Genomic DNA, 115343 nt, shown 5'->3' with positions numbered 1-115343 from the left:
TACCGACGCTTCGCGGATATTTTCGGTTTCCGCTGCGCCACGATTAAACAGCCTCAGGGTTTCCAGACCGCGTAAGCGGTCAAGGAAGTTGCCGCTCAGACGTGCCAGCGCGGCGAAGTTACGGCGGTTCGCATCGGCAGCACCCATACCCACCATCGCCATAAACATCGGAATTAACGGCGCGGCGCATAACAAAATCAGCGCGGCGGCCCAGTTTACCGGGAAAATCACCAGCACGATTAACAGCGGAACCGCCCCTGCCAGCGCCATTTGCGGCAGATAGCGGGCATAGTAATCATGCATGTCATCAATTTGTTCAAGGATTAATGTGGCCCAACTGCCAGCGGGCTTACCGCTGATCCAGGCCGGGCCTGCTTCCTGGAGACGGTCCAGCACCAGGCGGCGCACTTCACGGCGAATATGCACCCCGGCGCGAAAGCCCACCTTTTCCCGTACCCACACCAGCCAGGCGCGCAGAATAAAAATCAGCACCAGCAGGACGAAGGGCAGCAGCAGTGCTTCCCTGGGGATGTTTTCCATGATCATGTGGTTAAGGATGCGGGCCAGAATCCAGGCCTGGGCAATGATTAACAGCCCGGTCACCACGCCCAGCAGACGCGAGAGATTCAGCCAGCGACGGGAAATTACACTTTGCTGTTTTAACCAGCGGGTCAATTCTTGTTGGCGGGATTTATTCATCGGGTTGTAAGCAGGCGAAAGTCCAGTGAACTAAGGATGTGAAAGAGCGCAGCCATGTTACAACGACAAAAAAAGAAAGGCGACTTATTCAGTCGCCTTATTTAACATACAGAATTATTTATTGTTTTCCGCCAGCCCGTCCAGGTAGCGTTCGGCATCCAGCGCCGCCATACAGCCGGTTCCGGCGGAGGTGATCGCCTGGCGATAGATGTGGTCCATCACATCGCCTGCGGCGAATACACCCGGTACGCTGGTCTGCGTGGCGTTGCCATGAATACCAGACTGAACTTTGATATAGCCGTTTTCCAGTTCCAGTTGGCCTTCGAAAATCCCGGTGTTTGGGCTGTGGCCGATGGCGACAAACAACCCGGCGACATCGATAGATTCCACGTTATCGGTGTTCAGGGTGTCGCGCAGGCGCACGCCGCTCACGCCCATCTGATCGCCCGTCACTTCTTCCAACGTGCGGTTGGTGTGCAGCACGATATTGCCGCTGGCGACTTTATCCATCAGGCGCTTGATCAGGATTTTCTCCGCGCGGAAGCTATCGCGGCGGTGAATCAAATGGACTTCAGAGGCGATGTTCGCCAGGTACAGTGCTTCTTCCACTGCGGTGTTGCCGCCGCCGATGACCGCGACTTTTTGGTTACGGTAGAAAAACCCGTCGCAGGTGGCGCAGGCGGAAACGCCGCGGCCTTTATATGCTTCTTCAGACGGCAGGCCTAAATAGCGCGCCGATGCGCCGGTGGCGATGATCAGCGCATCGCAGGTGTACTCGCCGTTATCACCGAACAGACGGAACGGTTTGTTCTGCACATCAACTTTATTAATGTGATCGAACAGAATTTCGGTTTCGAATTTGGCGGCATGCTCGTGCATGCGTTCCATGAGTGCAGGACCGGTCAGGTCGTGCGGGTCGCCAGGCCAGTTTTCCACTTCGGTAGTGGTGGTAAGCTGACCGCCTTTTTCCATACCGGTGATCAGTACCGGGTTCAGATTCGCGCGCGCTGCGTAGACCGCAGCGGTATACCCCGCAGGGCCGGAGCCTAAAATTAGCAGCTTACTGTGTTTAGCTGTGCCCATGAGGTCCTCATTGTAGTTGGCAAACAATGGGCAGGATTGTAGGGAATTTGCCGGGCTAATAAAAGAGTGCAGCGATTTTGTTAACGATATGTGTAATAGCCTAAAGCAATCTGGCGAAGGGCATTTACGCGGCCAAGTATTAGGGATTCGAATGAAATCCTGCCCGATATAAGGTGATAAAATGAGGAATAATCCCCACCCGTAATCAATATCTGGCACGTTCTACTAAAAATCGATGTTTTGCTTTGACAATCCCCTGCGCATTTGCGAAAACATTCGAGGAAGAAAAAAGCATTTGCGCGGGTAGACCCTTTTTACCTTTTTCAGCTTATGTATTTTACCGGGCAATTGAAATCTACGCATGGCGTGGACAGACGCCATGCGTGATGTCGATAGCTGCCTGACGGCAACGGGCTTCTCAATATATATACCCTAAATAATTCGCGTTGCAGGAAGGCGGCAAGTAAGAGAACGCCAGGAGCTTACATCAGTAAGTGACTGGGATGAACGAGCGCAGCCAACGCATCTGCAACGTGAAGTATGACGGGTAAAAGACCCTGGACAATGACGTTGAACGGGTAGTGGCAGGTGTAGGGAAGGAACAGAGAGAGACAATAATAATGGTAGATAGCAAGAAGCGCCCAGGCAAAGATCTCGACCGCATCGATCGTAACATTCTTAATGAGCTGCAAAAGGATGGGCGTATTTCCAACGTCGAGCTTTCTAAAAGAGTGGGACTTTCACCGACGCCTTGCCTCGAGCGTGTGCGCCGGCTTGAACGTCAGGGTTTTATTCAGGGCTATACCGCTCTGCTGAACCCACACTATTTAGACGCATCACTGCTGGTTTTCGTTGAGATTACTCTGAATCGTGGCGCGCCGGATGTGTTTGAACAATTTAACGCCGCTGTGCAAAAACTTGAAGAAATTCAAGAGTGTCATCTGGTTTCAGGCGATTTCGACTACCTGTTGAAAACGCGTGTGCCGGATATGTCTGCGTACCGTAAATTGCTTGGTGAAACCTTGCTGCGTCTGCCGGGTGTGAACGATACCCGTACCTACGTGGTAATGGAAGAAGTGAAACAGAGCAATCGTCTGGTAATTAAGACTCGCTAATGCGGAACAGGTGCAAAGTCGCTGTAGTTTGATTACACTCCTGTTAATCCATACAGCAGCAGTGCCGGGGCGACCCGGCACTGCTGTCCGTTTTAGCTCTAAGAACCTGGAGAGCCTTTCTTGAGCCAGGAATACACTGAAGACAAAGATGTTACCCTGACAAAGCTGGATAGCGGTCGTCGACTCCTGGAAGCTTTGCTCATTCTTGTTGCCCTTTTTGCCGTCTGGTTGATGGCGGCGTTACTCAGTTTTAATCCTTCCGATCCCAGTTGGTCGCAAACGGCCTGGCATGAGCCTATCCATAATTTAGGCGGCGCGCCCGGCGCCTGGCTGGCTGATACCCTGTTCTTTATTTTCGGCATTATGGCCTATACGCTGCCCGTCATTATGATCGGCGGATGCTGGTTCGCCTGGCGACATCGCGCTAATGAAGATTACATCGACTATTTCGCTGTCGCGCTGCGCCTGATCGGCGTAATGGCGCTGATCCTCACTTCCTGCGGGCTGGCGGCAATTAACGCCGACGATATCTGGTATTTCGCTTCCGGCGGGGTGCTGGGTAGCCTGTTAAGTACTGCCATGATGCCGTTGCTGAACAGCAGCGGCGGAACCATCGCGCTGCTGTGTGTCTGGGCCGCAGGGCTGACACTGTTTACCGGCTGGTCCTGGGTCGGCATCGCTGAAAAAATCGGCAGCGTGGTGTTAAGCGTATTAACCTTCGCCACCAACCGTACCCGCCGTGATAACACCTGGCAGGATGACGACGAATACGAAGACGACGAATATGAAGACGACAGTGAAGAAATCGTCGCTAAAGACTCGCGTCGTGCGCGCATTCTGCGTGGGGCACTGGCGCGCCGTAAACATTTGGCCGAGAAATTCGCAAACCCGGTAGGCCGTAAAACCGACGAAGCGTTGTTCTCCGGCAAGCGTATGGATGAACCCGACGACGTTCACTATCGCGCTGGCGGCGTTGAGCTTGACCCTGATGATGTGCTGTTCTCCGGGCAAACTGCGTTAGCCCCGGAAGAGGAAAACGATCCGCTATTAAGCGGTTATTCGGTTGTGCCGACGGCGGTACCGGCTGCTGTCCAACCTGTTGCGCCAGCTGCGGCAACCACGCCGCAGCCGGTTCAATACACCGCTGCGCCGCAACCGCAGGACCCTGTCGTTGAATGGCAGCCTGCGCCGACCACGTTAACCCCGGAAGCGACCATTGCGCCTGCGCCGGAGCACTACGATCGTGCGCCGGTAACGCCGCCGGTGGATATGCACGCCCAGCCGGCTTATCAGCCTTATCCGCAGGAGCAAAACGCGCCTTATCAACCTGCCCAGGCATGGCCTGCTGAAGACGCGCCTTATATCGCGCCAGCAGTTGAAGCCGCGCCCGCCGTTGCGCCAGAAGAACCTGCCGAGCCGGAAGTGAAGCAAACCCGCCCGCCGCTTTATTACTTTGAAGAGGTGGAAGAAAAACGCGCCCGCGAGCGTGAGCAACTGGCGGCATGGTATCAACCGATCCCGGAACCGGCCCAGCCCGTCAATGAACCGAAACCGACTGTGGCCCCGGCCATGCCAGGGGATATAGCCACGCCGCCGGATATCAAGCCGGTTGCGTCACAGGTTCAGGCGGCCACGCAGGCGGCTACCGCTGCGGCGGCATTTACCCCGGTATTCAGCATTGCCAGCGACGCGCCGCGCGCTCAGGTGAAAGAGGGCATTGGCCCGCAATTGCCACGCCCGAATCGCGTTCGCGTGCCGACGCGCCGCGAGCTGGCCTCATACGGCATCAAACTGCCTTCCCAGCGAATGGCGGAACAGCAGGCGCGTCATGCGCAACAACCGCTTAGTGACGATGAAGCGGATGCGCAGCAGCAGGATGAACTGGCCCGTCAGTTTATGGCGCAGCAACAACAGCGCTATCAGGAAGAAGACGACCTGCCGCAGGAGATGGGTGATACCGACGACGAACAGGCGGAACTGTCGCGTCAATTTGCCGCACAGCAGCAGCAGCGCTATGCGGGTGAACAGCCGTCCGGGGCTATGCCGTTCTCACTGGACGATTTCTCACCGATTAAAGCGCTGGTGGATGATGGCCCAAGCGAGCCGTTGTTTATGCCGAGCCCGGTGGTGGATGAGCCTCAGGTAGCTCAGCCGCAACAGACGTATCAGCAGAACCCGGCGTACGCCGCGCCGCAACAGCCTATGCAGCAACAGCATCCGGCTTACGCCGCGCCAGCGCAGCCGCAGCAGCCCGTGCAGCAACAGCATCCGGCTTACGCCTCGCCAGCACAGCCGCAGCAGCCCATGCAGCAACAGCATCCGGCTTACGCTGCGCCAGTACAGCCGCCGCAGCCCGTTGAGCCGCCGCGTGAGAGCCTGATCCATCCGTTATTAATGCGTAACGGCGACAGCCGTCCGTTGCAGAGACCGTCAACGCCGTTACCGTCGCTTGATCTGTTAACGCCGCCGCCAGCTGAAGTTGAACCGGTCGATACCTTCGCGCTGGAGCAAATGGCGCGCCTGGTTGAAGCGCGCCTGGCGGATTTCCGTATCAAAGCTGACGTCGTGAACTACTCACCCGGCCCGGTGATCACCCGTTTCGAGCTGAACCTTGCGCCGGGCGTCAAGGCGGCGCGGATCTCTAACTTGTCGCGCGACCTGGCGCGTTCGCTCTCTACCGTAGCGGTGCGCGTGGTGGAAGTGATCCCCGGCAAGCCTTACGTGGGTCTGGAGCTGCCGAACAAAAAGCGCCAGACGGTATATCTGCGAGAAGTGCTGGATAACGCTAAATTCCGTGACAACCCGTCACCGCTGAGCGTGGTATTAGGTAAAGATATCGCGGGCGATGCGGTCGTGGCCGATCTGGCGAAAATGCCTCACCTGTTGGTGGCGGGTACTACCGGTTCCGGTAAATCCGTGGGGGTCAACGCCATGATCCTCAGCATGCTGTATAAAGCCACGCCGGAAGAAGTGCGCTTTATCATGATCGACCCAAAAATGCTGGAACTCTCGGTCTATGAAGGTATTCCGCATCTACTGACCGAAGTGGTCACCGATATGAAAGACGCGGCCAACGCTCTGCGCTGGAGCGTCAATGAGATGGAACGCCGCTACAAACTGATGTCGGCACTGGGCGTGCGTAACCTCGCCGGTTATAACGAGAAAATCCTCGAAGCCGAACGCATGGGTCGCCCGATCCCGGATCCCTACTGGAAACCGGGCGACAGCATGGACGCCACCCATCCGGTACTGGAAAAACTGCCGTACATCGTGGTGCTGGTAGACGAATTTGCCGACCTGATGATGACGGTAGGTAAAAAAGTCGAAGAGCTGATTGCCCGTCTGGCGCAAAAAGCCCGTGCAGCAGGTATTCACCTGGTGCTGGCGACTCAGCGTCCTTCGGTGGATGTGATTACCGGTCTGATTAAGGCCAACATCCCGACCCGTATCGCCTTTACCGTGTCGAGCAAAATCGACTCGCGCACCATTCTTGACCAGGGTGGCGCAGAATCGCTGTTGGGCATGGGTGATATGCTGTATTCCGGCCCCAACTCTACCAGCCCGGTGCGTGTTCACGGCGCGTTTGTGCGTGATCAGGAAGTGCATGCGGTGGTACAGGACTGGAAAGCGCGTGGTCGACCACAGTATGTTGACGGCATCACCTCTGACAGCGAAAGCGAAGGCGGCGGCAGTGGACTGGACGCTGGCGAAGAGCTGGATCCGCTGTTCGATCAGGCGGTGTCGTTCGTGGTAGAGAAACGTAAAGCCTCTATCTCCGGCGTACAGCGTCAGTTCCGTATCGGGTACAACCGCGCGGCGCGCATTATTGAGCAGATGGAAATGCAGGGCATCGTCAGCGAGCAGGGCCACAACGGCAACCGCGAAGTGCTGGCTCCGCCGCCGTTCGATTAACACACCGGCACTTTACCGTTCTGCAAAGATCGGTAAAGTGCTGAAAATCAGCTTTTTCTTCTTTCGGGATCGCGGCTGCCAGCGCTACAGTTAACGACACCTGTTGCCCGTGTCGGGCCTGGCGCATGTTGAGGAATCATAAAAAATGAAAAAAATTGCAATGACCTGCGCGCTTGTTGCGGCGTTCGCCACCAGCTCGGTTTGGGCGGATGCAGCGAGCGATTTAAAAAGCCGTCTGGATAAAGTCGGCAGCTTCCACGCCAGCTTTACCCAAAAAGTGACCGACGGCAGCGGCGCTGCGGTTCAGGAAGGCCAGGGCGATCTGTGGGTTAAACGCCCGAACCTGTTTAACTGGCATATGACCCAGCCGGATGAAAGTGTGCTGGTTTCTGATGGTAAAACGCTGTGGTTCTATAATCCTTTTGTTGAGCAGGTGAGCGCGACCTGGCTGAAAGACGCCACCGGTAATACACCATTTATGCTGATCGCCCGTAACCAGGCCAGCGACTGGCAGCAGTACAATATCAAGCAAAGCGGCAATGATTTTATTCTGACGCCAAAAACCAGCGCGGGTAATCTAAAGCAGTTTACGGTTAACGTTAGCCCGGATGGCACCATCCATCAGTTCAGCGCCGTGGAGCAAGACGATCAGCGCAGCAGCTACCAGCTGAAGTCCCAGCAGAACGGCGCGGTTGATATGAGCAAGTTTAGGTTCACACCGCCACAGGGCGTTACCGTGGACGACCAACGTAAATAGAGGTGTGAGTGGGTAACCTGTCGCTCGACTTTTCTGATAACGCTTTTCAACCTCTGGCCGCGCGTATGCGGCCAGAAAATTTAGCGCAGTACATCGGGCAGCAGCATCTGCTGGCTCCCGGCAAACCGCTGCCGCGCGCGATTGAAGCAGGCCACCTGCATTCAATGATCCTCTGGGGGCCGCCAGGCACCGGGAAAACCACCCTTGCCGAAGTGATTGGCCGCTACGCTAATGCGGATATTGAGCGCATATCAGCGGTGACGTCAGGCGTGAAAGAGATCCGCGAAGCGATTGAACGTGCCCGGCAAAATCGCAACGCCGGACGGCGCACCATTCTGTTTGTCGATGAGGTGCACCGCTTCAATAAAAGCCAGCAGGACGCGTTTCTGCCGCATATTGAAGATGGCACCATTACCTTTATCGGCGCTACCACCGAAAACCCCTCGTTTGAACTGAATTCGGCGCTGTTATCACGGGCCCGCGTTTACCTGTTGAAATCCCTGACGACAGAAGATATTGAGCTGGTTTTAGACCAGGCGATGAATGACGCGAAACGCGGTTACGGCGGCCAGGACATCATATTGCCGGACGATACGCGCCGGGCGATTGCCGAACTGGTCAACGGCGACGCCCGCCGTGCGCTTAATACGCTGGAGATGATGGCGGATATGGCGGAGCTGGATGATTCCAGCAAGCGGGTGCTGAAGGCGGAATTGCTCACCGAAATCGCAGGCGAACGCAGCGCGCGGTTTGATAACAAAGGCGACCGGTTTTATGACCTGATTTCCGCCCTGCATAAATCGGTACGCGGCTCGTCGCCGGATGCTGCGCTGTACTGGTATGCACGGATCATTACCGCAGGCGGCGATCCGTTGTACGTGGCGCGCCGCTGTCTGGCGATTGCCTCTGAAGATGTCGGCAATGCCGATCCGCGCGCCATGCAGGTGGCGATTTCCGCCTGGGACTGTTTTACCCGCGTTGGCCCGGCGGAAGGGGAAAGGGCGATTGCCCAGGCGATCGTCTACCTGGCCTGCGCGCCGAAAAGTAACGCCGTCTATACCGCATTCAAAGCCGCGTTATCTGATGCGCGCGACCGCCCTGACTATGATGTTCCGGTTCATTTACGCAACGCCCCGACCAGGCTGATGAAAGACATGGGTTATGGTGAAGAGTACCGTTATGCCCATGATGAGCCCAATGCTTACGCCGCCGGAGAAGTCTATTTTCCGCCTGAAATGGCACAAACACGCTATTACCGGCCGACAAACAGAGGTCTTGAAGGGAAAATTGGCGAAAAGCTCGCCTGGCTTACTGAACAGGATCAGAAAAGCCCCACAAAACGCTACCGCTAATGCAGGCGTTGCGGTAAGGTTATCAGGACTCCAGGTGGCCGCAGGCTGTGGCCACTTTCTCCCTTTCAATTCGATAAGCACAGGATAAGCATGCTCGATCCCAATCTGCTGCGTACCGAGCCAGACGCAGTCGCAGAAAAACTGGCACGCCGGGGCTTTAAGCTGGACGTAGATAAGCTGCGCGCTCTTGAAGAGCGTCGTAAAGTTTTGCAGGTCAACACGGAAAATCTGCAGGCTGAGCGTAACTCGCGATCGAAATCCATCGGCCAGGCCAAAGCGCGTGGGGAAGATATCGAGCCGCTACGCATGGAAGTGAATAAACTGGGTGAAGAGTTAGATGCGGCGAAAGCCGAACTGGAAACGTTGCTGAATGAAATTCGCGATATCGCGCTGGCTATTCCCAACATCCCGGACGACAGCGTACCGGTGGGTAAAGACGAGCATGATAACGTTGAAGTCAGCCGCTGGGGTACGCCTCGCCAGTTCGATTTCGAGATCCGCGATCACGTCACCCTCGGTGAAATGCATGGCGGACTGGATTTTGCGAACGCGGTTAAACTGACCGGCTCACGCTTTGTCGTGATGAAAGGCCAGATTGCGCGTCTGCATCGCGCCCTCGCGCAATTTATGTTAGATCTCCATACCGAAGAGCACGGCTACAGCGAAAACTATGTACCGTATCTGGTTAACCACGCCACTCTGTACGGAACCGGGCAGTTGCCAAAATTTGCCGACGACCTGTTCCACACTCGTCCGCTGGAAGAAGAAGCGGACAGCAGCAACTATGCGCTGATCCCGACGGCGGAAGTGCCGTTGACCAACCTGGTGCGTGACGAGATCCTCGAAGAAGAATCGCTGCCGCTGCGCATGACCGCGCATACGCCGTGTTTCCGTTCAGAAGCGGGTTCTTACGGTCGCGATACCCGTGGTCTGATCCGTATGCACCAGTTCGATAAAGTCGAAATGGTTCAGATCGTGCGTCCGGAAGACTCTATGGATGCGCTGGAAGAGATGACCGGCCACGCCGAGAAAGTTCTCCAGTTGCTGGGTCTGCCGTACCGCAAAGTGCTGCTGTGCACCGGCGATATGGGCTTCGGCGCATGCAAAACCTACGATCTGGAAGTGTGGGTGCCAGCGCAGGATACATACCGCGAAATCTCTTCCTGTTCTAACGTATGGGATTTCCAGGCTCGCCGTATGCAGGCGCGCTGCCGTACCAAAACCGATAAAAAACCGCGTCTGGTTCATACCCTGAACGGTTCTGGTCTGGCGGTTGGCCGTACCCTGGTGGCGGTAATGGAAAACTATCAGCAGGCCGATGGGCGTATCGCCATTCCTGACGTGCTGAAGCCGTACATGAAAGGTCTGGAATTTATCGGTTAATCACCGAGCCAGATAAAAAGCGCCCTCAGGGCGCTTTTTTATGCCGTTTATTTCCCTTTCAGGGAATCGTAACTGGTCATTAAATTGCGATAATCAGGAATATGATTGGAAAACAGCGTCGCCAGACCTTCCACGTCGTTGCGCCAGTCGCGGTGCAATTCACAGGCAACGCCAAACCAGGTCATTAACTGCGCCCCCGCCTGAGACATTCGATCCCAGGCAGAAAGCCGGGTCAGCTCGTTGAATGTTCCCGATGCGTCTGTCACCACAAATACATCAAATCCCTCTTCAATCGCCGATAGCGCCGGAAAGGCCACACACACTTCTGTCACCACGCCAGCAATAATCAGCTGCTTTTTTCCGGTGGCCTTTACGGCGTTAACAAAGTCTTCGTTATCCCAGGCGTTGATATTCCCCGGACGTGCAATATAGGGCGCATCCGGAAACTGCGCTTTCAGTTCCGGCACCAGCGGGCCGTTAGGGCCGGTTTCAAAGCTGGTGGTCAGGATAGTCGGCAAATTAAAGTATTTCGCGAGATCGCCGAGTGCCAGAACGTTGTTTTTGAATTTATCGGGTTCGATATCCCGGACGAGGGAAAGCAATCCGGCCTGATGATCGACAAGCAAAACAGCCGCTTCATTTTTATCGAGACGAACGTAAGCTTTACTCATTTGTGGTTACCTTTGCAGGGTGGGATAAAAGCGCATCGTCACTAAGAATAGATTAAAAATCGCGCAGTCGGAGACGCTGCGGCTTCGATGAAATTTTTCGACTGAATTATCTTGTTATGGCTTTTAAAAAAGCCATGAAAACAAGGTGATAACTCTAAAAGCGTTATAAACATTGATAAGCTAAATGAATAACTTATATCGACATCGTTAAAAGCCCATTTTGCGCTTAACGAGCCGATTGACTTTGTTTTTGGCGGTGGCATGATGCGCGTGAATTTTGAACTTCCTCACGGTTTATTCCATGTCCACGTATACCCGGCCAGTGCTGCTTCTGCTCTGTGGCCTACTTTTGTTGACCCTGGCTATCGCGGTGCTTAACACCCTGGTGCCGCTTTGGCTCGCCCATGAAAACCTGCCTACCTGGCAGGTTGGGGTGGTTAGTTCCGCCTATTTCACCGGTAATCTGCTGGGAACGTTACTGACCGGGAGCTTAATTAAGCGTTGGGGTTTTAACCGCAGCTATTATTTTGCGTCTCTGCTGTTTGCGGCGGGCTGCGTTGGCTTGGGCCTGATGGTGGGCTTCTGGAGCTGGATGACCTGGCGGTTTATTGCTGGCGTCGGTTGCGCAATGATTTGGGTAGTAGTGGAAAGCGCGCTGATGTGCAGCGGCACATCGCGCAACCGCGGTCGTCTGCTGGCGGCCTATATGATGATTTACTATGTCGGTACGGTTCTTGGCCAGATCCTGGTCAGCAAGCTTTCTACCGAGCTGATGGACGTGTTGCCGTGGGTGACTGGCTTAACGCTGGCGGCAATTTTACCGCTGCTGTTTACCCGTATCGTGAACCGGAACAGCGAGCATCAGGAAAATACCCCGGTGTGGTCGATGTTCAAGCTGCGTCAGGCGCGTCTGGGCGTTAACGGCTGTATCATTTCGGGGATCGTGCTCGGTTCGCTGTATGGCCTGATGCCGCTGTATCTCAATCATCAGGGCGTCAGTAACGCGGGGATTGGCTTCTGGATGGCGGTGATGGTTAGCGCCGGGATTGTCGGGCAGTGGCCGATTGGCCGTCTTGCCGACCGCTTTGGCCGGCTGCTGGTGCTGCGGGTGCAGGTATTTGTGGTGATCCTCGGCTGCCTGGCGATGCTGAGCAATGCGGCGATGGCCCCCGCGCTGTTTATCCTCGGTGCGGCGGGTTTTACCGTCTACCCGGTGGCGATGGCCTGGGCCTGTGAAAAAGTCGAGCACCATCAACTGGTATCGATGAACCAGGCGCTGTTATTGAGCTATACCATCGGCAGCCTGCTGGGCCCGACGCTGACCGCGATGCTGATGCAGAAGTATTCTGACAATTTGCTGTTTATCATGATCGCCAGCGTGTCGTTCGTTTATTTGCTGATGCTGTTGCGCAAAGCCGGCCAGCATCCGACTCCGGTGGTGCATGCCTGAAATGAAAAACCCCCGATTTGCGTCGGGGGTTTTTGGTTAACTGCGGCGGATGTTAGTACATCACTTTGTGACCGTACTGCTCCAGAATCCCTTTCACCCGCTCCATGGTCTCTTTTTTCGGTGGTTTCACGCCATCCAGCTTGTACTCTTCGCCCATCGCCACCCATTTGTGCTTGCCCAGCTCGTGGTAGGGCAGTAATTCGATTTTCTCAATATTGCCCATCTCGCGGGTAAACTCGCCGAGGCGATGTGCAGAGTCATCATCGTCTGACCAACCCGGCACCACTACATAGCGAATCCAGGTTTTAATCCCTTTATTGGCGATGTAGCGGGCGAATTCCAGGGTGCGATGGTTGGAAACACCCACCAGGTTCTGATGGATTTCGTCGTTCATTTGCTTCAGGTCCAGCATCACCAGATCGGTGACTTCCAGCAATTCATCCACCACCGGGTCATAACGGCGCACAAAGCCGTTGGTGTCCAGGCAGGTATGGATACCTTCTTTATGACAGGCGCGGAACCAGTCGCGCACGAATTCGGCTTGCAGCATGGCTTCGCCGCCGGATGCTGTCACACCGCCGCCGGACGCGTTCATAAAGTGGCGGTAGGTAACGACCTCTTTCATCAGTTCGTCGACGGTGATTTCTTTACCGCCGTGGGTATCCCAGGTATCGCGGTTATGGCAATACAGGCAGCGCATCAGGCAGCCCTGAAAGAAGGTAATGAAGCGAATGCCCGGGCCGTCAACGGTCCCGCAGGATTCAAAGGAGTGTATGCGACCAATAACTGACATTGCGGTGTTTTCTCCAGATGTGGCCCATCCGGGGCCTGTGTGCGCACAACTCATAAAGGTTGTGTCGAGTCTGTTTTGGCAGTCATCCATCTTAGTATAGATAGCTGGCAAAGCAGGCTGTGGGGCGGGGCAGTAACTGTTAAAAAGGCCCCACGGATGTGGAGCCTTTATTGTACGCTTATTCAGCCAGACAGTGAATTACATGGTCTGAGTGAAGGTACGGGTAATAACGTCCTGCTGCTGTTCTTTAGTCAGGGAGTTAAAACGTACCGCATAACCAGAAACGCGGATGGTCAGCTGCGGATATTTTTCCGGGTTTTCCATCGCATCAAGCAGCATTTCACGGTTCATCACGTTCACGTTCAGGTGCTGACCCCCTTCGATGGACGCTTCATGGTGGAAGTAACCATCCATCAGGCCTGCCAGGTTGGTTTTACGCACTTCGTCGTCTTTACCCAGCGCATTCGGAACGATAGAGAAGGTGTAAGAGATACCATCTTTAGCGTAAGCGAACGGAAGTTTAGCAACGGAAGTCAGAGAGGCAACCGCACCTTTCTGGTCACGACCGTGCATCGGGTTAGCACCCGGTCCGAACGGAGCGCCAGCGCGACGGCCATCCGGGGTGTTACCCGTTTTCTTACCATAAACCACGTTAGAGGTGATGGTCAGAACAGACTGGGTCGGGATAGCGTTGCGGTAAGTAGTCAGTTTCTGGATTTTCTTCATGAAACGTTCTACCAGGTCAACCGCCAGGTCATCCACGCGAGCGTCGTTGTTACCGAACTGCGGGTATTCGCCTTCGATTTCGAAGTCAACAGCCAGGCCGTCTTCGTCACGAATCGGTTTAACTTTCGCGTACTTGATTGCTGACAGGGAGTCAGCGGCGACGGACAGACCGGCGATACCACACGCCATAGTGCGGATAACGTCACGGTCATGCAGCGCCATCAAAGAGGCTTCGTAGCTATACTTGTCGTGCATGTAGTGGATGATGTTCAGCGCGGTCACGTACTGCTTAGCCAGCCAGTCCATGAAGTGATCCATGCGATCCATGACTTCGTCGAATTTCAGCACGTCTGCTTTGATTGGCTCAGATTTCGGGCCAACCTGCATTTTCAGTTTTTCGTCCACGCCGCCGTTGATAGCATACAGCATGGTTTTCGCGAGGTTTGCACGCGCGCCGAAGAACTGCATTTGCTTACCAACAACCATCGGGCTAACGCAGCAAGCGATCGCGTAGTCGTCGTTGTTGAAGTCAGGACGCATCAGATCGTCGTTCTCGTACTGCAGAGAAGAGGTATCAATGGAGACTTTCGCAGCGAATTTTTTGAAGTTCAGCGGCAGTTTTTCAGACCACAGAATCGTGATGTTCGGCTCCGGAGACGGGCCCATAGTGTACAGAGTGTTCAGGAAACGGAAGCTGGTTTTGGAAACCAGAGTACGGCCGTCAACGCCCATACCGCCGATGGATTCGGTTGCCCAGATCGGGTCCCCGGAGAACAGCTCATCGTATTCCGGGGTACGCAGGAAGCGCACCATACGCAGTTTCATCACCAGGTGGTCGATCATTTCCTGCGCTTCGGCTTCAGTGATTTTGCCTGCTTTCAGGTCGCGTTCGATGAACACGTCCAGGAAAGTAGACACACGACCGAAGGACATTGCCGCGCCGTTTTGGGATTTCACTGCAGCCAGGTAGCCGAAGTAAGTCCACTGTACCGCTTCTTGCGCGTTGGTCGCCGGGCCAGAGATATCGCAGCCATATTTCGCCGCCATTTCTTTGATTTGACCCAGTGCGCGGTGCTGTTCAGCGATTTCTTCACGCAGACGGATAGTCGCTTCCAGGTTTACGCCGTTTTCCAGATCGGATTGCAGAGACAGGAACTGCGCATATTTGTCTTTCATCAGGAAGTCGATACCGTACAGCGCAACGCGACGGTAGTCACCGATGATACGGCCACGGCCATAGGCATCCGGCAGACCGGTCAGCACGCCAGATTTACGGCAGTTCAGGATGTCTTTGGTGTAGACATCGAATACGCCCTGGTTGTGGGTTTTACGGTATTCGGTGAAGATTTTTTTCAGCGCCGGGTCCAGCTCGCGGTTGTACGCTTTGCAGGAACCTTCAACCATTTTGATGCCACCGAACGGGATAATCGCACGTTTCAGCGGAGCATCAGTTTGCAGGCCAACGATCTTCTCAAGGCTCTTGTTGATGTAGCCAGCGTCATGAGAAGTGATGGTAGAAGCCAGGTCGGTATCGAAATCAACTGGCGCATGAGTGCGGTTTTCCAGTTTGATGCCTTCCATAACTTTATCCCACAGGGAAGTGGTCGCTTCCGTGGCGTCGGCCAGGAAGGATTCGTCACCTTCATACGGGGTATAGTTTTTCTGGATGAAGTCACGGACGTTAACTTCATTCTGCCAGTCACCTTTGGCAAAACCTTCCCAGGCTGTGGCTAACTTTTCATTAAGTTCAGACATTTAACACCTACCTTCTTAAGTGGATTTTTTCTTACTGCCCGAGTCGACCTTAGTGGTGGTCGTCGCCGCGCAGATAAATGACCCAGTACGTCAACCCAACTAACAAACCACCACCGATGATATTGCCGATCGTAACCGGAATCAGATTATCAATGATGAAGTTCATCACAGTCAGATGAGAAAAATTGTCCGGCGAGGAACCAATAGCGGTCCAGAATTCCGGGCTGGCGAAGTTACGAATCACAATACCAAACGGGATCATGAACATATTTGCGATACTGTGCTCAAACCCACTGGCGACGAACATGCCAACAGGGAGGATCATAATGAACGCTTTGTCGAACAGGCTACGGCCAGAGTAGCTCATCCATACCGCCAGGCACACCATCAGGTTCGCCAGAATACCGAGCGCGACGGCCTCGATAAAAGTATGGTGGAGTTTATGGTCAGCGGTTTGTAAAACATTCAAACCCCAGCCGCCATTTGCGACCATATGCTCGCCCGCCAGCCACATCAGCAGTACAAACAGTAACGCGCCTATCAGGTTGCCGATGTAAACATTCAGCCAGTTACGCGCCAGTTGGCCCCAGGTGATCCTGCCGCTCGCTTTAGCGACCACAATCAGCACTGTCGAGGTGAACAGGTCCGCGCCGCAAATCACGCAAAGAATAAGGCCTAAAGAGAAGCACATCCCGCCGATGAGTTTTGCGATGCCGTAAGGCATGGTCGCCGTACCGGTGGTGGCAGTAATGTAGAAAACAAACGCGATGGAGATAAAGACGCCCGCAGTGATCGCCAGATAAAAGGTTTTCAGCGGTTGTTTCGTTGCTTTATAGACACCCGCTTCTTCGGCAACTTTTGCCATGGCAGCGGGAAGTAATAGATCGAAAGGGTTGTCAGCTTTCACACTAACTCTCTCTATATTTAATCGGCGACGAGATACTAACAAAGCATTATACAGCAAAATTTGATATCGATCATATCTCGCCGGAGTTGTAGACCTGCAAAACGTGGTGTTATTGCAAATTTTTGCATTAACCTTATGAAAATAAAGGTAAAAATAATTTTTAAAGTTTATTATTTAAGTTGAATGATACCGCTCCGCCTCATAGCCAACAGTTAATTAATATGGAGTATTTATTAAAATAAGTAACACTAAAAGCCGGTAATGACTTTTAATGTTCACTCATATTTAACTTTAAAATTACATTTGAAATAATTAACGCCAAAATAAAAAAAGGGGCAATTAAATCGCCCCGTAATATAGCTGAGGTATGCACAATCGCATACGTTTTTTGAGTGACTTCAGGTTAAGACACTTTCCAGAAAGCCGCTTTGGCGCGCTGTAGTTTCTCATATGCGGCCAGCAACGCCTGATGCGCCGGGAAGGCTTTCAGGTCGGCATCCACCGTTTGCAGGCCGTAGAACGGTGCTTCGCCGCTCAATGCCGCGCTGGCGCTTTCTACCGCTTCGGCACCGTACATACGCACAAACGCATTGAGGTACTGCAACGGCTGGCGGTCTTCTTCCTGCGCCAGCAGCAGCAGGGTTTGCAGGCAGCGGTAGTAGTTAGCACGTTCAGCGCTGAATACCGACCCGTTGAACTCCATGGTCCATTCGGTCCAGATGAGCGCCTGTTCCAGATCGCCACCCGCCAGCGCCAGCATCGCTTTCAGCTCGCCGATGCGCAGGGTGTACCAGCCGTTGTCTTTGCCGGTCGCCAGGCCCAGCAGCTCGCGCACGCGGGTGAAGTCGTCATGGCCCTCTTCGTCCAGTTGGGCGATCAGGTTGAGGTAATCTTCTTTTTCCCACGCGCTACCCGGCAGTGCCAGAATGGTTTCGCGCAGATGAGCGCCCATGCTGTTATTGGCGAGCCACAGATCTTCTGCCGGATAGATATCGGACATGCCTGGCACGATAATGCGGCAGGCGTAAACGCTCAGATGTTCGTAGTCAGCGATATACACGTCTTTATCTTCAGATTTGAAGATAGCCATTAAGGTGGCGAACTCTTCTTCGGTGGTGCCGGCAAAGCTCCAGTCGACGAACGGGTAATCGGCATCCTGCTTGAACATATCCCAGGAGATCAGACCGCTGGAATCGATAAAGTGGGTTTCCAGGTTAGCGTGCTCCGCGACTTCTTCATCATCGAAGGTCGGCGGGGTAAACACGTCCAGATCCTTCAGGCCTCGGCCCTGCAACAGCTCGGTCACGGTACGTTCCAGCGCCACGCCGAAATCCGGGTGCGCGCCAAACGAGGCAAAACAGGTGCCGTTTGCCGGGTTAAACAGCACCACGCAGATCACCGGGTATTTGCCGCCCAGCGAGCCGTCGTAGGCAAAGATCGGGAAACCTTCGGCTTCGAGTTTAGCAATGGCTTCCACCACGCCCGGATAGCGCGCCAGAACCTCCTGCGGGATTTCCGGCAGGCTGATGCTTTCGGCGATAATGCGGTTTTTGATATGACGCTCAAACACTTCAGACAAGCCCTGCACGCGCGCTTCGTTGGCGGTGTTGCCTGCGGACATACCGTTGGAGACATACAGGTTGCCGACGATGTTCATCGGGATATACACGGTCTGCTGGTCGGACTGACGGGTGAACGGCAGGGCGCACACGCCGCGCGACGCGTTGCCGGATTGCAGGTCGATCAGCATGCTGGCGGTGAGTTCATTGTCCGGATCGTAAAAGGCGCGCAGGCGATCGTCCAGAATGCCTTCCGGCAATTCGTCGTCTTCCGGGATCGGGAACCACTTCTCGTTGGGATAGTGAACGAACGGACCGTTAGCGATGGTGTCGCCCAGCCAGAAATCGGCGAAGAAATAGTTGGTGGACAGACGTTCAAAATATTCGCCCAGCGCGGAGGCCAGCGCGGCTTTTTTAGTGGCGCCTTTCCCGTTGGTGAAGCACAGCGCGGAGTCTTTATCGCGAATATGCACCGACCAGACGTGCGGGACGGGGTTTAACCAGGAGGCTTCTTCAATATTAAAGCCGAGGTCGGTGAGCTGTTGCTGAAAGCGAGCGATGGAATCTTCCAGCGCAGCATCTTTACCGGGAATGAAGGTTTGAGTCATGAGAGTCACTTTTATCGTACGCAAAGCGCGCAATGATACGGGTTTTGTGTTGCGGGTGCCATCTTCCCGCCGTAGCGGGCAAAAATAATTGTTCGCGCTATGCTTACTTTCAGCAAGGTACTGTAAAGGCGAATAAAAATGAAAGCATTTGATTTGCAACGGATGGCTTTTGACAAGGTCCCCTTTGAATTCCTCGGCGAAGTCGCGCTGCGCAGCTTATACACCTTTGTGTTGGTGTTTATTTTCCTGAAACTCACCGGGCGGCGCGGCGTGCGCCAGATGTCGCTGTTTGAAGTGTTGATTATCCTGACGCTGGGCTCTGCTGCGGGTGACGTGGCGTTTTATGACGACGTGCCGATGATCCCGGTGCTGGTGGTGTTTATTTCGCTCGGCGCGCTTTACCGGCTGGTGATGTGGCTGATGGCGCGCAGCGAGAAACTGGAAGATCTGCTCGAAGGCAAACCGATGATTGTGGTGAAAGAGGGCGAGCTCGCCTGGGACAATCTTCGCAAAGAGAACATGACCGAGTTTGAATACTTTATGGAACTGCGGCTCAGCGGCGTGGAACAGCTCGGCCAGGTGAAATTAGCCATACAGGAAACCAACGGGCAGTTGAGCGTTTATTTTTACGCGGATGAGAATGTCAGGCCCGGATTGCCCATTCTGCCGGACTCCCATAAACCAGCCTTTAAAATCATGCCTGACGCGGGAGATTACGCCTGCACGCGCTGTAGCGAAGTAGTCGCAATGAAAGCCGGAGATAAATTAATGTGTCCGCGCTGCGCGCATAACCAGTGGGTCAAAGCCAGCCGCGCCCGCCGCGTTACCTGAACAGTGTAAATTTCGGCGTTCTGCTTCCCGCCTGGCATAATCTGCCGTGTGATAAAGCGCACATTTTGCCCCCGGCGGGGATTAGCCATTGCAGCCGTACTCGCTGAGTGATAAAACCGATAGCCACAGGAAAAACTTATTGTTATGCGTGGTGAGGGGAAATGACTCAGGTCTACAATTTTAGTTCTGGCCCGGCGATGTTACCGGCAGATGTAATGCTTTTGGCACAGCAGGAATTACGCGACTGGCAGGGATTGGGTACATCGGTAATGGAAGTCAGCCATCGCGGCAAACCGTTTATCGCGGTCGCAGAAGAGGCGGAAAAAGATTTTCGCGATCTGCTGAATATCCCCTCTAATTATAAAGTTTTATTCTGCCACGGCGGCGGACGCGGACAGTTCTCTGCCATCCCGCTTAACCTGCTGGGCAATAAAACCACCGCAGATTACGTGGATGGCGGCTACTGGGCAGCCAGTGCGGTGAAAGAAGCGCATAAATACCTTAAGCCGAACGTCATCGATGCCAAAATTACCGTCGACGGTAAACGCGCCATCAAGCCGATGAGCGAATGGCAGCTTTCTGAAGACGCTGCATACTTGCACTACTGCCCGAATGAAACCATCGACGGTATCGCCATTAACGAAACGCCGGACTTCGGCGACGCCATCGTTACCGCTGATTTCTCCTCCACCATTCTTTCCCATCCGATTGATATTTCCCGTTACGGCGTAATTTATGCCGGTGCGCAGAAAAATATCGGCCCGGCAGGGTTAACAATTGTTATCGTGCGTGAAGATCTGCTGGGTAAAGCGCACTCCGTCTGCCCGTCGATCATCGACTACACCGTGCTGAGCGAAAACGATTCGATGTTCAACACGCCGCCGACATTCGCCTGGTATCTCTCCGGCTTGGTGTTTAAATGGCTGAAGCAGCAGGGCGGTGTGGACGTCATGGACCGCATCAACCAGCAAAAATCGGATCTGCTGTACGGCGTTATCGACAACAGCGATTTCTACCGTAACGACGTGGCCCGTGCTAACCGCTCGCGCATGAACGTGCCGTTCCAGCTGGCTGACAGCAACCTCGATAAACTGTTCCTCGACGAGTCATTTAAAGCCGGTCTGCATGCGCTGAAAGGCCACCGCGTGGTCGGCGGGATGCGCGCCTCTATCTATAACGCGATGCCGCTGGAAGGCGTAAAAGCGCTGACCGATTTTATGATTGATTTTGAGCGTCGCCACGGTTAATCCTCGTTATTGTTTTTCTTCCCCGCAGCCTGTCTGCGGGGCTTTTATTACCTCGATCGAGAATTTTTTGCATGCAGGAATCCCTGACTTTACAGCCCATCGCGCACGTTGAGGGCACCATCAACCTTCCCGGCTCGAAGAGCGTTTCCAACCGCGCATTACTGCTTGCTGCCTTCGCCAAAGGCAAAACGGTGCTGACCAACCTGCTGGACAGCGATGACGTCCGCCATATGCTGAACGCCCTGAAAGCGCTGGGCGTTGAATATGTACTGTCCGATGACCGTCGCCGTTGCGAAGTCATCGGTCTGGGCGGCACGTTCCAGGCAAAAGGCGAGCTGGAGCTGTTTTTAGGGAATGCCGGCACCGCCATGCGCCCGCTGGCGGCGGCGCTGTGCCTGGGGCACAACGACATCGTGCTCACCGGCGAGCCGCGAATGAAAGAGCGTCCTATCGGCCATCTGGTGGATGCACTGCGCCAGGGCGGCGCGCAGATAGATTATCTGGAACAGGAACATTATCCTCCGCTGCGCCTGCGCGGCGGTTTTAGCGGCGGCAACGTCGAGGTTGATGGTAGCGTTTCCAGCCAGTTTTTGACGGCGTTGCTGATGACCGCACCGCTGGCGGAGCAGGACACGGTTATCACCATCAAAGGCGATCTGGTGTCCAAACCCTATATCGACATTACCCTGCATCTGATGAAAACCTTCGGCGTGGACGTTGAAAACGGCGATTACCAGCGCTTTGTTATCCGCGGCGGGCAACGCTATCAGGCGCCGGGTGAGTATCTGGTGGAAGGCGACGCGTCGTCAGCGTCCTATTTCCTGGCGGCGGCGGCGATCAAGGGCGGTACGATTAAAGTGACCGGCATTGGCCGCAACAGCGTCCAGGGCGATATCCGTTTTGCTGACGTGCTGGAGAAAATGGGCGCGCAAATTACCTGGGGTGACGACTTTATCGTCTGCACCCGTGGCGATCTCAACGCTATCGACATGGACATGAACCATATCCCCGATGCCGCCATGACTATCGCCATTACTGCGCTGTTCGCTAAAGGCACTACGACGCTGCGCAATATCTATAACTGGCGAGTCAAAGAAACCGACCGCCTGGCCGCGATGGCGACGGAGTTGCGTAAAGTGGGCGCGACGGTGGAAGAGGGCCATGATTTCATTACGGTCACGCCGCCGGAGCAGTTACGCTTTGCGGATATCGGCACCTATAACGATCACCGTATGGCGATGTGTTTCTCATTAGTGGCGCTATCAGATACGCCGGTGACCATTCTTGATCCGAAATGCACCGCCAAAACCTTCCCGGATTATTTTGAGCAGTTGGCGCGCCTGAGTACCCAGGCGTAAGCTTTCATCCCGCCTCTACGGGCTGGCACTGCGCCAGCCCGCTATACTTGAGCAATTCCTCTACATTCAGATTCATAAACCAAATCATACGTAAGCTTTAGTAACGCTCTGAGTGATTGGCGCGTATAATGCGCGGCGTTTATGACATGTATGCCTGGCTTAAGGAGAATAGGATGACGGCAGCAGCCCCCGTGATTACCGTTGATGGGCCGAGCGGCGCAGGTAAAGGCACGCTATGTAAAGCCCTGGCTGAAGCATTGCAATGGCATTTGCTGGATTCAGGCGCTATCTACCGTGTCCTTGCGCTGGCGGCTCTGCATCACCATGTTGATGTGGCTTCTGAAGAAGCGCTGGTGCCCCTGGCGGCGCATCTCGACGTGCGTTTTGTGGCGACCAATGAAGAGCTGGAAGTGATCCTCGAAGGCGAAGACGTCAGCGGCGAAATCCGTACCCAGGATGTGGCCAACGCCGCCTCGCAGGTCGCGGCTTTCCCTCGCGTTCGTGAAGCGTTGCTGCGTCGTCAACGGGCGTTTCGCGAAGCGCCGGGTCTGATCGCCGACGGGCGTGATATGGGCACCGTGGTATTCCCTGATGCGCCAGTGAAAATTTTCCTTGACGCCTCCTCTGAAGAGCGCGCCCAACGCCGCATGCTACAGTTGCAGGAGAAGGGCTTTAGTGTTAACTTTGAACGCCTTTTGGCCGAGATCAAAGAACGTGACGATCGCGATCGAAATCGTTCCGTAGCGCCGCTTGTCCCCGCTGCCGATGCTTTAGTTCTGGATTCCACGAGTTTAAGTATTGAGCAAGTGATTGAAAAGGCGCTACAATATGCGCGCCAAAAACTGGCTCTCGCTGATTAAGCGACAGAATTTGCAGTACCCCCGTTGCAATGGATTGACAGCGGGTATGTGAAACAACCCCATCCGGCATGAAGCCAGGTGGACGTTAAATTAAAACCTGAAGATTAAACATGACTGAATCTTTTGCTCAACTCTTTGAAGAATCCCTGAAAGAAATCGAAACCCGCCCGGGTTCTATCGTTCGTGGTGTTGTTGTTGCTATCGACAAAGATATCGTACTGGTTGACGCCGGTCTGAAATCTGAGTCTGCCATTCCGGCTGAGCAGTTCAAAAACGCCCAGGGCGAAATTGAAATCCAGGTTGGTGACGAAGTTGACGTTGCTCTGGATGCAGTAGAAGACGGTTTCGGTGAAACCCTGCTGTCTCGTGAGAAAGCGAAGCGTCACGAAGCATGGCTGATGCTGGAAAAAGCTTACGAAGAAGCGGCGACCGTTACTGGTGTTATCAATGGCAAAGTCAAGGGCGGCTTCACTGTTGAGCTGAACGGTATTCGTGCGTTCCTGCCAGGTTCTCTGGTTGACGTGCGTCCGGTTCGCGACACCCTGCACCTCGAAGGCAAAGAGCTTGAATTCAAAGTAATCAAGCTGGACCAGAAGCGTAACAACGTTGTTGTTTCTCGTCGTGCCGTTATCGAGTCTGAAAACAGCGCAGAACGCGATCAGCTGCTGGAAAACCTGCAGGAAGGCATGGAAGTCAAAGGTATCGTTAAGAACCTCACTGACTACGGTGCATTCGTTGATCTGGGCGGCGTAGATGGCCTGCTGCACATCACTGATATGGCGTGGAAACGCGTTAAGCATCCGAGCGAAATCGTGAACGTTGGCGACGAAATCACTGTTAAAGTGCTGAAGTTCGACCGCGAGCGTACTCGTGTTTCCCTGGGCCTGAAACAGCTGGGCGAAGATCCGTGGGTGGCTATCGCTAAACGTTACCCGGAAGGCACTCGTCTGACTGGCCGCGTGACCAACCTGACCGACTACGGCTGCTTCGTTGAAATCGAAGAAGGCGTTGAAGGCCTGGTGCACGTTTCCGAAATGGACTGGACCAACAAAAACATCCACCCGTCCAAAGTTGTTAACGTTGGCGACGTAGTGGAAGTAATGGTTCTGGATATCGACGAAGAACGTCGTCGTATCTCCCTGGGCCTGAAACAGTGCAAATCCAACCCGTGGCAGCTGTTTGCTGAGACCCACAACAAAGGCGACCGCGTTGAAGGTAAAATCAAGTCTATCACTGACTTCGGTATCTTCATCGGCCTGGACGGCGGCATCGACGGCCTGGTTCACCTGTCTGACATCTCCTGGAACGTTGCAGGCGAAGAAGCAGTTCGTGAATACAAGAAAGGCGACGAAATCGCAGCGGTTGTTCTGCAGGTTGACGCAGAGCGTGAGCGTATCTCCCTGGGCGTTAAACAGCTCGCAGAAGATCCGTTCAACAACTACGTTGCTATGAACAAGAAAGGCGCTATCGTTACTGGTAAAGTAACGGCAGTTGACGCGAAAGGTGCTACAGTTGAATTAGCAGACGGCGTTGAAGGCTACCTGCGCGCTTCTGAAGCTTCCCGTGACCGCGTTGAAGATGCCACTCTGGTTCTGAGCGTTGGCGACGATGTTGAAGCTAAATTCACTGGCGTTGATCGTAAAAACCGTGTTGTAAGCCTGTCTGTTCGTGCCAAAGACGAAGCTGACGAGAAAGATGCAATCGCAACTGTTAACAACAAACAGGAAGACGGCAACTTCTCCAGCGCTATGGCTGAAGCATTCAAAGCAGCTAAAGGCGAGTAATCGTCCGAGCGCTAAATCAGGGCGGCTGCGGCCGCCCTTGTTCGATTGATAGCTGTAGGCAAATTTTCCTGAATGGAAACCGGAGGAATGATGACCAAGTCAGAATTAATTGAAAGACTTGCAACCCAGCAATCTCATATTCCCGCGAAAGCGGTGGAAGATGCAGTAAAAGAGATGCTGGAGCATATGGCCACGACTCTCGCCCAGGGCGAGCGTATTGAAATCCGGGGTTTTGGCAGTTTCTCCTTACACTATCGCGCTCCGCGCACTGGCCGTAACCCGAAAACGGGCGATAAAGTGGATCTGGAAGGTAAATACGTTCCGCACTTTAAGCCGGGTAAAGAATTACGCGACCGCGCCAATATCTATGGTTAAGCTAGTTTGAGCTTGCCCTGAAGACGACATCTACGGATGTCGTTTTTTTTTGCCCTTCATAAACGTTACGGTTTAACTCGCAAGATTTCTGCGCGTTGCAGCAACACCACAACATTCTATGAACACAGCGCGTAACGCTGTGATTCCTGACTCGCGCTCCTGTTTATTCCCGGCATACTGCGGCACGACAGGAGGCCTGCATGACACTCATTACCCTTTGCTATTGCCTGATTTTAGGGACAATGCCGCTACTCTGGCTGCCTCAGTTACCGTCACTGGAGCTGTTGGCAGTGATAAATGCGGCTGCGATGCTGCTACTTTTAGCACCGGGAAAAGCCGCGCGCACGCTGGCGCTGATGCTGCTCTTTTTCTGTTGGGCCTCTCTGGCGGCATGGCAAACCCTGACGCCATTGTCGCTCACCACGCGCAATCAGCATGTGACGGCGACGATCCTGCAAACCGATGGTGGCACCCGGCATCTGGCGCGAATCACCCATATTGAGGGTAAATGGCTGCTTCCGGCCATTACGGTAGATTTGCCCGGCGGCTATCTTGCAGAAAAAGTGTGTGCTGGCCAGCGCTGGAACCTTGTGGTGCGCCTGAAGCCCATCCACGGGCAGCTTAATGATGGTGGATTTGACAACCAGCGCTACGCCTTGTCACAGCGGCGTATCGTAACGGGCCGGATAATCTCCTCCCGGCCGCTCGACAGCCAATGCAGTTGGCGCGCAGATTTTATGGCATCGATTAGCCAGTCGCTTTCGCACCGGACCTGGCGCGAGGTCATCATGGCATTGGGCTTCGGCGAACGGCTGGCGGTAAGCGATGAAATAAAAAACCTGATGCGTGAAACCGGAACATCCCATCTAATGGCGATTTCCGGGCTGCATATTGGCCTCGCCGGATTAATGGGGTGGGGGATAGCACGTTTGTTGCAATTTGCCTTCCCGGCCAGATTCATCCACCACGCTTTCCCCTTACTCATCAGTTTAGCAACCAGCGGCGCCTATACAGGGTTGAGCGGAGCTAACCCACCCGCGATCAGAACCTTTGTCGCCATGCTGATTTGGGGCGCGCTCAGACTGAGCGGGCGCAACGGGCAGCCTTTGCACGTATGGCTGTGCTGCGTCGCTGGCATAATGTTTATCGATCCCTTAACCGTGCTGTCAGAAAGCTTCTGGCTTTCGGTTCTGGCAGTAGGCGCGCTGCTGTTCTGGTTTCAATGGATGCCCTTCATTCCGCTGGGATCGCCGCGCATCGTCAAACCTGTGCTGGCGCTAGTGCACCTCCAGACTGGCATGGCATTACTGCTATTGCCGCTACAGGTCATGCTGTTTCATGGCATCAGCCTGACGTCAGTCGTCGCTAATTTATTTGCCGTACCGGTGGTGACCTTTGTGACCGTGCCGCTGATCCTGCTGGCGATGATGACAAATCGTGTGGGGATGGGTGCAGCGGAGCATGTTCTTGAATACCTCGCGGACCGTTCGCTGGCCGGGGTTTTTTATGGATTACAGGCGCTGCCGCACGGCTGGCTGGATGTCGACAGGCGTTTTCTCTGGCTGGCGTTTAGCCCTTGGTTGCTAATTGTTCTCTGGCGGCTACGCTTTCTGTGGTACACGCCATTGTTGCCTGGCATTGTGGTGCTACTGTTGAGCGGGCCGCTGATCCGCCAGCGTCACGATAATGGTTGGGCCGTTCATATGCTGGATATTGGGCATGGCTTAGCGATCGTTATCGAGCGTAATGGTCGCGCCATGCTCTACGATACTGGCAACGCCTGGCCGGGCGGGGACAGCGCGCGACAAACGATTATCCCCTGGTTGCGCTGGCATCGCCTGACACCCGATGGCGTAATCGTAAGCCACGAGCATCTCGATCATCGGGGCGGCCTGAACAGTTTGATTAAGACATGGCCGTCGCTACCCGTGATCAGTTCGTTGGGGTGGGCTGGGCATCAACCCTGCCTGCGTGGCAAGCGCTGGCGCTGGCAGGGGCTGGTGTTCACGGTGCACTGGCCCCAGACGCTCAGCGCGAATACCGGGAACAACGCCTCGTGCGTGGTTAAAGTCAGCGATGGCGAGCAGAGCGTCTTATTGACCGGGGATATTGAAGCTGACGCCGAACGGTTGATGGTAAAGCACCACTGGCGCGAACTACAGGCTTCCGTGCTGCAGGTGCCGCACCACGGCAGTAAAACATCATCCAGCGTTCTCCTGTTGAGGACGGTAGCAGGGCAGGCTGCGCTGGCCTCCGTGGCCCGCTATAACGCGTGGCGGTTGCCGTCTCGCCCGGTAGTGGCGCGTTATAAGCACTATGACTATCAATGGCAGGATACCGCCCATGCGGGACAAATAACGGTGAATTTTTCGCCAAAAGCTATGGTTATCACACGCTTCCGGCAGCAACTTTCGCCTCGCTGGTATCATCAGTGGTTTGGCGTAGATAAGGATAACGGGTAGAATATGCGGCTATTTCAACGAAAGCTGGTTTTTTGAATGCATACCGACAAAGATCTTTCGACGTGGCAAACCTTTCGCCGCCTCTGGCCAATGATTGCCCCTTTCAAACCAGGCCTCATTGTTGCTGCGATAGCGTTAATTCTCAACGCAGCCAGCGATACCTATATGTTATCGCTGCTTAAACCATTACTGGACGATGGTTTTGGTAAGACGGATCGCTCTGTACTGCTCTGGATGCCTTTAGTCGTCATTGGATTAATGGTCCTGCGCGGCATCACCAGTTACATTTCAAGCTATTGTATTTCATGGGTTTCCGGTAAGGTCGTCATGACTATGCGCCGCCGCCTGTTTAACCATATGATGGGGATGCCGGTCGCATTCTTTGATAAACAGTCCACCGGTACACTACTTTCACGTATTACCTATGATTCTGAACAGGTTGCCTCATCCTCTTCTGGCGCGCTGATCACCGTCGTGCGTGAAGGCGCATCGATTATCGGCCTGTTTATCATGATGTTTTATTACAGCTGGCAGCTGTCGATCATTCTGATCGTGCTCGCGCCCATCGTGTCCATTGCCATTCGCGTGGTTTCAAAACGTTTTCGCAATATCAGCAAAAACATGCAGAACACCATGGGGCAGGTGACTACCAGTGCGGAGCAGATGCTCAAAGGGCATAAAGAAGTGCTGATGTTTGGCGGCCAGCAGGTAGAAACCGATCGGTTTGACAAAGTGAGCAATAAAATGCGCCGCCAGGGGATGCGTATGGTTTCCGCCTCCTCCATCTCCGATCCGATTATCCAGCTGATCGCCTCCCTGGCCCTGGCTTTCGTACTGTATGCCGCCAGCTTCCCCAGCGTGATGGAAACCCTCACCGCCGGGACCATTACCGTGGTGTTCTCGGCGATGATCGCCCTGATGCGCCCGCTTAAATCCCTGACCAACGTTAACGCCCAGTTCCAGCGCGGTATGGCGGCCTGCCAGACCCTGTTCAGCATTCTGGACAGCGAGCAGGAAAGAGATGACGGTACGCGGGTTATCGAACGCGCCACGGGTGATATTGAGTTCCGTAATGTCACCTTTACCTATCCTGGCAGAGACACTCCGGCGCTGCGCAACATCAATCTGCGCATTCCGGCGGGGAAGACCGTCGCTCTGGTTGGGCGCTCTGGCTCGGGTAAATCGACCATCGCTGGTTTGATCACCCGCTTTTACGATATTGATGAAGGTGAAATCCTGATGGACGGCCATGACCTGAGGGAATATACCCTGACGTCATTACGTAACCAGGTGGCGCTGGTGTCCCAGAACGTGCATCTGTTTAACGATACCGTCGCCAACAACATTGCTTACGCCCGTACCGAAGAGTACAGCCGCGAAGAAATTGAGAAGGCCGCGAAAATGGCCTATGCCACCGACTTTATCAATAAGATGGATAACGGCTTCGACACCATCATCGGTGAAAACGGGGTGATGCTCTCCGGCGGTCAACGCCAGCGTATCGCCATCGCCCGTGCGTTGCTGCGCGATAGCCCGATCCTCATCCTGGATGAGGCGACATCGGCGCTGGATACCGAATCTGAACGCGCTATCCAGGCGGCGCTGGATGAACTGCAGAAAAACCGCACATCGCTGGTGATTGCCCACCGCCTGTCGACCATTGAGAAAGCCGATGAAATCGTGGTAATTGAAGATGGCCGCATCGTGGAGCGTGGCACCCATGACGAACTGTTAAATGAGCGCGGCGTGTACGCCCAGCTTCATAAAATGCAGTTTGGCGCATGATTGAAAAAATCTGGTCAGGGCAATCCCGCCTGTGGTTTCTGCTGTTGCCGCTCGCCGGGCTTTATGGCCTGGTGAGCACCCTTATCCGGCTAAGTTACCGTGCAGGGTGGCGTAAAGCCTGGCGCGCGCCTGTCCCGGTGGTCGTGGTGGGCAATCTGACCGCGGGCGGCAACGGTAAAACTCCGGTGGTGGTTTGGCTGGTGGAGCAGTTGCAGCAGCGCGGCATCCAGGTTGGCGTGGTTTCACGCGGCTACGGCGGCAAAGCCGAACGCTATCCGCTGGTCCTCGATGCGCAGACTTCCAGCGAACAGGCCGGAGATGAGCCGGTGCTGATTTACCAGCGTACCGGCGCTGCTGTGGCGGTCTCGCCGGTACGCAGCGAGGCGGTGCAGGCCCTGCTTGAACATAATCCGCCGCAAATTATCATCACCGACGACGGGCTTCAGCATTATGCGCTGGCGCGTGACAGGGAAATCGTCGTAGTGGACGGGGTACGGCGTTTCGGCAACGGCTGGTGGTTGCCCGCGGGCCCGATGCGTGAACGTGAAGGCCGGTTGCGTGAAGTAGATGCGGTTATCACCAATGGCGGTACGCCAAAAGCGGGTGAGATCGCGATGCGGCTGGTGCCAACCCAGGCCGTTAATCTGCTAACCGGAGAAAAGCGTGATGCCGCATCGTTCACAGACGTGGTTGCAATGGCGGGAATTGGTCATCCGCCGCGCTTTTTCGCCACGCTGGAAAGCTTAGGCGTAACGCCCGTTAAGACGCTGAGCCTGGCGGATCACCAGGCGCTGACGCAAGCGCAGGTCTCCGCCTTCGCCCGTCCTGACCAGGTATTAATGATGACCGAAAAAGACGCGGTGAAATGCCGGCCCTTCGCGCAACAAAACTGGTGGTATTTGCCGGTAGAGGCGCAGCTTGCATCCCCGGCGGCAGACAAACTTCTTCTGGATATCCTCTCCCTGGTGCGCTAAACAGCCGCTGGGCCGAACAAGGATGCACCATGGCTGAACCTTTACTCACTCTTCAAACCGCACGCAATCTGCATCTTGCCGCCCAGGGCTTACTGCGCAAACCGCGCCGCCGCGCCCGTCCGGCGGATATCCTCGCCGCCATCACCCAAATGTCATTACTGCAAATCGACACCATTAATGTGGTGGCGCGCAGCCCCTATCTGGTGCTGTTCAGCCGCCTTGGGCAATACCCGATGGCCTGGCTTGACGATGCGCTGGCGCGGGGAGAACTCATGGAGTACTGGGCGCATGAGGCCTGTTTTCTTCCGCGTAGTGACTTTGAACTGGTTCGTCACCAAATGCTCCAGCCAGAAAACATGGGCTGGAAATATCGCGTGGAATGGATGGCGGAACATGCCGCTGATATCGCCGAGTTGCTTGACTGGATAGCCCAGAACGGGCCGGTACGCTCGGCGGATTTTGAACATCCGCGTCCCGGGCAGCGCGGCTGGTGGGACTGGAAACCGCATAAGCGCCATCTTGAAGGCCTGTTCAGCGCCGGAAAAGTGATGGTGGTCGAGCGCAGGAATTTTCAGCGCGTTTACGATCTCACTTCCCGCGTCATGCCGCACTGGGACGACGAAAAACACCTTTTACCGCAGGAACTCGCGCAGGCCCGCATGCTGGAAAACAGCGCCCGTAGCCTGGGGATATTTAAAAGCGCCTGGCTTGCTGACTATTACCGCCTGAAAAAGGTGCCGCTGACGGAGCACATAGCGCGCTGGCAGGCGCAAGGCAGTGTGGTTAGCGTTGAGGTGGAGTCCCTGGGGCAGATGTGGCTGCATCAGGATCTCTTGCCGTTACTGGCGAGCGGGAAAAACCTGCGCGCCACGCACAGCGCGGTGCTCTCGCCTTTTGATCCGGTCGTCTGGGACCGCCGCCGCGCCGAACAGCTGTTTAATTTTACTTACCGGCTTGAGTGCTATACCCCGGCGGAAAAACGGCAGTACGGCTATTTTACTTTGCCGTTACTGCACTGCGGCCAGCTTGTTGGGCGGATGGATACCAAAATGCACCGTAAAACGGGCGAGCTGGCGATTATCGCTCTGTATCTGGAACCTGACGTTGTGGTCAATGCGCTACGGGTAAGCGGTTTACAGACTGCCATCACTGAATTTGCCCGCTGGCAGGGCGCAACAAGGGTTACGCTGGCCAGCCAGCCTTCGTCATTACAGGCTATATGGGGCAGCGTCTGGGAAATCCAACAACCCTGAACCAGGGCTGTGGTATTCTCTGGGCATCACATCCATCAGGAGGAAACATGGATCATCGTTTGCTTGAAATCATTGCTTGCCCGGTCTGCAACGGCAAGTTGTATTACAGCCAGGATAAGCAGGAGCTTATCTGCAAAGTGGACAATATGGCCTTCCCGTTTAAAGAGGGTATTCCCGTATTGCTGGAAACCGAAGCCCGCACCCTGGATCCGGAAGAGAGTTATTCATGAGTTTTGTGACTATTATTCCCGCCCGCTTCGCATCAACGCGTCTTCCGGGCAAACCGCTGGTAGACATTAACGGCAAGCCAATGATTGTGCACGTGCTCGAGCGCGCCCGGGAATCCGGCGCTGACCGCGTGATCGTCGCCACTGATGTGGTTGAGGTGGCCGAGGCTGTTCGCGCTGTGGGCGGCGAAGTCTGCATGACGCGCGCCGATCACGAATCAGGCACCGAACGCCTGGCGGAAGTTGTCGAGAAGCTGGGTTTTTCCGATGACACCATCATTGTTAACGTGCAGGGCGATGAGCCGATGATCCCGCCCGCGATTATTCGTCAGGTCGCAGAAAACCTGGCGCAATGCGATGCAGGCATGGCGACCCTGGCAGTGCCGATCCACAGCGCGGAAGAGGCGTTCAACCCAAATGCCGTTAAAGTGGTGATGGATAAAAATGGTTTCGCGCTCTATTTTTCTCGCGCCACCATTCCCTGGGATCGCGACCGCTTCGCTGAATCCCGGGATGCCATTGCCGGGCATTTCCTGCGCCATATCGGCATCTATGGCTATCGCGCCGGATTCATTCGCCGCTACGTGACCTGGGCGCCGAGCGAGCTGGAACACATTGAAAAACTGGAGCAACTGCGCGTGCTCTGGAACGGTGAAAAAATTCACGTTGCGGTGGCGCATGAGGTGCCGGGTACTGGCGTTGACACCCCCGCCGATCTCGAAAGAGTTCGGGCAGAAATGCGCTAAACCGACAATTTTGAAAACCGGCCACTGGCCGGTTTTTTCTTTCTGGCAGCTTATTGATCTCGTCTGATGACATCTGCGTAAAGGACGCCCATTATTAAACCAGTATGGTTATTAAGGGTAAAAGCGAATGGAGCAACTGCGTGCAGAACTCAGTCATCTGTTGGGTGAAAAACTAAGCCGGGTTGAATGCGTCAGCGAGAAGCCCGATACCGCGCTGTGGGCACTTTATGACAGTCAGGGCAACCCGATGCCGCTGCTGGCCCGCAGCTTTACATCCCCTGGGCTGGCCGGGCAACTCGCCTGGAAAATTTCCATGCTGGCCCGTTCGGGAACCGCGCGTATGCCGGTGGTTTATGGGGTGATGACCCATGAAGAGAATCCGGGCCCGGACGTGGTGCTGATGGAGCGGTTGCGCGGCGTATCGGTGGAAGCGCCAGCCCGAACGCCGGAGCGCTGGGAGCAATTAAAAGACCAGATTGTTGAATCCCTGCTGGCCTGGCACCGCGTCGACAGCCGGGGCTGCGTGGGCAATGTCGATAGCACCCAGGAAAATATCTGGCCCTCCTGGTACCGCCAGCGCGTTGAAGTGCTCTGGAACACGCTGAATCAATATCCGCGCTGTGGGTTGACCATGCAGGATAAACGGATTTTGTTTCGTACCCGGGAATGCCTCGGCTCGCTGTTCTACGGGTTCAACGATAACTGTGTGCTGATCCACGGCAATTTCACCCTACGCAGCATGTTGAAAGATTCCCGTAGCGACCAGCTGCTGGCGATGGTTAACCCCGGCTTAACGCTCTGGGCACCGCGCGAGTATGAACTGTTCCGCTTATGCGATACCGGGCAGGCGGAAAGCCTGCTCTGGCATTATCTCCAGCGCGCGCCGGTGTCGGAGGCTTTCCTCTCCCGGCGCTGGCTATATGTGCTGTGGGACGAAGTGGCGCAGCTGCTGCAAACCGGGCGCATGAACCGCAACAATTTCGATCTCGCGTCTAAATCACTGATCCCGTGGATCGCCTGACACGCCTTTCAACCATTGCCACACCCGGCCGAGGGTTTCATAACTTGCCCGATCGCTGTGCATTAGCCAAAGGGGAGAGGGGAAAGCTCTCTCCCAAGGATTGAGCGGAGAAGTAATCGCGATTTGGTTAGCGGGCGCGGGGATCGGCTTAAGCCCCTGTTGCTGGAAAAAGATCATCGCCCTGGGTAGATGCGAGGCGGACGTCACCAGCAAAAACGGCGTGTCGCCAATCTTCTTCGCCACTGCCGCCGCTTCTTCTTCGGTATCTTTCGGTGTATCCAGCGTGATGATAGCGTCGCGCGGCACCCCTAAACTCTCCGCCACCCGAGCGCCTGCCTCAGCGGTGCTCACCGGATTGCCGATAGCGTGGGCCCCGGTAAAAATCAGCTTCGCCCCTGGGTTAGCCAGCCACAGGCGAACGCCTTCCGCCACTCTGGGCAGGCTGTTATTAATCAGGTTTGAACTGGGCGCCCATTGCGGGTTCCAGGTATACCCACCGCCTAATATCACGATATATTGCGCCTTCGGCTCGCCTTGCCAGGTTGGATAGCGCGACTCTATCGGGCTCAGCAGCCCATCGGCAACGGGTTGCAGGCTGAGCAGTAACAGCGTGAGCCAACCTGCGGTCAGCAGCGTTTTTGCCGTTTTCTGCCAGCGGGTAAACCACAGCAGCAAAATCGCACTGCCTGTGACGATCAGCAGGAACGGCAGGGGCATTAACAGCCCGCCGATCAGTTTTTTCAGGAAAAAGAGCATAAAAGCGGGTCCTTTTTAACCATATAACGGGCGCAAAGCGCGGATCTTACACCTGATGGGTTCCTTATCCCTGCGGCTATGCCAAAATAGCGCCTTTGCCCAGATGCTTTCTTTTAAGGTGGAGTTGTACCCATGCGGGATCGCAATTTTGATGATATTGCCGAAAAGTTTGCGCGCAACATTTACGGTACAACGAAAGGCCAATTGCGTCAGGCCATTCTTTGGCAGGATCTCGATCAATTGCTGGATGTTTTACCGCAGCGGCCGTTACGGATTCTGGATGCCGGCGGCGGAGAAGGGCAAACCGCTATTCGCATGGCAGAGCGCGGTCATCAGGTTACGCTATGCGATCTCTCTTCAGAAATGCTGACGCGGGCGCAGCGGGCGAGCCAGGAAAAGGCGGTCAGCGGCAATATGCAGTTTATTCACTGCGCCGCCCAGGAAATAGGGCAACATTTAGAAAGCCCGGTTGATCTGATATTGTTTCACGCGGTGCTGGAGTGGGTCAGCGATCCGCTGGCCGTATTGAACGCATTATGGGAAACGCTTGCTCCCGGTGGCGCGCTTTCCTTGATGTTTTACAATGCAAACGGTTTGCTAATGCATAATATGGTGGCCGGAAATTTCGCTTATGTACAACAAGGCATGCCGAAGCGCAAAAAACGAACCCTGTCACCGGATCATCCGCGCAACCCTGACGATGTCTATCGCTGGCTTGAACAAATCGGTTGGACCATTACCGGCAAAACTGGCGTGCGGGTTTTTCATGATTATCTGCGCGAAAAACACCGCCAGCGCGACGAGTTTGAGGAGTTACTCGAACTGGAAACGCGCTACTGCCGGCAGGAACCTTACATCAGTCTGGGGCGTTATATACATGTCACCGCACGCAAGCCGGAGAACCAAGGATAAACTATGAGTGATTTTTCCCAGACAGTCCCCGAACTGGTTGCCTGGGCCAGGAAAAATGATTTTTCCATCCAGCTTCCGGTAGACAGGCTGGCTTTTTTGCTGGCTATCGCCACGCTAAACGGCGAGCGCATGGACGGCGAAATGAGCGAAGGCGAGCTGGTGGATGCGTTCCGTCACGTCAGCGAGGCGTTTGAGCAGACCCACGAAACGGTAACCCAGCGCGCCAACAACGCCATCAACGATATGGTGCGCCAGCGCCTGCTCAACCGCTTTACCAGCGAGATCACCGAAGGCAATGCTATCTATCGCTTAACTCCGTTGGGCATTGGTATTACCGACTATTACATCCGCCAGCGTGAATTTTCCACGCTGCGCCTTTCGATGCAGCTTTCCATCGTGGCGGGTGAACTGAAACGCGCCGCCGATGCCGCCAGCGAGGGTGGAGACGAATTTCACTGGCATCGCAATGTCTACGCGCCGTTGAAATATTCGGTGGCGGAGATCTTCGACAGCATCGACCTGACCCAGCGCATCATGGATGAACAGCAGCAACTGGTGAAAGACGATATCGCCCAACTGCTGAACAAAGACTGGCGCGCCGCCATCTCAAGCTGTGAATTACTGCTGTCAGAAACCTCGGGTACGCTGCGTGAATTGCAGGATACCCTCGAAGCGGCGGGCGACAAGCTGCAAGCCAATTTGCTGCTGATCCAGGACGCGATCCTCGATAAACACGATCTGCACTTTATTGACCGGCTGGTGGTCGACCTGCAAAGCAAGCTGGACCGCATTATCAGCTGGGGCCAGCAGGCGATTGACCTGTGGATCGGCTATGACCGCCATGTGCATAAATTTATCCGTACCGCCATCGATATGGATAAAAACCGCGTCTTCGCCCAGCGCCTGCGCCAGTCGGTGCAAAGTTATTTCGATGCGCCCTGGGCGTTAACCTACGCCAATGCCGACCGTTTGTTGGATATGCGCGACGAAGAGATGACGCTGCGCGATGAAGAGGTGACCGGCGAACTCCCGGCGGATCTGGAATACGAAGAGTTTAACGAGATCCGCGAACAGCTGGCGGCGCTGATCGAAGGCCAACTGGCAGGCTTTAAAAACAGACAACAACCACTGGATCTTGGTCTGGTGATGCGTGAGTATCTCGCGCAATATCCGCGGGCCCGTCATTTTGACGTCGCACGCATCGTGGTTGACCAGGCCGTGCGCCTCGGTATCGCTGAAGCAGATTTCACTGGGTTGCCAGCAAAATGGCAGCCCATTAATGATTACGGAGCCAAGGTACAGGCACATGTCATTGACAAATATTGAAAAATTCATGCCGGTTAAACTGGCTCAGGCGCTGGCTAATCCGCTATTTCCTGCGCTGGATAGCCAGTTGCGCTCAGGGCGCCACGTCGGGCTTGATGAACTGGATAACCACGCCTTTTTGATGGATTTCCAGCCGGAGCTGGAAGAGTTTTACACCCGCTATAACGTGGAATTAATTCGCGCGCCGGAAGGGTTTTTCTACCTGCGTCCTCGTTCAACCACCCTGATCCCGCGGTCGGTATTGTCCGAGCTGGATATGATGGTGGGCAAAATCCTCTGCTATCTCTATCTCAGCCCGGAACGTCTGGCCAACGAAGGTATTTTTACCCAGCAGGAATTGTATGACGAGCTGATGAGCCTGGCGGACGAAAGCAAACTGCTCAAACTGGTCAACAACCGATCCACCGGTTCGGATCTTGATAAACAAAAGCTACAGGAAAAAGTGCGCTCCTCGTTAAACCGCCTGCGCCGCTTAGGTATGGTGTGGTTTATGGGGCATGACAGCAGTAAATTCCGCATCACTGAGTCGGTGTTCCGCTTTGGTGCTGATGTGCGCGCCGGCGATGATCCACGCGAAGCGCAACTGCGCATGATCCGCGATGGCGAAGCCATGCAGGTGGAAAACCACCTGCAACTCAATGATGAGCCTGAAGACGCGCAACCGGATAATGCGGAGGAAGAGAATGATTGAACGCGGTAAATTTCGCTCGCTAACGCTGGTTAACTGGAACGGTTTTTTTGCCCGGACCTTTGATCTGGATGAGCTGGTCACTACGCTTTCCGGCGGTAACGGGGCAGGGAAATCCACCACCATGGCGGCCTTCGTCACGGCGCTGATCCCGGATTTGACGCTGCTGCACTTCCGTAACACCACCGAAGCAGGGGCCACCAGCGGCTCGCGCGATAAGGGCCTGCACGGCAAACTGAAAGCAGGGGTCTGCTATTCAGTGCTGGATGTGGTGAACTCGCGGCATCAGCGCGTGGTGGTTGGGGTGCGTCTGCAACAGATTGCCGGTCGCGATCGCAAAGTAGATATCAAACCCTTTGCGATCCAGGGCCTGCCGACCTCGATCCTGCCGACCCAACTGCTCACCGAAACGTTGAACGAGCGCCAGGCGCGGGTGTTAACCCTTCAGGAACTCAAAGACAAAATCGAGCAGATCGAAGGGGTGCAGTTTAAGGTCTTTAACTCGATCACCGATTACCACTCGCTGATGTTCGATCTGGGGATTGTGGCACGTCGCCTGCGTTCTGCCTCAGACCGTAGTAAATATTACCGTTTGATTGAGGCCTCGCTGTACGGCGGGATTTCCAGCGCCATCACCCGCTCCCTGCGCGATTACCTGCTGCCGGAAAATAGCGGCGTGCGCAAAGCTTTCCAGGACATGGAAGCGGCGCTGCGCGAAAACCGCATGACGCTTGAAGCGATCCGCGTTACCCAGTCGGACCGCGATCTGTTTAAACACCTGATTTCCGAAGCTACCGACTATGTGGCGGCGGACTATATGCGTCATGCCAATGAGCGCCGTGTTCACCTCGACAAAGCCATTGAATACCGTCGCGATCTGTTCACCAGCCGCCAGCAACTGGCTGCCGAGCAGTACAAGCACGTCGATATGGCGCGTGAACTGGCCGAGCATGCCGGTGCGGAAGGGGATCTGGAGACCGATTATCAGGCCGCCAGCGACCACCTCAACCTGGTACAAACAGCGCTGCGCCAGCAGGAAAAAATCGAGCGCTATGACGCCGATTTAGAAGAGTTGCAGGTACGGCTTGAAGAGCAAAACGAAGTCGTCGCCGAAGCCGCTGAGCAGCAAGAAGAGAACGAAGCCCGCGCCGAAGCCGCAGAGCTGGAAGTGGACGAGCTGAAAAACCAGCTGGCAGACTATCAGCAGGCGCTGGACGTTCAGCAAACCCGAGCCATTCAGTATCAACAGGCGCTGACGGCGCTTGAGCGCGCCCGCGAGCTGTGCCATTTGCCGGATCTCTCCCCACAATCTGCCGAAGAGTGGCTGGAAACCTTCCAGGCAAAAGAGGAAGAAGCCACTGGCCGTTTGCTTAACCTCGAGCAGAAAATGAGCGTCGCCCAGGCGGCCCATAGCCAGTTCGAGCAGGCGTTCCAGCTGGTTTGCGCCATTAACGGCCCGGTAGCGCGTGATGAAGCCTGGGACGTGGCTCGCGATCTGTTGCGCGACGCCTCCACCCAGCGTCACCTTGCCGCCCAGGTGACGCCGCTGCGTTCCCGCTTAAATGAGCTGGAACAGCGCCTGCGCGAACAGCAGGATGCCGAGCGTCTGCTCGCTGATTTCTGCAAACGCCAGGGCAAACGTTACTCCCCGGAACAGCTTGAAGCGCTGCATCAGGAGCTGGAAGAGCGTATTGCCGCGCTGTCTGACAACGTGGCGCAGGCTGGCGAGCAGCGTATGACGCTGCGCCAGGAGCTGGAGCAACTGCAAAGCCGCATTAAAACCCTGACCCAGCGCGCGCCCATCTGGCTGGCGGCGCAAAACAGCCTTAACCAGATTATCGAACAGTGCGGCGAGAACTTTGAATCCAGCCAGCAGGTGACTGAATACCTGCAACAGCTGCTGGAGCGCGAGCGCGAAGCGGTGGTTGAGCGTGATGAAGTCGGCGCGCGTAAGCGTACCGTCGATGAAGAAATTGAGCGCCTCAGTCAGCCTGGCGGCGCGGAAGACGCACGCCTGAACACCCTTGCCGAGCGTTTCGGTGGCGTGCTGCTGTCGGAAATTTATGATGACGTTAGCCTGGAAGACGCGCCGTACTTCTCGGCGCTGTACGGCCCGTCGCGCCACGCTATCGTGGTGCCGGATCTGTCGCTGGTACGCGAGCAGCTTGAAGGGCTGGAAGATACCCCGGAAGATCTGTATCTGATTGAAGGGGACCCGCAATCCTTTGATGACAGCGTATTCAGTACCGAAGAGCTGGAAAAAGCGGTGGTAGTGAAAATCGCCGATCGCCAGTGGCGCTACTCGCGTTTCCCGACGCTGCCGCTGTTTGGCCGCGCGGCGCGTGAAAGCCGTATTGAAAGCCTGCACCAGGAGCGTGAAACGCTGTCTGAGCGCTTCGCTACCCTGTCGTTTGATGTGCAGAAAACCCAGCGTTTGCACCAGGCGTTCAGCCGCTTTATCGGCAGCCACCTGGCCGTAGCGTTTGAATCTGACCCGGAAGCGGAAATCCGCCAGCTTAATACTCGCCGTAACGAACTTGAGCGGGCACTGAGCACGCACGAAAACGACAACCAGCAGCAGCGCGCCCAGTTTGACCAGGCGAAAGAGGGCGTGGCCCTGCTTAACCGCCTGTTGCCGCGTCTGGCGCTGTTGGAAGACGATACGCTGTCCGACCGCGTGGATGAGATCCGCGAGCGCCTGGACGAAGCCCAGGAAGCGGCGCATTTCATCGGCCAGTTTGGCAACCCACTGGCGAAGCTGGAGCCGATGGCTTCGGTGCTGCAAAGCGACCCGGAGCAGTATGACCAGCTAAAAGAAGATTACGCCTACGCGCAGCAGCAGCAGCGTGATGCGCGCCAGCAGGCGTTTGCCCTAACGGAAGTGGTGTCGCGCCGCGCGCATTTCAGCTACTCCGACTCTGCCGATATGCTCAGCGGCAACAGCGATCTCAACGAGAAACTGCGCCAGCGTCTTGAGCAGGCGGAAATCGAACGCACCCGCGCCCGTGAAGCGCTGCGTACCCATGCCGCGCAGGTTAGTCAGTATCATCAGGTGCTGGCATCCCTGAAAAGCTCCTTCGATACCAAGAAAGAACTGCTTAACGATCTCAATAAAGAGCTTAAAGATATCGGCGTACGCGCTGATACGGGTGCGGAAGAACGCGCGCGCCAGCGCCGCGATGAACTCCACACCCAGCTCAGCAATAACCGCTCACGCCGTAGCCAGCTTGAAAAACAGCTGACCTTCTGCGAAGCGGAAATGGACAACCTGACCCGTAAACTACGTCGCCTGGAACGCGACTACCACGAAATGCGCGAGCAGGTGGTCAGCGCCAAAGCGGGCTGGTGCGCGGTAATGCGCATGGTGAAAGACAATGGCGTCGAGCGCCGGCTGCACCGCCGCGAGCTGGCGTATCTCTCCGCCGATGAGCTGCGCTCCATGTCGGATAAAGCGTTGGGCGCATTGCGTCTGGCGGTGGCGGATAACGAACACCTGCGCGATGTGCTGCGCGGGTCGGAAGATCCGAAACGACCGGAGCGTAAAATCCAGTTCTTCGTGGCGGTTTACCAGCATCTGCGCGAGCGTATCCGTCAGGATATTATCCGCACCGATGATCCGGTCGAAGCCATCGAGCAGATGGAAATCGAGCTGGGCCGCCTGACGGAAGAGCTGACCTCCCGCGAGCAGAAACTGGCGATCAGTTCCCGCAGCGTGGCGAACATTATTCGCAAGACCATTCAGCGCGAGCAGAACCGCATCCGTATGCTTAACCAGGGGCTGCAAAGCGTGTCGTTTGGCCAGGTGAACAGTGTGCGGCTCAACGTCAACGTGCGGGAAACCCACGCCACGCTGTTGGATGTGCTGTCGGAGCAGCATGAGCAACATCAGGATCTGTTTAACAGCAACCGCCTGACCTTCTCGGAAGCACTGGCGAAACTGTACCAGCGCCTGAATCCGCAGATCGATATGGGCCAGCGCACCCCGCAAACCATTGGGGAAGAGCTGCTGGATTATCGTAACTATCTGGAAATGGAAGTGGAGGTTAACCGTGGTTCCGACGGCTGGCTGCGTGCGGAAAGCGGCGCGCTGTCGACCGGTGAAGCCATCGGGACCGGGATGTCGATCCTGGTGATGGTGGTGCAAAGCTGGGAAGACGAAGCGCGCCGTTTGCGCGGCAAAGATATTTCGCCGTGCCGTCTGCTGTTCCTTGATGAAGCAGCCCGTCTGGATGCCCGCTCTATCGCCACCCTGTTCGAGCTGTGCGACCGCCTGGAGATGCAGTTAATCATCGCCGCGCCGGAAAACATCAGCCCGGAAAAAGGCACCACTTATAAACTGGTGCGTAAAGTGGTGCAGAACCACGAGCATGTGCACGTCGTGGGGCTGCGCGGGTTTGCCGCTGCGCAAACCGATGCGTTGCCAGGCACTGCCGACGCTTCCTGATAGCGCCATCAATGCGCCCGGACTGCAAATGTCCGGGCGTTCAATTCTGTAAAGCAATGCGAGCGGTTTTTATGGTCGCGCGTTGCGCAATCATTTGCCGACCCGCTTAGCACGTAAAATCGCGGGCTGCCGACTTTTTTTTCAGACTTTCTTTTCTTTAAACTTCTTTACATTTGGCGAGGCAAATGGTTTTTTCTCTTTATATACTGAAGGTAATCCTGAAGCCGAGCTTACGGGAATGATGTAAAAATGATAAGGAGGCAAGGGATGTTGCTTATAAAAGCTCAACGTTATCGGTGGTCCGCGATTCACTTATGCCTGGCGCTCAGTTTAGCGCCGCTGACGAATGCGTTCGCCCAGGAACCCGATCTGGTGCCTTCCGATGGCTCGGCGGTGGTAATCGATCAGCCTGGCTCAATGCTGCAATTACAGGCGCAATCCCCCGCGACGGCGCTGATGGCCGGGATCGGGCCGCAGGTCGATAGTGAACGTATCGCGCAGACCCGAACCACGCTTCAGTCCCAGCTTCCTCAGGGCTACACCCCTGTCTATATAGACGCGCTGGCGGCGCTGTATACCGCGCGTGACGCTAAACCCATGTGGGAAAACCGCGAAGCGGTGCAGGCGTTCCAGCAGCAACTGGCCGAAGTGGCCATTGCCGGTTTCCAGCCGCAGTTCACCACCTGGGTTGAACTGTTGACCAACCCTGACGTTACCGGCATGGCGCGCGATGTGGTGCTGTCTGATGCCATGATGGGCTATCTCTATTACCTCTCCGGTATCCCGTTGAAAGGGAATCGCTGGCTGTACAGTGACAAGCCGTATAAAGCGGAAATCGCGCCGCTGTCGGTGGTGAACCAGTGGCAAGTCGCGCTGGACAATGGCTCGCTTATTGCTTTTGTGCAAAGCCTTGCGCCGCAGCACCCGCAGTATCAGGCGATGCATCAATTTCTGTTGAGTCTGGCGGCCGATTCGCGACCGTGGCCGCAACTGACTTCCACCGCCTCACTGCGCCCTGGGCAGTGGAGTACTGACGTCGGCGCGCTGCGTGAAATTCTCCAGCGCAACGGTATGCTGGATAACGCACCCAATATCGTACTGCCGGGGGATCCGCCGTCTAAAAACGCCGTGGTAAGCCCTTCTGCAGCCGTGACTGAATCCGCGCCGCCGATGCAGAAAAAAAACGCGGCGCGCGGCATTTATGACAAAACACTGGTTGAAGGCGTGAAGCGCTTCCAGGCCTCGCAGGGTCTCGGCACCGATGGCGTGATTGGCCAGTCCACCCGTGACTTACTGAATATGTCACCCGATCAACGCGCCGCCGTGGTGGCATTAAATATTCAACGCCTGCGCCTACTGCCTCAGAAGCTCACGACCGGCATTATGGTGAATATCCCGGCCTATTCGCTGGTCTATTACCAGAACGGCAGCCAAGTGCTGGATTCCCGCGTCATCGTTGGGCGTCCCGATCGCAAGACACCGTTGATGAGCAGCGCGCTGAATAACGTGGTGGTGAACCCACCGTGGAACGTACCGCCGACGCTGGCCCGTAAGGATATCCTACCGAAAGTGTGGAATGACCCGGGCTATCTTGAGCGTCATAACTATACGGTGCTGCGTGGCTGGAGTGGTAAAGCTGAGGTGATCGACCCCTGGAATGTGGACTGGGGAACCATTACCGCATCGAATTTACCGTTCCGCTTCCAGCAGGCGCCTGGTGCGCATAACTCGCTGGGGCGGTATAAATTCAATATGCCGAGTTCGGATGCCATTTACCTGCATGACACGCCGAATCATAACCTGTTCCAGAAGGATGCGCGGGCGCTCAGCTCCGGGTGCGTACGCGTGAATAAAGCCTCGGAACTGGCGAATATGCTGTTGCAGGATGCGGGATGGAACGATACGCGAATTTCTGATGCGCTGAAGCAGGGCGATACCCGTTACGTGAATATTCCCCAGACCATTCCGGTGAATCTTTACTATATGACGGCGTTTGTCGGCGCAGATGGCAAACCACAATTCAGATCGGATATTTACAATTATGATTCCCCTGCGCGATCGGGCGCACAAATCTTGCCGAAAGCTGAACAATTAATCAGGTAACTACAGAATTTCTAACAAATAAGCTGTCGAACTATGGGAGCTAAAAACGGGCCTGCTTCGCTGTAAGGCCCGTTTTTACTGGGTTTGAGAGCCTTGACGTGTCGCGGTTTGGCGGTTAAGGTGCCTTGCGTGCGCCAGAAGTGCATATAATCACAACACTGACTGTAGACCTGAACATCATGGATAAATTTGACGCTAACCGCCGCAAATTGCTGGCGCTTGGTGGCGTGACGCTCGGCGCCGCCATCTTGCCTGTACCGGCATTTGCTACGCTTTCCACGCCCCGTCCTCGTATTCTTACGCTGAATAATCTCAATACCGGAGAGAGCATTAAAGCGGAGTTTTTCGATGGCAAAGGCTATATTCAGGATGAATTAGCAAAACTTAACCATTTCTTCCGGGATTATCGCGCTAATAAAATCAAAAGCATCGATCCGAAACTGTTCGACCAGTTATATCGTCTGCAAGGGTTATTAGGGACCCGTAAGCCGGTTCAGCTCATTTCAGGCTATCGTTCTCTCGATACCAACAATGAATTACGCGCCCGAAGCCGTGGTGTAGCCAAACAAAGCTATCACACCAAAGGCCAGGCCATGGATTTTCATATCGAAGGTATTTCCCTGAGCAATATTCGCAAAGCTGCGTTGTCTCTGCGGGCAGGTGGTGTAGGATACTACCCGCGTAGTAACTTTGTGCATATTGATACCGGTCCACTCAGGCACTGGTAGAACGAATCCGGTCACTACCGGATAAAAGGAGCGGTATGAATTACCACATTATTCCGGTCACGGCGTTCTCACAGAACTGCTCATTAATCTGGTGTGAAGAAACGCGTCTGGCGGCCATTGTTGACCCCGGCGGCGACGCGCCGCGTATTCAACAGGCCGTGACGACGCAGGGCGTGACCATTCAGTCAATCCTGCTGACCCACGGGCATCTCGATCATGTCGGCGCTGCGGCAGAGCTGGCGGCGCATTACGGCGTGCCGATTATCGGGCCTGAAAAAGAAGATGAATTCTGGTTGCAGGGATTACCGGCGCAGAGCCAGATGTTCGGTCTGGAAGAATGCCAGCCGCTGACGCCCGATCGCTGGTTAAACGAAGGCGACAGCGTGACCGTAGGTAACGTGGCGTTACAGGTGCTGCATTGCCCCGGCCATACCCCCGGCCATATCGTTTTCTTTGACGAACGCGCACGGCTGTTAATTTCCGGCGATGTGATTTTTAAAGGCGGGGTGGGGCGCAGCGATTTCCCTCGCGGGAATCACGCCGACCTGATTGAGTCCATCAAAAGCAAACTGTTGCCGCTTGGCGATGATGTGACCTTTATTCCCGGTCATGGCCCGCTATCTACGCTGGGTAACGAACGGCTGCACAACCCTTTCCTGCAGGATGAAATGCCTGTCTGGTAACAACAAGGGCCGCATTAGCGGCCCTTGTTGTTTCTCTGAGTCTTACAGCACAGCCACAATCGCCTCACACAGCGGTGCCATGTTATCCGGCGTCATGCCCGCGACGTTAACGCGGCCAGAAGCGACGGCGTAAACGCCGAACTCTTCACGCAGGCGCAGCACCTGTTCTTTGGTCAGGCCGCTGAACGAGAACATGCCGTTCTGCTGGATAATAAAGCTGAAATCACGGTTCGCGCCTTTTTCCTGCAGCGTGCTCACAAACAGCAGGCGCATGCGCTGAATGCGTTGACGCATATCGGTCAGCTCTTGTTCCCAGATAGTACGCAGCGCGTCATTGCTGAGAATAGTTGCTACCACGGACGCGCCGTGTGCCGGCGGGTTAGAGTAGTTAGCGCGGATGCAGGATTTCATCTGGCTAAAGGCGCGATCGACGGTGTCTGCATCGCTGGCGACCAGCGTACAGGCGCCTACGCGCTCGTTGTACAGGCCGAAGTTTTTAGAGTAAGAACTGGCGACAATCAGCTCTTTATGGAGCGCGGCAAACGCGCGCAGGCCTTCTGCGTCTTCTTCAAGACCGCGGGCGAAGCCCTGGTAGGCGAAGTCGAACAGCGGCAGCCAGCCTTTATCCAGAGAAAGCTGCGCCAGCTGTTGCCACTGTTCCAGCGTCGGATCGATACCGGTCGGGTTGTGGCAGCAGCCGTGGAACAACACCACATCGCCTGCCTGGGCATTCGCCAGGCTGCTCAACAAACCGTCGAAATCAAGAGTATGGTTTTGCGCGTCGTAATAGGCGTATTCACGCACTTCCAGGCCGGCGGAGTTAAATACGCTCTTATGGTTCGGCCAGCTCGGGTTACTCACCCAAACGCGTTTTACGTCAGTGTTTTTAGCGAGGAAATCCGCCGCCACGCGCAGTGCACCGGTGCCGCCAGGGGTCTGGGCGGTGCGGGCGCGCTTATCAGCAATCAGCGCGTTGCCTTTACCAAACAGCAGTTCCTGGGTGCAGCGGCCAAATTCAGGAATACCATCAATGCCCAGATAGTTTTTGGTGGTTTCGTTTTCCAGCAAATATTGTTCGGCTTTTTTCACGCTGGTGAGAACCGGGGTTTTACCGGTTTCATCTTTATAAACACCAATACCCAGGTTGATTTTAGTCGGACGTTCATCGGCGCGAAACAGGTCCGCCAGACCAAGAATCGGGTCGGCAGGGGCGGCAGTAATGTTCTCAAACATGACGAGGTTCCATTGTGATATCAGAAGGGAAATTCGCTATCAGGTTAACGGGTGTTTTACCAAATGCCAACCGTTTGCCAGCAAAAGATTGACCGTTCTATAAATCCGGTGTTTTTCTCTTTTGGGCATAAAAAAACAGGGCCGGAGCCCTGTTTTTGTCTTATCGATAACGAGGTTATATCGATTAGAACTGGTAAGTTACGCCCAGGGTAACCTGGTCGTCAACGCCAACCAGTGCGGTTGAAGCGTCGTCGTTGTCCAGCATGTTGATGCGGTAGTCAGCGTATACGTTGAAGTTCTTGTTGAAGTAGTAGTAAGTACCCACGGTGAAGTATTCAGCCAGGTCACGGTTGTAAGTAGAACCGGTAGCCGGGTCAACCAGGTCTTTACCTTTGGTGTAAACGTAAGATACGGACGGACGCAGACCGAAGTCGAACTGGTACTGAGCTACAACTTCAACGTTCTGAGTTTTGTTAGCGATGTCGTAGGCAGAACGGCCGGTAGCAGTCTGGTTACGGGTTTCAGCATAGATAGCCGCCAGGTAGATGTTGTTGGCGTCGTACTTAGTACCAACAGACCATGCTTCAGCGCGGTCGCCGCGACCGTCAGCTTTCTGACCGCCAGCCGGGTTGGTGGTACGGTTAGAGTTGCTGTATGCACCGATTACGCTGAAGCCTTCAGCGAAGTTGTAACCCAGAGAGTAACCAACGCCGTCGCCGTTAGCCGCTTTCAGGTTGGTACGGTCGTTTTTACCCTGGTACTGGATACCAAAGTTCAGGCCATCAGCCAGACCGAAGAAATCGCTGTTACGGTAGGTCAGCAGGCCAGTAGAACGGTTGTTCATGTAGTTGTCAGTGCTGCCCGCCCAGGTTTCGCCAGAGAAGGACGGGGAAACGTCGGTGTAGGATTCTACGTCGTATACGATACCGTAGTTACGGCCGTAGTCCAGGGAGCCCGCGTCAGCAATTTTGATACCCGCGAATGCCAGACGAGTTACGTTGTCCTGGTTGCCTTCTTCTTTGCTGGCTTTAGCACGGTATTCCCACTGGCCGTAACCGGTCACTTGATCGGTAACCTGAGTTTCGCCTTTGAAGCCGATCTGAGCGTAAGAAGAGTCGCCGTTGGTGGTGTTGTCACCAGAAGTCACGAAACCGTGCTCACCCACTACTTTTCCGTACAGGTCCAGTTTGTTGCCGTTTTTGTTATAGATTTCTGCAGCGTTAGCTGCACCAGCTACCAGCAGAGCAGGGATAACCACTGCCAGAATATTGCGCTTCATCATTATTTATTACCCTCATTGGTTTTTTTTGAACACCTGCCACTGCCGTCAATAATTCTGTACGGAACTATTGATGAGAGTTTGGTGTCTTTCTGTGTCTGGAGGCATCTTTCCATTCATATTAAGGATTAGCTACAGTGAAAGTGCTACAAATATGCAAACACAGTAACCAAAAGCAATAATGTGTAACTAATTGTGTATTTTTGGGAACTTTGTGAACCACATCAAAATAAATCACCTCGCTGAACAATATTAAACCGTTCCTAATCTATATATATGAAAACCTTATGTTTAATTCTGATAAACGGCTTTTTAGCCTCTTAACGACAATTATTCTCACTTCATAAAAAGGGTGATTCAGATGGCTGGATGTCTGTGTAATATTTAGCCAAATGTGCTATGCCTGCGACTGAAAAATGACGCAAGAAAATAGGGGATATTTTTTGATGAAAATTATTTCGAGGTAATACCCGGTTACGTTAGCCGTCGGAGAGAGGGGTTGAAGTGCACAAATGTTGAATTTATGTAGACGAAAATTGACACAGCAGAACGTAAAAAAGCCGGGAAAACCCGGCTTTTTTTGGATCAAAAACTGGCGTTGCGCGGTGTACGTGGGAAAGGTATCACGTCGCGAACGTTTTGAACGCCGGTTACATAAGCAATTAAACGCTCAAAACCGAGCCCAAAGCCCGAGTGCGGTACGGTGCCGTAACGGCGCAGATCGCGGTACCACCAGTAATCTTCTTTATTAAGGCCCATTTCTTCGAGACGCACATCAAGTACATCCAGACGCTCTTCACGCTGGGAGCCACCGATGATTTCGCCGATGCCCGGGGCCAGTACGTCCATTGCCGCCACGGTTTTACCATCTTCGTTCTGTCGCATGTAAAACGCTTTAATATCTTTCGGATAGTTTTTGACAACAACCGGCGCTTTAAAGTGTTTTTCAGCTAAATAACGTTCATGTTCGGAGGCCAGATCGACACCCCAATAAACCGGGTTCTCGAACTTCTCGCCGCAGGTTTCGAGGATTTTCACCGCATCGGTGTAGTCCACCTGAGCGAAGTCAGCGGTAATGAAACGCTCCAGACGGCCAATCGCGTCTTTATCCACACGTTCAGCGAAGAACTTCATGTCGTCCATACGTTCGTCAAGCACCGCTTTGAACACGTATTTCAGCATGCCTTCGGCTAACGCCGCGACATCGTCCAGGGTAGCGAACGCCACTTCCGGTTCCAGCATCCAGAACTCCGCCAGGTGGCGGCTGGTGTTGGAGTTTTCAGCGCGGAAGGTCGGGCCGAAGGTGTAGATTTTGGACAACGCGCAGGCGTAGGTTTCGCCGTTGAGCTGGCCGGAAACGGTCAGGAAGGCTTCTTTACCGAAGAAGTCCTTATCGAAATCGACTTTGCCCTGATCGTTGCGCGGCAGGTTTTCCATGTCCAGCGTGGACACGCGGAACATCTCGCCTGCGCCTTCGGTATCAGAGGCGGTGATCAGCGGGGTAGAAACCCAGAAGAAGCCCTGCTCGTCAAAATAGCGATGCAGCGCCTGCGCCAGAGTGTGGCGAACGCGGGCCACCGCGCCGATCATGTTAGTACGCGGACGCAGGTGCGCCACTTCGCGCAGGTACTCAATACTGTGGCGTTTGGCGGCCATCGGGTAAGTGTCTGGATCTTCAACCCAGCCGGTCACTTCCACATGGGTCGCCTGCAGTTCAAAGCTCTGGCCCTGGCCCGGAGATTCCACCACGGTGCCGGTTACAATTACCGAACAGCCGGTCGTCAGGCGCAGAACGTCATCATTGTAATTGGGTAGAGAATTATTAATGACAGCCTGTATAGGATCAAAGCAGGAACCGTCATAGACGGCGAGGAAGGAGATGCCAGCTTTTGAATCTCGACGGGTACGCACCCATCCGCGCACGGTGACTTCTAGGTCTTCGGCAACGCGGCCCTGGAGTACGTCGGCTACAGGCACAACGCTCATAATTATCTCTCTGGTTAGTAGTCAATAATAAAAATCGCTTATCCACCCAACGGGGGGAGGGTTATCTATGTTACCTGGCGGGCGCTGGCAGACAAGCAGAATTCGTGTCAGGAAATAAAGAAAACACAAAGTGATGGCGTTCAGGGAGGTGAAAAACTCCCTGAACCGGGGATTAACTGGCTTTTTTAACCTGCGGTAAATCGAAGGCTTTACGCAGGGCGCGCACAAAGGCTTTATCGTGGCAGATGGTTTTACCGGGGCTGTCCGAGAGCTTGGCGACCGGTTTGCCGTTACATTCCACCAATTTGATCACAATATTCAGCGGCTGTACGCCAGGAATATCGCAGGTCAGGCGGGTGCCAATGCCGAAACCGAGTTTGACGCGCGATGCGAAATGACGGTAGAGATCAATCGCTTTATTGAGATCGAGATTATCGGAAAACACCAGGGTTTTGCTCAGCGGATCGATCTGCAGTTTTTCATAATGGGCGATGGCTTTTTCGCCCCATTGAACCGGATCCCCGGAGTCGTGGCGCAGGCCCTGGTAGCGGGTAGCGAATTCCGGGCCAAAGTCGCGCAAAAACGCGTCCATGGTAATGCAGTCCGTCAGGGCGATCCCGAGCTGGTGAGGATATTCATCAAGCCAGGCCTGAAGCGCGGCGCGCTGGCTGTTAGCCAGTTCTGGGCTAATTTGCTGATGCGCCTGGAACCATTCATGCGCCTGGGTACCCATCGGCGTCAGGTTCAGGCGGCGGGCTAAATCGTAATTGCTGGTGCCCACAAACCAGGATTCTTGCTGGAGGCGCTCGACAATAGCCTGCTGCACTTCGCGGGAAAAACGGCGGCGGGTGCCGAAATCCATAAGATAAAAACGGTCCAGCGGCAGGCCGGCAGTGACGGTGTTGAAGTCCGCCAGTTTGGTTTCGAGATGATCGAGGGCGTTATGGACGGTGATATCCGGGGTTCGATAACGATGCACCAGCTCGCTGATCACCGCCAGCAGCGGGACTTCCCACATAATCACTTCCAGCCACGGGCCGGAAAGACGGATATCCAGCTTGCCGTTATCGTTGACGATTTCCACCTGCGACGGGTCGTAGCGGAAATTTTTCAGCCAGGCCAGATAATCGCTTTTGAAGAATGGCAGTTTCGCGAGCCACGCATATTCGTCTTCGCTCAGCGCCAGATGCTGCATCGCATCCACTTGTTCGCGAATGGATTGCGCATAAATACCTAACAAATCATCGCCGCGGCAGCGAAATTCTGCGGCGACATGCACGCCCTGATAATGATGGAACACAGCCTGCTGCATATGAAGCTTATAAGCATCGGTGTCCAACAACGAGTGCAACATAGGGGAAGCATATTGTGTCATGGCGCGTTACTGGCATCCTCTAACAGGCGCGTTTCCTGGGATAGCGAAAGCAGATAAAGACGCAGGAGTATACCCTGATTATCCGTTTATTGAAGCAGGATCACAACATAACAAGCAGGGCGGGTCGAGCGCATTTTGTGCCGCATGTTATGCGAATGTAGTAAAAGGCGTTACACCGCCAGAAAAGATAAAGATTCTGCATGGCAACATTTTCGCAACGAGAATAGACTGAAGCACGATACTCTACGGACGATGGATAAGGTTTCTATGACTCAATTGCCACAAGCCAAATACCGCCACGATTATCGTGCGCCGGATTATTTCATCAGCGACATCGATTTAACCTTTGAGCTGGATGCGCAAAAAACGCGTGTTACCGCGATTAGCCAGGTGAATCGCCCGCAGGCGTCGGATGCGCCGCTGCGCCTCGATGGCGAATCCTTAACGCTTGTCTCTCTCGATGTGAATGATGAAGCGTGGCCCCATTATCGCTTAGAAGACAATGCCCTGATTATTGAGCAACTGCCCGCCCGCTTTACGCTGAAAATCGTCAATGAAATCAGCCCAGCGGCGAACACGGCGCTGGAAGGGTTGTATCAGTCTGGCGAAGCGCTGTGTACGCAATGCGAAGCCGAAGGCTTCCGGCATATTACCTGGTATCTGGATCGCCCGGACGTTCTGGCGCGCTTCACCACCAAAATCATTGCTGATAAAACCAAATATCCTTATCTGCTCTCCAACGGCAACCGCGTAAGCCAGGGCGACCTGGAAAATGGTCGTCACTGGGTAGAGTGGCAGGACCCGTTCCCGAAGCCATGCTACCTGTTTGCGCTGGTGGCGGGGGATTTCGACGTACTGCGCGATACCTTCACCACCCGCTCCGGGCGTGAAGTGGCACTGGAATTGTATGTCGATCGCGGCAACCTCGACCGCGCTTCCTGGGCGATGACCTCGCTGAAAAACTCCATGAAGTGGGATGAAACCCGCTTTGGTCTGGAGTATGACTTAGACATTTACATGATTGTCGCCGTTGATTTCTTCAACATGGGCGCGATGGAGAATAAAGGCCTAAACATTTTTAACTCCAAATTCGTGCTGGCGCGTGCGGAAACAGCGACCGATAAAGACTACCTCAACATTGAACGCGTGATTGGCCATGAATATTTCCATAACTGGACCGGCAACCGCGTCACCTGCCGTGACTGGTTCCAGCTCAGCCTGAAAGAAGGGCTGACCGTGTTCCGCGATCAGGAATTCAGCTCCGATTTGGGCTCGCGCGCGGTCAATCGCATCAGTAATGTGCGAACTATGCGTGCTATGCAGTTTGCGGAAGACGCCAGTCCGATGGCGCACCCGATCCGTCCGGATAAAGTTATTGAAATGAATAACTTCTATACCCTGACGGTGTATGAGAAAGGTTCTGAAGTGATCCGCATGTTGCACACTCTGCTGGGTGAAGAGAATTTCCAGAAGGGGATGCAACTCTATTTCGAGCGCCATGACGGCAGCGCCGCCACTTGCGATGACTTTGTGCAGGCAATGGAAGATGCGTCGAACGTTGATTTGTCCCATTTCCGCCGCTGGTACAGCCAGGCCGGTACGCCGGTCGTGAGCGTTCAGGACGACTATAACCCGGAAACCGAACAATATACTCTGACCATCAGTCAGCGAACGCCGGTTACCGCCGAGCAAACGGAGAAACATCCCCTCCACATTCCGTTTGACATTGAGCTGTACGATAACGAAGGCAAGGTGATCCCGCTACAATACAACGGACATCCGGTCCATCACGTGCTTAACCTGACCCAGGCCGAGCAGACCTTTGTGTTTGATAACGTTTATTTCCAGCCTGTGCCGTCGCTGCTGCGCGAATTCTCTGCGCCGGTGAAACTGGAATATAAATGGAGCGATCAGCAACTGACGTTCCTGATGCGTCACGCCCGCAATGATTTCTCCCGCTGGGATGCGGCGCAAAGCTTGCTGGCGACGCATATTAAACTGAACGTGGTGCGCCAACAGCAGGGCCAGCCGCTGTCGCTGCCGCTGCACGTGGCGGATGCGTTCCGCGCGATCCTGCTGGATGAGCATATCGATCCGGCGCTGGCGGCGGAGATCCTCACACTGCCTTCGCAAAATGAAATCGCGGAACTGTTTGAGATCATCGATCCGCTGGCGATTGCCGCTGTGCACGGTGCGCTAACCCGCACCCTGGCGACGGAACTGGCGGATGAGTTTTTAGCGGTTTACAACGCCAACAAACTCGACGGTTATCGTATCGAGCATGCCGACATCGGCAAACGCGCGCTGCGTAATACCTGCCTGCACTATCTGGCGTTTGGCGATGCCGAACTGGCCGATAAGCTGATTACCGCCCAGTATCACCATGCGGACAACATGACCGACGCGATTGCCGCGCTGTCGGCAGCGGTCGCGGCGCAGTTGCCGTGCCGTGCGGCGCTGCTGGCGGAGTATGATGATAAGTGGCATCAGGATGGGCTGGTAATGGATAAGTGGCTGATGCTTCAGGCTATCAGCCCGGCGGAAAATGTCCTCGCCACGGTGCGTTCGCTGCTTACCCACCGCTCATTCAGCATGAGCAACCCGAACCGCACCCGCGCGCTGATTGGGGCGTTTGCGATGAATAACCCGCTGGCGTTCCATGCAGCGGATGGCAGCGGCTATCAGTTTATGGTGGAAATGCTGACCGAACTGAACAGCCGCAACCCTCAGGTGGCGTCACGCCTGATCGAACCGCTGATTCGCCTTAAGCGCTACGATGAAAATCGTCAGCAGCTGATGCGCGCTGCGCTGGAGCAGCTTAAAGCGCTGCCGAATCTCTCCGGGGATTTGTTCGAGAAAATCACCAAGGCGCTTGCCTGATAACCAAACGCCCTTCCCGATGGAAGGGCGTTTTTCATTACGCCGACAGCAAGTTCTCCGGCCATTTTAACGCCAGATGGGACGTATCGTGACGGTGTAACGCCTGCCAGAAGGTATCCAGCGCGTCGTCCAGCCGATGCTGCAAATTAGCGCTAAACACCGGCTTATGCTGATAATCCAGCACCTGACTGTCGTCAGCGTAGACGCCATGCAAAATCTCCTGCGCTTTGAGCGCGTTTAATACCGGCTTCAGGGCATAATCCACTGCCAACAAATGCGCCACACTGCCGCCTGTTGCCAGCGGCAAAACGACTTTTTTCTCCAGCGCGCGTTCGGGTAATAAATCGAGCAGCGTTTTCAGCGCGCCTGCAAAGGAAGCCTTATAAACCGGCGTCGCTACGATCAGCCCGTCAGCTTCTGCCAGCTGCGCGTTAAAGGTTTTCAGTGCCGGGCTGTCGAAGCGCGCATAGATCAGATCTTCCGGCGCGAAGTTTTGCAGATGCCAGTGATAGACCTCCACATCCTGTGCACTAAGCCGATCGCGGGCATATTCTAACAACGCGCTGGAGCGGGAGGGAAAGCGAGGGCTACCGGCCAGGGTGATAATGCGCATGACAGCTCCTTATAACTCATGGTTTTCAAGTTGATAACATTAATAACATTTAGCATCAGTGTCGCAGATCCGCTGGCCTGGGCTAAGTGATTTTTCCGTCGGAGCAATGCCAAATTTCGCATAAATCACCGTAATGGCCGAAAACGATTGCTTTTTTGCCATAAGTCAATTCACTTTGTGAGCGCATTCACGGATAATAGCGCCCCGGTCTGCATACCGGGAATCCAGGAGAGTTCATGTACTACCCCTTCGTTCGTAAAGCCCTTTTTCAGCTCGATCCAGAGCGCGCTCATGAAATGACCTTCCAGCAATTGCGCCGTATTACCGGCACGCCGTTTGAGCGGCTGGTGCGCCAGCGCGTACCGGAAAAACCTGTTTCCTGCATGGGGCTGACATTTAAAAACCCGCTGGGCCTGGCGGCAGGGCTGGATAAAAACGGCGAATGCATTGACGCGCTGGGCGCGATGGGTTTTGGATCGATCGAGATCGGCACCGTGACGCCGCGCCCGCAGCCGGGTAACGATAAGCCGCGGATCTTCCGTTTGGTAGAAGCTGAAGGGTTGATCAACCGCATGGGCTTTAACAACATGGGCGTCGACAACCTGGTTGATAACGTCAAGAAAGCGCATTTCGACGGCGTGCTGGGGATTAATATTGGCAAAAATAAAGACACGCCGGTCGAGCAGGGTAAAGATGACTATCTGATTTGTATGGATAAAGTGTATCCCTATGCCGGATATATCGCGATTAATATCTCCTCTCCAAATACCCCGGGTTTACGTTCGCTGCAATATGGCGAAGCGCTGGACGATCTGTTAAGTGCGATAAAAAATAAGCAACAAGAACTGCAAAAACAGCATCATAAATATGTTCCTGTGGCAGTGAAGATCGCGCCGGATCTTTCCCTGGAGGAATTGATCCAGGTCGCCGACAGTTTAGTTCGCCATAATATTGATGGGGTTATCGCCACCAATACCACCCTCGACCGTTCGCTGGTTGAAGGTATGAAATACTGTAATGAAATGGGGGGCTTAAGCGGCCGTCCATTGCAATTAAAAAGCACCGAAATTATTCGCCTGTTATCTCAGGAATTAAATGGTCGACTGCCGATTATTGGCGTTGGCGGCATTGATTCGCTGATGGCGGCGCGCGAGAAGATGGCGGCAGGCGCAACGCTGATTCAGATTTATTCCGGCTTTATTTTTAAAGGCCCGCCGCTGATTAAAGAAATCGTAACCCATATCTAAGCTTTTTGACTTACAGACAACCAAGGCTTTATTTTGAGCCCTGGTTGTTTTATATTCGGGCGCAGTTGCTAATTTAGACATTTTAGTCTTTTCTTTATTAGGGTTTTAAACGAAGCGGCAAAAAGGATGATATTTCGTCGCTGGCAGATGTGGGGAAAAAATGATGCGCATTAAACCGGACGATAACTGGCATTGGTATTTTGATGACGAGCACGACAGAATGATGCTCGACCTGGCTAATGGCATGCTATTCCGTTCGCGCTTCGCCCGCAAAATGCTCACCCCCGATGCTTTTTCCTCCAGCGGCTTTTGCGTTGATGATGCTGCGCTTTATTTCACCTTCGAAGAAAAATGCCGCGATTTGCAATTATCTAAAGATCAGCGTGCTGAGCTGGTATTGAATGCGCTAGTGGCGATACGCTTCCTGAAACCGCAAATGCCGAAAAGCTGGCATTTCCTTTCCCATGATGATTATTGGCAGCCGGTTTGCGGCGACCCTGCATGTGTGTATTTGAGTGATACCCAGGAGAGCGTCAGCCTGCTGGTAGTGGAGCCGGGTGACAATGCGGCGCTGTGCCTGTTGGCGCAACCCGGTTTAACGCTCGCCGGGCGCACGATGCAGTTGGGTGATGCGATTAAAATCATGAACGACAGGCTAAGACCGCAGCCAGTGGCGCAAAGCCTTAGCCTCGACCAGGCCGTTTAACTTTCCAGGGTAACGGCCCCAACCGGAATACAGCTACAGCACAGTATGGTGCCATCGTCGCCCACTGCACTCTGTTTTAGCGCTTTCACTTCCCCGTCGACTAACCGAATCCGACAGCTTCCGCAGATGCCTGCCCGGCACGAGTAAGGAACGCGGATGCCCTGTTGCTCAAGCTGCTCCAGCAGAATTTGCTGGTTATTGCCTTTGAATGTCGCGCCTTGCCAGGTAATAGCCACCGCGCTTTGCGGTGCGGTTTCTACTTCAATGGACTGAGCAACTTCACCCGGACCGTAGACGCGCGCCGGTTTGGTTTTCAGAATGTCCACTTCATCGCCAACGTGAATAATGCCGCTTTCCCGGGCGATGAGATTCTGGCCGAAATCCACATCGCCGGAATCATCTTGTGCGGTACGGAACGACTGCAACGTCGCCAGTGGTTCGCCGGAAGGGTGCTTCATGCCGCGCTCCGGGCTGACGGTAGTAAAAATACAGCGGCTACAGGGCTTGGCAACATCAAAGGTCACGCCGCCAATGCGAATCACATCCCAGGTGTCTTCTTCCCAGGCCTGCGCGCCGGATACCACGATATTCGGTCTGAACTGGGTCATTTTGACGCTGGCCGGGCAGCGCTGTTGCAGATCGCGCAGCGAGGCTTCATTAGCTAACAGATAGGGATAGCCGTCCGCGAAGGAGAGCGGCACCGCTTCATGGCGCTTGACCCGGCGCGTCAGTTCCGGCCCCACCCAGCGCAGTTGCACCTCGCGGGAAAAGAAACCGCTCAGCCACTGGTTAATTGCCTGCGGGGCGACCAGCGCGGTGAAGTGATTGCCCCAGACTTCCGTCGGCTGCGCAGCGGCGGCAAAGTCGCTGTAACGCACCACGGCGCTGCTGCCATCCGGCGCGCGCAGATGTAAACCATCATGCATAATCGCCGGGGTAAACAGCACCATTTGGGGATACTGGCGCGCGGTAATAAAGGTGCCGTCAGTTTCTGTCACCATGAAAATGCGATCAAACGCCAGCCCGCTTAAACTTACCTGTGCATGAGAGAGTTGAGTACCGCGCATGGATTTGACCGGATGAATTGCAAGACGAGATAAAAAGACCACTGCGCACTCCCAGGAAAGTAAAAGAAGGTGAAGAAATAGAAGGGCAACTTTATGACATGCGGGGCGGATTGGCTATAATGCGCAACAATTTTCTTAAGTGATAAGTGACGATATGAATGCTTTATTTGCCAGTACGGCGCGCGGCCTTGAAGAACTGTTAAAAACCGAACTGGAAAATTTGGGTGCGCAAAACGCTCAGGTGGTCCAGGGCGGCGTACATTTTGAAGGCGACGCGCATCTGCTCTATTCGAGCCTGATGTGGAGCCGCCTGGCATCACGCATTCTGCTGCCGCTTAGCGAATGCAAAGTCTACAGCGATTTGGATCTGTATCTTGGCGTGCAGGCGATCGACTGGACCGCGATGTTTGCGCCAGGGGCGACATTCGCTGTCCATTTCAGTGGCTTAAACGACACTATCCGTAACAGCCAGTACGGCGCGCTGAAGGTAAAAGACGCAATTGTCGACGCCTTTACCCGGAAAAATCTGCCGCGCCCGAATGTCGATAAAGAACAGCCGGACCTGCGCATTAACGTCTGGTTGAATAAAGAGACCGCCAGCATTGCCCTCGATCTCAGCGGCGACGGCCTGCATCAGCGCGGCTACCGTGACGCAACCGGCCAGGCGCCGATCAAAGAGACTCTGGCGGCAGCTATCGTGCAGCGCTCCGGCTGGCAGCCGGGTACCCCGCTTATCGATCCGATGTGCGGCTCCGGCACGCTGTTAATTGAAGCGGCGATGATCGCCACCGATCGCGCGCCGGGCCTGCACCGCACCCGCTGGGGCTTTAGCGGCTGGGCGAAGCATGACGACGAGATCTGGAAAAGCGTGAAAACGGATGCCCAGGTGCGGGCGCGCCGTGGGCTGGGCGAATACGAGTCGCGCTTCTGGGGTTCTGATAACGATCCGCGCGTCATCGAACGCGCGCGCAGCAACGCCCGTCGCGCCGGCCTGGCCGACATTATCTCTTTTAGCGTCAGCGACGTGGCGCAACTGACCAACCCGTTGCCGAAAGGCCCGTTTGGTACCGTCATCAGCAACCCGCCGTACGGCGAGCGTCTGGAAAGTGAACCGGCGTTGATCGCTCTGCACAGCCTGCTGGGCCGCGCTATGAAGCAGCAGTTTGGCGGCTGGAATTTATCGCTGTTCAGCGCCTCGCCGGAATTGCTGAGCTGTCTGCAACTGCGCGCCGATCGCCAGTTCAAAGCCAAAAACGGTCCACTGGACTGCGTTCAGAAAAACTATCATTTAGCTGCGGGCAGTAGTGAAGGCGGACAGGGGCGCATCGCGGAAGACTACGCCAACCGCTTACGCAAGAATCTCAAAAAGCTGGATAAGTGGGCGAAACAGGAAGGGATTGAATGCTACCGCCTCTATGATGCCGACCTGCCGGATTATAACGTGGCGGTGGACCGTTACGCCGACTGGGTGGTGATTCAGGAATACGCGCCGCCGAAAACCGTCGATGCCAATAAGGCACGCCAGCGTCTGTTTGATGTCATCGCCGCGACGATCCAGGTGCTGGAAATCGCCCCGAATAAGCTGGTGCTGAAAACCCGCGAGCGCCAGAAGGGCGCAAGTCAGTATCAGAAAGTCGCGCAGAAAGAAGAATTTATGGAAGTGCGCGAGTACAACGCACGGTTCTGGGTCAACCTGACCGATTACCTTGATACCGGTCTGTTCCTCGATCACCGCATCGCGCGCCGGATGCTGGGCCAGATGAGCAAAGGCAAAGATTTTCTTAACCTGTTTGCCTACACCGGCAGCGCCAGCGTTCACGCCGGGCTGGGCGGCGCGAAAAGCACCACCACGGTAGATATGTCGCGTACCTATCTGGAATGGGCGGAACGTAACCTGCGCCTGAACGGCTTAACGGGGCGCAACCATCGTCTGATCCAGGCCGATTGCCTGGGCTGGCTGGCTGAATCTACCGAGCGTTTTGACCTGATCTTTATCGATCCGCCGACGTTCTCTAACTCAAAACGGATGGAAGCCTCGTTTGATGTTCAGCGCGATCACCTGACGTTAATGAAGGATCTCAAGCGCCTGCTGAACCCTGGCGGCACCATTATGTTCTCCAATAACAAACGTGGCTTCAAAATGGATCTGCCTGGCCTGGCGGAACTGGGCCTGAAGGCGCAGGAAATTACCGAGAAAACGCTGTCGCAAGATTTTGCCCGTAATCGCCAGATCCATAACTGCTGGCTGGTTACTCACGAGACCGGGAAATAATTATTTATGTCATTAATCAGTATGCATGGCGCGTGGCTGTCTTACAGCGACGCACCGCTTCTTGATAACGCCGAACTGCACATCGAAGACAACGAACGGGTTTGTCTGGTGGGGCGTAACGGGGCCGGTAAATCGACCCTGATGAAGATCCTCAACCGCGAAGTGGGCCTGGACGATGGACGGCTGATTTTCGAGCAGGATTTAGTGGTGGCGCGTCTGCAACAGGACCCACCGCGCAACGTCACCGGTAGCGTGTATGATTTCGTTGCCGAGGGTATCGAAGAACAGGCGGAATACCTCAAACGCTACCATGATGTTTCCCATCTGGTGATGCAGGACCCGAGCGATAAAAATCTGGCCGAGCTGGCGCGGGTGCAGGAGCTGCTCGATCATCATGGCCTGTGGCAGCTTGAGAACCGCATTTCTGAAGTGCTGATGCAGCTTGGATTGAACGCCGATATGGAACTGGCGGCGCTGTCTGGCGGCTGGCTGCGTAAAGCCGCGCTGGGCCGGGCGCTGGTCAGTGGGCCGCGCGTACTGCTGCTTGATGAACCGACCAACCACCTGGATATCGAAACCATCGACTGGCTGGAAGGGTTTTTAAAAACCTTCCAGGGCTGCATTATTTTCATCTCCCATGACCGTTCTTTTATCCGCAATATGGCGACGCGCATTGTCGATCTCGATCGCGGCAAGCTGGTCTCTTATCCGGGTGACTACGATCAATATCTGGTGGCGAAAGAAGAAGCGCTGCGCGTAGAAGAACTGCAAAATGCCGAATTCGATAAGAAACTGGCCCAGGAAGAAGTCTGGATCCGCCAGGGCATCAAGGCCCGCCGCACCCGTAATGAAGGCCGCGTCCGGGCGTTGAAAAGCCTGCGCCGTGAACGCAGCGAGCGCCGTGAAGTCATGGGCAGCGCCAAAATGCAGGTAGAAGAAGCGACCCGCTCCGGCAAGATCGTGTTTGAGCTTGAGGATGTGAATTATGGCATCGAGGGCAAAACCCTGGTGCGTGATTTCAGCGCCCAGGTACAACGCGGCGATAAAATTGCGCTGGTGGGCCCGAACGGCTGCGGCAAAACCACGTTACTGAAACTGATGCTCGGTCAACTTAACGCCGACAGCGGGCGCGTTCACGTCGGCACCAAACTGGAAATCGCCTATTTCGATCAGCACCGCGCTGAGCTGGATCCTGAGCGTACCGTGATGGATAACCTCGCGGAAGGGAAACAGGAAGTCATGGTTAACGGCAAGCCGCGCCATGTACTGGGTTACTTACAGGACTTTTTATTCCACCCTAAACGCGCCATGACGCCGGTACGCGCACTCTCCGGCGGAGAACGCAACCGCCTGCTGCTGGCACGTCTTTTTCTGAAACCCAGCAATCTGTTGATTCTCGATGAACCGACTAACGATCTGGATGTAGAAACCCTGGAGCTGCTGGAAGAGTTGATCGACGGCTATCAGGGAACCGTGCTGCTGGTGAGCCACGACCGTGAGTTCGTCGACAATACCGTGACCGAATGCTGGATCTTCGAAGGCGAAGGGCGCATCGGGCAGTATGTTGGCGGCTATCACGATGCGCGTGGACAGCAGGCTTCCTCGGCCATTGCACGTGCGCCGGTAGCGAAAAAAGAGCCCGAAGTGACGGTTGCGAAAGCAGAAACTGTCAAACGAGCCAGCGGCAAACTAAGCTATAACATGCAGCGCGAATTAGAGCAGATGCCGCAGCGCATGGAAGCCCTGGAAGCCGCGCTGGAAGCCCTGCAATCGCAGGTTAGCGATGCATCCTTCTTTAATCAACCTCATGACGTCACGCAAAGCGTGCTGGAAAAACTGGCGAGCGCAGAGCAAGAGCTTGAGGCGGCTTTCGAACGTTGGGAATACCTTGAATCGTTAAAAAACGGTGGATAGCCATAGGGAGGGCGGCATGTGTGAACAGCACCATGCAGCGAAACATATTCTGTGTTCGCAGTGCGACATGCTGGTGTTATTGCCAAAGCTGGAAGAGGGCCACAAAGCCAACTGCCCACGCTGCGGCACGACATTAACAACACAGTGGGCCGCGCCGCGCCAGCGGCCTACCGCCTATGCGCTGGCGGCGCTATTTATGCTGCTGCTGGCCAACCTTTTTCCCTTCGTGAATATGAAGGTGGCGGGCATTACCAGCGAGGTTACGCTGCTGGAAATCCCCGGCGTGATGTTTTCGGAAGATTATGCCAGCCTGGGCTCGCTTTTTATGCTGTTCGTCCAGCTGGTGCCCGCGTTTTGCCTGGTGACTATCCTGCTGTTGGTCAACCGCGTCGCCCTGCCGGGCAGCCTGAAGCGGGCGATGGCCCGCATTCTGTTTAATCTCAAAACCTGGGGAATGGCGGAGATTTTCCTCGCCGGGGTATTAGTGAGTTTTGTAAAACTGATGGCCTATGGCGATATCGGCGTTGGCAGCAGTTTTATTCCCTGGTGTCTGTTTTGCGTGTTGCAACTGCGTGCTTTTCAATGCGTGGATCGCCGCTGGCTATGGGATGATATAGCACCGATGCCGGTACTTGCCACGCCGTTGCGCGTCGGCGTGCCGGGAATACGCCAGGGCCTACGTTCATGCCGCTGTTGTACCGCTATTCTCCCCGCTGATAACACCCGCTGCCCGCGCTGCGAAACGCATGGCCATGTGCGGCGCAAGAACAGCCTGCAATGGACACTGGCGCTGTTATTCACCGCCATCATTCTTTATCTTCCCGCCAATATTTTGCCGATCATGATCACCGACCTGCTTGGCGACAAGATGCCGTCGACCATTCTTGCCGGGGTTATTTTGCTCTGGAGCGAGGGTTCCTATCCGGTGGCGCTGGTCATTTTCATCGCCAGCATTCTGGTCCCGACGTTAAAAATGATCGCCATTGCCTGGTTGTGCTGGGATGCCAAAGGGCACGGGCAGCGCGACAGCGAACGTATGCACCTGATTTATGAAGTGGTGGAGTTTGTTGGGCGCTGGTCAATGATTGATGTGTTTGTTATTGCCGTACTCTCTGCGCTGGTGCGCATGGGCGCCTTAATGAGCATTTATCCCGCTATCGGCGCAGTGATGTTTGCGCTGGTGGTGATTATTACAATGTTCGCTGCGATGACCTTTGACCCGCGTTTGTCCTGGGATCGCGAGCCTGAAATGAGCCATAAGGAGTCATCAGAACATGGAAAAACCTAACGGGGAAGCGCAGGTGCGCAAGGTCAGGAACTGGTCGCCGGTCTGGATATTCCCTATCGTCACGGCGCTGATCGGCGCATGGATACTTTTTTACCATTACAGCCACCAGGGACCGGAAGTCACATTAATCACCACCAACGCTGAAGGTATTGAAGGTGGCAAAACCACCATTAAGAGCCGCAGTGTGGACGTGGGCGTTATTGAAAGCGCGGTACTCTCCGACGATCTTTTGCACGTGGAAATCAAAGCGCGTTTAAATGCCGGCATGGAAAAGTTGTTGCATAAGGATTCCGTGTTCTGGGTCGTCAAACCGCAAATTGGCAGAGAAGGGGTGAGTGGGCTTAACACGCTGTTCTCCGGTGCCTATATTGAACTCAAACCGGGTACCAAAGGCTCGGTGCCAGATCAATACCAGTTGTTGGATGCGCCGCCGCTGGCGCCGCCTGATGCGAAAGGGATCCGTGTGGTGCTCGACAGTAATAAAGCGGGCCAACTGTCGCCGGGCGATCCGGTGTTGTTTCGCGGTTACCGCGTCGGATCGGTGGAAACCAGCACTTTTGACACCCAAAAACGCACCATCAGCTATCAGCTTTTTGTGAATGCGCCCTATGACAGACTGGTAACAAGCAATGTTCGCTTCTGGAAAGACAGCGGGATCGCTGTTGATCTGACCTCGGCGGGTATGCGTGTGGAAATGGGCTCGTTAACCACGCTGTTCAGCGGCGGCGTGAGTTTTGATATTCCCGACGGCTGGGAGCTGGGGCAACCCATCACCGAAAAAACGGCATTTAAGCTGTACGACGATCAAAAAAGTATTCAGGACTCGTTGTACACCAAACATATTGATTACTTAGTCTTCTTTAACGACTCGATACGCGGGCTGCAGCCTGGCGCACCGGTTGAATTTCGGGGGATCCGCCTCGGTACCGTGGCGCAGGCACCGTACTTTGTACCTGGGCTGCGTCAGGCTCTGAGTACCGATTACCGTATTCCGGTACTGATTCGTATTGAACCTGAACGTCTGGAAAACCAGTTAGGCGAAAGCCCGGAGATCGGCGCGCATTTGCAGGATCTGGTGTCGCGCGGTTTACGCGCCTCGCTGAAAACCGGCAACCTGGTAACCGGCGCGCTGTATATGGATCTTGATTTCTATCCGAAAGCGCCGGCGATGTCGGGAATGCGCAGCTTCGGCGGTTACTCGATTATTCCATCCGTCAGCGGCGGCCTGGCGCAAATCCAGCAGCGCCTGCTGGAGACGCTTGATAAGATCAACAACTTGCCGCTTAACCCAATGATTCAGCAGGCCACGAATACATTGAATGAAAGCCAACGCACCATGCAGCGCTTGCAGCAGACGTTGAACAATTTGAACCAACTGACGGCCAGCAAATCAATGCAACAGTTACCTGCGGATATGCAAGGCACACTGCGCGAACTGAACCGCAGTATGCAGGGCTTCCAGCCGGGCTCAGCGGCCTACAACAAGATGGTGGCAGATATGCAGCGCCTCGATCAGGTATTGCGTGAACTCCAGCCGGTGTTGCGCACCCTGAACGATAAGAGCAACGCGCTGGTGTTTGAAGCGAAGGATAAAAAAGATCCACAGCCGAAGAGGGCGAAAGAATGAGAAAGTGGCTTCCGGTACTGATTGCGGCGCTGCTTAGCGCCTGCAGCAGCAGCGACGACGGAAAAACGTACTATCAGCTGCCCGCCGGGCCGCAGGCCCAAAGCCAGACTACCAGCCAGGGCCGGCAGCTTCTGTGGGTGGAGCAGGTCACCATTCCAGATTATCTGGCTGGCAACGGTGTGGTTTATCAAACCACCGATGTGCAGTTCAACATCGCCAACAGCAACCTGTGGGCCAGCCCGTTAGATCAGCAACTGCGCAATACGCTGGTGGCGAATTTAAGCAGCCAGTTGCCGGGGTGGGTGGTTTCCTCGACGCCGCTGGGCAGCGAGCAGCAGGTACTTAATGTTAACGTCACCGGATTTCATGGCCGTTACGATGGACGGGTGATAGTGAGCGGCGAGTGGTTGCTCAATAATCAGGGCGAACTGGTAAAACGGCCATTTAACATTGTGTTGACGCAACAGCAGGACGGCTATGACGCGATGGTGAAAACTCTCGGCCAGGCCTGGCAGCAGGAAGCACAGAGTATAGCGGCAGAAATTAAACGACTTCGTTAAAATTTTTTGTGTAAATTTTAGCCGCTGTAAGTCCGTACAGGCTTGCTGCGGCTTTTCTTTTGATACCAATAAGATAAAAAACCCACGTAAATCAATTTGTAATTTTTTGCCTTCGTATAGGTCACAAATATGACATTGGCGTGAATTTTGCGCGTTGACGTGATGGGAGATTCGCGTTATTGCTTAGTCGTGATTGTGCATTTGCTAATCACTGTTTTCATTTCCAGCAGAAACAAAGATGAGGGAAACGAGGCATGAAGAGACAAAAACGAGATCGCCTGGAACGGGCACATCAACGCGGTTATCAAGCAGGCATGACCGGACGACCAAAAGAAATGTGTCCCTATCAGGCTGTTAATCAGAGATCTTATTGGCTTGGAGGCTGGCGAGAAGCCATGGACGTCAAAGTGTTAATCGCATAACACTGTCTCTTTAGACATAGAAACCTCCGCAGCGCGGAGGTTTCGCCTTACAGGAGCCTGGTTTTTAGAAAGTAGACGTATCCTGGAACAGGCCCACTTTCAGATCGTTGGCGGTATAGATTACCCGACCATCAACCAGTACTTCACCATCGGCCAGACCCATAATCAAACGGCGATTTACCACACGTTTAAAGTGGATGCGGTAGGTCACTTTTTTCGCCGTCGGCAGAACCTGACCGGTAAATTTCACTTCCCCTACGCCCAGGGCGCGGCCTTTGCCTTCGCCGCCCAACCAGCCTAAGTAGAACCCAACCAGCTGCCACATGGCATCAAGGCCCAGACAGCCTGGCATTACCGGGTCGCCAATGAAATGGCAACCAAAGAACCACAGGTCTGGATTGATATCCAGCTCCGCTTCGACATAGCCTTTATCGAAATTGCCGCCGGTCTCGGTCATTTTGACGACGCGGTCCATCATCAACATGTTGGGTGCCGGTAACTGCGGGCCGTTAGCGCCAAACAGTTCACCACGGCTGGAGGCAAGAAGGTCTTCTTTCGTATAGGATTCGCGTTTATCTACCATGTTCTCAGTAAGCCTTATTTTATTGAAGCACGCAGGTTAGCTAACACGTGTACGCTGAACAAGTCCGATCAGTTGTGGTTGAACCAGTTAAGCCAGCCTAATGGCCAGGGATAACGGTTTCTTCCTCCTTGCTGAGTCGCTTGCGCAATGCGTTCCTGGATTGTTTGAATCAGTGTTGTTTGCCCCTCTGCGTCCCACGGCAAGCCGGTGAGCAGCGGTAAGGCATCCATCACATCATCAACGGCCCAGATGAAGAATTGCTCATTTTCTACCGCGTCCAGTAACGGTTGCGACAGCGAAAGATGACGCACGTTAGCTGATGGAATAATGACGCCCTGATTACCGGTTAATTCCCGGCTCTGGCAAATCTCAAAAAATCCTTCGATTTTTTCGTTAAGCCCGCCAACGGGTTGCGCCCGGCCAAACTGGTCGACCGAGCCGGTAATGGCAATATTCTGGTGTACCGGTACATCCGCCAGTGCGCTGATTAACGCGCAAAGCTCGGCCATGGATGCGCTGTCGCCATCGACTTCGCTGTAAGATTGCTCGAAGGTTAATGAGGCTGAGAAGGGGATTTGCTGCTCAAGCTGCAATTCCGACATCAAAAAAGCCTGCATAATCATCATGCCTTTGGCATGGATATTCCCGCCCAGCTCGGCTTTACGCTCGATATCAATGAACTCGCCATCGCCAATATGCACCACGCAGCTAATGCGCGAAGGTTCGCCGAACGCGCGTGGATGACCGGGAAATTCGATCACCGACAGAGCGTTAATCTGGCCGACGCGGTCGCCTTCGGTTTCTACCAGGATTTGGTCGAGCAGGATCTCATCCTGCATCCGTTCCGCGAGGAAGCCTTCACGCCATGCCCGTTGTTCAAGCATAGATGCAAGTTGTTCGGCGTTAAATGTTTCACCCTCGCATAACGATGAAACTTCGCGCAGCTGGCGCAGGATCCAAGAAGGATAAAGCGGCAACGTTTCCTGATCCTGAGTATAACGGGTCGCTTCGCGGATCAGGATCGGCCAGGCGCTGGCGTCAGGCGTGGGCAATTCATGGGTTGCTGCAATATGTAAAACCCATTGCTGCCACAGGCTCATCGCTTCTTCATCTGCGACCTGAAGGTTATCTTCAAACTCGCTATAAATGGCCAGTGAACTCAGCTCCGGCTCCATCTCCTGGAAATCTGCCAGCGATTCGCGATCGCCAACCAGCACGACCTTCAACTGAAGCGGCAAAGACGGCACCGAAACCGGCAACGGACGGGTTTCATCCTGTGAGAACCAGTCGAAGCGGTTACGCTCGACCATATGCTTTAAACGCAGCCACAGTAGCGGCTGGGAAAGCAGCGCACGGAGGGAAAGGATCAGCACACCGCCATTAGCCTGATGAATGAGACCGGGCTGTAAAGTGACCTTCTCGCCAGGCTGGCGCACACAGCCGAAGAGTTGTTCCGTCTCGACCCAGTCGGCAGAGACAATCTCGCCTGCACTGGTAAAGGGATCCTCAGTGCTGATGGCAGGGTGCAGCGTAACCGTATTATTCTCAATGGAATATCGGCCACCAAATAACTGGTCAGTTGCGGGGCTGTTTTCCTGCAGGTAGTCAGCGACGGTATCGAGATAATTTTTTTCTTCCGGCGCTCTGACGAGCATAAACGCGGAAGAAGAATAAGGGTGGATCAACTGTTCAAGGCCAAAGCATAAACGGGGCTGGATGGCTTGAATGTCGAGCGGTGAATCAGAGTCCGTTTTTGGCTGCGTAAACAGTTCAAGGTACCGATCGGTGTCGGTGACCAGAGCACGCCATGAAAGTTTATTAATGGTCAAAGTCGCTTTTTTAAGGTAGAGGTTAAAGGCGCGATTATAGCGTAATGGCAACAAGGACACACCCGTAATCAAGCAATTGCCCGGGAGAATCAGTCAGAGAGTCACAGGCTACGATTTCAATTCAGCGAAATGGAAAAAAACTGTTATTCTGAAGTGAGTTATACGGTCATCCTGAGATCACAATGAAATATCAACAATTGGAAAATCTCGAAAGCGGCTGGAAATGGAAATATCTGGTGAAGAAGCATCGCGAAGGCGAACTGATCACCCGGTACAGAGAAGCCAGCGCGGCCAAAGAGGCAGTGGACCTCTTACTCAACATGGAAAACGAACCCGTCCAGGTTGCCGACTGGATAGACGCGCATATTAATCCCGAGCTGATTAACCGCATGAAGCAGACGATTCGGGCCCGTCGCAAGCGTCATTTTAATGCGGAGCATCAGCATACCCGCAAAAAGTCTATCGACCTGGAGTATATGGTCTGGCAGCGTCTGGCTGGCCTGGCGCAGCGCAGAGGGATAACCCTCTCTGAAACCATCGTACAGCTCATTGAAGATGCTGAGCGTAAAGAGAAGTACGCCAGCCAGATGTCGACGCTGAAGCAGGATATTGAAGCATTGCTGGGTAAAGGGGAGTAAAGCGCTCTTTTTTATCTGAACGCCTTTGTTCATGTTCACTTAAGAACGACAGGCGAAAAAAAACCCCGCATTGCGGGGTTTTTTCATAACGGTAACTTAAGCCTGCGGCTGAGTTACAACGTCTTTGATACCTTTAACTTCGATTTCTACGCGACGATCCGGTGCCAGGCAGTCGATCAGAGCAGCGCGCGGTTTAACGTTATCACAGGTGCTGCCAGTAACCGGGTTAGATTCGCCCATGCCACGTGCAGAGATCTTGTCAGCCGGGATACCTTTAGAGATCAGGTAATCAACAACGGACTGAGCACGTTTCTCAGACAGACCCTGGTTGTAAGCGTCAGAACCGATACGGTCAGTGAAGCCCAGAACAACAACGGAACCGTCTTTCGGATCCAGATTGCTCAGCTGGGTGTACATCTGATCCAGAGCCTGCTGGCCTTCCGGTTTCAGAGTTGCTTTGTTGAAGTTGAACAGAACGTCAGACTTCAGAGTGAAGTGTTTGGTCTGTACTTCTGGAGCCGGAGCCGGAGCCGGAGCTACAACCGGTGCCGGAGCATCGTACTGGCCGAAACGGTAAGAAACACCCAGGCTCAGCATGCCGTTGTCAGGACGAGTACCTACAGTACCTGCGTCACCGATGTTGTTAACCCACTGGTATTCCAGACGGGTAGCGATGTCGCGGGTAACAGCCCATTCAACACCACCAGCGAATACTGGGGAAACGCCAGTGTCGTGGTCTTTCAGACGACCGCCAGCACCGTTGTCGTATGCTGCTTTAGAGTCAGCACGCCATACCATACCACCCAGACGGGTGTAGATATCCAGATCGTCAGTAACCGGGTAACCCAGTTTAGCGGTCAGTTGAACGCCCTGAGCTTTGAAAGCGCCGTTGTTAGTGTCGCCTTTGTACGGCATACGACCTAACCAGTCGTAACCCATTTCAAAACCAACGTACGGGTTAACCTGGTAACCACCGAAAGCACCTGCGCCCAGCTGGCTTTCGTGAGTCGGACCGTTACCGATGCGGCTGTCATAACCATTACCGTAGAAACCGGTATCGTGGTACTGGGACCAGCCCAGTTTACCACCTGCATACCAGGTGTTATCTTTCGGTGCGGCTTGCGCTACGGTAGCGAAGCCAGCCAGTGCCACTGCAATCGCGATAGCTGTCTTTTTCATTTTTTGCGCCTCGTTATCATCCAAAAGGCCATGAACATCTCTTAAAGAGCTCACGGTTAAATCCTTCACCGGGGTTATAGCTCAACTTGTAACTCTACCGTCTGTACGGTTTATTAATGAGCAACCCTGGCGATGTAAAGTCTACAACGTAGTTGAAAACTTACAAGTGTGAAGTCCGTCAGGCATATGAAAAAAAACGACTTGCGTACATATTTGTTAACATCTTTGCTGCAAATGTAGCCAGCGAAGAGAGGCTGGGCGTCGCGGAAGCCGCGTATTCCGCTTAAATTTCACTAATGAACAAAGACCTGTAAATATTAAAAAGTAATACCAGGATTTGTCTTAAATTTACTTAATGATACAAACCAGAATGAATTTTTAGCGCAGAACGCGGTCTCGTACCGTTAACACCCCCCCGTGAAGGGCGCATGATAAAACAGATGGCATTACCCATTTCCGCCGCTTCTGAAAGCGCCAGATGTTCCTCATCACTCATCTCGTAAGACAACCAGCCAATAACCACACTGTAATTTCCGGTGCGCAATGCGCGGAGCATGGCATCGACAGTAGTATAGGAATTTGATGGGCTCGCCTGCATCACTTTAGTCAGCGGTAGACCTGAGGCCTGAAGCCAGGAACGGCTCAGCCGCTGATTGGGCGTGAGCCACAGCAGCCAGCGCGATTGCTGACCAAGCTGTTGTAGTAAAGGGAGTAAAACACACTGGGTCATCCAGGGTTGATCTTCCTGGTAAACAATTTCGCTGACCATTCCTTTCATTTCCGGGGCAGTTGAGAATTCCAGATGCTTTTGTGTTGTGCGCATCGTTGTAACTGAGCGATTTGAATGAGCAGTAATGTTCATAATGTGTTCAACTCCAGCGTGTACTGTATGTTTGTACAGTACATCCAGGCAGCACAAAGATCAACCTTATTTTCTGAAAGCACCTCGCAATTCTTTTATCTAAATCTCCGCCGCAGAAAATTAATATTGCCGAGATTCGCCAAGTTGAATATGTTCGTTTTACAGGAATCAATAACGGATACATTCCTGTTATCTATTGATAATAAAGGAGTTATAATGAAGTCAATTACCACTGAAACGCTCATGCGTTTAGAGGGTTTATTAAAGACCCTGGGCGAAGTGCGTTGTCGTTCCTTGTTTGGCGGATACAGCCTGACGATTGATAAAGCCGCGTTCGGCATGCTGGTTGAAGGTGAGCTTTTTTTGCGGGCTAATGAACAAAGCGCGGGTTACTACACCCAACGTAATTTATCGAAGCTTAAATTTACTCGCCGGGGAAGGGCGGTCTACCTCAATTATTATCAGGTCGACAGTGAGCTGTGGAATAACCCCGATTTATTGGTGCAGTTAGCGGCTGACTCCATCAGTTGCGCCAATGAAGACATTGCTCATCGCCAACAGGAAATGCGCGTTAAGGATTTACCTAATCTCTCTTTGCAGTATGAAATAGGGTTGTGGGAAGTTGGTATCAGTGATGTCGATACCCTTAAAGCGTACGGCGCGAAAGAGTGTTGGTTAAGGTTACGCACCATTAAAAAAAATTGTGGCGTTAAAGCGCTCTATGCGCTGGAAGGGGCTATTGCCGGCCTACATGAAGCGGCGCTCCCGGCGGAAACCCGCCGGGAGCTCTATGAGTGGTTTATGCAGCAGCCTTTATCGGTCAGTGAGGGGTGAGACCTGATGCTGCAACTTACTCATTTCTGGCAATAGTGCTGCAATTAATCCTATCTGCTGCAAGACCAGTGCTTCTTTACTCTCCTGACGAGGCTCGATATCCCGGATTCGCTTCGTCAGCCCGGCTAATGCCCGTTGTACTTTACTTTCATCAGCCGGGAGATGATGCAGCGCATCATCGACATAGCAAACGGCATCGTCCAGGATAGCGAGGATCTCACTATTTACGACTTTTTCGCGATGCGCACCGAGAGCGGAAATATAGCCAGTTAATGAATGGTTCAGGCACAGCAATCGGAAGGCGGTTTCACGAATTGCATCGCTGACGTGAGGTTCCGTCGACATATTTGACACCACTGACGCGAGTTCTGCATCACGGTTATGGGCGTCACGCCGGGCGATACGGTAGGCGAGGCGGTTATCCCGGCCCTGATGATATTGCTCGAGGATCGCATCAAGATAGCGGCAGTTAGCATTGAGCGCCCGCTCAAGTACCTGATCGAGCCGGCGAAAGCGCCAGTCAGGCCAGATAAAGCTCACCGCAGCCCAGGCGATGGCGCAACCGATCAGAGTATCGATAACGCGAGGCAGCGCAACTTCAAAACCTTCGCCGAGTAAATTGAAGCACAGCAGCACCAGCAGCGTAATAAACATCGTTGCGTGAGCGTATTGCACGGTGCGGAACATAAAGAACAGCACGCCGGTGATCACGATTAATATCAGCTGACCTTCCAGAGAAGGCACGAACCACAGCACCGGAATGCCAATCGCCACGCCAATTAATGTACCGACCACCCTTAGCGTCAGGCGATGGCGCGTGGCGTTGTAGTTAGGCTGGCAAACAAACAGACTGGTTAGCAGGATCCAATAGCCGTGCTGCAAGCCGGTAACCTGAATAAACGCATAGCCGATACACAGCACCACCGACATTCTCACCGCATGGCGGAACAACGCCGATTCCGGCGTAAAGTGGCGGCTGAGGCGCAGCCAGATATCGTTGACGCCGTGCAGGCTGTCATCGGCAAGCTGGTTCTCATCGTTGCGCGGTTCAGCGAGAGTCTGCTCGGATTCAATGCTGGCTAACTGGGCGTCGACATCGCGTAAGTTATTGATGAGAAAGCCAATGGCTTTCTTTTCTGAATCCGACATTTCATCCGCACGAATGCGCGAAATGGCGGCATCAAGGTGAATAAAGGCGCGCTCAAAGCGCGGGTCATGCTGGTAGGGGGTACGCAGTAAGATAGAGCGCGCCAGCGCCTGGCACGCCTGCCCTTGCATAGAAAGTAGCCGCTGGAAGCGGAACATCACATCGCTGTATCGCAGCTTTTGGCGCAGTTCGTGATACTGAATGTGGGCGGAACTGGCCCGCTCATGAATATCCTGAGCGACAAAATAGTAGTGCAGGGTCCGGCGCGTGCCGCGCTGACCGCGATCGCCGCGCAGGCGGGTTAATAATAATGTCTTGGTCTGGTTAAGCGTGGCGATCACCTGGCTATTGGCCAGCGCCAGCTCCATCATCGGCGCCTGCCGTTCCTCTTCAATATCGGGATCGAACAGGCGCGATTTCATCTCAAGGTACCAGGCGAGCTGTTCATAGCTGCGGGCCAGACTATCCTGCAATGCCCTGACGGGAAAAATCACATGGCCGATCAGCGTCAGCAGGTTGTACCACACCGCGCCTGCCAGCAGCAGCAGTGGCTGTTGATACCAGTGCTCGTACAGCGAGACACCCAGCATGGTGTACACCGCAATTAATAACGCGCCAAACGCGATGGTGGCATAGCGCTGCCCAAGGCCGCCGAGCAATATAAAGCCGCAGGTGGAAACCGTCAGCCCAACCGCAAACAGCCATGGCCACGGGAATAACAGCTCAACAGAGGCGGACGCGATAAAAAAGCAGACCAGCGTGATGATCAGGTTACGTAGCCGCCCCGCCAGCCGATCGTCGAGATCGGTCAGCGCGGCGGCGACCACCCCCAGGGTCAGCGGAATAGTGAGTTTGACCTCGCCGAGCCACCAGGGAAGCGCCGCGCTGCCACACAGCGCGATAAAGATGCGGAAGTTATACAGCCAGGTGCTGTTCCAGGAATAACGCCTGAGCAGGGGGCTAAACATAACGTTGCCTGTTCCCATTATTGAAAACGGCGTCGGGCATTGGCTTCGCGCGCTGCTTGCGCTATTTCCACCGAAACCACCCTGCGCCCGACCGGCCAAAGCGCAATGGCGGCGATTTTAAAATTCGCGATGCCCACCGGGATCCCGATAATCGACACGCACTGCATAATCCCGGCGGCGATATGCATCAGGCATAGCCACCAGCCAAACAGCACCAGCCACACAATATTTAGCAACGTGCCGCCGGTATTTAAGATCGCGCTCTTGCTTTGCGGCTCCAGTTCGTCGACATGAACAGCTTCGTTGCCGTATGGCACCAGCGATAACTTTGTGATTTCCCAGCAGGAACGCGTTAACGGAAGGGTGATGATAAAAACAATACTCAGTACCGTCGCCAGCAGCCAGGAAAGGGTGGTAGCGAAGCCGCCGAGGACAAAATTGAGAATATTAAGAACCGTGCGCATAGAACATCTTCCTTTGATTGCTGAGCTAAAACATTAACCTCAGCAATTGTAACGCGTTTTTACTCTGGAGCGGCATATACAGGGCGGTTAAACTTAGCCTACGACGACTAACCGTGGTTACGTGATGGAACTGAAAGCAACTTCAATTGGAAAACGGCTCGCGCAGCATCCTTACGATCGCGTGGAGATCCTTACCGCTGGTGTAAAGGTGTCGGGCGATAGTCATGAATATTTAATCCCTTTTAACCAGCTGCTGGCGATGAGCTGTAAACGCGGGATGGTATGGGGTGAGCTTGAATTTGTGGTGCCGAATAACCAGGTGGTGCGTCTTCACGGTACGGAGTGGGCAGAAACCCAGCGTTTTTATCAGCATCTTCTGGGGCTCTGGACGCGCTGGAGCGAGGAGATGAGTGAAATCGCCGCATCGGTGTTGAACGAGCAATGTCAGCGGATCGCAACGCTGGCCCAACGCAATAAATGGCTGAAGCGCCATGAAATCCAGGGTATCCAGCAATCTATCCGTGCGGCCTTTAGCGCCTTGCCGTTGCCGCTTTCCCGTTTGACGGAGTTTGATAACTGCCGTGAGGCTTATCTTGAATGCAATAGCTGGCTGACCCATGTTGAAAAACGCCGTCAGCAGGCTAATCAAAAATTCACTGAACAGATGCTCAGTCAGTACGCTGATTTCTTCGAGCAGATTGAATCGTCCCCACTCAATCCAAGTCAGGCGCGCGCGGTGGTAAACGGCGAGGAGTCGGTGCTAGTGCTTGCCGGAGCCGGTAGCGGCAAAACCTCGGTGCTGGTGGCGCGTGCGGGATGGTTAATGGCGCGCGGCGAAGCGTCTGCCGATCAAATTTTGCTGCTGGCATTTGGACGCAAAGCGGCCCAGGAGATGGAGCAGCGTATTCAGGAACGCCTGCATACCGATCAGATCGCCGCCCGAACTTTCCATGCGCTGGCCCTGCACATTATCCAGCAGGGCAGTAAAAAACCGCCGCAAATCAGTAAACTGGAAAGTGATACCGATGCGCGTCACACATTATTGATTACGGCATGGCGTGAGCAGTGCCAGCAGAAAAAGGCCCAGGCGAAAGGCTGGCGGCAATGGCTGACCGAAGAGCTTGAGTGGGAAATTGACGAAGGCAACTACTGGCAGGATGACAAACTCGCTCGTCGTCTTGCGCCACGCCTGGAAAGGTGGCTCGGGATTATCCGTACCCACGGCGGTTCCCAGGCGGAGATGATTGCCAGCGTGCCGGAGGAGATGCGCGATCTGTTTCAGAAACGCGTCAGGCTGATGGCCCCGCTGGTCAAAGCCTGGAAAAGCGCTCTGAAAGCTGAAGGCGCGGTAGACTTTTCCGGGTTGATCCATCAGGCCGTTAACGTGCTGGATAATGGGCGCTTCGTCAGCCCGTGGAAGCATATTCTGGTGGATGAGTTTCAGGATATTTCCCCACAGCGCGCTGCGCTACTGGCGGCGCTGCGGCGGCAAAACTCCCATACGGCGCTGTATGCCGTGGGTGATGACTGGCAGGCGATTTACCGCTTCAGCGGCGCGGAGTTACTGCTGACAACCTCTTTTACCCATCATTTTGGCGAAGGGGATCAATGCGCGCTGGACACCACCTATCGGTTTAACGGTCGCATAGGCTACATCGCCAACGCTTTTGTGCAGCAAAACCCACATCAACTGGACAAGCCGCTGAACAGTTTGACGGCCGGAGATAAAAAAGCGGTCACGCTGCTGCCTGACGATCAGCTTGAGGCGCTGCTGGATAAACTCAGCGGGTACGCCGGGCACGATGAACGCATTCTGGTGCTGGCCCGATACCATCATTTGCGCCCGGCGACGCTGGAAAAAGCGAATACCCGCTGGCCGAAACTGAATATCGATTTTATGACTATTCACGCCAGCAAGGGCCAGCAGGCTGACTACGTGATTATCGTGGGATTGCAGGATGGCAAAGAGGGTTTTCCGGCACCGGCGCGGGAATCTGTTATCGAGCAGGGGTTGTTGCCGCAGCCTGAAGATTTCCCGGATGCCGAAGAGCGGCGGTTGCTCTATGTGGCGCTAACGCGCGCGCGGCATCGGGTTTGGCTGTTGTACGACAAACCGAACCCTTCCCGTTTTGTGCCGATCCTGGAAGCGCTCGGTGTGCCGTTAGCGAAAAAGCCGTAATTACTTTAGGCGTTCGGCCAGATAACGTGGGTAATCAGGGATAAGAATATCGACGTTATCATTAAAGTGCGGAGACTGGATAATGAAGTCGGCGGTGGAAATATTGGTCGCGACGGGAATATTCCATACCGTGGCAAGGCGCAGCAGCGCTTTTACATCAGGATCGTGCGGAACGGCGTTAAGCGGATCCCACAGAAAAATCAGCACGTCGATTTTGCCTTCCGATATCAGCGCGCCGACCTGCTGGTCGCCGCCCATCGGGCCGCTCAGCATGGCTTTGACGTTCAGGCCACTGGCGCGCTGAATCAGGTTGCCCGTGGTGCCAGTAGCGTAAAGCACATGTTGCGACAGCAGCATTTGATGGCGTTCGGTCCATTTCAATAGCATTTCTTTGCAGTGATCGTGGGCGACCAACGCGATATGTTTTTGTGCGCCCAGGGTACGGGTAGTCAGTTCCATATCAGTATCCATAAAAATAAGATTGGATACAGCTTACCGGAAGTGATTGATGCCGCAAGCGAAGCGATTAAAAAAACCGAAGTTGATGCGGGTCAGGAGGAAGGTTGCTGCTTAACCCATTCCAGAAAGCGGGTGCGGGTATCATTGTCGGCCTGTAAATACCAGTGCTTAAGCCGTTGCTCCGTCAGGGTTTGCGAATGGGCTACCGGCCTGTCCAGTTCCGATGGCCCAGAGAGCAGGGCGCTGTCATCAGCCATCAGGGTAACAAATTCCGGGGCAGAAGCTTTATTGTTGGCCTTGTTATAGCGCTCGGTATCCCATTCGTAATCAATTCCCTTCGGATTATTGGTGACTGCCAGTACATCGAGCCTTGCCGGTATGGGCGTGGCGCTGCCGTCAAGCAACTGTACGCGCGGTGTGGCATCGAACTGTTCGCTCTCTTTTTCGGTTTCAATACGTGGTAGCGAGATATTAACCTGTGTCACGTTGCGGGTATCGAAGGTCATGATAAGCGGAGGAGAAATATACAGCCTTCGGTCCCGGCTGGCGGTGACCAAATTTTTTTCTACCCGAAAAACCAGCTGGTGAGGCCCGTTATCCAGTTCAATGCTATCCGCGCCGCGCAAAAAAGAGCCGGAAACTTTTTTCCCATCAAGAACCAGTAAGTCGATATCCCCGGAAAGATGTAGCGTGGTAGCCGCTGCCGTTACCGGTATTAGGGCCACCAACAAGGCGGCGGCGAATAAGCCTTTCATTAATGTCTCCAGACTCCCGGCATCACAGCCTGAGAATGTATCAAAATTTTGCACGAATAATATTCATTAACATATATCCAGATTTATCTGTTTTGCTCTCATGCATCCGTATGGGAATGATGGTGAGACATTAAGGTTTGGCTTACACTGAGAAACCATTGCTGGAGGGTCGACTATGAATGAATCTGAAATTGCTGGCATTCTGAAGACAACGCGCACCATCGCTCTTGTGGGTGCCAGTGACAAGCCGGAGCGGCCAAGCTATCGCGTCATGGCCTATCTGTTGAACCAGGGGTATCACGTGATTCCCGTCTCGCCGAAGGTCGCCGGTAAATCATTGCTGGGGCAAAAAGGCTACGGCTCGCTGAGTGAAATCCCGGAAAAAGTCGATATGGTAGACGTGTTTCGTAATTCAGAGGCGGCATGGGGCGTCGCGCAGGAGGCCATCGCCATCGGCGCGAAAACGCTGTGGCTGCAACTGGGCGTGATTAATGAACAGGCGGCGGTGCTGGCGCGCGATGCGGGCATGAAAGTGGTGATGGATCGTTGCCCGGCCATTGAAATTCCCCGGCTGGGCCTGGCCAAATAAAACGATAAACCCCGCAGCGCGGGGTTTATTTTTAGTTGTTTAAGCGCGGCGCCTGAAGCTGTTTACGGATGGTCTGCGCCAGTTCGTCCATCGATGGCTGCTCAGGATGTTCATCCTGTAGCTCTCCGCTCAACTGGGCTTCGGCCAAATAGGTGTGTACCGGCTGGCCGTCGTCATCTTCCATAACCACATGATACCAGGGGGCGGCGCGCAATTCTGCGTTTACCGCCAGCTCGTCTGCGTCAGGTTCATCCAGCGCGTACTCAGGATCGATATCGACCACCACGCCCAGATAACCCAGCAATGAGTGGCGGACCTGTTGGCCAATACCGAATTTGCTGGCAATCATCGTCACCTCCCGGGGAAACTTAACTCTGCAGCAGATATGCGGGCAGTTTCCCATTTTTCAAGTTACATGATGCGGCAGGCAAATCCTTTCAAATAAAGCCCTTCCGGGTAGCTCGCTATCACCGGGTGATCGGCTGCCTGACGGAACTGCTCTATAAATTGTACATCACGTCCGGCATCTACAGCGGCATCGGCGATGATTTTCTGAAATAAATCGCTAGCCATCAGACCCGAACAGGAAAATGTCAGCAACACGCCGCCCGGATTGAGCAACTGGATCGCCAGCATATTGATATCTTTATAGCCCCGGCAGGCACCCATCAACTGGTTTTTGTTTTCCACAAACTTTGGCGGATCCATCACGATGACGTCGAATTTTTCGCCCTGGTCGCGATATTTACGCAGCAGCTTGAACACGTCATCACGGACAAAATCAGCCTTGCGGAGATCCAGCCCGTTCAGCTCAACGTTTTGTTTTGCCACGTCCAACGCGTCCTGCGAAGTATCCACGCTGATCACCTGCTGGCATCCGCCAATCAGTGCGGAAACTGCAAACCCGCCGGTGTAGGAGAAGCAGTTAAGCACGCGCTTATCCTTCACATAGCCGCGGGTCGCAAAGCGGCTGTCGCGCTGGTCAAGGTAGTAACCCGTTTTGTGGCCGCCTTTGATATCCACCAGCAGCTTCATACCATGTTCTTCAATCGGCAACAGGTCCGGGGGCAATTCGCCACTTACCGGGCCTTGTGTCAGCTCCATCCCTTCTTTTTTACGCACTGCGACATCGGAACGATCGTAAATCGCGCATTCAGGATAAAGCGTGTGCAGCGCGCTAATCAGGGCAGGACGCTGATATTCCGCGCCTGCCGACAACAGTTGCAGCACCAGGAAGTTACCGAAGCGGTCAATGGTCACGCCCGGCAACCCGTCCGACTCACCGGCGATAATGCGGTAGCTGTCGAGCCCGTCGCGTGCGGCCAGCCAGCTGCGCCACTGCTGCGCCTGTTGTAGACGTTTAGTGAAAAATTCGATATCGATGGATTCATCACGATCGAATGTCCAGACGCGGGCGCGGATCTGCGATGCGGGAGAATACGCGCCGCGCGCCAGCCACTTACCCTGGTGATCGACGATATCAATGGTTTCACCCAGGCTGGCTTTCCCTTCCAGGCGCGCAACGGCACCAGAAAATACCCACGGATGGCGGCGCAATAACGATTTTTCGCGCCCTTTGGCTAACACTAAACGTACACTCATAATTTGCTATGCTGATGTCAGAGAAAATGGGCGCCATTTTCCCGAGTTCAGCGGGGAAATGCAACGCGCCAGGCATAAAGGAGCACAGTAATGTCAAATGTATGCGTTATCGCTTGGGTGCACGGCATGGTTCAGGGCGTGGGGTTTCGTTACAGTACCCAGCATGAAGCCAACCGGCTTGGGCTTACCGGCTATGCCCGTAATTTAAACGACGGCAGCGTGGAAGTGGTGGCCTGCGGCGAGAATGAAAAAGTAGAACAGCTACTGGGCTGGCTGAAAGCGGGCGGGCCGCGCAGCGCCCGGGTGGACAAAGTGCTTCATGAGCCTCATCGCCCCGAGCGCGAATGGACAAACTTCGGCATTCGCCATTAAAGGCATTTTACCGGCTTCGGCAGTCCCGCGATTTTGGTGGCTTGCTTAGCCGGGCCTTTCGGGAACAGGCGGAAAAGATAGCGGCTGTTGCCTTTCTCCTCGCCATAAGCTTTTGCCATCGCCTTTACCAGCATACGGATGGCCGGCGACGTATTAAATTCCAGATAAAACTCGCGTACGAAGCGCACCACTTCCCAGTGTTCAGGCGTGAGCGCAATGCCTTCCTGTTCGGCTATCACTTCCGCCAGGCCTTCGGTCCAGACGCTGGAGTCCTTTAGGTAACCGTCGTTATCGGTTTCAAATTGTTTATCGTTAAAGGTCAACATTATGTTCTTACCACCGTGAAACGGGGTCGCAGTGTAACAAATATCGGGCGCTGAAAAAAACAAAGCCCCGCACAATGGCGGGGCTCGATAGTGCACTGGCTGGTTAATCGCGGCTTGCGAAGCCCAGGATGCTCAGCAGGCTAACAAAAATGTTATACAGCGACACGTAAAGGCTTACGGTAGCGCGGATATAGTTAGTTTCGCCACCGTGAATGATATTGCTGGTCTCATACAGGATTGCGCCAGACGAGATCAGAATAAACACGGCACTGATTGCCAGGTGCAGGGCAGGCAGTTGCAGGAAGATGTTTGCCACCATGCCAACCAACACGATTACGATACCCGCCATCAGCATACCGCCCAGGAAGGACATGTCTTTGCGGGTCGTCAGTACGTAGGCAGAGCAGCAGAAGAACACTAATGCCGTACCGCCCAGGGCCATGCCGATGACATCACCCATACCGGCAGACAGGTAAGCATTCAACATCGGGCCAAGGATGTAACCCAGAAAACCGGTGAATGCGAACGCAGAGAAAATACCTGCCGGAGAGTTCGCGGTTTTATAGGTCAGGAACATCAGTCCGTACATACCTACCAGCGTCAGGATAATTCCCGGTGACGGCAGGCCCAGAACGGTGCTGGCGGTTGCGGTGATAGCCGAAAACGCCAGCGTCAGGCTCAACAGGAAATAGGTATTACGCAGCACTTTATGCGTGCTAAGCAGCGAATTCATATCGCGTGAGGAATAAACTATGCGATCCATGAGTTGTTCTCTCATTACAGGTGATAGCATCAGAGAATAGTGCGTCATAAGGAAGCGGGAAAGCCCTTTTACCCATCTTTACGCTGATTTATCAAGCGAAAACAATCAGTAGCCGTCAATGAGCACCGGGCAAAGTTGATGAGAGGGGTTTGCCTCAGTAAGCATTTTCCTGCTGTCTTTCTGCGCATAATGCCGATATTTCAGGCGATTAATCGCAATTTGCTTGTTTTTGCGGCAAACGAACCGTTTCGGGCTTTACAGGACGAAAGGGGATGTTTATAGTTCGCCTCATTGGAAGTGTGGCCGAGCGGTTGAAGGCACCGGTCTTGAAAACCGGCGACTCGAAAGGGTCCCAGAGTTCGAATCTCTGCGCTTCCGCCATATTAGTGAAGGGGCCGTCGAAAGACGGCCCCTTTTGCTTTTTGGTTCAATCAAACCATGCGGGTTTGTCACAGACGGCAATATCGACGCTCGTCACGATCTCTTCTTCCACGATCCGCGTCAGGGAGAGCGGGGGCAGATGGTTGATGTCAAAGAAGCCAACATCCAGCGATTCATGGCTAATTTTCAGTTCGCCATCCAACTCTTCGCACAAAAAAATCATTTTGTAGACGTGCCAGGGGTAAGGAGGATGGCCGTGCAGATTCCTGTCCCATATCCCGAGTAATTTCGTGACCTTTATATCCAGCCCGGTTTCCTCCAGCACTTCACGACGTATCGCCGTTGAGGGGCTGTCACCCACATCCACCCAGCCTCCCGGTAGACTCCACAAACCGTCATCCGCTTCCTGCACCATCAATAATTTGCCCTGGCGCAGAACAATGGCGCGGACGTCCGATTTTGGCGTGGCATAACCCTCATCGGAGATATGCATTCTGGCAAACGTTTCGGGGCCCAAATCAAAACCTGCCGCTAACATGTCGTAAGCGATTTGCCTGAGGGTTTCATAACGTTCTCTGTCGAACACGCCGGGGGAATAGGTCAGTCCGGATTGAGCAATCGCCTGGATGCGCTGGGCGATAAGGTTAATATCTTCGTTGCTGAGTTTGTTGGGCACTTTCGTCGACCTTTTTGAAAACAGGCCCTTAACTTACTCCGGTTATCCTTTATCAACGATTAAAATAATAAAAAACCCCGGTCATCGCCGGGGTTGGTCAGGGCCGCGCCTACATCGAAAGCTATCGGCTAACTTTGCGGCGCACATCAGGAATAAATAAATCACCCCGCATTAACTGCGTGCCCAACATATCCTGGGTTTTTTCCGTCAGCCAGTTAACAATGCGCACCGCCATAGCTTCAATCGGGTATTCAATAGCAGGAATGACGGGCACGCCGGGTAGCTGCAACGATCCGCCGAGGCTGAACACCATAATGTCTTCCGGCACTGACTTATTAAACGCCTGCAATTGGGGGATAATGTGCTGCGCTTCATGCTCATCCGCGACCATCAGGGCGTTAAAATTGAGCGTGGCGGCGTTGTTCAGCAATTCCTGCAACGCCACGGAAGAAGAGGCTGCTTCCAGAAACACCAGATTACGGTTAAACGGCAGGAAATTTTTCTCCAGCGCGTGCTTATAGCCCAGCAGTACTTGATCGGCAAAGCCGCTGCCTTTCGGCTGGATCATGGCGATTTGCCGCCGCCCCTGGCTTATCAGGTAATTACAGGCGGTTTCTGCTGCGAATGCATGGTCGAACTGGATGCTGTTGACGTTTTCCGCCTCCATGCAGTCCACCAGGACCACATTGTCCTGGTCAATATCCAGCGGGAAACGCGCGCCGATAATCAAAATATCATCACAAAGCCCGCAGTTAAGTTCTTCCAGTGCGTGCAGCACTGCGCTTTTAGAGTTGGCAAACCGCAGCAGCAAATGTTTTTGATGCTGGCTGAGATGTTTTTCCAGCACGTACAGGTAGCTGGTGGTCTGGTTGATATTTTCGTGTGCGCAAATCACGCCAATACAGCCTGTAGACTGGCTTAATAAAGATTGCGCAATGACATTTGGCCGATAATTCAATTCGTCCACGGCTTTTAGCACCGCCAGGCGGCTGGCTTCCTTGACCCCGCGCGAACCGCTCAACACCCGTGACACTGTGGCCTTCGACACCCCAGCTAAACGTGATACATCGTTGATTGTTGACATCTTTTTCCCCTGACAGGCGCAAGTGCAGCCTGGAAATCCTGATAAAACCTGTAGCGCAAATAATCACCATCCGCAGTATAGCCGTTTCCGTTTTTGATGGAAACCGATTTTCCATTTGGACGCCGCGCATCCCTTTTACACACCAAAACTGTGACGCCGGGCTAAAGAAAATGCTTGTTATTGGGTTTATTTTGATAGCAATCACACTTCTGGTTATTTGAAATGGAAACCGGTTTCCGTGTGATGTCCAATCAGTCCTGAAATAACTATTAACATGTTGAGGTGATCGGGATGTTCAGGATTATGTTGTGTTGTTCCGCAGGGATGTCTACCAGTTTGCTGGTGCGGAAAATGGAAGAAGTGGCGCAGGAGAGAGGTCTTGCCGTTGAGATCAACGCCTTTGGCGTTTCCGAATTTGATACACAGTTTCCAAACTATCAGGTCGTGCTGATCGGGCCGCAGGTTAAATATATGTTAGGCACCCTGGCAGCAAAAGCGGCACCTCACAGCATTCCAGTCCAGCCTATTGATATGATGGATTATGGTATGCAGCGCGGTGATAAAGTTCTCGACTACGCACTGTCGCTGATCGAAGCGGCGCACTAATACAGGGGTTCCCATGAGTTCACTCTACCAGTCAATGATTGCGGTCATTGAACAATCCATCACCCCGCTGGCCGGGCGTCTGGGGCAGCAAAAATACGTTATTGCTATCCGTGACGGTTTTACCGCGGCGCTGCCGTTTATGATTATCGGTTCCTTTATGCTGGTGTTTATTTTCCCGCCGTTCTCAGCGGATACCACCAACAGTTTTGCCCGCGGTTGGCTGGATTTCTCCCAGACCTATCGCGAACAGCTGATGCTGCCATTCAACCTCAGCATGGGCGTGATGACGTTTTTTATCTCGGTAGGTATCGGGGCCAGTCTGGGGCGGCAGTTTAACCTCGATCCGGTGATGTCCGGCCTGCTGGCGTTTATGGCGTTCCTGCTGGTGGCGGCACCCTATGCGGAGGGTAAAATCTCCACCCAGTACCTGTCAGGGCAGGGGATTTTCACCGCGCTGATCACCTCTATTTACTCCACCCGCGTGTACGCCTGGCTGAAGCAGAACAACATCACCATTCGCCTGCCGAAAGAAGTGCCGACCGGCGTGGCGCGTTCGTTTGAAATCCTGATCCCGGTGGTGGTAGTGATTGGCACCCTGCATCCGCTGAACCTGTTTGTGGAAGCGCAAACCGGCATGATTATCCCGCAGGCGATTATGCATCTGCTGGAGCCGCTGGTTTCCGCATCGGATTCCCTGCCGGCAATCCTGCTGTCGGTACTGCTTTGCCAAATCTTCTGGTTTGCCGGGATTCACGGCTCGCTGATTGTCACCGGCATCATGAACCCGTTCTGGATGGCCAACCTGTCTGCCAACCAGGCGGCGCTGGCGGCGGGCACTGCGCTGCCGCACGTTTACCTGCAAGGCTTCTGGGATCACTACCTGCTGATCGGCGGCGTGGGCTCGACGTTACCGCTGGCCTTCTTGCTGCTGCGTAGCCGCGTAGCGCATCTGCGCACCATCGGCAAAATGGGCGTGGTGCCGAGCTTCTTTAATATCAACGAACCTATCCTGTTTGGCGCGCCAATCATCATGAACCCGATGCTGTTTATCCCGTTCGTCTGCGTGCCGTTGGTTAACGCCGTGCTGGCCTATACCGCGACCCGTCTGGACTGGCTGCCGCAGGTCGTGTCTCTGACGCCGTGGACCACCCCTGCGCCTATCGGTGCGTCATGGGCGGCGAACTGGGCGTTTAGCCCGGTGGTGATGTGCCTGATCTGTATGGTGATGTCGGCGCTGATTTACCTGCCTTTCCTGCGCGCTTATGAGCGTTCATTGATGAAAACTGAAGAGCAGAAAGCGCAGAGCGCCGCGCCGATGGCTGAACCAGCCAACAGCAACTGATATCTGGAGCGAGTAATGACCATGAAATATACCTTTCCTGAGAATTTTTGGTGGGGCAGCGCGAGTTCCGCGCTGCAAACCGAAGGGGAAAGCCAGGGTAAAGGCAAAGGGCAAACCACCTGGGATTACTGGTTCGCTACCCAGCCGTGGCGCTTCCATAACGGCGTCGGCCCGGATAAGACGTCAACGTTTTACCGCAACTGGCGTGAAGATATCGCTCTGCTGAAAACGTTGAACCACAACAGTTACCGCACCTCGATTAGCTGGTCGCGCCTGATCCCGGACGGAACCGGGGAGGTGAACCCGCAGGCGGTTGAATTCTATAACCAGGTCATCGACGAGTTGATTGAACAAGGCATTACCCCGTTTATCACGCTGTTCCACTTTGATATGCCGATGGCGATGCAGGAAAAGGGCGGCTGGGAAAACCGCGAGGTTATCGACGCTTATACCCGCTATGCGCAAATCTGTTTCGATTTGTTTGGCGACCGTGTGCTGCACTGGTTTACCTTCAACGAGCCGATTGTGCCGGTGGAAGGCGGCTATCTGTATGATTTCCACTATCCCAACGTGGTGGATTTCAAACGTGCGGCAACCGTGGCGCTGCATACCGTGCTGGCCCACGCTTCAGCGGTGAAGGCGTACCGTGCAGGCAGTTATGCCGGGGAAATCGGCATCGTGTTGAATTTAACCCCGTCGTATCCACGCTCGCAAAACCCGGCGGATGTGAAGGCCGCTGACTATGCGGATCTGTTCTTCAACCGCAGTTTTCTCGACCCGGTGCTGCGCGGCGAATATCCCGCCGAACTGGTGGCGGTGCTCAATGAATACGATCAGCTGCCGGTTTGCCAGCCGGGGGATAAAGAACTGATTCGCGAAGGTGTCATTGACTTGCTGGGCGTGAATTATTATCAGCCACGCCGGGTAAAATGCCGCGACAGCGCGATTAATAAAGACGCGACGTTTATGCCGGAGTGGTTATTTGATTATTACGAAATGCCCGGCAGAAAAATGAATCCGTACCGCGGTTGGGAAATCTATGAGCCGGGTATTTACGATATTCTGACGAACCTGCGCGTTAATTACGGTAATCCGCGCTGTTTTATTTCTGAAAACGGCATGGGCGTAGAAAACGAGCAGCGCTTTATTGATGGCGGGAAAATTAACGACCAGTATCGCATTGATTTTGTCGCGGGCCATTTACAGTGGCTGCATAAAGGGATCGCCGAAGGCAGCCGTTGCCAGGGCTATCACATGTGGACGTTTATTGATAACTGGTCCTGGTGCAACGCCTATAAAAACCGTTACGGTTTTATTCAACTCGACCTGGAAACGCAACAGCGCACGATTAAACGCAGCGGAGAGTGGTTCGCCGCCGTTTCCGCCCACAATGGCTTTGATAAGGAGTAATAACGATGGTGGTATTAGAAGAAGCGGTCATGGAAATTATCGTCAATGCCGGCCAGTCCCGCAGTCTGTGCTTTGAGGCGCTGCACGCCGCCCGGCAGGGTAATTTTGACGAAGCGAAAAGCCTGCTGCGCGAAGCGGACGGCTATTCCCGCCAGGCGCACCGTATGCAGACCAAACTGATTGAACAGGACGCGGGTGAAGCTAAACAACCGATGACCTTAATTATGGTCCACGCCCAGGACCATTTAATGAATTCCTTATTAGCTCGTGAACTGTGTGAAGAAATACTGCATCTGTATCAGCGTTGATTTCCGTTTTAAATATTACCCGGAGTGTAAGTGACGAGAATATTTTAACCGTTCTGTACCCTTAAATAATAAATAACTTGTTTTGGTGATAGCGATTAATTATCTCTGCCAGAACAGGGACTGTTATTACTAAAAATTACATAGAGAATATTATGAATAACATTAAAAAACTTCCATTAACGATGGCGGTTCTCGCCGCGCTTTGCCCAATTTCTGCTCTGGCCCAGGAGTTCACGCAGGAGCAAATTGACGCTATCGTGGCTAAAGCGGTGGATAAAGCCCTGGCCGAACGGCAGGCAAAAATTGACGAAGCGGTAAATAAAAAGGCGGATGTGATTACCGAGCCGCAAACTGCAGCGCAGTCTCCGGATATGGCGATCCCGTTTGGCGTTAAATTTAGCGGCTACGCCCGTTACGGTGCCCATTTTCAGACCGGCGACCAGAAATACGTCGCGGTGGATGGCTCTTATAACGGCGCGTCGGCAATTGGTCGTTTAGGTAACGAAGGCAATGGCGGCGAATTCCAGCTCTCTAAAGCATTCAAAAGCGATAACGGCGCTATCTGGGACGTTAACGTGATGATTGACCACTGGGGCGATGAAGTGAACCTGAAAAAGGCCTATGCCGGGGTGACCAATCTGTTTGCCTCGAATCCTGGCGCTTACCTGTGGGCCGGTCGTGACTTCCACCAGCGTCCGCAACAGGGCATCAACGACTACTTCTGGATGAACCACGACGGGCAGGGCGCGGGGATTAAAAACTTTGATATCGGCGGCGTCCAGTTCGATCTCGCTACCGTGGCCGCGGTGGAATCCTGTAGCCCGGAAGTGATGGATGATGAAGCCAACCCGTCGCGCATCACCTGTACCGGCGGCTCCGGCACCGGCGACAAGGGCAACTATGCGGTGACCTCGAAAGTTCACGGCATGAAAATTGGGCCGTTGGATCTCGAACTTTACGGTAACTACGGCTTCGACTCGAAAGCCGTTGACGACGACCAGCGCATGAACGCCTGGCAGGGCGGCGTGGTGTTGAGCCACACCAACGACAGCGGCGTAAACAAAATTATCGCCCGCTACTCTGATAACTCCGACAACAGCGTGTACAACAAAACCGAGGACCTGACCACGGTGTACGCCAGCTTCGAGGGGCTTCATCGATTCACCCAGCAGGCGCAAATCGAATACCTGTTGGCATTCCACGATTACGACAACAGCAAAAACGGCAATGATAACCGCCGCAACTACGGCGCGATTGTCCGTCCGATGTATTTCTGGAACGACGTTCACTCCACCTGGCTGGAAGCAGGCTATCAGCGGGTTGATTACGACAAAGGCGGCGATAACAACGGCTGGAAAGTCACCCTGTCGCAGAACGTGTCTATCGCCATGGGGCCGGAGTTCCGCCCGATGCTGCGCTTCTACGTCACCGGCGGGGAAGTGGACAACGAGCGCACCGCGCGCGTCAACGGGACAGACGATCAGCAGTTAGATTCGTTCAACGTCGGCGCAATGTGGGAAGCGTGGTTCTGATGAGCGATGCCGCCGTGGTCTTCACGGCGGCCCTGGTGCGGTATTAATGCTGTTTGCGGGCGTTCTTATCCAGATACATATTGGCATCGGCTTTACGCATCGCGCTGTCGGGATCTTCCTCTGCCGGTTGCGCCACGTAAATCCCGATGCTGGCGCCCCCATAGTTCAGCTCCACATCCCTCAGGATGTATTTGCCTTCCAGTAGACTATTGAGGCGCGCCTTCAGCGCGGAGGCGATTTTTTCCTGCGCTTCATCTTTCTGGCCGCCAAGTTCGGCCACCAAAAACTCATCGCCGCCGAGCCGCCCGATAATGTCGTCCCGGGTCACGCCTGCCGATAAACGGTCACTCACCTGCAACAGAAACAGATCGCCGGTTTCATGACCGTGCAGATCGTTAATCTCTTTGAAGTCATCCAGATCGATAAACGCCATGATCACCGTACGCTCCATATGGCGGGCGATGGAAAACAGCGCGTCCAGATTCTTAAAAATAGCGCGGCGATTGGGCAGGCCGGTCAGCGCATCGGTATAGGAATGGGCAATCAGTGCGGCGTTGGCTTCGCGCAACTGTTCCAGCAGCGAATCTTTTTGAACGTACTGGGCGATCAGCCCGGCGAACAGACGCAGCACATATTCGGCGCGCACCGAGAGTTCTTTTTTATCGGTGCTGGCGGCGCACAGCGTTCCGTAGAGCGTACCGTCATCCAGTTGGACCGGGGTGCTGACGTAGGTGGTAATGCCCAACCCTTTTGCCGCTTCACTGTCGCCCCACTGCGAGGCGACATCATTTGTGTACATACAGCCTTCATCCATGGCACGTTTGCATAAGGTATCACCCCACGGGACGGAGAGCCCTTCAGGGATATTCATCTCTTTACTGTTGCGCGAAAACAGGATGAGCTGCTTGCCTTGCTCCGCTTCGACTTTGGTGAGGTAAGTCGAATCCATCTCGGTCACGATTTCCAGGGTCTCAAGCAGTTTTCTGACCAGCCCCTCAAGGGAGTTTTCAGAGGCCAGGGTTTCTGAAATCCGTGACAGAATAAAATCAGACATCGCTAACGTACGCTCCAGAATAAAGTGAACCGTGAATTCTAGCCGTACGCACCCGACGGCACGTCACATCATATCAACAAATCATCAGTTTTCAGACTATCCCGGCGAACAACATATATCTTTCGTTGATATTTAATTGAGGGAGAGACGAACGGATGCCGCCTCTCCCGGGGCGGGGTGGCTATTTACGGATTAAATAGCGGATTGTCGGCCCGTCCTGCTGGATTTCCAGCACAGTGTAGCCGTGGTTGCGCGCATCAAGCGGAATATTGTTGATTGACTGCGGGCAGTCGCTGATCACTTCTAAAATCTCGCCTTTTTTAAGCTGCGGCATGGCTTCCAGCGTCGCCACGGCCGGGTAAGGGCAGGGCTCGCCCACCATATCAAGACGGTAATCCGGGACTATTGCGCTCATACGCCCTCCTTCGCGGTTTCAGTGGTAACGGTGCGGCTGCGGCGGAAGAAATGTTTTTCCCAGCCGATAATTAGCATTAATGCGGCAAACAGCATCAGGTAAGTGACCAACAGGCCCCCCAGCGGACCGAAGGTGTTCAACAGGTTGATTTTGTCCCAACTGGTGGCAAGGGCTGGGGAGAGATCGTCCCAGAAGTAAGCCAGAATCGTGGAGCCAATCACATTGCCGAGGCCGACCCACCAGTAGTGCATCTGGCCTTCCACCGCGCGGTACATCCAGCCGGTTTCACAGCCGCCCGCCAGCACAATCCCGAAACCAAACAGCAAGCCGCCCAGCACGGCGTTCGGGCCCGCCCACATGATTTTCGGTTCCGCACCCAGTTGCACATAGCTGAAGATACCGATGGCGCTCACCGCCATGCCGAGGATAATCGCCTTCGCCATGTGTGTGCGCCCGGTGATCCACATATCGCGGAACGCCGAGGTAAAGCAGATTTGCGCGCGTTCAATCAGCAGGCCAAAACCCACGCCGAACAGCATCGCCAGGCCGAGTTTCGGCTGATTCATGGCGGTGAGAAGCGCCCAACCCACCATGCCGACGAAAATCAGCATCCCGATGCGGAAGCGACGGCGCGCCTGATCGTGATTTTGCGTCAACTGTGAGGCGCTGGAGACTTTTTGCAGCTTCACCGGGATGCGGAAAATCGGCATCAGGGTAAAGCGCGCGCCGAACCAGGAGCCGATAGCGGTGGCGATGGCAAAGAACCAGGCGTGCAGCGAAAACTGCGGAATGCCGGTAAAGAACGCGGCCAGGTTGCAACCCATCGCCAGACGCGCGCCAAAGCCAGCGATGATGCCGCCCGCCACCGCCTGGAGAATACGAATGCGGTGCTGGGGTTTGCGCAGCTTGACGTTATTGGCCCACAGCGCCGCAGCGAAGCAGCCGCCGAACATGCCGATAATCATCATGCCGTCGATGCGGGTAAGGGGCGAACCCTCGAGGTGGATAATCTTAAAGTAGCCCCACTCTTCAGCATGCACGCCCATGAGTTGCAGCAGCTGTCCGCCCCAGCGGGTGAACTCGCCGGTTACCGCCCAGAAGGTGCCGGTCAGGCCGAAGTAGTAGGTGGAGAGAATACCGGCGGCGATGACAGCCGGCAGCGGTGCCCAGAACTTAACGAGGTATTGCTGTTTGAATTGTTGCCATGACATGGTGTTATCCTCTGAACTCAGACGGATTTAAAGGGCGCGGAGTGCGCTGGAAAGAGCGGGCATCATAGGGTGTTTTTCTTAATGTTACCGGGGGAAATATCAAAAAAAATGATGTATCAGCCATTTTATTGCGCAACAAGAAGGCTGGCGGCGGTAACGCTTTAATGCCACACTCGTTTTTTTGATCTCTTGCAGGAATAACGATGAAAAAATATGCACTGGCAGCAGCGCTGCTGGCCCTGAGTGGCTGCGCGCAGGTGGATAATTATCAGGACGTAGTAAAAGCGCCAGCGCCCGCCGGCCTCGCCGGTTACTGGCAGTCGCAGGGGCCGCAGAGCGAACTGGTCAGCCCGGAGGCTATAGCCAGTTTTATCGTAACCAAAGATGGCGATACCCTGGACTGCCGCCAGTGGCAGCGGGTTATCGCGTTACCCGGCAAGCTGATGCAGCGCGGCGACGATTTGTATAACGTGACCCAAAAGGTGGAGATTTACGCCATTGAGCGAACCGGCGACCGGATAGAATATGCCGGGATGGATTTACAGCGCGTAGAGCGGCCAACCAAAGAGTGCGCAGACTTTTTAGCGACGCATCCGCTATTAAGCCCGCTACCCTAACTGTTTTAACAAGCGGGCAGGGGATGACCTGCCCGCTGTGCCTGATTATATCGTTTCTTCAATCACCCACACGCTCACGCTGCCGCCCTGGCAGGTAAAGATCCCGGTACCGTTTTCATCAGTGGTGGCGCGTTGCTCCTGATTTCCCAGAAAATCACACCAGGTCTTGTTAGCGTAATTTTCCCCAAGCTCCAGCGTCTTTTCGCCGTCGTCGCCGTTGGACATCACCACCACGCAGCCGGGATCTTCTTCGGTGCCGCTGCGGCTGAAGGCGATGCAGTTGGGATGGTCGAACCATAACGTCTGAACGCCGTGGGCGAAACGCTGGCGGGCATGGATCAGCATGTCGAGTTTGTCGACGATGGGCATATCGATGTGGTACATCTCGCCGTCGCCGCCGGTATCGTCGTAGCTTGCCCCGTACAAATCCGGGTAAAACACCGACGGCACGCCGTTTTCGCGCAACAGGATCAGCGCGTAGGCCAGCGGTTTAAACCAGGATTCCACTGGCGCTTCCAGCGCCTGTAACGGCTGGGTATCGTGGTTGGCGACCAGCGTCACCGCGTGGAACGGATCGGCTTCCACCAGCGTACCGGTGAAAATCTGGCTCATATCGTAGTCGCGGCCCTGCAGGGAAGCCTCGTGGAATTTCATATGCAGCGGGGCGTCGAACAGCATGGTTTGACCCTCTACCTGGTCGATATACTGTTGCAGTTTCTCGACATCATGCGCCCAGTATTCCGCCACGATAAACAGCGGCTTCGGCGCAACTTCCTGTACGTGCTCGATCCACTCTTTATAAAACCACGCCGGAATATGCTTCACCGCATCCAGCCGGAACCCGTCGCAGTGGGTTTGATCCATTATCCAGCGGGCCCAGTATTTGATCTCTTCGGTGACGGCGCGGTTGCGATAGTCGATGTTGGATCCCATCAGATAATCGAAATTGCCGTTCTCATCATCCACCTGGTCGTTCCAGCCATCGCCGGTATAGTCGTTGACGATTTTAAACACGCCGTCTTCGGTGGGGTTTTCAATCCGGTCGACGCCGCTAAAGCATTTATAGTCCCAGATGAATTTTGAATATTGTCCGTCGCGGGCAGGGAAGGTGTAGCGGGTCCAGGCCTCGCACTCAATGACGTCTTCCTCAATTTGGGTACGATCCTGCTCGTTAACCCGATTGACCAGAACCCGTTCTTTTTCATCCGCGCCCATTTTGTGGTTCACCACCACATCCAGAAGCACAGCGATGTTATTTTTTTGCAGCGCCGAAATGGCCTCCAGCAGTTGCTGTTTATCACCGTATTTGGTGGCGACCGATCCTTTTTGATCGAATTCACCCAGATCGAACAAGTCGTAAGAGTCGTAGCCGATGGAGTGCTCGCCCTCGCTGCCTTTATACGCAGGCGGGAGCCAGACCATATTGATGCCGATATCATTAAAGGTTGCTGCGCGTTCAGACACCTCCGGCCATAACGTGCCGCCGCCGGGGGAATACCAGTGAAAACATTGCAGGATGGTGGGATTTTTCATCTTCCTTGCTCCAGAAGTCATTTAGCTGACTTCTGGAGTATGGAAGATCTTCATCAACTCACCAGAGGGTGGGGAAATTATCGTTGCGTTAATTGGCGGGCGTGTTGGGCACCAGTAACATACCGGATAATCTGCCATAGGCATTGTTGAGGGATTGCTGGCGTGAAGACTGGCCAATCAGCTCGCTTAATTCATCCAGCCGCTGCTGGAGCAGCGCTTTTAGCTGCTGCTCGTTTTCCAGCGTCTGCTTCAGGTAAGTTTCCAGCATATCCTGCACTTGCTTACTGATTTTGGGAGCCGGAGTGATCATCACCGCCTCCACGGATTGCAGGTAGACGACTTCTTTTTCCAGCAGTAACTCCCACTCACCCCGCTGTGCCAGATCCAGTAGGGTCTGGCTCATCAGCGCAACATGCTGCCAGCGGCTAATCAACTCCACGTTGGGGGACATTAATGTTACTCCTGGGCGTGAGCCGGCTGTGGGGAGACTTGCTTCCATGCATCAGCGATATTACTGAGCAACCCTTCAACTTCTTCAATGGCCTGGCTGTCGTTACGCAAGTTAGCCTGTAACAGACGACGCACCATGTAGTCATACAGCGACGACAGGTTCGTGGCGAGTTCGCCGCCCTGTTCGCGATCCAGCCCCGCTTTCAGACCGTTATCGATAATATTAATGGCTTTACTCAGCGCTTCGCCTTTCGCCACCGTTTCACCCTGCTGCATAAACAGGCGAGCGCGCACCAGCGCACTCATCGCGCCATCAAACAACAGCACGATAAGCTGATGGGGACTGGCACTCATTACGGCACTCTCTACGCCCACGCGGGCGTAAGCGTTAGTACCACTGGCGTTATACATAATGACCTCTCATCAGGAGCTGGAATTGCTCATCGCCGTAAACTGTTGGCTTAAATAACTGCTGGTGCTGTTCAGTTTGCTCATCATGGTATCGAGCTGGGTGAACTGCGCCTTATAGCGCGCAACCGTGGCGTCAATGCTTTCGCTGGTGGCCAGATACTGTTTGGTCAATTTTTTCAGCGTGGCGTTGATGCTGTCCTGGGCGCTGTCGATAATGCCGTCGTCGGCCAGATATTCTTTAATGTTCGACGCCATTTTGGTGGTAATGCCGGTTTCTTTCCCGTCACCTACCAGCAGCAGACGCGTAGCAGATGAGTTTTCATTCAGCGCTTTAGTCAGCTTGGTGTCGTCGATCTTCAATTTTCCGGTCGCGCCGTCAGCGGTGATGCCGATTTCGTTTAAGGTTTTATACGCTGAGCTGGTATCACCCTGGGTAAACATACCGCGCAGGCCGGTCTGGATACTGCGAACGACGGTATCGCCCAAGAGGGCACCATTAGATGTGCTTTGCGCTTCCGCGCCAGCATCAACGGCGGTGTATTTTGTCAGTGAGTTGAAGGTGTCAATCAGAGAGTTATATGCATCAACCCACCCCTTAATCGCGGCTTTGGACTGATCGTTACTTTTCTCAACCGTTACCGTCACATTATCGACTTCTTTCGTCAGGTTTAGCGTCACGCCTTGCGGGGCATCGGTGATGGTATTACTGGAGCGTTCTATATTGATGTTATTAACGGTCAGCAGAGCATTTTTAGGTTCCACTAACTGCTTGATGCCGCCTGCTTTGTCGGTACCGTCATAACCAATTACGGCATTTAACGCGTCATCACCTTTAACTGAAATGGTCATTTTATTGTCCAGACCACTTTCTGAGGAGGTAATCACCAACTGATACTGATTGTCTTTGACTTTAACAATGCTGGCAGAAACCCCATTGTCTGCATTGTTAATGGCATCACGCATGCCTTCCAAAGAGGTTTGCTCACTGCTAAGTTTTATTTCCAGCGGTTTATCGCGACCTGGTTGGTTTATAACCATGATTCGTTCCGCGACAGCGGTGTTACCCTGTGCAGTTTTGCTGGAATCGATACTTTTAGTCGTTGTCAGTGAATGCGCCTGGGCAAGCTGCGTTACGCTGATAGAATATTTACCCGCAGCCGCGCCTGCTGTGGTCGTGACGGACAAATCTTCACTGCTGCTTTTTGCAGTAGTGCTATGGAATAAATCTGCATTATTTAACGTCGTGTTCGCGGTCTGAAATTTTTCCAGTGCGCTTTTAAGCGTGCCATAAGCGGTTAACCGAGCCGTGTTGGCACTTTGCTGTTGCGTAATTGGCGTCAAGCGCGCTTTTTCTGCGGTCGTTAGGTTCGTTAGTAAAGTATCCAACGGTAGGTTAGACCCGACGCCTAAAGATGATATTGAAGCCATGCCATTTCCTTTTGATTGCAAACAGTGGTTAGTGGTGATATCGGCAATCTGGCGGCAAAGTTTAAGGATATTTTGAGGAATTAATGGTCGGAATAATGCTTCTTATAATGGGTAATTCGATTGGTTAAGAAAACATCGGATAAAAAATGTATTTGGAAATAAAAAATGGCAGAAGAGTAAAAATTTTCTAAAGTTCGAAAAAGGGGTGCCGATACATGGGTTACGGTGACAAGACCGTGGGCAACAGCCCAACAACATCAAGATGTAAATTGATAAGGAATAGATCATGGCACAAGTCATTAATACTAACAGCCTGTCGCTGTTGACCCAGAACAACTTGAACAAATCTCAGTCTTCCCTGAGCTCCGCTATTGAGCGTTTGTCTTCCGGTCTGCGCATCAACAGCGCCAAAGACGACGCCGCTGGCCAGGCGATTGCTAACCGCTTCACCTCTAACATCAAAGGTCTGACTCAGGCGTCCCGTAACGCCAACGATGGTATCTCCATTGCTCAGACCACTGAAGGCGCGCTGTCTGAAATCAACAACAACCTGCAGCGTGTTCGTGAACTTTCCGTTCAGGCAGCTAATGGTTCAAACTCTGATTCAGATTTGTCTTCTATCCAAGCTGAAATTAAACAACGTTTGGATGAGATTGACCGTGTTTCTGGTCAGACTCAGTTCAACGGTGTGAAGGTACTTGCTAATGACAGTAAGCTGACAATTCAGGTTGGCGCTAATGATAATGAAACTATTTCTATCGATTTGAAAGAAATTACTAGCGCAACCTTGGGTCTGAATACTTTCAGCGTAACTGGTGACAAAGCAGCTACTGCTGATCAATTAGTCAAAGACTTTGGTGCCACAGGCACAATGAATTACAAGCTGGGTAGCGACAATTTTACATCAAACGTAAAAACGGGTGCTGTCCAGATTCAAACCGGTGGTACTGGTGCCTTTGCTGCAGCTTACGTAGGTGCAGCTGATGGTACATTGTCCAGCTCTGCAACCAACACTAAAGTTGATGACAGCGATGCTGCAACCATTACTGCTGCCGCTACTGCTGCTGCGGGTACCCTTGGTAATGTGGGTTCTAAATTTTCATTTAAAGGTACTGACTGGACTGCGGTAACAGGTACTACTGCTAACGCAAATGGTAACGGTATTTATACTGCGACTGTTGACGGTAAGGAAGTCACGCTTGAAATTAGTGGCTCTACTTCCAATGTGGGTGCTAATGCTTCAATGACTATCACTGGCGCTGATATTTATGAGCAAGGTGCTGCGGGTAGTAATAAATTAACGACCCAATTGAACAATGTAGCAGCAAAAGAGTCCGATCTTGTTAATGCGAAAGCAACTAAGACTGGTGGCGCGCTTAAAGTTGGCGCAGCGGATTATGATATAAGTGGTTCCGGTGTGGTCACATTGAATGGCGGTTCAGGCGAGCCAATCTATGTGAAAAATGCCGGAACGGGTAACGCATCACTGGTTGCACAAAGCCAGGCTAGTGAAGCAACGCGCAACCAGTTAGAATTGATTGATAAAGCGTTATCACAGGTTGATACCTTCCGTGGTGCTTTGGGTGCGGTTCAAAACCGTTTCGATTCCACCATTACCAACCTGGGTAACACTATCAATAACCTGTCTTCCGCACGTAGCCGTATTGAAGACTCTGACTACGCGACCGAAGTTTCCAACATGTCCCGTGCGCAGATCCTGCAGCAGGCAGGTACTTCTGTTCTGGCACAGGCTAACCAGACCACGCAGAACGTTCTGTCTCTGCTGCGTTAATTGGCAAAACCCCTTACAAACCCCGCTTCGGCGGGGTTTTTTACTGCTCCGATCTCTCCATAACCCCTAAATAACCCCCCATTTCACCCACTATTCATCCGATTAAAAGCCCTCCAGAAACGGATAATCATGCCGATAACTTATTTAACGCAGGGCTGTTTATCGTGAATTCACTCTATACCGCTGATGGTGTAATGGATAAACACTCGCTGTGGCAGCGTTATGTCCCGCTGGTGCGTCACGAAGCATTGCGCCTGCAGGTGCGCTTGCCGGCGAGTGTTGAGCTCGACGATCTGCTTCAGGCAGGCGGCATCGGGTTATTAAACGCGGTGGAACGCTACGACGCCCTGCAAGGTACGGCATTTACCACTTACGCAGTACAGCGTATTCGGGGAGCCATGCTGGATGAACTGCGCAGCCGCGACTGGGTGCCGCGCAGCGTCCGACGTAACGCCCGCGAAGTCGCACAGGCCATCGGTCAGCTGGAACAAGAACTTGGACGCAACGCCACCGAAACAGAAGTGGCGCAGCGCCTGGGCATCGCGCTTGACGAGTATCGTCAGATGCTCCTCGACACCAACAATAGCCAGCTTTTTTCCTACGACGAGTGGCGGGAAGAGCATGGCGATAGCATTGAACTGGTGACCGAAGAGCACCAAAGCGAAAACCCGTTGCAACAGTTGTTGGAAAGCAGCCTTCGCCATCGCGTCATGGAAGCGATTGAGGCGTTGCCGGAACGTGAACAACTGGTGCTGACGCTCTACTACCAGGAAGAGCTTAATCTCAAAGAGATTGGCGCGGTGCTGGAAGTGGGGGAGTCGCGGGTCAGCCAGTTGCACAGCCAGGCAATTAAACGGCTACGGTCTCGTCTGGGTAAGTTATAGGTTGTTGAGCTGCTCATCATCCTGGAAATGGAAATGCCACTCATGCATGTCACACCGGGAGTCACTATGACCGAGCCACAACAAAAAAAACGGCCTATTAGCCGCTACCTGAAAGACTTTAAGCACGCAGAAACCCATTGCGCCCATTGCGGCAAACTTCTGGACCGCATCACGCTGGTCCATCGTGGGACGATTGTTAACAAAACCGCTATCGCGCAGCTCGATACCTTAATCGATGAAGCGACCTGGGCCAGCCAGCGCCACGAGTGGTCGGCGCTGTGCCGCTTCTGCGGCGATCTGCACTGCAAGGTGCAAAGCGAGCATTTCGATATCATCGGCTTTAAACAATACCTGTTTGAACGCACCGACATGAGCCCCGGCACCATCCGCGAATACGTGGTGCGCCTGCGCCGTTTAGGCGAGCATCTCGAAGCCCAGCAAATTCCCGCCGACCAGGCGCAACAGGGCGAGATCGAAGATCAGCTTGAGCGCTGGCTGCCGCCGACCAGTACCAATAACTACCGTATCGCGCTGCGCAAATATTCCCGTTATTTAAACCACAGTCACCAGAATGAGCCTGCAAAAGCCCTGTATGAGACGACTTCTGCTATATATTAATTTGGCATAACTCGTTCCATTCTGTTGTTTGCTTAACAGGTGTAACTCTTTAAACTGGCTGAAAATTTCGATATCTGGGGTATCTATGAAACTTGCACAGTTTGGCCGTCAGGCGCTGATGGGCGTGATGGCAGTGGCATTGATGGCAGGCGTAAGCGTAAAAACCTTCGCGGCAGAAGATCTGCTTAATAAAGTCAAAGAGCGCGGCACGCTGCTGGTTGGGCTGGAAGGCACCTATCCGCCGTTCAGCTTCCAGGGTGATGACGGTAAGCTCACCGGCTTTGAAGTGGAATTCGCCGAAGAGCTGGCGAAGCACCTTGGCGTGAAGGCGTCGCTGAAACCGACCAAATGGGACGGGATGCTGGCGTCGCTGGATTCTAAGCGTATCGACGTGGTGATCAACCAGGTGACTATCTCCGACGAGCGTAAGAAGAAATATGATTTCTCCACGCCGTACACCGTGTCCGGTATCCAGGCGCTGGTGAAAAAAGGCAACGAAGGCGCTATCAAGTCTGAGAATGACCTGAAAGGCAAAAAAGTCGGCGTGGGCCTGGGCACCAACTATGAAGAGTGGCTGCGCCAGAACGTGCAGGGCGTGGATATCCGCACTTACGATGATGACCCAACCAAATACCAGGATCTGCGCGTAGGCCGTATCGACGCCATTCTGGTTGACCGTCTGGCCGCGCTGGATCTGGTGAAGAAAACCAAAGACACCCTGGCGGTGGCGGGCGAGCCGTTCTCCCGTCAGGAAGCGGGCGTCGCGCTGCGTAAAGGCAACGAAGATTTACTCAAAGCCGTGGATCAGGCGATTGCTGAAATGCAGAAAGACGGGTCGCTGGCCAAACTCTCCGAGAAATGGTTCGGTGCCGACGTGACGAAATAAGTCGTCGCAAAAACAAAAAGGTGCTGAAATCAGCACCTTTTTTTATTGCATGACGCCAGCCCCGGCGCATGTGATGCATAATTATCACCATTGCGAACAGAAAACGGCATCCGGAGATCTCATGTCACTGCATAACTTAACCCGCTTCCCGCGTCTGGAATTTATTGGCGCACCCACGCCGCTGGAGTTTTTACCGCGTTTCTCTGATTACCTGGGCCGGGAAATTTATATCAAGCGTGACGATGTGACGCCAATGGCGATGGGCGGCAACAAGCTGCGCAAGCTGGAGTTTCTGGCGGCGGATGCGCTGCGTGAGGGGGCGGACACGCTCATCACCGCCGGCGCGATCCAGTCGAACCACGTGCGCCAGACGGCGGCGGTCGCGGCGAAGCTGGGCCTGCACTGCGTGGCGCTGCTGGAAAACCCGCTGGGTACCCGCGCGGAAAACTATTTAACCAACGGCAACCGCCTGCTGCTCGACCTGTTCAATGTTCAGATCGAAATGTGTGACGCGCTGGATAACCCCGATGCGCAGCTTGAAGAATTAGCGACCCGCGTGGAAGCCCAGGGCTTTCGTCCGTATGTGGTCCCGGTGGGCGGTTCTAACGCCCTGGGCGCGATGGGCTATGTGGAAAGCGCGCTGGAAATCGCCCATCAGTGCGAATCGATCAGCCTGAGTTCCGTGGTGGTGGCGTCCGGCAGCGCCGGGACACATGCCGGGCTGGCGGTGGGGCTTGAGCAACTGATGCCCGACGTGGAATTGATTGGCGTCACCGTATCGCGCACCATCGCGATGCAGAAGCCGAAAGTGGTGGCGCTGCAACAGGCCGTTGCGCGCGAGTTGGAAATAACCGCCGCTGCCGACATCACGCTGTGGGACGATTATTTCGGTCCAGGCTACGGCGCACCGAACGAAGAAGGCATGGAAGCAGTGAAACTGCTGGCCAGACTGGAAGGGATTTTACTCGACCCGGTCTATACCGGAAAAGCTATGGCAGGGCTTATTGACGGCATCGAACAGAAGCGATTTAAAGATCGCGGGCCGATTCTGTTTGTCCATACCGGCGGCGCGCCTGCGCTGTTCGCCTATCACCCCCACGTCTGATTGCCTGGTGAAAAACAATAATGCAAGAAAGTATCCAACTGATTATTGATTCTCTGCCGTTTCTGCTGAGGGGGGCGGTGTTTACCCTCCAGCTCAGCATCGGTGGGATGTTCTTTGGGCTGGTGCTGGGTTTTATTCTGGCCCTGATGCGCCTGTCGCCAATTTGGCCGGTCTCCTGGCTGGCGCGGTTTTATATCTCGATTTTTCGCGGTACGCCGCTGATCGCCCAGCTGTTTATGATCTATTACGGTCTGCCGCAGTTCGGCATTGAACTGGACCCGATCCCGGCGGCGATGATCGGCCTGTCGTTGAACACTGCGGCCTATGCCTCTGAAACCCTGCGCGCGGCCATCTCCTCCATCGATAAAGGGCAGTGGGAAGCCGCCGCCAGTATTGGTATGACGCGCTGGCAAGCGCTGCGCCGCGCCATTCTGCCCCAGGCGGCGCGGGTGGCCCTGCCGCCGCTGAGCAACAGTTTTATCAGCCTGGTGAAAGACACGTCACTTGCCGCGACCATTCAGGTGCCGGAACTGTTCCGCCAGGCGCAACTGATCACTTCGCGTACCCTGGAAGTGTTCACCATGTATCTGGCGGCGTCGCTGATTTACTGGGTAATGGCGACGGTGCTTTCCACGCTGCAAAACTATTTTGAAAACCAGCTTAACCGTCAGGAGCGTGACCCCAAATGAGCGCGATTTCAGTCAAACAACTGGTGAAGAAATTCCACGGTCAGACGGTGCTGCACGGTATCGATCTTGAGGTAAAGCCTGGTGAAGTGGTGGCCATTATCGGGCCGAGCGGCTCCGGCAAAACCACGCTGCTGCGCAGCATTAATCTGCTGGAACAGCCGGATGCGGGCACTATTCAGGTGGGCGATATCACCATTGACGCCGCCAAATCCATGAGCCAGCAAAAAGGGCTGGTGCGCCAGCTACGTCAGCACGTCGGTTTCGTGTTCCAGAACTTCAACCTGTTTCCGCACCGCACCGTGCTGGAAAACATCATTGAAGGGCCGGTAATTGTGAAAGGGGAACCGAAAGAAGACGCCTCGGCCCGCGCCCGGGAACTGCTGGCTAAAGTTGGGTTAACCGGCAAAGAGACCCGTTATCCGCGGCGCTTATCCGGCGGGCAGCAGCAGCGCGTGGCGATTGCCCGCGCCCTGGCGATGCGCCCCGACGTGATTTTGTTCGACGAACCCACCTCGGCGCTCGACCCGGAACTGGTCGGCGAGGTGCTCAGTACTATTCGGCAGTTAGCCGAAGAGAAACGCACGATGGTAATCGTGACCCACGAGATGAGCTTTGCGCGCGATGTGGCGGACCGGGCGATCTTTATGGATCAGGGACGCATTGTCGAACAGGGCCCGGCCAAAGCGCTGTTTGCGCACCCGCAACAGCCGCGTACTCAGCAATTCCTTGAGAAATTCCTGATGCAGTAAGCCAAAAGGGCATTATGTGTTCTTAAAACCGGGCTTGCGTTTAAGCGCGAGCCCGGGAAGTTCGGCTTTAGTGGAAACCAGGAAAAATTGCGTCTTAGGGAGTGGATTCATCTCTCCGGTGAATATTAACCCGCGGATTCATAGATAAGATAAAGTCTCATTTATGGTAATTTATCCCATCAAAATAATTAATGAATAAAACAGGGGCCACGTAACGCAGAATGACGGAAAGAGACTTTTTCATCTGGCGGAAAAACGTTTTCAAGCGTTTTCAGGAAACCCGAGACAGTGCTGAGGTTGAACTGCTTCTGGCGAGCGAAACACAAGCCATGGCGTTCGATTACTATTCGCTGTGTATAAGGCATCCCGTGCCGTTTACCCGCCCTAAAACGACGCTTTTTACCACATACCGTGAAGACTGGGCGCAGCATTACTATGCCGAAAACTATTTCGCTGTCGATCCGGTACTCAACCCCAATAATTTGCATCGCGGTTATCTCCCCTGGACCGATGAGCTTTTTAGCGGCGCGCCTGATTTTTGGGATGCGGCAAGAGACTTTGGTTTGCGCAACGGCGTCACCCAAACGGCGATGGCCCCGGGAAGGGCGCTGGGTTTTCTTTCAACATCCAATTTGCGCGTGCATGATGCCTGGCTCTCGGAAGACGAACTGGCGCTGCGTCTGCATTACCTCGCCGATCTGAGCATGATGGCGCTGCTGCGCATGAACTCCCCGGCGATGAGCGGGCTGGAAATGAAATTCAGTAAACGCGAGCGCGAGATCCTACAGTGGACGGCGGAAGGAAAAACCTCATCGGAAATTGCCATGATCCTGTCGATTTCAGAAAACACGGTGAACTTCCATCAGAAGAATATGCAGAAGAAATTTAATGCCCCGAATAAAACTCAGGTGGCCTGTTACGCAGTGGCGATGGGATTGATTTAACCGGAGAGAGCAGGATGTTGCAGGAAACTGACGCGGCGGTGATAACAATCACCGCCGCGTTTTTGTTACTGGCGATAGGCCTGTTTGATTTGTTTAACGGTATTGCTGAACAGTTCCGCCTGAGCGGTATCTTCCATTTGAGCAATCTGCTTTTCCATTTTAATAATCACCCGGCCCGCATCCGCCTGGCCCATCGCCTGGAGCATAAGGGTCAGCAGGTTTTTCATGCAGGACACTTCCAGTGCCAGTTCCTGAATATTGTCAGTGGTTGAAAAATCAGGGGTGCTCATTTCTTTACCTCAATGGAATGTTCACGCGCAAACAGGCGTGTGGTTGATCTGAAAAGCGCGGAGTATATCACAAGCCAGGCGAAAGTCAGGGTGGTTGTTTTTTAGACGCAGCAGAGTTTATTTAATTAAACATTATAGATACATGTTTATCGCTTAACTTACTGCTGGCATCGGGTTATTTGTTTCAGCAACGTTTTTAAAACGTTAAATAGCGTCTTTATGGAAAATGCTTTAACATTTTTTTCAAAGTGTTTTCGATTTTGTTAAAATTAAATATTTATAACATATTGATTTCGTTGTTTATTAATTAATTGGCTGGCGTGCTTTTCCCGCCATTTTCACGGAATACGTTCCAGAAATGCGACCAGGAGCCACAAAGTACTTTTTTTGCGTTTTAAAGTTGACTTAAAACCCGTTAATATGTGGAAAATTATCTATCAGCAGCGTTATCCCTATTCTGGAGATGTTTCTTTTGATCAACGTTCTTCTTGTTGATGACCATGAACTGGTGCGCGCAGGGATACGACGCATTCTTGATGATATCAAGGGCATTAAAGTCGCAGGTGAAGCCTGCTGCGGCGAGGACGCCGTTAAATGGTGCCGTTCTAACCCGGTGGATGTCGTCCTGATGGACATGAACATGCCCGGCATTGGGGGCCTTGAAGCCACGCGGAAAATCGCGCGTTCAAGCTCTGATATCAAAGTCATTATGTTAACCATACACACCGAAAACCCGCTTCCCGCTAAGGTGATGCAGGCGGGTGCCGCTGGCTACCTCAGTAAAGGCGCCGCGCCCTCAGAAGTCGTGAGCGCTATTCGCTCCGTTCACGCAGGGCAACGGTATATTGCTTCGGATATTGCCCAACAAATGGCGCTGAGCCAGATTGAGCCCGCAAAAGCGGAATCGCCGTTCTCAAGTTTGTCTGAACGGGAATTGCAGATTATGCTCATGATTACCAAAGGCCAGAAGGTGAACGAGATTTCCGAGCAACTCAATCTCAGCCCAAAAACGGTAAACAGCTACCGTTACCGGATGTTCAGCAAACTGAACATCCACGGCGATGTTGAATTGACCCATCTTGCGATCCGCCACGGCCTGTGCAATGCCCAAACATTAGCCAGCCAGTGAGAGAAGTGTTCGATTCTAAATCTTTCTTAAAAACCGTTACCAACAAGCCTGGCGTCTACCGAATGTATGACGCCGGCGGTACGGTCATCTATGTCGGTAAAGCGAAAGATCTTAAAAAGCGTCTTTCCAGCTATTTCCGTGTCCAGCTTTCCAGCCGTAAGACCGAAGCGCTGGTGGCGCAGATCGAAAATATCGACGTTACCGTCACCCATACTGAAACCGAAGCGCTGCTGCTCGAGCATAACTACATTAAGCTCTACCAGCCGCGCTATAACGTGCTGCTGCGCGATGATAAGTCTTATCCATTTATTTTTCTGAGCGGCGATACCCATTCGCGCCTGGCGGTACATCGCGGCGCGAAACACGCCAAAGGCGAATACTTCGGCCCGTTCCCTAACGGCTATGCGGTGCGCGAAACCCTGGCGCTGCTGCAAAAGATATTCCCGATCCGCCAGTGTGAAAACAGCGTCTACCGCAACCGCTCCCGGCCCTGTTTGCAATATCAGATTGGCCGCTGCCTCGGGCCCTGCGTTGAGGGGCTGGTTAGCGAAGAAGAGTATGCGCAGCAGGTGGAATACGTTCGGCTGTTTTTAGCCGGTAAAGACGACCAGGTGCTCACGCAACTGGTGACGCGGATGGAAAAGGCCAGCCAGAATCTCGAGTTTGAAGAGGCGGCGCGTATCCGCGATCAAATCCAGGCAGTGCGCCGCGTGACGGAAAAGCAATTTGTCTCCAATACGGGCGACGATCTGGATGTGATTGGCGTGGCGTTCGATGCGGGCATGGCCTGCGTACACGTGCTGTTTATCCGCCAGGGTAAAGTCTTGGGTAGCCGCAGCTATTATCCTAAAGTACCCAGCGGCACCGAGATGGCGGAAGTGGTGGAAACCTTTGTCGGCCAGTTTTATTTGCAGGGCAGCCAGATGCGTACCTTGCCGTCAGAAATCCTGCTCGACTTTAAACTTTCCGATGAAAGCGTGCTGGCTGATTCGCTCTCTGAAGTGGCGGGCCGACGCGTGAATGTGCAAACCCGCCCGCGCGGCGACCGGGCGCGCTATCTGAAACTGGCGCGTACCAATGCCGCCACCGCGCTGGTGACGCGCCTGTCGCAGCAATCCACCCTCTCGCAGCGGCTAACGGCGCTGGCAGCCACGCTGAAGCTGCCTGAGATCAAACGCATGGAATGTTTCGATATCAGCCACACCATGGGCGAACAGACGGTGGCTTCCTGCGTGGTGTTTGATCCTAATGGCCCGCTGCGCGCCGAGTATCGCCGCTACAACATCACCGGCATCACGCCAGGGGATGATTATGCGGCGATGAACCAGGTGCTGCGCCGCCGTTATGGCAAGGCCATTGAAGAGAACAAAATTCCCGATGTGATCCTGATCGACGGCGGGAAAGGGCAGTTGGCCCAGGCAAAAGCGGTGTTTGCTGAGCTTGACGTGCCGTGGGATAAACATCACCCGCTGCTGTTGGGCGTGGCGAAAGGCGCAGATCGCAAAGCCGGGCTGGAAACGCTGTTTTTTGAGCCGGAAGGGGAGGGATTTTCGCTGCCGCCTGATTCTCCTGCGCTGCATGTTATCCAGCATATCCGCGACGAATCGCACAATCACGCGATCACTGGCCATCGCAAAAAACGCGCCAAAGTAAAAAATACCAGTACCCTTGAAACCATCGAAGGGATTGGGCCAAAGCGCCGCCAGATGCTGCTCAAATACATGGGCGGTTTACAGCCGTTATTAAATGCCAGCATCGAAGAGATCGCGAAAGTTCCGGGCATCTCACAGGCTCTAGCAGAAAAGATCTACTACTCGTTGAAACATTAGGGGCTATGTAGCAACATAGCCTTAATTTCCACAGACTACAGACAGTTACCTTGCGCCATGCGAATGAATATTCCGACTTTACTTACCCTGTTTCGTGTCGTCCTGATCCCGTTTTTCGTGCTGGCGTTCTATCTGCCGTTCACCTGGGCGCCGTTTGCCTGTGCGTTTATCTTCTGGGTCGCGGCGGTAACCGACTGGTTTGATGGCTACCTGGCACGCCGCTGGAACCAAAGCACTCGCTTTGGGGCGTTTCTCGACCCCGTGGCCGATAAAGTCCTGGTCGGTATCGCGATGGTGCTGGTGGTTGAGCACTACCATAGCTGGTGGATCACGCTGCCTGCCGCCACCATGATTGCCCGTGAAATTATTATCTCTGCGCTGCGTGAGTGGATGGCTGAGATCGGCAAACGCGCCCGCGTGGCGGTTTCCTGGATTGGTAAAGTCAAAACCACGGCGCAGATGGTGGCGCTGATTGGCTTGTTGTGGCGTCCGAATATCTGGGTTGAGTACGCCGGGATCGGTCTCTTTTTCGTGGCGGCGGTACTGACGTTCTGGTCTATGTTCCAGTATTTGCACGCTGCGCGCGGCGATTTGCTTGAACCGTGATCGAATAGACGCAAAATTCAGCAAACGAATCAGTATCTCAGAAAATTTCGTTGACTCATTGCGTCAGGTAAGTAGAATGCAACGCATCGAACGGCAGCACGGTTTGCCAGAAGATAGCAAAATCAAGTAATTAGCTAATTACCTGATGAATGCGGGAATAGCTCAGTTGGTAGAGCACGACCTTGCCAAGGTCGGGGTCGCGAGTTCGAGTCTCGTTTCCCGCTCCAAATTTTTATACCGGCAAATTTGCGGGTGTAAGCCTGAAAAGGCAGCAGTATTTGGCGCGTTAGCAAAGCGGTTATGTAGCGGATTGCAAATCCGTCTAGTCCGGTTCGACTCCGGAACGCGCCTCCAATTTTCCCGAGCCCGGGTGGTGAAATCGGTAGACACAAGGGATTTAAAATCCCTCGGCGTTCGCGCTGTGCGGGTTCAAGTCCCGCCCCGGGCACCACGGGAAATAAAAAATAAAATCAATGATAAGCAGTGTCGTGTAAACCACCTTCGGGTGGTTTTTTATTGCCTGAGATTTGACGCCACCTGACATTCAGCGCAAATCCATCCTGTTTATTTCAATAACCCCGGCCTGACCTTGTCCCAGAGCGCCGGGTTATCACTTTCATCCTTCAATCCCACTCCCGTCAGCCGTCGCAGAAACGCCTGCTCCAGCAGCCAGGCCAGTTTAAACGCCGCCGCCTCGTAGCCTAGCCCCTCCGGGCGGATATTCGATATGCAGTTACGCTCCGATTCAATGCGCGCGCGCTCGGGTTTCCAGGTTAGATAAACGCCCAGGCTATCGGGTGATGACAGCCCCGGCCTTTCACCAATCAGGATCGCCACCGCCTTGCTGTTCAGGCATTCCCCGATATCATCGCCCAGCGCCACACGCGACTGATGCGCCAGCACCACCGGGCCGGTGGATAAACCGAGTGTCGCCAGAAAAGGCAGCAGTGCGTTAATCAACGGCACCGCCTGGCGATGGACGGCGTGAGAGGAAAGCCCATCGCCGATAACCAGCAGCACATCGTGAGGGTCCTGACGTCGGCTCACCAACATTTCACGGCTCGGCTCATCAAGACGCCGCCCCAGATCGGGCCGGTTAAGGTAAATATGGCGGTCGGCTGCCTGGCTGTGGACCGTCACCGTTTCCAGATCCACGGCGGCGAGCTGCGCGGCGAGCGTCTCACTGTCGAACGGTTGATGGATGGCGTCCCGCGCCTGGGCGTGGGCCAGGCCAAATTTCAGCACTTCGGCGGTGGGCAGGCTCGCACCGCTGCGCCCAAGCGCAATCCGGGCATCGGTAAACTGATTCAATGCTTTCCAGGCATCGGGGGCGTGCATAGATCCTCCTTACGGCATGGCGGTGAGCAGGGGATGGTTCGCACCGGTTAAACGCAACTGCCCCTGGCTATCAATAATCTGCATCTGGCTTAGCCATTGCGCGAATTCCGGGGCGTGTTTTAGCCCTAATAGCCGCCGTGCGTACAGCGCATCGTGAAAGGACGTGCTCTGGTAATTCAGCATGATGTCGTCCGCACCCGGCACGCCGATCAGAAAGGTCAGCCCGGCGTTGCACAGCAGCGTCAGTAAGGTATCCATATCATCCTGATCCGCTTCGGCGTGATTGGTATAGCAAACGTCGCAGCCCAGCGGCAGCCCCATCAGCTTGCCGCAGAAATGGTCCTCCAGCCCGGCGCGGATAATTTGTTTACCGTCATACAGATATTCCGGGCCGATAAACCCGACCACGGTATTCACCAGCAGCGGATCGAAATGGCGCGCCACCGCATAGGCGCGCGCTTCGCAGGTTTGCTGGTCGACGCCGTGATGCGCATTAGCCGACAGGCAGCTCCCCTGACCCGTTTCGAAATACATCACGTTATTGCCGAGCGTACCGCGTTTCAGCGACAGCGCCGCGTCACGTGCTTCCGCCAGTAAAGAGAGTGAAATTCCAAATCCGCGATTTGCTGCCTCGGTACCGGCCACCGACTGGAATACCAGATCTACTGGCGAGTCGCGCTCGATAAGTTGGAGAGTATTAGTGACGTGGGTTAACACGCACGACTGGGTGGGAATGGCAAAACGCTGAATGATGTCGTCCAGCATATGATTCAGCCGATCCAGCACCGGCAGGCTGTCGCTGGCTGGATTAATGCCCACCACCGCATCACCCGCGCCGTACAGCAACCCGTCGAGCAGACTGGCAGCGATGCCCTTTAGATCATCGGTAGGATGATTAGGCTGTAGCCGCACGCTTAAGTGCCCCGGCAGGCCGAGGGTATTGCGAAAGCGCGTAACCACCCGGCATTTGCTGGCAACCAAAATCAAGTCCTGGTTGCGCATCAGTTTGCTTACCGCTGCCGCCATCTCCGGCGTGATGCCGCGCGCAATGCGGCTCAGCGTGGCGCAGTCTGCCGCATCGCCCAACAGCCAGTCGCGGAAATCGCCCACCGTTAAATGGCGGATAGGGGCAAACGCGCCGGCATCGTGGGTATCGACGATCAGCCGTGTCACTTCATCAGACTCATAAGGAATGAGGGGATTAGCCAGCAGGTCGCGTAACGGAACATCAGCAAGCGCCATCTTTGCCGCCATGCGTTCTTCGGCGCTCTCTGCCGCCACGCCCGCCAGGCTGTCGCCGGAGCGGGCAGGGGTCGCTTTCGCCATCACGTCTTTCAGGCTGGCGAACCGGTAAACCCGGTGCGCCAGAGTGGTGCGATACATGCGTTTCTCCTTACGACAGCGCCCGCAATTGCGGGTCGAGTGCCGCACGTTGGCGCGCCGGGGCCGAAATGCGGAACCACACATAACCGCCCAGCATCATGGCGGCGAAAATCAGCGCCAGCACCGTGTTGTAGTAAATCATCGCCGCCAGACACAGCACCGCCATCACAAGGGCAAATGCAGGCGCGACCGGAAACAACGGCGCTTTAAACGGTCGGATCAGATTCGGCTCGCTGCGGCGTAGCTTAAACAGCGCCAACATGGAGACGATATACATAACAATAGCGCCAAATACCGACATGGTGACGATGCACGCTGTCAACGGCATCCCGCTAATGGTGATCAGCGAATCAGAGAAGATAGCGGCGATACCCACCACGCCGCCCGCAAGGATCGCCAGATGCGGGGTGCGGGTGCGGCGATTCACTTTCGCCAGCGAGGCGGGCAGGAACCCGGCGCGCGCCAGGGAAAAGATCTGCCGGGAATAGCCCATAATAATGCCGTGGAACGACGCTACCAGCCCGAACAGCCCCAGCCAGACCAGCATATGCAGCCAGCCGCTGCTGCTGCCCACCACCATTTTCATCGCCTGAGGTAGGGGATCGTTGATATTCGACAGCGTACGCCAGTCGCCCACACCGCCCGCGAACACCATCACGCCTACCGCCAGCACCGTTAAAGTCAGAATGCCGCCGCCCAGCGCGCGGGGAATGGTGCGTTGCGGATCGCGAGCTTCTTCCGCGGCCATCGACGCCCCCTCAATCGCCAGGAAAAACCAAATCGCGAACGGGATCGCGGCGAACATTCCCGGCAGCGCCAGATTGCTGAAGCTCTCCGCACCCGCCCAGCCGTTGGCGGTGAAGTTATCCCAGGAGAAGCCCGGTGCGACCACGCCCATAAATACCAGCAGTTCAAATATCGCCAGCAGCGTGACGATCAACTCGAAGGTTGCGGCAATACCGACGCCGAGAATGTTTAGCGTCATAAAGATCAGGTATGCCCCAACAGCCACCCATTTCGGATCCAGCGCCGGGAATTGCACGTTCAGATAGGCACCAATCGCCATCGCGATAGCGGGCGGCGCAAACACAAACTCGATCAGTGTGGCGAACCCGGCGATAAACCCGCCTGTTGGCCCGAAGGCCCGATACGCATAGGCAAACGGCCCACCCGCGTGGGGGATAGCGGTGGTCAACTCGGTAAAACTAAAAATGAAGGCGCAATACATCGCGGCGATAGCCAGCGCCACGATCAGAAACCCCATGGTTCCTGCCTGGGACCAGCCGTAACTCCAGCCGAAATACTCACCGGAGATCACCAGCCCGACGGCAATTCCCCACAAGCGGAAGCTGCCCAGAGTGCGTTTTAATGTTGTTGGTTGTTCGGTTACGCTTGCCATACCTTACCTCGCCAGAATGGAAAAACCTGATGAGGGCATTGCAAAGGCCGTACCAGAGACACAAACCCCATAAATATGCCCCTGCCAGGGCAGGAGACAAATACGCCTGCGCGAAAATGCGCCAAATTGCGCACCCTTTGCACCAGTTCGGTGAATCACGATTGCGACTTTCTGCTGACGGTGAAAGCGCTGCCGAAACGCTATGTTCATCAAAAAGCGGAGGAAATTATGATGGCCTGGCGACCTTTTCTTACTGTTATCGTGAATCCTCAACCTATACTCGTGGTGAACCGCTCCCGCCCCAGGCTCCGGCTGGTGGTGAGCGGGCCGTTTATTTTGGCGACGGCGCGTGATAAGCCCCGTTGACCGCCACGCGATGCAGGAGAACTGGAATGCCGCTGACTAATCCGCTGCTGCCCTTACTGGCGCAGTCGCCGTTCATTGTGCTGGATGGCGCGCTGGCCACCGAACTGGAAGCGCGCGGTTGCGACCTGGCGGATAATCTCTGGTCCGCAAAGGTATTAAAGGAAAACCCCGAGCTGATTTATCAGGTGCATCTTGATTACTTCCGGGCCGGGGCTCAGTGCGCCATTACTGCCAGCTACCAGGCCACCCCGGCCGGGTTTGCCGCAAAAGGGATTGATGAGGCGCAGGCGATTGCACTGATTAAACAGAGCGTGGTGCTGGCGCAGCGGGCGAGGGCGGACCGGCTGGCGGAGCAGCCCAACAGCCGCGCGCGGCTGATTGCCGGTTCGGTCGGGCCCTACGGTGCATATCTGGCGGACGGCTCAGAGTATCGCGGCGACTATACCCTCAGCCAGGAGGCATTTTGCGCTTTTCATCGGCCACGCATCGCCGCGCTGATCGACGCGGGCGTCGACCTGCTGGCCTGCGAGACGCTGCCATCCTTTACCGAGACGCGCGCGCTGCTGGCTCTGCTGAGTGATTTCCCGGACATCACCGCCTGGTTTTCTTTTACCCTGCGCGACAGCGACCATTTAAGCGACGGCACGCCATTAAACCAGGTGGCGGCGCTCCTCGACGGGCACGATCAGGTCCTCGCCATCGGCGTAAACTGCATCGCGCTGGAGCGTACCACGGCGGCGCTGAATCATTTGCACAGCCTCACTACGCTGCCGTTGGTGGCGTATCCCAATTCCGGCGAGCAGTACGACGCTGTCGCCAAATGCTGGCTCCACGGCGAGCGCAGTGGCCGCACCCTGAATCATTATCTGGATGAATGGTTACAGGCTGGCGCGCGCCTGATCGGCGGATGTTGCCGCACCACGCCAGCGGATATCGCCCTGCTGGCGCAGCGCCAGGGGTAATGCGTTCCCGATCCACGGCGAAATCGCGTTATAATTGCCTGGAACTGAGGTAACGCACGCCAGAGGAGGCGACCGTATGAACCAGGGACCACTGAATGAAAAAGAGCTGGAATGGCTTGATGAGATATTAGCGCAGTATGCCAGCGAAAGGTCGGTGGTGGATGTCTCCGAGCTGGACGGCATGTTGACCGCACTCTTATCCGGGCCGTCGATGCCTGAACCCAGCGAATGGCTGGTAGCGCTGTGGGGCGGGGCGGATAACGTACCAAAATGGCAGAACGAGCGCGAAATGGAGCGCTTTATGACTCTGGTGTTCCAGCATCTGGAAGATGTGGAAGATCGCCTGAGCAGCTATCCCGATCAGTTCGAACCGCTGTTTGGCGAACAGGACGTCGAGGGCGAAACGTATATTGTGGTAGAGGACTGGTGTTACGGCTATCTGCGCGGCGCAGAGCTGTCAGACTGGTCAGCGCTGCCGGCATCCCACCGCCTGTCGCTGGACTCTATCGCGCTTCACGGGCGTGAAGATAATCTCGGCCTGCTGGAAAAAATGGCCCCGGAGGAGTATCAGTGCAGCATTGATGATATTCGCCTGGCGGCGCTGAGTTTGTATGAATATTGGTCGGAAAATCAGCATCCCGAACCCGACGCGCCGACGCCTTATATTGCCGATGTGAAAGTCGGGCGTAACGATCCCTGTCCCTGCGGCAGCGGCAAAAAATATAAAAATTGCTGCTTACATTAAGCGATAAATAAACCGGCTGAAAAGCCGGTTTATTTTTTTAATTAATCACGCAGCGTAAGTTTATTATTCGCTGTATATTTTAATATATAACGATGCACTGACAACTTCAGGCACAACAAGCAGTTAGCATAATTCTTAACCGCAATTTTGCAAAAAGTCGATCAAAAGCACGTTTAACCCTTTCTGGTTAATACCACTTTTGTGTTACATCAATTCTTCTATTTCCCGCATCCTGCAAAATACTTGCCTCAGAACTATACACACCATTGATGGATTAATTGAAGGCAAGGTAATGAGTAAGAAATGGAAATGGATTATTGGGCTGCTGTTTGTTGGTCTTTTACTGGGTGGAGCGTTAGCGGTTTCTTCAATGTGGGTGATGCATAAAACGTCAGAAACGTCGTTTTGCCTCTCCTGCCATACCATGCAAGCACCTTATGAAGAATACCAGGGTTCAGCGCACTTTATGAACCAGAAGGGCATTCGCGCCGAGTGCCACGATTGCCACATTCCGCAGTCCGGTATGGACTACCTGATCACCAAAATCCGCGCGAGCAAAGATATTTATCATGAGTTCGTGACCGGCAAAATTGATACCCCGGAAAAATTCGAAGAGCACCGGCTGGCGATGGCGCAAACCGTCTGGGATCAGCTGAAAGCCAACGACTCGGCGACCTGCCGATCCTGCCACCAGTTCGACGCCATGGACCTGCAAAAGCAGAGCGCCGACGCGCAGAAAATGCATGCGCTGGGCATCAAGGAAAAACAAACCTGTATCGACTGTCATAAAGGCGTTGCGCACTTCCCGCCTGAAATCACTATCGACACCAAAGCGCACGATGCGCTGATGGAGCACGCACGCCAGACGCCTGCTGATGTCAAAGAGGTTTACCCGGTTGCGCCTGCGCCGCTGGGCAATCTGGGCACCGTTTATCCTGCCACCAAACTGGTCGTGGTCGGTAAATCCGGCGATGCGCGTGAAGTGGAAATTACCGGTAGCCAGATGCAGGGGGCTGAACAGGTGATTTACCTGGCGGCGGGCCAACGCCTGGTGCTGGCGTCGCTGACCGAAGAAGGCCAGAAAGCCATCAAGGTTTCCAGCGACTGGGAGAAAGATCCTTATGGAAATGCCTGGCGCAACGTGTCGCTGCGCGCGCCGCTTACCGAACCGGCGCTCGGCAAACCTGACGAAATTTGGAGTTACGCCAAAACCCTCGACCAGGCGTACTGCTCCGGTTGCCACGCCCCGATTTCATCCGAGCATTACACCCTCAACGCCTGGCCTTCAGTAGCAAAAGGGATGGGTGCGAGAACGGATATCAGCGCTGAGGATTTAGACATCCTGACCCGCTGGTTCCAGTATCACGCCAAAGATATCGCCACCAGGGAATAACAGAAAAAGGATTAATAAAGGAGAACCTATGAATCTTACACGACGCAATTTTATTAAATATGCTGGCGGTTCCGCTGGCGCGATGATGATCACCTCCGCTATCCCGATGCAGTCATGGGCAGCGGAAGCACCGGGCAACGCGATCCTGACCGCCGGGCGCTGGGGCGCGATGTACATCGAAGTTAAAGATGGCAAAATTGTTTCTTCACGCGGCGCGTTGGCGAAAACTATCCCTAACTCGCTGCAAACCACCGCGCCGGACCAGGCGCATACCCCGTGCCGCGTTAAGTACCCGATGGTGCGTAAAGGCTTCCTGAACGCGCCGGGCAAACCGGACGGCAAGCGCGGGAAAGATGAGTTTGTGCGCGTTTCCTGGGAAGATGCGCTGAAACTGATCCACGAACAGCATGCGCGCATTCGCACCGAG

Annotated in this window: 101 protein-coding genes and 4 tRNA genes (2 of these 105 running past the window's edge); 66 read left to right on the top strand and 39 right to left on the bottom strand. The window is 54.3% G+C overall.

The window, feature by feature from the left end:
• Positions 1-699 carry the beginning of a heme ABC transporter permease/ATP-binding protein CydD gene (gene cydD, locus ACVV26_RS14100; protein ID WP_474797757.1) on the bottom strand. It extends 1068 nt beyond the left edge of the window, so 699 of the gene's 1767 nt are visible here — the first part of the coding sequence; the start codon lies at positions 697-699; the stop codon falls past the left edge of the window.
• Between the two features lie 114 nt (positions 700-813).
• A complete protein-coding gene (gene trxB, locus ACVV26_RS14095; RefSeq protein WP_312978658.1) occupies positions 814-1782 on the bottom strand; it encodes a thioredoxin-disulfide reductase in 969 nt (322 codons plus the stop codon).
• A 620-nt stretch (positions 1783-2402) separates the two neighbouring features.
• On the opposite strand from trxB, the gene lrp reads away from it, so the two are divergent.
• The 5 genes from lrp to serS all read left to right on the top strand — a co-directional run bounded on the left by lrp (position 2403) and on the right by serS (position 10301).
• Positions 2403-2897, top strand: a complete 495-nt coding sequence (lrp, locus tag ACVV26_RS14090) for a leucine-responsive transcriptional regulator Lrp (RefSeq protein WP_000228469.1) — start codon at positions 2403-2405, stop codon at positions 2895-2897.
• 120 nt (positions 2898-3017) lie between these two features.
• Positions 3018-6809: a DNA translocase FtsK gene (ftsK, locus tag ACVV26_RS14085; RefSeq protein WP_474797755.1), complete on the top strand. Its 3792-nt coding sequence runs from the start codon at positions 3018-3020 to the stop codon at positions 6807-6809.
• A 145-nt stretch (positions 6810-6954) separates the two neighbouring features.
• Positions 6955-7566: an outer membrane lipoprotein periplasmic chaperone LolA gene (gene lolA / locus ACVV26_RS14080; protein ID WP_474797753.1), complete on the top strand. Its 612-nt coding sequence runs from the start codon at positions 6955-6957 to the stop codon at positions 7564-7566.
• A gap of 8 nt (positions 7567-7574) precedes the next feature.
• Positions 7575-8918 carry a replication-associated recombination protein A gene (locus ACVV26_RS14075; protein ID WP_474797751.1) on the top strand — a complete coding sequence of 448 codons (1344 nt, stop codon included), beginning with the start codon at positions 7575-7577 and terminating at the stop codon, positions 8916-8918.
• A 90-nt stretch (positions 8919-9008) separates the two neighbouring features.
• Positions 9009-10301, top strand: a complete 1293-nt coding sequence (serS, locus tag ACVV26_RS14070) for a serine--tRNA ligase (protein WP_474797749.1) — start codon at positions 9009-9011, stop codon at positions 10299-10301.
• A gap of 47 nt (positions 10302-10348) precedes the next feature.
• Here serS and ycaC read toward each other — a convergent pair whose 3' ends face one another.
• On the bottom strand, positions 10349-10972 hold the full coding sequence (gene ycaC, locus ACVV26_RS14065) for an isochorismate family cysteine hydrolase YcaC (RefSeq protein WP_474797747.1): 624 nt from the start codon (positions 10970-10972) through the stop codon (positions 10349-10351).
• 301 nt (positions 10973-11273) lie between these two features.
• Here ycaC and ACVV26_RS14060 point away from each other — a divergent pair, with 301 nt between their 5' ends.
• Positions 11274-12422: an MFS transporter gene (locus tag ACVV26_RS14060; protein WP_474797745.1), complete on the top strand. Its 1149-nt coding sequence runs from the start codon at positions 11274-11276 to the stop codon at positions 12420-12422.
• A gap of 52 nt (positions 12423-12474) precedes the next feature.
• On the opposite strand, the gene pflA is transcribed toward ACVV26_RS14060, so the two are convergent.
• The 4 genes from pflA to ycaO form a co-directional block, all read right to left on the bottom strand.
• On the bottom strand, positions 12475-13215 hold the full coding sequence (pflA, locus tag ACVV26_RS14055) for a pyruvate formate lyase 1-activating protein (RefSeq protein WP_312978671.1): 741 nt from the start codon (positions 13213-13215) through the stop codon (positions 12475-12477).
• A gap of 198 nt (positions 13216-13413) precedes the next feature.
• Positions 13414-15696 carry a formate C-acetyltransferase gene (pflB, locus tag ACVV26_RS14050; protein ID WP_474797743.1) on the bottom strand — a complete coding sequence of 761 codons (2283 nt, stop codon included), beginning with the start codon at positions 15694-15696 and terminating at the stop codon, positions 13414-13416.
• Between the two features lie 49 nt (positions 15697-15745).
• Positions 15746-16603, bottom strand: a complete 858-nt coding sequence (gene focA, locus ACVV26_RS14045; protein WP_474797741.1) for a formate transporter FocA — start codon at positions 16601-16603, stop codon at positions 15746-15748.
• 403 nt (positions 16604-17006) lie between these two features.
• On the bottom strand, positions 17007-18770 hold the full coding sequence (gene ycaO, locus ACVV26_RS14040) for a 30S ribosomal protein S12 methylthiotransferase accessory factor YcaO (RefSeq protein WP_474797739.1): 1764 nt from the start codon (positions 18768-18770) through the stop codon (positions 17007-17009).
• 138 nt (positions 18771-18908) lie between these two features.
• Here ycaO and ACVV26_RS14035 point away from each other — a divergent pair, with 138 nt between their 5' ends.
• The 13 genes from ACVV26_RS14035 to ACVV26_RS13975 all read left to right on the top strand — a co-directional run bounded on the left by ACVV26_RS14035 (position 18909) and on the right by ACVV26_RS13975 (position 33693).
• Positions 18909-19601, top strand: coding sequence for a DUF421 domain-containing protein (locus tag ACVV26_RS14035; RefSeq protein ID WP_474797737.1), 693 nt, complete (start codon positions 18909-18911; stop codon positions 19599-19601).
• A 161-nt stretch (positions 19602-19762) separates the two neighbouring features.
• A complete protein-coding gene (serC, locus tag ACVV26_RS14030; protein WP_474797735.1) occupies positions 19763-20848 on the top strand; it encodes a 3-phosphoserine/phosphohydroxythreonine transaminase in 1086 nt (361 codons plus the stop codon).
• Between the two features lie 71 nt (positions 20849-20919).
• Positions 20920-22206: a 3-phosphoshikimate 1-carboxyvinyltransferase gene (aroA, locus tag ACVV26_RS14025; RefSeq protein WP_474797733.1), complete on the top strand. Its 1287-nt coding sequence runs from the start codon at positions 20920-20922 to the stop codon at positions 22204-22206.
• Positions 22207-22379: 173 nt separating this feature from the next.
• Positions 22380-23066, top strand: coding sequence for a (d)CMP kinase (gene cmk, locus ACVV26_RS14020; protein WP_312978683.1), 687 nt, complete (start codon positions 22380-22382; stop codon positions 23064-23066).
• 110 nt (positions 23067-23176) lie between these two features.
• Complete coding sequence (gene rpsA / locus ACVV26_RS14015; RefSeq protein WP_312978685.1) at positions 23177-24850, top strand: 30S ribosomal protein S1; 1674 nt, start codon at positions 23177-23179, stop codon at positions 24848-24850.
• A gap of 90 nt (positions 24851-24940) precedes the next feature.
• Positions 24941-25225 carry an integration host factor subunit beta gene (ihfB, locus tag ACVV26_RS14010; RefSeq protein ID WP_125291785.1) on the top strand — a complete coding sequence of 95 codons (285 nt, stop codon included), beginning with the start codon at positions 24941-24943 and terminating at the stop codon, positions 25223-25225.
• A 200-nt stretch (positions 25226-25425) separates the two neighbouring features.
• Positions 25426-27687 (top strand): ComEC family protein, encoded by a 2262-nt coding sequence (locus ACVV26_RS14005; protein WP_474797731.1) that lies wholly within the window; start codon positions 25426-25428, stop codon positions 27685-27687.
• Between the two features lie 36 nt (positions 27688-27723).
• Positions 27724-29472 carry a lipid A ABC transporter ATP-binding protein/permease MsbA gene (gene msbA, locus ACVV26_RS14000; protein ID WP_474797729.1) on the top strand — a complete coding sequence of 583 codons (1749 nt, stop codon included), beginning with the start codon at positions 27724-27726 and terminating at the stop codon, positions 29470-29472.
• A complete protein-coding gene (gene lpxK / locus ACVV26_RS13995; protein ID WP_474797727.1) occupies positions 29469-30446 on the top strand; it encodes a tetraacyldisaccharide 4'-kinase in 978 nt (325 codons plus the stop codon). Before msbA ends, lpxK begins: the two co-directional genes overlap by 4 nt.
• Positions 30447-30475: 29 nt before the next feature.
• A complete protein-coding gene (locus ACVV26_RS13990; protein ID WP_474797725.1) occupies positions 30476-31699 on the top strand; it encodes a winged helix-turn-helix domain-containing protein in 1224 nt (407 codons plus the stop codon).
• 47 nt (positions 31700-31746) lie between these two features.
• Complete coding sequence (locus ACVV26_RS13985) at positions 31747-31929, top strand: Trm112 family protein (protein WP_161661474.1); 183 nt, start codon at positions 31747-31749, stop codon at positions 31927-31929.
• Positions 31926-32672, top strand: coding sequence for a 3-deoxy-manno-octulosonate cytidylyltransferase (gene kdsB / locus ACVV26_RS13980; protein WP_474797723.1), 747 nt, complete (start codon positions 31926-31928; stop codon positions 32670-32672). Before ACVV26_RS13985 ends, kdsB begins: the two co-directional genes overlap by 4 nt.
• 127 nt (positions 32673-32799) lie before the next feature.
• On the top strand, positions 32800-33693 hold the full coding sequence (locus ACVV26_RS13975; RefSeq protein ID WP_312978697.1) for a YcbJ family phosphotransferase: 894 nt from the start codon (positions 32800-32802) through the stop codon (positions 33691-33693).
• On the opposite strand, the gene elyC is transcribed toward ACVV26_RS13975, so the two are convergent.
• On the bottom strand, positions 33670-34449 hold the full coding sequence (gene elyC, locus ACVV26_RS13970) for an envelope biogenesis factor ElyC (protein ID WP_474797721.1): 780 nt from the start codon (positions 34447-34449) through the stop codon (positions 33670-33672). The genes ACVV26_RS13975 and elyC overlap by 24 nt on opposite strands.
• Positions 34450-34581: 132 nt before the next feature.
• Here elyC and cmoM point away from each other — a divergent pair, with 132 nt between their 5' ends.
• The 7 genes from cmoM (at position 34582) to ACVV26_RS13935 (ending at position 45333) form a co-directional block, all read left to right on the top strand.
• Positions 34582-35361 carry a tRNA uridine 5-oxyacetic acid(34) methyltransferase CmoM gene (gene cmoM, locus ACVV26_RS13965; protein ID WP_474797719.1) on the top strand — a complete coding sequence of 260 codons (780 nt, stop codon included), beginning with the start codon at positions 34582-34584 and terminating at the stop codon, positions 35359-35361.
• A 3-nt stretch (positions 35362-35364) separates the two neighbouring features.
• Positions 35365-36687 carry a chromosome partition protein MukF gene (mukF, locus tag ACVV26_RS13960; protein ID WP_312978702.1) on the top strand — a complete coding sequence of 441 codons (1323 nt, stop codon included), beginning with the start codon at positions 35365-35367 and terminating at the stop codon, positions 36685-36687.
• A complete protein-coding gene (mukE, locus tag ACVV26_RS13955; RefSeq protein WP_312978704.1) occupies positions 36668-37378 on the top strand; it encodes a chromosome partition protein MukE in 711 nt (236 codons plus the stop codon). The genes mukF and mukE overlap by 20 nt, the downstream gene beginning before the upstream one ends.
• Positions 37371-41819, top strand: a complete 4449-nt coding sequence (gene mukB / locus ACVV26_RS13950; RefSeq protein ID WP_474797717.1) for a chromosome partition protein MukB — start codon at positions 37371-37373, stop codon at positions 41817-41819. The genes mukE and mukB overlap by 8 nt, the downstream gene beginning before the upstream one ends.
• 267 nt (positions 41820-42086) lie before the next feature.
• On the top strand, positions 42087-43922 hold the full coding sequence (ldtD, locus tag ACVV26_RS13945) for a L,D-transpeptidase (protein WP_474797715.1): 1836 nt from the start codon (positions 42087-42089) through the stop codon (positions 43920-43922).
• 179 nt (positions 43923-44101) lie between these two features.
• Positions 44102-44650 (top strand): peptidoglycan L,D-endopeptidase MepK, encoded by a 549-nt coding sequence (mepK, locus tag ACVV26_RS13940; protein ID WP_183169088.1) that lies wholly within the window; start codon positions 44102-44104, stop codon positions 44648-44650.
• 35 nt (positions 44651-44685) lie between these two features.
• Complete coding sequence (locus ACVV26_RS13935) at positions 44686-45333, top strand: MBL fold metallo-hydrolase (RefSeq protein WP_474797713.1); 648 nt, start codon at positions 44686-44688, stop codon at positions 45331-45333.
• 42 nt (positions 45334-45375) lie between these two features.
• Here ACVV26_RS13935 and aspC read toward each other — a convergent pair whose 3' ends face one another.
• The 4 genes from aspC to pncB all read right to left on the bottom strand — a co-directional run bounded on the left by aspC (position 45376) and on the right by pncB (position 51206).
• Complete coding sequence (gene aspC / locus ACVV26_RS13930) at positions 45376-46566, bottom strand: aspartate transaminase (protein WP_474797711.1); 1191 nt, start codon at positions 46564-46566, stop codon at positions 45376-45378.
• Positions 46567-46750: 184 nt separating this feature from the next.
• Positions 46751-47848, bottom strand: coding sequence for a porin (locus ACVV26_RS13925; protein WP_474797709.1), 1098 nt, complete (start codon positions 47846-47848; stop codon positions 46751-46753).
• 582 nt (positions 47849-48430) lie between these two features.
• The gene (asnS, locus tag ACVV26_RS13920) at positions 48431-49831 is read right to left on the bottom strand and encodes an asparagine--tRNA ligase (protein ID WP_474797707.1); all 1401 of its coding nucleotides are present in this window, start codon (positions 49829-49831) and stop codon (positions 48431-48433) included.
• 172 nt (positions 49832-50003) lie between these two features.
• The gene (gene pncB, locus ACVV26_RS13915; RefSeq protein ID WP_474797705.1) at positions 50004-51206 is read right to left on the bottom strand and encodes a nicotinate phosphoribosyltransferase; all 1203 of its coding nucleotides are present in this window, start codon (positions 51204-51206) and stop codon (positions 50004-50006) included.
• On the opposite strand from pncB, the gene ACVV26_RS13910 reads away from it, so the two are divergent.
• Together ACVV26_RS13910 and pepN are read left to right on the top strand one after the other, a co-directional pair.
• Entirely contained in the window at positions 51205-51438 is a 234-nt protein-coding gene (locus ACVV26_RS13910; protein ID WP_312978723.1) for a hypothetical protein, read from the top strand. The genes pncB and ACVV26_RS13910 overlap by 2 nt on opposite strands.
• Positions 51439-51473: 35 nt before the next feature.
• Positions 51474-54086, top strand: a complete 2613-nt coding sequence (pepN, locus tag ACVV26_RS13905) for an aminopeptidase N (RefSeq protein ID WP_474797703.1) — start codon at positions 51474-51476, stop codon at positions 54084-54086.
• 37 nt (positions 54087-54123) lie between these two features.
• Here the strand turns inward: pepN and ssuE are convergent, their stop codons facing one another.
• Positions 54124-54699, bottom strand: a complete 576-nt coding sequence (gene ssuE / locus ACVV26_RS13900; RefSeq protein WP_474797701.1) for an NADPH-dependent FMN reductase — start codon at positions 54697-54699, stop codon at positions 54124-54126.
• Positions 54700-54935: 236 nt separating this feature from the next.
• On the opposite strand from ssuE, the gene pyrD reads away from it, so the two are divergent.
• Both pyrD and ACVV26_RS13890 read left to right on the top strand, forming a co-directional pair.
• Positions 54936-55946, top strand: coding sequence for a quinone-dependent dihydroorotate dehydrogenase (pyrD, locus tag ACVV26_RS13895; RefSeq protein WP_474797699.1), 1011 nt, complete (start codon positions 54936-54938; stop codon positions 55944-55946).
• A gap of 163 nt (positions 55947-56109) precedes the next feature.
• Positions 56110-56652, top strand: coding sequence for a cell division protein ZapC (locus ACVV26_RS13890; protein WP_474801855.1), 543 nt, complete (start codon positions 56110-56112; stop codon positions 56650-56652).
• Here the strand turns inward: ACVV26_RS13890 and ACVV26_RS13885 are convergent.
• Positions 56649-57761 (bottom strand): YcbX family protein, encoded by a 1113-nt coding sequence (locus ACVV26_RS13885; protein WP_474797697.1) that lies wholly within the window; start codon positions 57759-57761, stop codon positions 56649-56651. The two genes, ACVV26_RS13890 and ACVV26_RS13885, sit on opposite strands and share 4 nt — an antisense overlap.
• Positions 57762-57873: 112 nt before the next feature.
• Here ACVV26_RS13885 and rlmKL point away from each other — a divergent pair, with 112 nt between their 5' ends.
• The 6 genes from rlmKL to rmf all read left to right on the top strand — a co-directional run bounded on the left by rlmKL (position 57874) and on the right by rmf (position 65802).
• Entirely contained in the window at positions 57874-59991 is a 2118-nt protein-coding gene (gene rlmKL / locus ACVV26_RS13880; protein ID WP_474797695.1) for a bifunctional 23S rRNA (guanine(2069)-N(7))-methyltransferase RlmK/23S rRNA (guanine(2445)-N(2))-methyltransferase RlmL, read from the top strand.
• A gap of 6 nt (positions 59992-59997) precedes the next feature.
• Positions 59998-61905 carry an ABC transporter ATP-binding protein gene (locus tag ACVV26_RS13875; RefSeq protein WP_474797693.1) on the top strand — a complete coding sequence of 636 codons (1908 nt, stop codon included), beginning with the start codon at positions 59998-60000 and terminating at the stop codon, positions 61903-61905.
• A 16-nt stretch (positions 61906-61921) separates the two neighbouring features.
• Positions 61922-63193: a membrane integrity-associated transporter subunit PqiA gene (pqiA, locus tag ACVV26_RS13870; RefSeq protein ID WP_474797691.1), complete on the top strand. Its 1272-nt coding sequence runs from the start codon at positions 61922-61924 to the stop codon at positions 63191-63193.
• Positions 63180-64820, top strand: a complete 1641-nt coding sequence (gene pqiB / locus ACVV26_RS13865; RefSeq protein WP_474797689.1) for an intermembrane transport protein PqiB — start codon at positions 63180-63182, stop codon at positions 64818-64820. Before pqiA ends, pqiB begins: the two co-directional genes overlap by 14 nt.
• The gene (pqiC, locus tag ACVV26_RS13860; RefSeq protein ID WP_474797687.1) at positions 64817-65380 is read left to right on the top strand and encodes a membrane integrity-associated transporter subunit PqiC; all 564 of its coding nucleotides are present in this window, start codon (positions 64817-64819) and stop codon (positions 65378-65380) included. The genes pqiB and pqiC overlap by 4 nt, the downstream gene beginning before the upstream one ends.
• Before the next feature lie 254 nt (positions 65381-65634).
• On the top strand, positions 65635-65802 hold the full coding sequence (gene rmf, locus ACVV26_RS13855; protein WP_002463017.1) for a ribosome modulation factor: 168 nt from the start codon (positions 65635-65637) through the stop codon (positions 65800-65802).
• 64 nt (positions 65803-65866) lie between these two features.
• On the opposite strand, the gene fabA is transcribed toward rmf, so the two are convergent.
• Together fabA and ACVV26_RS13845 are read right to left on the bottom strand one after the other, a co-directional pair.
• Positions 65867-66385, bottom strand: coding sequence for a bifunctional 3-hydroxydecanoyl-ACP dehydratase/trans-2-decenoyl-ACP isomerase (fabA, locus tag ACVV26_RS13850; protein WP_474797685.1), 519 nt, complete (start codon positions 66383-66385; stop codon positions 65867-65869).
• A 68-nt stretch (positions 66386-66453) separates the two neighbouring features.
• A complete protein-coding gene (locus tag ACVV26_RS13845) occupies positions 66454-68214 on the bottom strand; it encodes an AAA family ATPase (RefSeq protein ID WP_474797683.1) in 1761 nt (586 codons plus the stop codon).
• Positions 68215-68396: 182 nt separating this feature from the next.
• Between ACVV26_RS13845 and matP the strand changes: the two genes are divergently transcribed.
• On the top strand, positions 68397-68852 hold the full coding sequence (matP, locus tag ACVV26_RS13840) for a macrodomain Ter protein MatP (RefSeq protein WP_474797681.1): 456 nt from the start codon (positions 68397-68399) through the stop codon (positions 68850-68852).
• A gap of 96 nt (positions 68853-68948) precedes the next feature.
• On the opposite strand, the gene ompA is transcribed toward matP, so the two are convergent.
• Complete coding sequence (gene ompA / locus ACVV26_RS13835; RefSeq protein ID WP_474797679.1) at positions 68949-70031, bottom strand: porin OmpA; 1083 nt, start codon at positions 70029-70031, stop codon at positions 68949-68951.
• A gap of 352 nt (positions 70032-70383) precedes the next feature.
• A complete protein-coding gene (gene sulA / locus ACVV26_RS13830; protein WP_474797677.1) occupies positions 70384-70893 on the bottom strand; it encodes an SOS-induced cell division inhibitor SulA in 510 nt (169 codons plus the stop codon).
• A 216-nt stretch (positions 70894-71109) separates the two neighbouring features.
• Between sulA and ACVV26_RS13825 the strand changes: the two genes are divergently transcribed.
• Positions 71110-71727: a TfoX/Sxy family DNA transformation protein gene (locus tag ACVV26_RS13825; protein WP_474797675.1), complete on the top strand. Its 618-nt coding sequence runs from the start codon at positions 71110-71112 to the stop codon at positions 71725-71727.
• Here ACVV26_RS13825 and yccS read toward each other — a convergent pair.
• Together yccS and ACVV26_RS13815 are read right to left on the bottom strand one after the other, a co-directional pair.
• Positions 71707-73842 (bottom strand): YccS family putative transporter, encoded by a 2136-nt coding sequence (yccS, locus tag ACVV26_RS13820; protein ID WP_474797673.1) that lies wholly within the window; start codon positions 73840-73842, stop codon positions 71707-71709. The genes ACVV26_RS13825 and yccS overlap by 21 nt on opposite strands.
• A gap of 17 nt (positions 73843-73859) precedes the next feature.
• Complete coding sequence (locus tag ACVV26_RS13815; RefSeq protein ID WP_312978750.1) at positions 73860-74306, bottom strand: YccF domain-containing protein; 447 nt, start codon at positions 74304-74306, stop codon at positions 73860-73862.
• Between the two features lie 124 nt (positions 74307-74430).
• Here ACVV26_RS13815 and helD point away from each other — a divergent pair, with 124 nt between their 5' ends.
• Positions 74431-76485, top strand: coding sequence for a DNA helicase IV (gene helD / locus ACVV26_RS13810; RefSeq protein ID WP_474797671.1), 2055 nt, complete (start codon positions 74431-74433; stop codon positions 76483-76485).
• Here the strand turns inward: helD and mgsA are convergent, their stop codons facing one another.
• Together mgsA and csgI are read right to left on the bottom strand one after the other, a co-directional pair.
• On the bottom strand, positions 76486-76944 hold the full coding sequence (gene mgsA, locus ACVV26_RS13805; protein WP_474797669.1) for a methylglyoxal synthase: 459 nt from the start codon (positions 76942-76944) through the stop codon (positions 76486-76488).
• A gap of 92 nt (positions 76945-77036) precedes the next feature.
• Complete coding sequence (csgI, locus tag ACVV26_RS13800) at positions 77037-77699, bottom strand: curli synthesis inhibitor (RefSeq protein ID WP_312978756.1); 663 nt, start codon at positions 77697-77699, stop codon at positions 77037-77039.
• Positions 77700-77874: 175 nt separating this feature from the next.
• Between csgI and ACVV26_RS13795 the strand changes: the two genes are divergently transcribed.
• Positions 77875-78288, top strand: coding sequence for a CoA-binding protein (locus ACVV26_RS13795; protein WP_312978758.1), 414 nt, complete (start codon positions 77875-77877; stop codon positions 78286-78288).
• Between the two features lie 31 nt (positions 78289-78319).
• Here ACVV26_RS13795 and hspQ read toward each other — a convergent pair whose 3' ends face one another.
• Together hspQ and rlmI are read right to left on the bottom strand one after the other, a co-directional pair.
• On the bottom strand, positions 78320-78637 hold the full coding sequence (gene hspQ, locus ACVV26_RS13790) for a heat shock protein HspQ (protein ID WP_125291826.1): 318 nt from the start codon (positions 78635-78637) through the stop codon (positions 78320-78322).
• Positions 78638-78699: 62 nt separating this feature from the next.
• Positions 78700-79890: a 23S rRNA (cytosine(1962)-C(5))-methyltransferase RlmI gene (gene rlmI, locus ACVV26_RS13785; protein WP_474797667.1), complete on the bottom strand. Its 1191-nt coding sequence runs from the start codon at positions 79888-79890 to the stop codon at positions 78700-78702.
• Between the two features lie 90 nt (positions 79891-79980).
• Between rlmI and yccX the strand changes: the two genes are divergently transcribed.
• Complete coding sequence (gene yccX, locus ACVV26_RS13780; RefSeq protein WP_474797665.1) at positions 79981-80262, top strand: acylphosphatase; 282 nt, start codon at positions 79981-79983, stop codon at positions 80260-80262.
• Here the strand turns inward: yccX and tusE are convergent.
• The gene (gene tusE / locus ACVV26_RS13775) at positions 80259-80588 is read right to left on the bottom strand and encodes a sulfurtransferase TusE (protein WP_474797663.1); all 330 of its coding nucleotides are present in this window, start codon (positions 80586-80588) and stop codon (positions 80259-80261) included. The genes yccX and tusE overlap by 4 nt on opposite strands.
• 103 nt (positions 80589-80691) lie before the next feature.
• The gene (gene yccA / locus ACVV26_RS13770; protein WP_474797661.1) at positions 80692-81351 is read right to left on the bottom strand and encodes an FtsH protease modulator YccA; all 660 of its coding nucleotides are present in this window, start codon (positions 81349-81351) and stop codon (positions 80692-80694) included.
• 293 nt (positions 81352-81644) lie between these two features.
• Between yccA and ACVV26_RS13765 the strand changes: the two genes are divergently transcribed.
• A tRNA-Ser gene (locus ACVV26_RS13765) sits at positions 81645-81732 on the top strand.
• 46 nt (positions 81733-81778) lie between these two features.
• Here the strand turns inward: ACVV26_RS13765 and ACVV26_RS13760 are convergent.
• On the bottom strand, positions 81779-82408 hold the full coding sequence (locus ACVV26_RS13760) for an NUDIX hydrolase (RefSeq protein WP_474797659.1): 630 nt from the start codon (positions 82406-82408) through the stop codon (positions 81779-81781).
• A 121-nt stretch (positions 82409-82529) separates the two neighbouring features.
• Positions 82530-83492, bottom strand: coding sequence for a LacI family DNA-binding transcriptional regulator (locus tag ACVV26_RS13755; protein ID WP_312978769.1), 963 nt, complete (start codon positions 83490-83492; stop codon positions 82530-82532).
• A 291-nt stretch (positions 83493-83783) separates the two neighbouring features.
• On the opposite strand from ACVV26_RS13755, the gene ACVV26_RS13750 reads away from it, so the two are divergent.
• From ACVV26_RS13750 to ACVV26_RS13730, 5 genes are all read left to right on the top strand, one after another.
• Positions 83784-84098, top strand: coding sequence for a PTS sugar transporter subunit IIB (locus ACVV26_RS13750; protein ID WP_474797657.1), 315 nt, complete (start codon positions 83784-83786; stop codon positions 84096-84098).
• A gap of 13 nt (positions 84099-84111) precedes the next feature.
• Positions 84112-85440: a PTS sugar transporter subunit IIC gene (locus tag ACVV26_RS13745; protein WP_312978773.1), complete on the top strand. Its 1329-nt coding sequence runs from the start codon at positions 84112-84114 to the stop codon at positions 85438-85440.
• Between the two features lie 21 nt (positions 85441-85461).
• Positions 85462-86850, top strand: coding sequence for a glycoside hydrolase family 1 protein (locus ACVV26_RS13740; RefSeq protein ID WP_474801853.1), 1389 nt, complete (start codon positions 85462-85464; stop codon positions 86848-86850).
• A gap of 5 nt (positions 86851-86855) precedes the next feature.
• Entirely contained in the window at positions 86856-87158 is a 303-nt protein-coding gene (locus tag ACVV26_RS13735) for a PTS lactose/cellobiose transporter subunit IIA (RefSeq protein WP_201743255.1), read from the top strand.
• A gap of 152 nt (positions 87159-87310) precedes the next feature.
• Complete coding sequence (locus ACVV26_RS13730; protein ID WP_474797655.1) at positions 87311-88690, top strand: carbohydrate porin; 1380 nt, start codon at positions 87311-87313, stop codon at positions 88688-88690.
• A gap of 43 nt (positions 88691-88733) precedes the next feature.
• On the opposite strand, the gene ACVV26_RS13725 is transcribed toward ACVV26_RS13730, so the two are convergent.
• The 3 genes from ACVV26_RS13725 to yedE form a co-directional block, all read right to left on the bottom strand.
• On the bottom strand, positions 88734-89744 hold the full coding sequence (locus tag ACVV26_RS13725; RefSeq protein ID WP_474797653.1) for a sensor domain-containing diguanylate cyclase: 1011 nt from the start codon (positions 89742-89744) through the stop codon (positions 88734-88736).
• A gap of 181 nt (positions 89745-89925) precedes the next feature.
• The gene (gene yedF / locus ACVV26_RS13720) at positions 89926-90159 is read right to left on the bottom strand and encodes a sulfurtransferase-like selenium metabolism protein YedF (RefSeq protein ID WP_125291856.1); all 234 of its coding nucleotides are present in this window, start codon (positions 90157-90159) and stop codon (positions 89926-89928) included.
• The gene (gene yedE / locus ACVV26_RS13715) at positions 90156-91370 is read right to left on the bottom strand and encodes a selenium metabolism membrane protein YedE/FdhT (RefSeq protein WP_474797650.1); all 1215 of its coding nucleotides are present in this window, start codon (positions 91368-91370) and stop codon (positions 90156-90158) included. The genes yedF and yedE overlap by 4 nt, the downstream gene beginning before the upstream one ends.
• Positions 91371-91573: 203 nt before the next feature.
• Between yedE and yedD the strand changes: the two genes are divergently transcribed.
• Positions 91574-91987, top strand: coding sequence for a lipoprotein YedD (gene yedD, locus ACVV26_RS13710; RefSeq protein WP_474797648.1), 414 nt, complete (start codon positions 91574-91576; stop codon positions 91985-91987).
• A gap of 45 nt (positions 91988-92032) precedes the next feature.
• Here the strand turns inward: yedD and amyA are convergent, their stop codons facing one another.
• From amyA to fliD, 4 genes are all read right to left on the bottom strand, one after another.
• Complete coding sequence (amyA, locus tag ACVV26_RS13705) at positions 92033-93520, bottom strand: alpha-amylase (RefSeq protein ID WP_474797646.1); 1488 nt, start codon at positions 93518-93520, stop codon at positions 92033-92035.
• Between the two features lie 88 nt (positions 93521-93608).
• Positions 93609-93971 carry a flagella biosynthesis regulatory protein FliT gene (gene fliT, locus ACVV26_RS13700; RefSeq protein WP_312978785.1) on the bottom strand — a complete coding sequence of 121 codons (363 nt, stop codon included), beginning with the start codon at positions 93969-93971 and terminating at the stop codon, positions 93609-93611.
• A gap of 5 nt (positions 93972-93976) precedes the next feature.
• Entirely contained in the window at positions 93977-94381 is a 405-nt protein-coding gene (fliS, locus tag ACVV26_RS13695; RefSeq protein ID WP_125291861.1) for a flagellar export chaperone FliS, read from the bottom strand.
• A 12-nt stretch (positions 94382-94393) separates the two neighbouring features.
• Entirely contained in the window at positions 94394-95809 is a 1416-nt protein-coding gene (fliD, locus tag ACVV26_RS13690; protein WP_474797644.1) for a flagellar filament capping protein FliD, read from the bottom strand.
• 286 nt (positions 95810-96095) lie between these two features.
• On the opposite strand from fliD, the gene ACVV26_RS13685 reads away from it, so the two are divergent.
• The 8 genes from ACVV26_RS13685 (at position 96096) to sdiA (ending at position 103476) form a co-directional block, all read left to right on the top strand.
• Positions 96096-97601, top strand: a complete 1506-nt coding sequence (locus ACVV26_RS13685) for a FliC/FljB family flagellin (RefSeq protein WP_474797642.1) — start codon at positions 96096-96098, stop codon at positions 97599-97601.
• A gap of 164 nt (positions 97602-97765) precedes the next feature.
• On the top strand, positions 97766-98485 hold the full coding sequence (locus tag ACVV26_RS13680) for an RNA polymerase sigma factor FliA (protein ID WP_125291865.1): 720 nt from the start codon (positions 97766-97768) through the stop codon (positions 98483-98485).
• Positions 98486-98551: 66 nt separating this feature from the next.
• Positions 98552-99103, top strand: coding sequence for a flagella biosynthesis regulatory protein FliZ (gene fliZ, locus ACVV26_RS13675; RefSeq protein WP_474797640.1), 552 nt, complete (start codon positions 98552-98554; stop codon positions 99101-99103).
• Between the two features lie 85 nt (positions 99104-99188).
• Positions 99189-99989, top strand: coding sequence for a cystine ABC transporter substrate-binding protein (gene tcyJ, locus ACVV26_RS13670; protein WP_474797638.1), 801 nt, complete (start codon positions 99189-99191; stop codon positions 99987-99989).
• A gap of 121 nt (positions 99990-100110) precedes the next feature.
• Positions 100111-101094: a D-cysteine desulfhydrase gene (dcyD, locus tag ACVV26_RS13665; RefSeq protein WP_474797636.1), complete on the top strand. Its 984-nt coding sequence runs from the start codon at positions 100111-100113 to the stop codon at positions 101092-101094.
• 20 nt (positions 101095-101114) lie between these two features.
• Entirely contained in the window at positions 101115-101783 is a 669-nt protein-coding gene (gene tcyL, locus ACVV26_RS13660; RefSeq protein ID WP_474797634.1) for a cystine ABC transporter permease, read from the top strand.
• Entirely contained in the window at positions 101780-102532 is a 753-nt protein-coding gene (gene tcyN / locus ACVV26_RS13655; RefSeq protein ID WP_474797632.1) for an L-cystine ABC transporter ATP-binding protein TcyN, read from the top strand. The genes tcyL and tcyN overlap by 4 nt, the downstream gene beginning before the upstream one ends.
• Positions 102533-102753: 221 nt before the next feature.
• Positions 102754-103476 (top strand): quorum-sensing transcriptional regulator SdiA, encoded by a 723-nt coding sequence (gene sdiA, locus ACVV26_RS13650; RefSeq protein ID WP_474797630.1) that lies wholly within the window; start codon positions 102754-102756, stop codon positions 103474-103476.
• 65 nt (positions 103477-103541) lie between these two features.
• Here the strand turns inward: sdiA and ACVV26_RS13645 are convergent, their stop codons facing one another.
• On the bottom strand, positions 103542-103766 hold the full coding sequence (locus ACVV26_RS13645; RefSeq protein ID WP_151604294.1) for a DUF2594 family protein: 225 nt from the start codon (positions 103764-103766) through the stop codon (positions 103542-103544).
• A 472-nt stretch (positions 103767-104238) separates the two neighbouring features.
• Between ACVV26_RS13645 and uvrY the strand changes: the two genes are divergently transcribed.
• The 6 genes from uvrY to ACVV26_RS13615 all read left to right on the top strand — a co-directional run bounded on the left by uvrY (position 104239) and on the right by ACVV26_RS13615 (position 107781).
• Positions 104239-104895, top strand: a complete 657-nt coding sequence (uvrY, locus tag ACVV26_RS13640) for a UvrY/SirA/GacA family response regulator transcription factor (protein WP_312978794.1) — start codon at positions 104239-104241, stop codon at positions 104893-104895.
• Positions 104892-106724, top strand: coding sequence for an excinuclease ABC subunit UvrC (gene uvrC, locus ACVV26_RS13635; protein ID WP_474797628.1), 1833 nt, complete (start codon positions 104892-104894; stop codon positions 106722-106724). Before uvrY ends, uvrC begins: the two co-directional genes overlap by 4 nt.
• A 57-nt stretch (positions 106725-106781) precedes the next feature.
• The gene (gene pgsA, locus ACVV26_RS13630) at positions 106782-107330 is read left to right on the top strand and encodes a CDP-diacylglycerol--glycerol-3-phosphate 3-phosphatidyltransferase (RefSeq protein WP_312978796.1); all 549 of its coding nucleotides are present in this window, start codon (positions 106782-106784) and stop codon (positions 107328-107330) included.
• A 151-nt stretch (positions 107331-107481) separates the two neighbouring features.
• A tRNA-Gly gene (locus ACVV26_RS13625) sits at positions 107482-107557 on the top strand.
• Positions 107558-107610: 53 nt separating this feature from the next.
• Positions 107611-107684: transfer RNA gene (locus ACVV26_RS13620), tRNA-Cys, on the top strand.
• A 10-nt stretch (positions 107685-107694) separates the two neighbouring features.
• Positions 107695-107781, top strand: a tRNA-Leu gene (locus ACVV26_RS13615).
• Between the two features lie 113 nt (positions 107782-107894).
• Here the strand turns inward: ACVV26_RS13615 and eutC are convergent.
• From eutC to eat, 3 genes are read right to left on the bottom strand one after another with little or no spacing between them, the layout of a single operon-like run.
• On the bottom strand, positions 107895-108668 hold the full coding sequence (eutC, locus tag ACVV26_RS13610) for an ethanolamine ammonia-lyase subunit EutC (RefSeq protein WP_474797626.1): 774 nt from the start codon (positions 108666-108668) through the stop codon (positions 107895-107897).
• A 9-nt stretch (positions 108669-108677) separates the two neighbouring features.
• A complete protein-coding gene (locus ACVV26_RS13605; protein ID WP_474797624.1) occupies positions 108678-110051 on the bottom strand; it encodes an ethanolamine ammonia-lyase subunit EutB in 1374 nt (457 codons plus the stop codon).
• Positions 110052-110061: 10 nt separating this feature from the next.
• Positions 110062-111450: an ethanolamine permease gene (gene eat / locus ACVV26_RS13600; RefSeq protein ID WP_474797622.1), complete on the bottom strand. Its 1389-nt coding sequence runs from the start codon at positions 111448-111450 to the stop codon at positions 110062-110064.
• Between the two features lie 392 nt (positions 111451-111842).
• Here eat and mmuM point away from each other — a divergent pair, with 392 nt between their 5' ends.
• The 4 genes from mmuM to ACVV26_RS13580 all read left to right on the top strand — a co-directional run.
• On the top strand, positions 111843-112778 hold the full coding sequence (gene mmuM / locus ACVV26_RS13595; RefSeq protein WP_474797620.1) for a homocysteine S-methyltransferase: 936 nt from the start codon (positions 111843-111845) through the stop codon (positions 112776-112778).
• 76 nt (positions 112779-112854) lie between these two features.
• Positions 112855-113523: a YecA/YgfB family protein gene (locus tag ACVV26_RS13590; RefSeq protein ID WP_474797618.1), complete on the top strand. Its 669-nt coding sequence runs from the start codon at positions 112855-112857 to the stop codon at positions 113521-113523.
• Between the two features lie 292 nt (positions 113524-113815).
• The gene (locus ACVV26_RS13585; protein WP_474797616.1) at positions 113816-114916 is read left to right on the top strand and encodes a NapC/NirT family cytochrome c; all 1101 of its coding nucleotides are present in this window, start codon (positions 113816-113818) and stop codon (positions 114914-114916) included.
• Between the two features lie 28 nt (positions 114917-114944).
• Positions 114945-115343: the start of a molybdopterin guanine dinucleotide-containing S/N-oxide reductase gene (locus ACVV26_RS13580; RefSeq protein WP_474797614.1), read on the top strand. Its footprint extends 2049 nt past the window's final position; only the first 399 of its 2448 coding nucleotides appear in the window; it begins with the start codon at positions 114945-114947; its stop codon lies off the right edge, out of view.

This window comes from Atlantibacter sp. MEI4A-1023, assembly GCF_056155425.1.
Note: the sequence above shows the minus strand (reverse complement) of the source record. Positions and strands in the feature narration are given on the sequence as shown.

Bases quoted from the DNA above. Each gene is read 5' to 3' on its own strand.
- mukE (WP_312978704.1), top strand. From the start codon at position 36,668: ATGTCATTGACAAATATTGAAAAATTCATGCCGGTTAAACTGGCTCAG.
- ldtD (WP_474797715.1), top strand. From the start codon at position 42,087: ATGTTGCTTATAAAAGCTCAACGTTATCGGTGGTCCGCGATTCACTTA.
- yccA (WP_474797661.1), bottom strand. From the start codon at position 81,351: ATGGATCGCATAGTTTATTCCTCACGCGATATGAATTCGCTGCTTAGC.
- ycaO (WP_474797739.1), bottom strand. From the start codon at position 18,770: ATGACTCAAACCTTCATTCCCGGTAAAGATGCTGCGCTGGAAGATTCC.
- ssuE (WP_474797701.1), bottom strand. From the start codon at position 54,699: ATGCGCATTATCACCCTGGCCGGTAGCCCTCGCTTTCCCTCCCGCTCC.
- ACVV26_RS14005 (WP_474797731.1), top strand. From the start codon at position 25,426: ATGACACTCATTACCCTTTGCTATTGCCTGATTTTAGGGACAATGCCG.
- pflA (WP_312978671.1), bottom strand. From the start codon at position 13,215: ATGTCAGTTATTGGTCGCATACACTCCTTTGAATCCTGCGGGACCGTT.
- yedD (WP_474797648.1), top strand. From the start codon at position 91,574: ATGAAAAAATATGCACTGGCAGCAGCGCTGCTGGCCCTGAGTGGCTGC.
- ACVV26_RS13910 (WP_312978723.1), top strand. From the start codon at position 51,205: ATGGCGCGTTACTGGCATCCTCTAACAGGCGCGTTTCCTGGGATAGCG.
- mukF (WP_312978702.1), top strand. From the start codon at position 35,365: ATGAGTGATTTTTCCCAGACAGTCCCCGAACTGGTTGCCTGGGCCAGG.
- ompA (WP_474797679.1), bottom strand. From the start codon at position 70,031: ATGAAAAAGACAGCTATCGCGATTGCAGTGGCACTGGCTGGCTTCGCT.
- trxB (WP_312978658.1), bottom strand. From the start codon at position 1,782: ATGGGCACAGCTAAACACAGTAAGCTGCTAATTTTAGGCTCCGGCCCT.
- kdsB (WP_474797723.1), top strand. From the start codon at position 31,926: ATGAGTTTTGTGACTATTATTCCCGCCCGCTTCGCATCAACGCGTCTT.
- tcyL (WP_474797634.1), top strand. From the start codon at position 101,115: ATGCAAGAAAGTATCCAACTGATTATTGATTCTCTGCCGTTTCTGCTG.
- rpsA (WP_312978685.1), top strand. From the start codon at position 23,177: ATGACTGAATCTTTTGCTCAACTCTTTGAAGAATCCCTGAAAGAAATC.
- ACVV26_RS13740 (WP_474801853.1), top strand. From the start codon at position 85,462: ATGAAATATACCTTTCCTGAGAATTTTTGGTGGGGCAGCGCGAGTTCC.
- eat (WP_474797622.1), bottom strand. From the start codon at position 111,450: ATGGCAAGCGTAACCGAACAACCAACAACATTAAAACGCACTCTGGGC.
- ihfB (WP_125291785.1), top strand. From the start codon at position 24,941: ATGACCAAGTCAGAATTAATTGAAAGACTTGCAACCCAGCAATCTCAT.
- pqiA (WP_474797691.1), top strand. From the start codon at position 61,922: ATGTGTGAACAGCACCATGCAGCGAAACATATTCTGTGTTCGCAGTGC.
- ACVV26_RS13925 (WP_474797709.1), bottom strand. From the start codon at position 47,848: ATGATGAAGCGCAATATTCTGGCAGTGGTTATCCCTGCTCTGCTGGTA.
- yedF (WP_125291856.1), bottom strand. From the start codon at position 90,159: ATGAGCGCAATAGTCCCGGATTACCGTCTTGATATGGTGGGCGAGCCC.
- mmuM (WP_474797620.1), top strand. From the start codon at position 111,843: ATGCCGCTGACTAATCCGCTGCTGCCCTTACTGGCGCAGTCGCCGTTC.
- ACVV26_RS13935 (WP_474797713.1), top strand. From the start codon at position 44,686: ATGAATTACCACATTATTCCGGTCACGGCGTTCTCACAGAACTGCTCA.
- csgI (WP_312978756.1), bottom strand. From the start codon at position 77,699: ATGAAAGGCTTATTCGCCGCCGCCTTGTTGGTGGCCCTAATACCGGTA.
- rmf (WP_002463017.1), top strand. From the start codon at position 65,635: ATGAAGAGACAAAAACGAGATCGCCTGGAACGGGCACATCAACGCGGT.
- sulA (WP_474797677.1), bottom strand. From the start codon at position 70,893: ATGAACATTACTGCTCATTCAAATCGCTCAGTTACAACGATGCGCACA.
- aroA (WP_474797733.1), top strand. From the start codon at position 20,920: ATGCAGGAATCCCTGACTTTACAGCCCATCGCGCACGTTGAGGGCACC.
- ACVV26_RS13585 (WP_474797616.1), top strand. From the start codon at position 113,816: ATGAGTAAGAAATGGAAATGGATTATTGGGCTGCTGTTTGTTGGTCTT.
- fabA (WP_474797685.1), bottom strand. From the start codon at position 66,385: ATGGTAGATAAACGCGAATCCTATACGAAAGAAGACCTTCTTGCCTCC.
- ACVV26_RS13795 (WP_312978758.1), top strand. From the start codon at position 77,875: ATGAATGAATCTGAAATTGCTGGCATTCTGAAGACAACGCGCACCATC.
- pncB (WP_474797705.1), bottom strand. From the start codon at position 51,206: ATGACACAATATGCTTCCCCTATGTTGCACTCGTTGTTGGACACCGAT.
- ACVV26_RS13745 (WP_312978773.1), top strand. From the start codon at position 84,112: ATGAGTTCACTCTACCAGTCAATGATTGCGGTCATTGAACAATCCATC.
- ACVV26_RS13685 (WP_474797642.1), top strand. From the start codon at position 96,096: ATGGCACAAGTCATTAATACTAACAGCCTGTCGCTGTTGACCCAGAAC.
- hspQ (WP_125291826.1), bottom strand. From the start codon at position 78,637: ATGATTGCCAGCAAATTCGGTATTGGCCAACAGGTCCGCCACTCATTG.
- tcyJ (WP_474797638.1), top strand. From the start codon at position 99,189: ATGAAACTTGCACAGTTTGGCCGTCAGGCGCTGATGGGCGTGATGGCA.
- pflB (WP_474797743.1), bottom strand. From the start codon at position 15,696: ATGTCTGAACTTAATGAAAAGTTAGCCACAGCCTGGGAAGGTTTTGCC.
- tusE (WP_474797663.1), bottom strand. From the start codon at position 80,588: ATGTTGACCTTTAACGATAAACAATTTGAAACCGATAACGACGGTTAC.
- cmoM (WP_474797719.1), top strand. From the start codon at position 34,582: ATGCGGGATCGCAATTTTGATGATATTGCCGAAAAGTTTGCGCGCAAC.
- ACVV26_RS14060 (WP_474797745.1), top strand. From the start codon at position 11,274: ATGTCCACGTATACCCGGCCAGTGCTGCTTCTGCTCTGTGGCCTACTT.
- fliS (WP_125291861.1), bottom strand. From the start codon at position 94,381: ATGTATAACGCCAGTGGTACTAACGCTTACGCCCGCGTGGGCGTAGAG.
- cmk (WP_312978683.1), top strand. From the start codon at position 22,380: ATGACGGCAGCAGCCCCCGTGATTACCGTTGATGGGCCGAGCGGCGCA.
- ACVV26_RS13590 (WP_474797618.1), top strand. From the start codon at position 112,855: ATGAACCAGGGACCACTGAATGAAAAAGAGCTGGAATGGCTTGATGAG.
- rlmKL (WP_474797695.1), top strand. From the start codon at position 57,874: ATGAATGCTTTATTTGCCAGTACGGCGCGCGGCCTTGAAGAACTGTTA.
- asnS (WP_474797707.1), bottom strand. From the start codon at position 49,831: ATGAGCGTTGTGCCTGTAGCCGACGTACTCCAGGGCCGCGTTGCCGAA.
- rlmI (WP_474797667.1), bottom strand. From the start codon at position 79,890: ATGAGTGTACGTTTAGTGTTAGCCAAAGGGCGCGAAAAATCGTTATTG.
- pqiC (WP_474797687.1), top strand. From the start codon at position 64,817: ATGAGAAAGTGGCTTCCGGTACTGATTGCGGCGCTGCTTAGCGCCTGC.
- pepN (WP_474797703.1), top strand. From the start codon at position 51,474: ATGACTCAATTGCCACAAGCCAAATACCGCCACGATTATCGTGCGCCG.
- fliD (WP_474797644.1), bottom strand. From the start codon at position 95,809: ATGGCTTCAATATCATCTTTAGGCGTCGGGTCTAACCTACCGTTGGAT.
- msbA (WP_474797729.1), top strand. From the start codon at position 27,724: ATGCATACCGACAAAGATCTTTCGACGTGGCAAACCTTTCGCCGCCTC.
- lpxK (WP_474797727.1), top strand. From the start codon at position 29,469: ATGATTGAAAAAATCTGGTCAGGGCAATCCCGCCTGTGGTTTCTGCTG.
- ACVV26_RS13825 (WP_474797675.1), top strand. From the start codon at position 71,110: ATGAAGTCAATTACCACTGAAACGCTCATGCGTTTAGAGGGTTTATTA.
- dcyD (WP_474797636.1), top strand. From the start codon at position 100,111: ATGTCACTGCATAACTTAACCCGCTTCCCGCGTCTGGAATTTATTGGC.
- elyC (WP_474797721.1), bottom strand. From the start codon at position 34,449: ATGCTCTTTTTCCTGAAAAAACTGATCGGCGGGCTGTTAATGCCCCTG.
- yccS (WP_474797673.1), bottom strand. From the start codon at position 73,842: ATGTTTAGCCCCCTGCTCAGGCGTTATTCCTGGAACAGCACCTGGCTG.
- serC (WP_474797735.1), top strand. From the start codon at position 19,763: ATGACTCAGGTCTACAATTTTAGTTCTGGCCCGGCGATGTTACCGGCA.
- mepK (WP_183169088.1), top strand. From the start codon at position 44,102: ATGGATAAATTTGACGCTAACCGCCGCAAATTGCTGGCGCTTGGTGGC.
- yedE (WP_474797650.1), bottom strand. From the start codon at position 91,370: ATGTCATGGCAACAATTCAAACAGCAATACCTCGTTAAGTTCTGGGCA.
- ACVV26_RS14035 (WP_474797737.1), top strand. From the start codon at position 18,909: ATGAAAGCATTTGATTTGCAACGGATGGCTTTTGACAAGGTCCCCTTT.
- eutC (WP_474797626.1), bottom strand. From the start codon at position 108,668: ATGCACGCCCCCGATGCCTGGAAAGCATTGAATCAGTTTACCGATGCC.
- lrp (WP_000228469.1), top strand. From the start codon at position 2,403: ATGGTAGATAGCAAGAAGCGCCCAGGCAAAGATCTCGACCGCATCGAT.
- serS (WP_474797749.1), top strand. From the start codon at position 9,009: ATGCTCGATCCCAATCTGCTGCGTACCGAGCCAGACGCAGTCGCAGAA.
- matP (WP_474797681.1), top strand. From the start codon at position 68,397: ATGAAATATCAACAATTGGAAAATCTCGAAAGCGGCTGGAAATGGAAA.
- fliT (WP_312978785.1), bottom strand. From the start codon at position 93,971: ATGTCCCCCAACGTGGAGTTGATTAGCCGCTGGCAGCATGTTGCGCTG.
- ACVV26_RS13815 (WP_312978750.1), bottom strand. From the start codon at position 74,306: ATGCGCACGGTTCTTAATATTCTCAATTTTGTCCTCGGCGGCTTCGCT.
- ACVV26_RS13645 (WP_151604294.1), bottom strand. From the start codon at position 103,766: ATGAGCACCCCTGATTTTTCAACCACTGACAATATTCAGGAACTGGCA.
- ACVV26_RS13730 (WP_474797655.1), top strand. From the start codon at position 87,311: ATGAATAACATTAAAAAACTTCCATTAACGATGGCGGTTCTCGCCGCG.
- ACVV26_RS13725 (WP_474797653.1), bottom strand. From the start codon at position 89,744: ATGTCTGATTTTATTCTGTCACGGATTTCAGAAACCCTGGCCTCTGAA.
- ACVV26_RS13755 (WP_312978769.1), bottom strand. From the start codon at position 83,492: ATGTCAACAATCAACGATGTATCACGTTTAGCTGGGGTGTCGAAGGCC.
- aspC (WP_474797711.1), bottom strand. From the start codon at position 46,566: ATGTTTGAGAACATTACTGCCGCCCCTGCCGACCCGATTCTTGGTCTG.
- ACVV26_RS13985 (WP_161661474.1), top strand. From the start codon at position 31,747: ATGGATCATCGTTTGCTTGAAATCATTGCTTGCCCGGTCTGCAACGGC.
- pyrD (WP_474797699.1), top strand. From the start codon at position 54,936: ATGTACTACCCCTTCGTTCGTAAAGCCCTTTTTCAGCTCGATCCAGAG.
- pqiB (WP_474797689.1), top strand. From the start codon at position 63,180: ATGGAAAAACCTAACGGGGAAGCGCAGGTGCGCAAGGTCAGGAACTGG.
- sdiA (WP_474797630.1), top strand. From the start codon at position 102,754: ATGACGGAAAGAGACTTTTTCATCTGGCGGAAAAACGTTTTCAAGCGT.
- fliZ (WP_474797640.1), top strand. From the start codon at position 98,552: ATGACCGAGCCACAACAAAAAAAACGGCCTATTAGCCGCTACCTGAAA.
- ACVV26_RS13750 (WP_474797657.1), top strand. From the start codon at position 83,784: ATGTTCAGGATTATGTTGTGTTGTTCCGCAGGGATGTCTACCAGTTTG.
- amyA (WP_474797646.1), bottom strand. From the start codon at position 93,520: ATGAAAAATCCCACCATCCTGCAATGTTTTCACTGGTATTCCCCCGGC.
- yccX (WP_474797665.1), top strand. From the start codon at position 79,981: ATGTCAAATGTATGCGTTATCGCTTGGGTGCACGGCATGGTTCAGGGC.
- tcyN (WP_474797632.1), top strand. From the start codon at position 101,780: ATGAGCGCGATTTCAGTCAAACAACTGGTGAAGAAATTCCACGGTCAG.
- pgsA (WP_312978796.1), top strand. From the start codon at position 106,782: ATGCGAATGAATATTCCGACTTTACTTACCCTGTTTCGTGTCGTCCTG.
- ycaC (WP_474797747.1), bottom strand. From the start codon at position 10,972: ATGAGTAAAGCTTACGTTCGTCTCGATAAAAATGAAGCGGCTGTTTTG.
- ACVV26_RS13605 (WP_474797624.1), bottom strand. From the start codon at position 110,051: ATGTATCGCACCACTCTGGCGCACCGGGTTTACCGGTTCGCCAGCCTG.
- mgsA (WP_474797669.1), bottom strand. From the start codon at position 76,944: ATGGAACTGACTACCCGTACCCTGGGCGCACAAAAACATATCGCGTTG.
- lolA (WP_474797753.1), top strand. From the start codon at position 6,955: ATGAAAAAAATTGCAATGACCTGCGCGCTTGTTGCGGCGTTCGCCACC.
- ACVV26_RS13875 (WP_474797693.1), top strand. From the start codon at position 59,998: ATGTCATTAATCAGTATGCATGGCGCGTGGCTGTCTTACAGCGACGCA.
- ACVV26_RS13735 (WP_201743255.1), top strand. From the start codon at position 86,856: ATGGTGGTATTAGAAGAAGCGGTCATGGAAATTATCGTCAATGCCGGC.
- ACVV26_RS13890 (WP_474801855.1), top strand. From the start codon at position 56,110: ATGCGCATTAAACCGGACGATAACTGGCATTGGTATTTTGATGACGAG.
- mukB (WP_474797717.1), top strand. From the start codon at position 37,371: ATGATTGAACGCGGTAAATTTCGCTCGCTAACGCTGGTTAACTGGAAC.
- helD (WP_474797671.1), top strand. From the start codon at position 74,431: ATGGAACTGAAAGCAACTTCAATTGGAAAACGGCTCGCGCAGCATCCT.
- ACVV26_RS13975 (WP_312978697.1), top strand. From the start codon at position 32,800: ATGGAGCAACTGCGTGCAGAACTCAGTCATCTGTTGGGTGAAAAACTA.
- ACVV26_RS13990 (WP_474797725.1), top strand. From the start codon at position 30,476: ATGGCTGAACCTTTACTCACTCTTCAAACCGCACGCAATCTGCATCTT.